Origin of the sequence: Rugamonas brunnea (assembly GCF_014042345.1) — a bacterium.
Lineage (GTDB): Bacteria > Pseudomonadota > Gammaproteobacteria > Burkholderiales > Burkholderiaceae_D > Rugamonas > Rugamonas brunnea.
Window position 1 is genome coordinate 171,406 of sequence record NZ_JACEZT010000001.1, and the last position, 115,343, is coordinate 286,748.

The window sequence follows — 115,343 nt, forward strand, 5'->3', positions numbered from 1 at the left end:
AGCGCCGCGATGATGTCGTCGACCAGGCCCGGATCGCTGAACTGGCGCATCGACAGGTTGACGGCGACCCGCTGCGGCGCCAGCCCGGCCGCCTGCCACGCCTGGCACTGGGCGCAGGCGGCGCGCACCACCCAGCGCCCGATGGGGACGATCAGGCCGGTTTCCTCGGCCACGCCGATGAAGCGCGTCGGCGCCACCATGCCCAGCGTGGGATGGTGCCAGCGCAGCAGCGCCTCCAGGCCCGTCATCTCCCCCGACAGCAGCTTGACCTTGGGCTGGAAATGCAGGCTCAGCTCACCGCGCTCGAGCGCGTGGCGCAGCTCCGCCTCGATCAGGGTGCGCTCGTTGACGCGCGCATGCATGGCGGCCTCGTAGAACTGGATCTGGTTGCGGCCCGCCTCCTTGGCGCGGTACATGGCCAGATCGGCCTGGCGCAGCAACTGCTGCGCGTCGACGCCATCCTGCGGACAGACGCTGACGCCGATGCTGCAGGTGATCGTGTGCTGGCGGCTGCCCAGCACGACTGGCGCCGTGACCGCCTCCAGCACGCGCCGCAACAGGCTGGCGGCGGCGGGCGTGTGCGGCGTCTCCATCAACAGCAGGGTGAACTCGTCGCCACCAAGGCGCGCCACCGTGTCGCTGTCGCGCACGCACGCGCGCAGGCGCTCTGCCACCGTGCGCAACAGTTCGTCGCCATGCTGGTGGCCCAGGCTGTCGTTGACCAGCTTGAAGTTGTCGAGGTCGATGAAGGCCACCCACACCGCATGCTGGTAGCGCTGCGCGTAACCGATGGCCTGCTCCAAGCGGTCGGCCAACAGGTTGCGGTTGGGCAGGTCAGTCAGCGCATCGTAGTTGGCCTGGTGCTCCAGCTGCTGCTGGTAGCGGATGGTGTCGGTCATGTCGGTCAGCACGCACACGTGGTGGCTCACGCTGTCGTCATCGGCATGCACGGGCGCCACGTGCAACTTGGCCCAGAATGGCTGGCCATGCTTGTCACGCAGGTGCTGCAGGATGGTGGCGTCGTGCGGCGAGCACAGCGCCGATTCGAGTGCCGCGCGCTGCGCCTGGTCGCCGTCGCCATCGAGCAACAACAGGCTGCGGCGGCGTACCTCATCCTCCGCGTAGCCGGTCAGCTGGACGAAGGCCGGATTGACATAATCGATCTGGTCGCCCTCGGGCGTGTTGGAGACGATAGCGATGGCGTTGACGCTGGCGTCCAGCGCGCGCGCCTGCAACTGCATGACCAGTTCGGCGCGCTTGCGCTCGGTAATATCCTCGATCGTGCCCAGCACGCCGATGATGCGGCCGGCGCGGTCGTGCAGCGGGGCCTTGTTGATCAGGAACCACTGGCGCCGGCCATCGGGCTGGTCCATGTATTCCTCGCGGTTCAACTGGGCCTGGCCGCTGCTGACGATCTCGCGGTCGTCGGCGCGGATGCGCACGGCGTTATGCGACCAGGGAAATTCATCGTCGGTCTTGCCCACCACGTCCTCGTTGCGCTCCAGCCCGGCGGCGCGCGCAAACACCGAGTTGCAGCCCTTGTAGCGCGCCGACAGGTCCTTCCAGAAGATCTGGTGCGGCATCTGGTTGATGATCAGTTGCTTCAATTCGCGCGAGGCGTACAGTTCCGCCTCCATCTTCAACTGGGCCGTCACGTCATGGCACAGCACGAAGCGCGCGGCGCGGCCGGCGATGGTGACCGAGTGCGACGACACTTCCACTTGGATCAAGCTGCCATCCTTGCGGCAATGGGTCCAGCACCCGGCCCGCTCACCGCCACGGCGAGGTGCGTTGGCGAGGTTGTCGTGCAGCCGCGGCAGCTCCTCCGCTGGACGGATATCTTCGATGGTCATGGCCAGGAATTCGGCCTCGGAATAGCCGTATTCGCGGACGGCGGCCTGATTGACCACGAGAAAGCGCAAGCTGTCGAGCTCGTACACCCACATGGGGTGCGGATGATGATCGAACAGGCGTTTGAAACGCAATTGCGACTCGAACACATCGTAGTCGGCCAGGTCGAAGGACAGGCAGAGGAACAGCCCGTCCCCCTCCACTCCTTGTCCGGCTGGCCGCCATTCGATCACCTGGGACATCGCCAGCAGGCCGCCGTGCGGGTCCAGCATGTCGAATTCTCCGCGCCAGCAACCGTTTATCCTGGACAAATCCAGCGCATCGTTCAGTGAAGCCGAGGCCGCCCACGGCGCATACAAGCTGGCCACGGGCGCGCCCGGCGCGGCTGCCGGGCCCAGTAGTTGGCTGCCATAAGGATTGATGGCCAGCAGCCGGCCATCGGCGCCGAGCAGGAAGGCCACATAGGGGCTGTGCGCGTAGAGCTGGCCGAAGCTGGCCAGGGTTTCCTTGTCGGGTGGAGCAGAGGCTGGAGAAAGCGGGGCCTGCCGTCCGGTTGGGACGGGTTCGTGATCCGGCGTGCTGCTGCGCTTGCGCTGATCCATTGGTGATCTATCTGTCCAGAACAGAGACGAAACCCCGCAAACGGCTGCGCGTCGCCGCCTTGCCGCAGCCACGGGTGTTGCGATTGATCATAGCAGAACGCGCCGAAATCCGGTGCGGGGTTGATGCATGGAAGCCCCGGAAAGCCCCGTGTTATTGCTGCTCCTCCTTACGTTTGTCCTTTTCCGAAGCCGGGCGATGCTCGGCTGGCTTGGCCGGCGCCGGATGCTGCTCTGCGGCGGGTGGCGGCGCAGGCCGATGCGCCTCAGGTGGCGGGCGGTGCGCTTCCGCAGGCGGCGGGGCGTGCGGTGGCTCCGGCTGCCGGGGTGGCGCTTGATGTTGCATCTCACGCGGCGGCGCGGGAGCGGGACGGGGCGGCTCAGGACGCGCAGGCGGCTGTGGGTGCGGCGGCGCAACCGGCCGGGCTTGCGCCAATTGATGCGGCAGATCGCGCGGCGGCTGCGCCGGTGGATGCGCCGCTTCAGGAGGATGCTGCACCGGCTGCGGACGCGGCGGCTGTGCTGCGATTTGTGGCGGCGGCGCCATCTCCGGAGGATGCGCGGCCTGTGGAGGACGCGCTATCGCTGGCGCACGCGCTGTCTCTGGTGGATGCGCGGCTTGTGGAGGATGCGCTATCTGCGCCATCTCTGGTGGATGCGCAGCTAGTGGAGGGTGTGCTGTCTCTGGCGAACGCGCGGTTTCTGGTGGATGCGCTATCGCTGGCGCATGCGCAATCTCCGGCGGGGGCGCGGCTTGTGGAGGACGCGCCATCTCAGGAGGATGTGCGGTTTGCGAAGCAGGCCCACCCTCTGGCGGACGCGCGGCTTGCGCATGGCCCGCCATCTCAGGAGGACGCGCTGCTTGCGCCGAGCCTGCTGGCTCTGGCGGGCGCGCGGTTTGCGGCAATGCGCCGGCGGGCCGCTGTCCCGGTTGCGGCGCAGTTGCCACCGCTGAATTCGTCGGCGGCGGTGGCGCCAATGGCCGTCCCGCCTTGAAAGGCTGCAGCACCTTCACCTGCGGCGCGACCACAGCCGCCGTGGCTGGCGCGGGATGCGGCGCGCCATGCGGCGGCGCCACTGCCCGCATCGCCGACACGTGCGGTGGCGTATGCGCGATCACCTGTCGCGCCACGATGGCCGGCGCCGGCGCGCTGCGTGCCGGGACGTTGGCCGCCCTGCTTTGCGCTTGCGGCGCCAGCGCGACTTTATTTGTCACCGGCGCCGCCGCCAGCACCTGCCGGCTCAACGGCACCGCCGCCTGGCGCACGGGCTGCGCGCGCACGAACGCTTGCGCCGGCACCGCCGTCACCGCACCGGGAATGTGCTGGTTGATGTAGTTCACGTTGGTGATGTTGGTGACGTTATTCACGGTATTCACGTTGTTCACATTCACCACTTTATTGATCTCGGTCCGGTTAATCACGGTATTGCTGGTGTTGACCTTGGTGATGTAGGCCGGGCTGGCCTGGTACGCCGGCCGGTACACTTCGCGTGGGCCGAGCGGGAACCAAGCCACGCCGGGCCCGTGATCGACCGCCAGCGCCAGCGCCGCGCCAGCCACGAACGCCACCAGCGCCGGTGCATACACGGGCCGTTCCACCACCGGTCCGGGCACCCATCCCCAGCCCGTGTCGAGGTGCGTCCAGCGTCCGTAGTGCGATACCGTGAAGCCCCACGGCGCATCGTCGACCCAGGTCCAGCCCCACGGGTCGATCCAGCTCCAATGCCCATCGCGATACGGCGCCCAGTCCGGCGACACGTGCGCCGGCACCCACACGCTGCCGTAGTCCGGCACGGTGCGCCAGCTGCCTTGATCGTCCAGATCGTCATACCCGATCATGTCGGGCGACACATAGCGACGTGCCACCGCGTGCTCGCGGCGCTGGTCTCGCTGCGCTGCCCAGCGTTCAAAATCATCATCGGGCGGCGCTTGCACATACTGGTAGTCCTGCAAGTTGGTGCCGCCGAAGCGGTAGGACTGGCCCGGATCGATCAGATAAGCATTGCCCTCGCCATAAGCCTCGGCCTCGCCGGCGCGCACCGCCACCAGCGTGGAGGCGCCGTTCGGATCGACTTCCAGCCGGTACACGCCAGGTTTGCGTATCGACAGCGCCAGGTTGGGCGTATCCACCTCCACCACATCGCCCGGGTTGAGCCGGCGCACGCGCAGATACGCGCGGCCCTGCGTCAACTGGAACTGCGCGGTGCGGTCATCCAGGTTGAGGACCGACACCAGCGTGCCGCCATCCATGCGCAAGGCCGCGTTACCAATCTGCACTTCATCGCGGCCGCCGGCATCGACCCACACGCGGTCGCCCGGCATCAGCGGGCGGTTGATGTCTGCCTGCACCCAGTCGTTGCCGCCGGCCACCGCGAGGCTGACCGCGCCGTTCACATAGGCCAGCCGCGCCACCCGCGCGGGCGGATCGGCCAGCGCCGTGCCGGCGGCAAACGTCAGGATGATGGATACCAGCACGACAGGCAAGCCACGATGTTCACTACGCGTTTTCATGATGCAATTCCATTCGCTCTATGTACAAATAATCAACATAGAGCAGAAGGAGACAACTATCTGTACGCGAACGAACATTGCAACCAGCTGGATGCCAACATGCATGGGGGCGCTTGCCAAACGCATGCATCCGCTGCGACGCATGCCTGCGACAGCCGTCGCAGCAAACGCCGGTCCCGGCACATGAAATGCCGCCCGTTGCCCGGGCAATAGCCCCGCCTCGGCCCCGGCCCCCGATGGCTCACATCTTGCTTTTACGTGAAATGCCGCCTCCCCCGGGCGGCGACTATTCCACCACAACAGGAGACAGCATGAGCCTTAAACACACACTGGCCTGCGCCGCAGCCATCATCACGCTTCCCATCAGCGCGTACGCCGGCATGCCCGGCATGCGCGGCGCGCAGCACCTGGGCATCACCGTACCCAACATGGACGAGGCGGTGAGCTTCTTCGTTAATGTGATCGGGTGCGAGGCGTCAATCAAGCTCGGCGCCTTCAAGTTCGCCGATGACTGGATGAATGTGCACCTGAACGTCAACCCGCGGGCCGAAATCAAGCGCTTCCAGATGGTCCGCTGCGGCAACGGCACCAATCTGGAAATCTTCGAGTACGGCGCGCCAGGACAGGCCAAGGCGCCCCCCAGGAACAGCGACGTGGGCGGCCACCATCTGGCCTTCTATGTCGACGACATGGACAAGGCTGTTGCCTATCTGAAGTCCAAGCGCGTGCGGACGCTGGGTGAACCGAGCACCTTCAAAGACGGGCCGGCCGCCGGCCTGACCTGGATGTATTTCCTTTCGCCATGGGGTATGCAACTGGAAATCGTCAGTACGCCCCAGGGCATGGCCTACGAAAAGGGTGCCAAGCGCGTGCTGTGGGATCCCCGCTTCCCAAGCAAGTGAGCACCGCGCCATGAGGACCTTGATCGGCAACGTCACCATGGCGCGCATGCGCCTCAGTCTGGTCGCGCCATGGCATGCGCTGCTGGTCGCGCTACTGCTGGCCTTGCTGGGGAGCGTGCCCACCGGTGCCTCGGCCCATGCCGACGGCCGGGCCAATATCCGGGTCGTGCATTTCACCTATGACGCGGCCGGCATGACGGCGTATTTTCGCCTGTCGCTTCCCTTGCTGGCGCACGGCCCCGACGGCTCGCCCGCGCCCTACGTCAGCGCACGCAGCGAAAGCGGCCGGGTCTTCTATTACGTGAGCGACACGGCACTCGATACCGCCACGGCCATGGCATCGGCCACGCTGGCGGCAGGCCATGCCGTGACGCTCCAGGGCAAGGCGGTCGCACCGCAACTGCTGTCGGCGTCGATACACGTCAAAGGCGCGGTACCGCCATTTTCGAGCGCCGACCAGGCGCGCCTGGCCACGCGCGCGTCCTCCTCCCCATCCGGGCCGCCACCACAAGGGGGGACGGATATCGACCTCAGCAACATGCTGCTGGACGCTGCCGTGTTCTACCCAGCCGTCAGGCCGGACGAGCCGTTCAGCTTCAGCAGCGCTCTGCAAGCAGGAACGCTCAGCGATGCTCCCATCCACACCATCCTGCTGTCCCATCACGCCGGTACGACGACGCAATACAGCCACAGCGGTACGCTGGATGCGGCGATCACCGTCAATCCCCCTGTGCTGCAGGCGTTCCTGCAATTTGTTCGCGCGGGCGCCGCCCACATCCTTGAAGGATATGACCACCTGCTGCTGGTCGTTTGCCTGGTGGCGGGCGACTTGCGCCTGCGCGCCATCGCACTCAAGATCAGCGCCTTCAGCGCCGGCCACGCCCTGTCCATCGTCGCGGGTTTCCATGGCTGGCTGCCGCAGGCGAGCTGGAGCGAACCTGTGATCGAACTGCTGATCGCGCTATCGGTGCTGGGGGCGGCGCTGCTGCTGGTGCGCCAGCGCCCTGCCTCGCATCCCGTCCTGCTCACCGGCGTAGTGGGCCTGGTGCATGGCTGCGGCCTGGCCATCGGGCTGCGCGCCATCCTGTCCGATAGCGGTCCCAACATCACCACTTCGCTGCTCTCGTTTAATGTCGGGGTCGAACTGGGGCAATTGATGGTGGGCATCGGTGTCTGGCTGCTGTTGCACGTGGCACAGCTTGCACCCAAGCCGGGGCCGGGGCCGATACGGCTGGGGGTGGCCCTGGGCGCGGCGGCGATCGCCCTGTACTGGGTCGTCGACCGCGCCCAGCCCGTGTGGAGCGCGCTGCAAGCGGTCTAGGCCCGCCGTCATGCGCCGGCGCCGGCCGGGCATGACGGACAGGACGAAACTTAACGCAGGTTGGGCGGCACGATGCCGTATTTCTTCATATAACGGTACAGCGTCGCCCGGCAAAAGCCCAGTTCATCGGCCGCTTTCGTCACATTCCACTTGTTGCGCATGAGCGCGGTCAGCAACTGCTCCATGTCGCATTCCTCGCTCGTCCTGCCCTCCACCGGCACCGCGACCGGTTCTGCCGCCACCGCTGGCCCGCCGCCCTGCTGGACGAACTGGTCGCCAAACTCCTGCGGCAGGTCCGACGGCATGATGATATTGCCGTCGCTGACGGCCAGCGCGAAGCGCAGCACGTTGCGCAACTGGCGGATATTGCCGGGCCAGCCGAAGCACAGCATCTGCAACATGGCCTCGGACGAGATGCCGGCCTCGATATTGAGCAGTTCGGCTTCCTCGGCCAGCACCTTCTCGATCAAATAGCGCTTGTCCGTACGGTCGCGCAGCGACGGCAGGTGCAAGGTCGTGCCGCACAGGCGGTAATACAAGTCCTCGCGGAAACTGCCGGCGTTGATCAGGTTGCGCAAGTCGCGGTGGGACGCGGCGATGACGGTCAGGTCCAGCGCCACCGGCTTGTCCGCGCCCAGCGGCAACACCTCCTTCTCCGACAGCACGCGCAGCAGCCGGGTCTGTAAATGCAGGGGCATGTCGCCGATCTCATCCAGGAACAGCGTGCCGCCGTCCGATTGCAGTATCAACCCCTTCATGCCCTTGCTGCGCCCGCCGGTGAAGCTGCCGGCCGTGTAGCCGAACAGTTCGCTTTCGATCAGCGATTCCGGAATCGCGCCGCAATTGACGGCCACGAACGGCTTGCCGGCACGGGCACTCGATTCATGCAGCGCCTTGGCGATCACCTCCTTGCCGGTCCCTGTTTCGCCATGGATCAGGATATTGAGCTTGCGGTTGAGCAGGCGCTTGGCCTGGTCGAGCAGGCGCCGCATCGCCTTGTCGTCGCCGGCCAAGCGGTCCAGGATGGGATAGCTGGTGTGCTCCAGCAGCTGGCCGCCGGCGGGCGCGGCGTTCGCCAGCGGCGCCGGTTTGCGCCGGCGCGGCACGGCCACGCTGGCATAAAACATCTTGTTCGAATCGCGCGCCACCACCGAGCGGTCGCCGCTGCCATTGGCACGCACCAGGCGCCACAGTTCGTCGGCGGACAGGTTGAACAGTTCGCACACCAGGCGCCCCACCGGCTCGTTGCCTGCCAGTCCATCGCGCCGCCCGAACAGCTGGCGCGCGCCCGTATTGGCGCCCACCACCACGCCCTCGTCGTCAAAGGCCAGCATGATCTCACCGCTCACCTCCACCAGTCCCCAGGCCGTCCCCAGCCGCAAAATCCAGCGGTCGTCGAAATGGCGCAGAAAATTGGCGTCCTCGATCATCTGGGCATACATCACCGTCAGGTGCAGGGCCAGGTGCTGGCTCTCCTTGCTCATGGGCGAGGTCAGTGCCGACATGTCCAGCACCGCCAGGAATTTTCCCTCCGGGTCGAACAGCGGGGCCGCCGAACAGGTCAGCGGAATATGGGTCGGATCGAAGTGGTCGCCCTGGTGGCAGGTCAGCGCCGTCTGTTCCACCAGGCAGGTACCGACGCCGCAGGTGCCGGCCGACTGCTCGCTCCATTCGGCCCCCAGGTACAGGCCCGCCTGCTTGAGTTCGCGGGAACGGGCCTCGTTGCCGATGTAGTCAACGGCAATGCCCTTGGCGTCGGTCAGCAGCAGCACGTAATCGAGGCCCGATACGCGCTTGTACAGTTGCTCCATGCCGACCCGCGCCACCAGCATGAACTCCTCGATCTGTTCCTGGTGCTCGCGCAGGATGTCGGAGGTGACGATGTTGGGCGCCCGCAGGCGGGACGGGTCCAGCCCGTAATCGTTGACGCAGCGGGTCCATGATTTATGGATCAGCATATTGTCGTCCGGCGCGTCGGCTGCCCCCATCCGCGTGGCGACCGACAAGACGTTCTTGATGTGTTGCGTTTGTGCCCGGCTAATCACTGCATGTCTCCTTCTCTCGTGGTGTGCTCCGGCGCGCCGGATGCCACCTGGTCCACTTTGAAGTGGCTCTGCTTGTTACCGTGAATTTACCGCAAACTTGCCGCAAACTTGCCGCGACAGTTAATGTTACGCTACTTCACCGCGCCTTTCCGGCCGGTACAGTGCGCTGTAGCGCCGTCAGTAAATTTCGTCTCCTTCTTCCCACACGCCCGGGTTCGGCGGCGCGCGGAACGGCTGCGGCTCGCCCTCGACGGCCATGGGCATCATGGTGCCGTCAGCCCCGGCCGGGGTCCGCTGGCGGCGCCGAATTTCACCGCCGCCGCCGTCGTCCAGTCCCGCGCCCAGCGCCTGCTGATCGGCATGGTAGCTCGACCGCACGAGCGGCCCGGCAGCCACGTGCAGGAAGCCCATCGCCAGGGCGCGTGTGCGGAAGGCGTCGAACGTCGCCGGTTCGACATACCGTTGCACCGGCAGATGGCTGCCCGACGGCGCCAGGTATTGGCCTATCGTTAGCATATCGACATGATGGTCACGCAGGTCGTGTAACACCGCCAGCACTTCGTCATCCGTTTCGCCCAACCCGAGCATGATGCCCGACTTGGTGCGCAGGCCCGGATAGCGGGTCTTGCAGCGGCGCAGCAACGCCAGCGAATGGCCATAGCTGGCACCGGGGCGCACCGCCGGATACAGCCTGGGCACGGTTTCTATATTGTGATTCAACACGTCCGGCGGCGCCGCCGCCAGGGCGTCGAGCGCGTGTCCGAGCCGTCCCCGAAAGTCGGGCACCAGGATTTCGACCCGCGTGTGCGGCGCCCGCGCGCGCACCTGGCCGATGCACTCGGCGAAATGGGCGGCGCCGCCATCGCGCAGATCATCCCGGTTGACCGAGGTGATCACCACGTGGCGCAGGCCCAGCGCGGCGATGGTGGTGGCGAGCCGGCCCGGCTCGGCCGGGTCGAGCGCATCGGGGCGGCCATGGGCCACGTCGCAGAACGGACAGCGGCGCGTGCACAGGCTGCCCATGATCATGAAGGTGGCGCCGCCGTTGCCGAAGCACTCGCCGATGTTGGGGCAGCTGGCCTCCTCGCACACGGTCACCAGCCCGTTGGCGCGCAGGATGGTTTCGATTTCCCGGAAGCGGGTCGAGGGCGATGCCGCCCGCACCCGTATCCACGCCGGCTTGGCCAGCCGCTCGGCCGGCACGATCTTGATGGGCAGGCGCGCGGTCTTGGCGGCGCCTTTCTGGCGCTGCCCGCCCGTCGCGCCGGCTGGCGTTGTATTGTTCATCACATCGCTCCTGGTCTGGCGGGACGGCCGTGGTGGCCATCCCTGAATGGAAAAAAGGAGCAGGCTTGCGCCCGCCCCAAACACTGCACAGAGGAGACTGGCGTGTCAGATAGCCCGTTGCTGCAACTGGCTGGCGATATGCTCGGCCTGCCGGATGGCCAGCGCGACAATGGTCAGGGTCGGGTTGGCCGCCGAACTGGACGTGAACTGGCTGCCGTCGGAAATGAACAGGTTCTTCACGTCGTGGGTCTGGCCCCACTTGTTGACCACGCCGTCGCGCGGGTTGGCGCTCATGCGGTTGGTGCCCAGGTTGTGGCTGGCCGGATAGGCCGGCATGTCGATCACGCGGCTGGCGCCCACGGCCTCGGACAGCTTGCGGAACTGCACCAGGCCGTGGGCGGCGATCGCCTCGTCATTGCCGTGGTAGGTCTTGCTGACGATGGGGATGGGCAGGCCGTACTGGTCCTTCTCGGTCGGATGCAGGCTGATGCCGTTCTGTTCGCGCGCCATGTCCTCGCCGCAGACCCAGACGGCCGTCATGTGGTCGTACATCTCGAGCGCCGACGTCACGTCGCGGCCCCAGCCGCCCGGCTTCATGAAGGCGGCCGTGTAGGGCAGCCCCAGGGCCAGGCCCTCCAGGTAATAGCCGCCGTTGAAGCCGCGCCCCGTGTTGAGCGCCACCTCGTCCGCCACCACGGCGCCGATGTCGAAGCCGCGGTTCATGTAGACCGGCTTGCGGTGGATCGCCACCGCCGCCGCCGTCGAATGGTTCATGTAGTTGCGCCCCACCTGGCCCGAGGAATTGGCCAGGCCGTCGCGGAACAGGTTCGAGGCCGAGTTGAGCAGCATGCGCGGCGACTCGATCGAATTGCCGGCCACGCACACCACGCGGGCCTTTTGCAGCACGTGGCGGCCCTTGCGGTCCGCGTACAGCACGCCGTTCACCTTGCCGCTCTTGTCATGCTGGATCTGCAGCACCATGCTCTCCGGGCGCAGTTCAACCCGCCCGGTCTCGAGCGCGCGCGGCACTTCGGTGTACAAGGTCGACCATTTGGCGCCGACCTTGCAGCCCTGCATGCAAAAGCCGATCTGCTGGCAGCCTGGGCGGCCATCGTAGGGCACCGAATTCGATGCCACCGGACGGATGATCTTCTGGTAGCCGATCTTGCGGGCGCCGGCCGCCACCACCTTGTACTGGTTGCTCTCGGGCATGGGTGGCAGGCCGCTGGCGCGGGTGCCGGCCACCCCCATCTTCTTCTCGGCCAGCTCGTAGTACGGTTCCAGCTCGGCCAGCGTGATCGGCCAGTCCAGCACGTTGGCGCCCTCGACCTGGCCGTAGATGCTGCGGGTGTGGAAATCGTGCTCCTGGAAGCGCAGCGCCACCCCGGACCAGTGCACGGTCGAGCCGCCGACGGCCTTGACGATCCAGGCCGGCAGGTTGGGATAGGTCTTGGTGTGATGCCAGCCGCCCGCCGAGATGCGCTTGTCCAGCCACGATATCTTGTTGAACATGGCCCACTCGTCGTTCTCGAAATCGGCCTGCGTGAAGTGCTTGCCGGCCTCCAGGATGACGATCTTGTCCACGCCACGCTGCGCCAGCTCATTGGCCAGCGTCGCCCCGCCCGCGCCGGAGCCGATGACGACCACCACGCCGTCGTCGTTCAAATCGAATTTCTTACCCATGATGTCCTGTCTCCTTAATCATTGTTATGCCCTGCCGCCGTCACAGCCAGTCGATATCGTTGAAGCCACGGTGCAGATAGCCGCCCTTCTCCCACGACGAGCCTTCGTAACCCAGCAGTGGCCAGACCGCCTTGTTGTCGTACAGGCTGGTGACCATGTCGCCGCGGATCTTCTGGAAAAACGGTCCCGCCTCGATCGCCTTCAGCAGGCTGACCCGGTCGTCCTCCGCCGCCACCCCGGCGTACGGCTGGCCGAAGCGGGCCATGGCGGCCCGGTCCAGCTGCGCCACCCCGTCCTGCAGCAGCGCCTTGAGCGCGGGGTCCTTGGCTGCCTTCCGTTCGTACGGGGCCATGGCGTCGGCGTAATAGCGGTCGGCCAGGCGGTCGTGCGGGAACACGTCGCGCGCCATGCGCAGCAAGGTCTTGCCGGTGGCCGGCCCGAGCGTGTGGAAAGCGCCGGCCAGACCGTCGGCGGCCGGCATGGCCAGCGCCGCCGGCGCCACCGCCGCCGCGCCGAGGGCCATGCCGCTGCCGCGCAGGAAGCCGCGGCGCGACCACGTCACCACCTTGGGCAGCACCCGCATGGCGCCGGCATCCGTATTCGTTTCTTGGTCCTTCATATCTCCTCCTGGGTACGTCATGGTTAATGTTGAAATACAGTGCGGGCCGGCCCGCCGCCCGCCCGCGGCAAGGAACTGTGGCGGTGCAGGGCCGCGTCCGAGCCGGCGCCCAGCACGTCGGTGAGCATGTGGTGCAGCCGCTCGGCCAGCACCTCGGCCATGACGGGCGCGCCCAGCTGCTCGGCGTAGGACGTGGTGCAGTCGCCGAGCAGGCCGGCGTCGCCGGGCTGGCCCAGCGCGTCGCACAGCAGGCTCCAGTCGGGCCGGGCGATCAGCGTCCCTGACGTGATCAGCACCCCGGTGCGCCTGCGCAGCTGGGCCAGGCCGACGATCTTGCGCTGCTCGACCACCACCTCCCACGGCGACAAGCCGCCATAGCAGGCCCACTTCAGGCGCGCGTCGGCCTGGTGCAGGCGCACCTCCTCGGGCGGGATGGCGTGGGCCCGGATGCCGGCATCGCGCAGCAGGCCCGCGTGCAGCGCGCCCAGCCAGCGGTAGCTCGCCACCGTGCCGTGGGCCATCAGCGCATGGTCGGGCGGCAGCACGATGGACGCGCTCACCATCCACGGCCCCGTCAGCACGGCGCCGCCGCCGGAACCGCGCTGCACGACCGACGCGGCCAGCGCGTGCCGGCTGTCGATGCGCGCGCGCAGGGCCGCCTGCGAGCAGCCCAGCACCACGCCGGGCACGCGGTAGGTCCACAGCCGCAGCCTCGGCTCGGTGACCGGGCGGGCCAGCTGGGCGGCGTTCCACAGCTGTTCCTGTTGCTGCGTGACGGTATCGACGAACACGATCCTGGCATCCATCACAAGCCCTCGGCGGTTTCCAGTCGGCGCTGCAGGTCGGTCAGGAACAGCGCCGCCGGGTAGCCGTCCACGGCCCGGTGGTCGAACACCAGGTGCAGGCCCATCATGGACGCGGCCACAATGGCCCCGTCCCGCACCACGGCCCGGGCGGCCACCCGGGTCATGCCGAGGATGGCCACCTGCGGCGCGTTGATGATGGGCGTGAAGCTGTCGATGCCGGTCGTGCCCAGGTTGGTCACGGTGAACGTGCCGCGCTGGTAGGCGCCGGCGCCCAGCGTGCCGGCGCGGGCGCCGGCCGCCAGCGCGCGCGCCTCGTCGGCCAGCGCGGCGACGCTCTTGCCGTCGGCCTGGCGCAGCACGGGCACCATCAGCCCTTCGTCGAGGCTGACGGCCAGGCCGAGATTAATCTCTGGCATCAGCTCGATCTCCTTGTCGAGCATGCGGGCGTTCAGGCGTGGATGGTCGCGCAGCGTCAGCGCCACGGCGCGCAGCACATAGGCCGTCAGGCTGGGACGCGGCCCGCCCTGCCCGGCCGGCCAGGCGGCGCGCAGCCGTTCGACGGCCGCGACGTCGACCTCGATCGACTGGGCCACGCGCGGCACGCGCCAGCCGGCCTCCATGTTGCGGGCGATGGCGGCGCGCATGCCGGCCAGCGCGATGGTGTTGCGGGCGGCGGGCGCCGGGGCCGCCACGGTAGCTTGGCTCATGGTGGGCTACTCCTCCAGGCGCGCCAGCACCGTGGCCGGGCCGATGGTGTCGCCCTCGGCCGCCAGCAGGGCGACCACGCGGCCGGCCACCGGCGCCGTGATCTCATGGGTGGTCTTGACCAGCTCGGCGCACACCAGCACCTGGCCGGCCGCCACCGTGTCGCCCTCCTTCACCTGCCAGTCCTGCAGCAGGGCTTCCGTGCCCGGTTCCACGTCGTCCCATACCTCGCCCGTCATCAATACGTCCATCATGCTGCTGCTCCTTGTTCGTTGAGTGTGGTGCGCATCAGCGCGCGGACCTGGTCGACAATGTTGCCGACCTGGGGAATGACGGCCTGCTCGAGCGGCCGGCTGAATGGAATCGGCACGTCCGGCACGGCCAGGCGGCGCACGGGCGCGCGCAGGCGCACCGTGTCGAGGTGCTCGGCGATGGTGGCGGCGATCTCGCCGGACAGGCCGAAACTCAGGTAGTCCTCGTCGGCGATCAGCACGCGGCCGGTCTTGGCCGCCGAGCGCAGCACGCTGTCGCGGTCCAGCGGCACGATGGTGCGCAGGTCGATCACCTCTACGGAGATGCCCTCTTCGGCCAGCTGCTCGGCCGCCAGCAGCGACTTCTGCACCATCTGGCTGAGCGTGACGATGGTCACGTCCTCGCCGGCGCGCGCCACGCGGGCCTGGCCGAACGGGATGGCGTACGATTCGCGCGGCACCTCGTTGGTGCTGCCCTCGAAATAGGACATCCACGACAGCCCCATGATGCCCTTGTGGTAGCAGAAGATGACCGGGTTGTTGTCGCGGATGGCCTGGATCATCAGACCCTTGGCGTCGTAGGCGTTCGACGGCACCACCACCTTCAGGCCCGGCATGTGGGCGAAGCTGGCGTACAGGCATTGCGAGTGCTGGGCCGCGTCGTTGTAGCCGCCGCCGATGCCGGTCGTGACCACGATGGGCAGCTTGAGGGCGCCGCCCGACATGTAGCTGTTCTTGGCCATGTGGTTGTAGATCTGGTCGAAGCAGACGCCAAAGAAGTCGACGAACATCAGTTCGGCGATCGGGCGCATGCCTTCGGCGGCGGCGCCGAGCGCGGCGCCCATGAAGGCCGTCTCCGAGATCGGCGTCTCCATGATGCGCTCGGCGCCGAAGCGCTCCAGCAGGCCGCTGGTGGCACTGAAGATGCCGCCGTATTTGCCGATGTCCTCGCCCATGACGAACACGGAGGCGTCGCGCTCCATCTCCTGGCCGATGGCTTCCGAAATCGCCTGCGCCATGGTGAGCGTGCGTTGGTTACTGCTTTGCATAGTTATCTCCCGGTGTGGATGCGGTTAGTCGGCGAACACGTGCAGCAGGGCCTCGTCCGGCGCCGGATAAGGGCTGCTGCGGCCGAAAGCGTAGGCCGCTTCGACGCGTGCGCTGACACGCTGTTTCAATGCCCGGTCGGCGTCCTCGTCGAGCAGGCCGGCGCCGCGCAGCTGGACGCCGAGCCGGACGATGGGGTCGTCCTTGCGCAAATTGGCCGCTTCGTCCTTGGCACGGTAGGTTTCGGGGTCGCCCTGGAAGTGGCCGAAGTAGCGGTCAGTCTGCACCTCGATCAGGCTGGGGCCCTCGCCCCGGCGGGCACGGGCGATGGCCGCGCCGGCCGCCTCGTAGACGGCGACCGCATCGTTGTACGCCACCAGCACGCCCGGCATGTCGTAGGCCGCCGCCCGCACCGCGTTCGAGGCCACCGCCGTCGAGACCGACTTCTCCACCGAGATGCCATATTTGTTGTCCTCGCAGACGAACACCACGGGCAGCTTCCACACGGCGGCCAGGTTGAGCGATTCGTGGAAGGCACCCTGGTTGGCCGCCCCCTCGCCGAAGAAGGCGATGGCGACCCAGTCCTTGCCCAGCTTGCGTGCGGCCAGCGCGGCGCCGCAGGCCTGGGGCGCGCTGGCGCCGACGATGCCGCTGCAGGAGAACTTGGTGGGCGGGTGGAACAGGTGCATGTGGCCGCCCTTGCCCCGGCCCAGGCCCGTGGCCTTGCCGAACAGTTCGGCCGTCATGGCGTCCAGCGGCACCCCCTTGGCGATGGCGAAATGGTGGGAACGGTGGGCCCCCACCACGCTGTCGTCGGCGCCCAGGTGGGCACACACGCCCACGGCGACCGGCTCCTGGCCGGCGGCCAGGTGCATCTCGCCGGGCACGGGGCCGGCGCCGATATCGAAGGCCAGGCCCTTCTGGATCTTGGGCGGCAGTTTGCCTTCCAGATATACCTTGGACATCGTCTCTTCGTATTCACGAATCTCGATCATCTTTTCGTACATCCACAATAAATGCTGCGATGTCGGTTTCATAAGTGCGGGTCTCCTTCAAGAATTTTTGGTGGTACGGCGCGTCGCCAGCGTCGCGCTTGCGGCTGACTCGGCTCACAGCCATTCAGCAAAATCAATGCCAAGCTGCGGATGCCCCGCGCGCGGCCTGCGGCCATCGGCCGCCAGGCCGCGCCAGCACTGGCGTTGCGGCGTGCGGCGCCGCTCGCCCACGGCGGTTGCGGCGTGCCGGGCCATGCCGGCGAGGCCGGCGCGGGGCGCTGTCGCGGCGCCATCTGTCGCAAGCGAGCGGGATGGCCTGCGACACCTGTCTACGCTGCGCGCCGCCGGCGGTCCCCTCCCCGGCCGCCAGCCGCAGTGCGATGCCCGTCTGGCGCCTCGCTTCTTGCTAGTGGCACCGATTTTGCTCAGAGCTTGCTGGCCGTCACCGCCGCAACGCGCCCAGCGACTGCGCCGGCAGACCGGCCCAGCTCCGCAGCCCATGCTCGGGGAATCAAAAAAAACTCAAGGAGATGTCGTGAAAAAAGCAATCAGCAACAGCACCGCATTCGAGCGCAAGGCCCTGGCGGCCTTGGTCTGCGCCGCCATCGCGGGCCACGCCAACGCGGCGGTGGAATTCGAAACGCCGGCCGGCTGGAAGTTCAGCACCGACGGCTGGATCATCCTGCAGGCCCACAAGCAGAACGGCGACACCAAGGACACCACCGGCTTTCGCATCACGTCCGGCACCACGCCCAGCCTGATCGCATTCAACGTCGCGGCGCCGGCCGTCGACGGCGTGACCCTCAGCAGCCGCGTGGGCCTGTACATCAATGCCCAGTCGGGCCAGGGCAACTTCCGCAACGCTGGCAACGTGGGCAACACGGGCGCCCAGGCACTGGACCCGCGCGAGATCTGGGGCAAGGCCGCGGCCAGCTGGGGCGAGGTCATCTTCGGCAAGGCCTACAGCATTTACCAGGGAGAGGCCGTGCTGGCCGACGCCTCGGTGCTGGCCGGCGGCCTGACCGGCTACGACAACGTCAACACCAGCAACGCGCTGGCGGCCACCTTCAACGCCGGCTACCTGTACACCAACTTCAACGCCGGCGTGCGCTACAACTCGCCGCAAAGCGAACCGCTGACCGTTTCCGTCGGCATCTACGATCCGAGCGAAATCCGCAACGTGTTCATCGGCAGCGGCGCCGACCAGACCACCTCGCCGCGCGTCGAGGCCGGCGTCTACTTCAAGCCGCACCTGGGCGACGCCAAGGTCAAGCTGTACGCCGACGCCACCTACCAGCGCGCGCAGGACTGCAAGACGGCGAGCGGCGCGCCCTGCGCCAGCGACCACGTGACGACTTCCGGCGTGTCCGCCGGCACCACGGTCGATCTGGGCGCCTTCAACTTCCACCTGTCCGGCTTCAGCGCCAAGGGCCTGGGCTCGCTGCTGATGCAGGACCTGGACGCGCTCGACGCCGACGGCCGCGAACGCAAGAGCCGGGGCCTGTTCACCCAGCTCGTGTACCACCCGACGCCGGCGCTGTCGCTGCGCTACAGCTATGGCCGCACCACCATCGACGATACGGCCGCCACGCCCGGCCACGTGGCCCGTTCCAACATCGTGGGCGCCTACTACGCCGTCAACCAGTACCTGACCACGTACGGCGAACTGGCCAATTCCCGCTTCAGCCGCAACCCCGTGTTCAACACCAGGACCGACACCAACTACGCGACCGTGGGCGCGCGCTTCATGTGGTAACGGCCGCCGGACCGCGACACCAGACCAACCAGACCAACACCATCCTCATACCTGGAGAAGACAAATGAACCGCCCCCTGCATAAATCCGTGCATCCCGCGACCCTGTGGCCAGTGGCCGCCGTCGCCATCATCGCCGCCGCCACCCTCAGCGTACCGGCGCCGGCCGGCGCCGTGGCCCATGCGATCGCCGGCCCCGGCGACGCCGACCCGGACAACTGGACCCAGTACCACCGCACCTCGAACGCCTGGCGCTACTCGCCGCTGGGGCAGATCAACAAGAGCAACGTCAAGCAGCTCAGGACGGCGTGGATACACCAGCCTGGCGACATCACGGCCGGCCTGATTTCGACGCCGCTGGTCAAGGACGGCGTGATGTACTACGTGGCGCCGAACAACAACGTGTTCGCCCTCAACGCCGCCACCGGCGAGCGGCTGTGGGCTTACCAGCCCAAGCTCGATCCGGTCGCGTCCCAGAGCTTCTACGCCACCCTCAGCCGCAGCCTGACCATGGGACACGGCAATATCTACCTGGGCACGATGGATGGCCGCTTCGTCGCCATCAATGAAAAGACGGGCAAGGAGGTGTGGTCGACCCAGCTGACCGACCTCAAGAAATGCTTCGGCTGCCTGTTCTCCTCATCCCCCATCCTGGCCGGCGACGTCCTGATCGGCGGTTCCACGGGCGGCGACCAGCCGCAGCGGGGCAAAATCTACGCCGTCAACGCCATCACCGGCGAGAAGATGTGGACCTTCGACACCATCCGCAACGATCCGAAGAGCTGGCCGGGCGACACGGGCGACGTGGCCGGCGGCGGGGCATGGCTGCCGGGCACCTATGACGCCGCCTCCGACACCGTCTTCATCGGCACCAGCAATGCCGCCCCCGACTTCTACGGCGATGGCCGCAAGGGCGACAACCTGTACACGGCCACCCTGCTGGCCCTGGAACCGAAGACGGGCAAGCTCAAATGGCATCGCCAGGAAATCCCCCACGACACCTTCGACTATGACTCGGCCTACGAGGCGCTGATCCTCAAGAAGGACGGCAAGGACGTCATCGTCCACCTCAACAAGAGCGGTTTCGTGTTCGTGATGGACAAGGCCGACGGCAAACTCGAGAACGTGTGGCCGCTGAGCCAGACCTACAACTTCGTCAAGACCATCGATCCCAAGACGGGCGAGCTGATCGGCCGCAAGGAGCTTCCGGCCGGCAAAGAGAGCGTGCTGTGCCCCTACTTGCTGGGCACCCGCAGCTGGAACCCCGGCGCCTACAATCCGAAGACGGGCCTGTGGTACACCAACGCGATGGAGGTGTGCGAAACGGTGGTGCCGGGCAAGCAGGAGACCAAGGGCATGGGCATCGCGTCGCTCTATCTCGGGGTCGACAAGCTGGAAGCGGTCCCGCCGCCCGGCCAACCGGCCGAGGGACGGCTGGACGCGCGCGACCCGTTGACCGGCAAGCTGAAATGGAGCGTGAAGTATCCGATCCCCGGCCTGGGCGGCGTGCTGACCACGGCTGGCGGCCTGGTGTTCAACGGCGATCCGGCTGGCTACGTCCACGCCTATGACGCCGACAACGGCGCCGAACTGTGGAAGTTCCAGACCGGCTCGGGCATCCGCGCCGGCATCATCAGCTACGCCGTCGACGGCAAGCAGTACATCGCCGTGCCCAGTGGCTGGGGCTCGCTGGCGCCCGGCTTCATGGCCAGCGCCTTCCCCAAAATCAAGGACCTGACCGGCGGCGCCGCGATGGTCGTGTTTGCCCTGGATTAAGTCCGTGGCGGGCGGCCCCGGCCGCCCGCCTAAGGCCTATCCCCCATCGATGATCACCCACGACAGGAGTCACCCCATGCGCAGCATCCCCATTTCGATCCAGCGCGGCCTGATGCCGCTGCTGTTCGCCGCCGCCGCGGCGCCCCGCCCCGCCCTGGCCGACGGCGCACAACGCCCGGACCTGGACAGCCCCGCCACCATCGCGGCGGGCGCCAAACGTTTCAACCAGAATTGCGTCTATTGCCACGGCAATGCCGGCTCCGGCGGCAAAGGCGCGGCACTGCAAGGCCGCCACGATTTGACCCCCGAGTATTTGTTCCAGACCATCAGTAACGGCAAGACGCGCGGCAGCCTGCTCATGCCGGCGTGGAAGGAAGCCTTTTCCGAGCAGGAGATCTGGGAACTTGGCAGCTACATCCTGTCGCTGCGCGACGTCGGCACGAAGAAATGAGCACGCCGCGCCTGGGCCGCTGGTTCGGCCACGCCTGCCTGCTGGGCGCGTGCGCGCTGTGGCCGGGGGCGGCCGGCGCCCGGCCGCTCGACGAGATGATCGCATCCCATCACTTCTCCGTCTGCGCGGCCGACAACGCGCTGCCGTACTCGCGCAACGCCGGCGACACGCCCGGCTTCTATCTCGAGATCGCCGCTGAGATCGCAAAGGCACTGGGACTGGAACTGGAGGTGGTCTGGCTCGCATCAAGCGAACAGATCAGGTTCACCGCGTGCGACGCGGTGATGGCGGCCCCTGCTTCCGTGGAGGAGCGCGAACGCGACGAAGGGGATCAGGACAGGCTGCGGCCAAGGCTGCTGACTATACCGTACATGCAGGTCAACACGCTGATGGTCTTTCCGCACCAGCCGGCCGAGGCGCCATCGATGGCGGCCCTGCGCCGTGGCCATGTCGCCGTCCCCAGTGGATCGGTGGCGCACCAGGTGCTCAACGAGGCCGGCGTCCCGGTGTGGGTACGCTTCCGCAACGACGCCGAGATCCTGGAGGCGGTGCGGGCCGGCCAGGCCGACGCCGGCGTCGTGTCGCAGATCGGCTACGGCTGGTATCGGCGGAACAATCCGACGACCGCGCTGGTCGGTGTCACGGACGTGCTGAAGGCGCCCGGACTGCGATTCGATGTTGCCATCGCCCTGCGGCGGACCAATCTGGCCACGCTGCATCGGATCGACGCGATCATCCGCCAGTTGCGCGATGATGGGGTGATCTCGACCATATTGGCAAAGTACGGGATCGACTCCCCGGCCCGGCAGCAGCCTTAAACGCGCGGCAATTTGGCCGCCCAAAGCAAAATGGCACCTCCTTTTCAGGAGGTGCCATCTGGAGCTTCCCCAGCGCGCAACGCGCTAAGTGCTTGATTTTTTGGAGGCGAGGATCGGAATCGAACCGACCTAGACGGCTTTGCAGGCCGCTGCATAACCTCTTTGCTACCTCGCCAGAGGGTCTTACTGGGCAGAACCGCGCAGCGCGGTCTTGCTTTCTTGCCGCAGCGAGCGCGATGCTTGCTGCGAGAATTCTGGAGCGGGAGAAGAGTCTCGAACTCTCGACCTCAACCTTGGCAAGGTTGCGCTCTACCAACTGAGCTACTCCCGCGTAGGAGTTGTTACTGTTACTGCCGATGCCACTTGAACCGAATGGAGCGGGAGAAGAGTCTCGAACTCTCGACCTCAACCTTGGCAAGGTTGCGCTCTACCAACTGAGCTACTCCCGCATTTGGTCCAACATTGTAGCAGCTTGCTGCTTGTATTTCCAGTGCAACTTCTTGTCGCTGACTTGCCGTCATCCTGAAAAACTGGAGCGGGAGAAGAGTCTCGAACTCTCGACCTCAACCTTGGCAAGGTTGCGCTCTACCAACTGAGCTACTCCCGCATCTGCTTTCAGCGCGTCGTCGTCATCAACAACAGGCCAGCATTATAGAGGATCTGTCGGGACTGTCAATGGTAAAAACCTTTTCAACAAGGAAATAGTGAAAATTGTTTATACCAGGACCGCCGTCAGATCGTGCCGGCGCGCTCCTTGATCATGGGCCACGCCAGGCGCAGGTAGTAGAACATCGACCACACGGTCAGCACGCAGGCCACCAGCAGCAGGCGCTCGCCCCACACCTGGGTGTCGACGGCGCCCAGCAGGATGTCATGGAACAGCAGCATGGGGATGGCCGTCATCTGCGCCGCCGTCTTGATCTTGCCCAGCGAGCTCACGGCCACCGATTTCGACGCGCCGATCTGCGCCATCCATTCGCGCAAGGCCGAAATGGCGATCTCGCGGCCGATGATGATGAAGGCCAGCACCGCGTTGACGCGGTCCAGTTGCACCAGCACCAGCAAGGCCCCTGCCACCATCAGCTTGTCGGCCACCGGATCGAGGAAGGCGCCGAAGGCCGACGTCTGGTTCCAGCGCCGCGCCAGGAAACCGTCGAACCAGTCGGTGACGGCGGCGATGATGAACACCAGCGTGGCGGACAGGTTGCGGTCGGCCAGTGGCAGCCAGTGCGTGGGCAGATAGAACACGCCAACGACCAGCGGAATCAGCGCCACGCGCAGCCAGGTCAGCAGGATCGGTATATTGAAAGGCATAGAGTCAAGTGATGTTGCAACTATAAAAACTGATATCGCCGCTAGTCTACCTTGCGGGCGCACTTTAAACCAGCGCGGGGTGCACACGGCAGGCGGCCACGCCACGCCGATGCGGCGGTGTGTGGCCGCTGCGACGCAACAGAAGGCCGATGGTCAATGCAGCTGGCGGTAGATTTCCTCGGCCAGCGCGCTGGAGATGCCCTCCACCTGCATCAGGTCCTGCACGCTGGCGTCGATCACGCCGCGCAGGCCGCCGAAGCGGGCCAGCAGCTTCTGGCGCCGTTTCACGCCGATGCCTTCGATCTCCTCCAGGCGCGAGGTCTGGCGCGTCTTGGCGCGCTTGGCGCGCATGCCGGTGATGGCGAAGCGGTGCGCCTCGTCGCGGATCTGCGCTACCAGCATCAGGGCCGCCGATTCCTTGCCCAGTTCCTGCGATGGCCGGCCATCGACGAACATCAGCGTCTCCAGGCCTACACGACGCCCTTCCCCTTTCGCCACGCCGACGATCAGGCTGATGTCCAGCCCCAGTTCGGCGAACACCTGGCGCGCCATTTCGATCTGGCCTTTGCCGCCGTCGATCAGCACCACGTCGGGCATCACGCCGTCGCCGTTGGCCACCTTCTCGTAGCGGCGCATCAGCACCTGCCGCATCGCAGCATAATCGTCGCCGGGTGTGATGTCGTTGATGTTGTAGCGGCGGTACTCGCCGTTCTGCATCTGGTGGTGATGGAACACCACGCACGAGGCCTGCGTGGCCTCGCCCTGCGTATGGCTGATGTCGAAGCATTCCACGCGCAGCGTATCGATGTCTTCCGGCTCCAGTCCCAGCGCGTCGACCAGCGCGCGCGTGCGCGACTGCTGCGAGCCCTGCTCCGACAGCAGGCGCGCCAGCGAAATCTCGGCGCCCTTCTGCGCCAGTTCCAGCCACTTGCGGCGCTGGTCCTGCGGCTGGAACACGAGATGGATGCGGTGGCCGCACTGCTCCTGCAAGGCCAGCATCAGCGCCGGCTGGTCGAATTCGATGTTCAGGATCAGCGTGCCGGGGATGAACTTCTCCGTGTAGTGCTGGACCAGGAAGGCGCTCAGCACCTCCACCTCGATCGATTCTTCCGCGATGGCGGCCGCGTCGCCCACTTGGGTGGGGAAGTAGGCCCGATCGCCCAGGTGGCGGCCGCCGCGCACCATGGCCAGGTTGACGCAGGCGCGCCCGCCCTGCACCAGCACGGCCAGGATATCGACATCGGCGTCGCCGGTGGTCTCCATGCTTTGCTGGTGCAGCACGCGCGACAGCGACGAGATCTGGTTGCGCACCACGGCGGCCTGCTCGAATTTCAGTTCGGCGGCGTAGGCGTGCATCTTCTTTTCCAGCTCGTCCATCACCTCGCTTTGGCGCCCGCGCAGGAAGCGGGCCGCGTTGGCCACGTCGGCCTGGTAGTCTTCCTTGCTCACCAGGTCCACGCAGGGCGCGCTGCAGCGGCCGATCTGGTGCAGCAAACAGGGGCGCGTGCGGTTGGCGTACACGCTGTCCTCGCAGGTGCGGATGCGGAACACCTTCTGCAGGATCTGCATCGATTCCTTCACGGCCCAGGAACTGGGGAACGGGCCGAAGTACTGGTTCTTCTTGTCCACCGCGCCCCGGTAGTAGACCATGCGCGGCGCGTCGCCGGCCGTGATCTTCAGGTAGGGATAGGACTTGTCGTCGCGGAACAGGATGTTGAAGCGCGGGTGCAGCGTCTTGATCAGGTTGTTTTCCAGGATCAGCGCTTCGGCCTCGCTGTGCGTGACGGTCGTTTCCAGCCGCGCGATGCGTTCGACCATCATGGCGATGCGGGGGCTGGACAGGTTTTTCAGGAAGTAGCTCGATACGCGCTTCTTCAGGTCGCGCGCCTTGCCCACGTACAGCACGTTGTCGGCCGCGTCGAAATAGCGGTACACGCCCGGCAGATTGGGCAGCTTGGCCACCGTGGCCAGCACCTGCGCGCGCGGATCGGGCACGCTCTCGTTCACTTCATCCATTCCTGTTACCTGTGTCAGCTGGCCTGTTCGACGATGACGAAAGCGACCGCGTATTCTTCCTCGTCGCTGATGCTCACCTGCGCCGTCAGGCCCTTGTCCTGCATGAACTGCGCCAGCACGCCGCTGCACACGATGGTGGGCTTGCCGCTGGGGTCATTGAGCATCTGGGCCGCCGGCCACGTCATCGGCATGCGCAGTCCCAAGCCGATGGCCTTGGAAAACGCTTCCTTGGCCGCGAAGCGGGTGGCGACGAAGCGGATGCCGCGCGCTTCATGCTTGGCCTTGCGGGCATGGTATTTCGCCATCTCCTGCGGGCCCAGTATTTTTTGCGCGAAGCGGTCGCCATGCCGTTCCAGCGCGGCGGCAATGCGCGGGATGCGGCAGATGTCGGTGCCGATCCCGTAGATCATTTTGCGCCCTGCCCCAGCCGCGTGGACACCATGATTGCCTTCATTTCGCGCACGGCGTTCTCCCAGCCCGCGAACACGGCGTGCGCCACGATGGCGTGACCAATATTGAGTTCCGCGATCTCGGGGATGGCGGCGATGGCTTGCACGTTGGTGTAATGCAGGCCGTGGCCGGCGTTGACCTTGAGGCCGCGCCCCACGCCGAACAGCACACCGGCCTTGATGCGCTCCAGTTCCGCCGCCTGTTCGGCGCCTTCCGTGTCCGCGTAACGGCCCGTGTGCAGCTCGATCACGGGCGCGCCGATCTCGGCGGCGGCGGCGATCTGCGCCTCGTCCGCGTCGATGAACAGGCTCACGCGGATGCCCTCGCCCTGCAACTGGCGCACGGCCGCCTGCACGGCGTTGAAGTGGGTGACGACATCGAGGCCGCCTTCCGTCGTCACTTCGGTACGTTTTTCCGGCACCAGGCAGACGTCGGCCGGCTTGATGCGGCAGGCGAAATCGATCATCTCCTGGGTCACGGCCGCCTCCAGGTTCATGCGCGTCAGCAGCTGCGGCGCCAGCGCGATCACGTCGGCGTCCTTGATGTGGCGGCGGTCTTCGCGCAGGTGCAGCGTGATGCAGTCGGCACCGGCCTGCTCGGCCAGCAGCGCGGCGCGGATGGGATCAGGATAGCTGGTGCCGCGCGCGTTGCGCAGCGTGGCCACGTGGTCGATGTTGACGCCCAGGTCGATGACGGGGCCGGCAGGCTGGAGGAAGCTCATTGATATATACCGTTTATCAGGTTATTCGGGTTGTCTGTTCAAAGCTGCATCAGGTCGATCAGGATCTGGCGCGTGTTGAGCGGCGCGCCGCCCAGGTGGTGCGCCAGCAGGAAACGCATCAGCTGCTTGCTCTGGGCCTGGGTGGCCGCGTCGGCGTAATCCTCGCGCTCCATGTCGAGCAGGGTCTTGCCGGCCACGCGGGGCCAGGTGTCGCTGGCGCGCTCGGGTCGCGGGCCGCGCTCAGGATCCACCACGTACAGGCGCTCGGCCACGATGGCGGCGCGGCTGGCCGTGCAGCGCGTGAGGTCAGCCGCCACACCCGTTTCCTTGAGCAGGGCCAGTTCGAACTTGCGCAGCACGATGGGCGCCGGTTCGTCGTGGGCCAGCTGGTTGAGCGTGGCCACGTAATGGTCGAACAGGGCCGGATGGGCGTCGTCGCGCGCCAGCAGCTTGACCAGCAGTTCGTTCAGGTAGAAGCCGCACAGCAGCGCCGTTTTCTCCAGCGGCAGCATGCCACCCACCCACTCCGCCGTGGTCAGCACGCGCAGTTCGGACTTGCCACTCCAGCCGGCCTGCAACGGCTGGAAGGTTTGCAGCACGCCGCGCAACTGGGAATGGGGCCGCTTGGCGCCCTTGGCGATCAGGGCCACGCGGCCAAAGTCACGCGTGAACAGGTCCACGATGACGCTGGTTTCCTTGTACGGATAGCTGTGCAGCACGAACGCGGGCTGGCCGCCGACCTTGGTGCCGACGGTACGCTCGCGGGCGGGCGCGCGCGCGCGGCGCGCGGGCGCCGTTGCGGCCGCCGTCCCGGCCGCAGCAGCGACCGTCGAAGCGACTGAGCCCGTGTCCGCCCCGGCGTCGGGCGCCCGGGTGGACACGGGCTCAGCCGTATCGTGGTCTGCTGTCAGCGTGGACATGCGCGTGTCGGGCTCCCCTGGCGCTTACTCGTAACCGTAGGCGCGCAGGCCCGCCTCGTTGTCGGCCCAGCCGGATTTGACCTTGACCCAGATTTCCAGGTACACGGGGCCGCCGAACAGCTTTTCCATGTCCAGCCGGGCCTGGGTCGACACTTCCTTCAGGCGCGCGCCCTTGTTACCGATGATCATGGACTTGTGCGTGTCGCGCTCGACCAGGATGGCGGCGAACACGCGGCGCAGGTCGCCCTCCTGCTCGAACTTCTCGATCAGCACGGTGCTGGTGTAAGGCAGCTCGTCGCCGACGAAACGGAACAGCTTTTCGCGCACGATCTCGGAAGCGAGGAATTTCTCGCTGCGGTCGGTGATGTCGTCCGGGCCGAAGATGGGATCGTTCTCGGGCAGGAATTTCTTGATCTCGTTCTGCAGGCCGTCGAGCTGGAAACGCAGCTTGGCCGACACCGGCACGATGGCCGCGAAGTCGTGCTTGGCCGCCACCTTCTGCGCGAACGGCAGCAGCACGGCCTTGTCCTTCACGCGGTCCGACTTGTTGATCACCAGCACGGTCGGCACTTGCTTGGGCAGCAGGTCCAGCACTTCCTGGTCGGCCGGGCCGAAGGTGCCCGCCTCGATCACGTACAGGATCAGGTCCGACGAGATCAGGGTGTTGGTCACCGTCTTGTTGAGCGTCTTGTTCAGCGCGTTCGAATGGCGGGTCTGGAAACCTGGCGTATCGACGTAGATGAACTGGGCATCGTCCAGCGTCTGGATGCCCGTGATGCGGTGGCGCGTGGTCTGCGCCTTGCGCGAAGTAATGCTGACCTTGGCGCCGATGAGCGTGTTCATCAAGGTCGATTTGCCCACGTTGGGGCGGCCGACGATGGCGATGTAGCCACAACGGAACGGGGCGGGAGTGGGTGCGGTAGTCATGCTGCTCGATTCTGTCTAGGTGTTACGTGTTGGCCTGCTTACCGGAGGCGGTGGCTTCCGGCTCGGCCGGGGCGGCGTCGCTCTGGATGGTGGCGATGCCGGCCAGTTTGAGCTGGGCCGCGCGCGGCTTGGCCTTGCGGGCCGCCGCCGGCGTTTTCACCAGCGCCTGCTCGGCCACCTCCAGCGCCAGCTTGGCGGCGGCCTGTTCACCGGCGCGGCGGCTGCCGCCCCGGCCATAGACCTGGATGCCCAGCTTGGGCACCAGGCATTCGATTTCGAATTCCTGGCTGTGCGCGGCGCCATGGGTGGCCACCACATTGTACTGCGGCAGCGAGATCTTCTTACTTTGCAAGAATTCCTGCAGCAGCGTCTTGGCATCCTTGCCCAGCGTTTGCGGATCGACCGTATCGAGGATGGGGATGTAGAACGCGCGGATCACATCGCGCGCCGGATTGAAGCCGCCGTCGAGGAAGATGGCGCCCAGCAGCGCTTCCAGCGTGTCGGCCAGGATCGATGGCCGGCGGAAGCCGCCCGACTTGAGCTCGCCCTCGCCCAGGCGCAGGAACTGCGACAGTTCCAGCTTCTGCGCGATCTCATACAGCGATTGCTGCTTGACGAGGTTGGCGCGCAGGCGCGACAGGTCGCCCTCGTCGATGGCCAGGTAGCGCTCGTACAGGATGGACGCGACCACGCAGTTGAGCACGGAGTCGCCCAGGAATTCCAGCCGTTCGTTATGCAAACTGCTGTGGCTACGGTGCGTCAAGGCTTGCTGCAACAGGCCAGCATCCTGGAACGTATAGCCTAAACGGGTTTGCAAGAGCTGAAGATTCATCGTCGGTTGTATTAGTTTGTAATGCTTGAAGCTTTATTGGTCGGCCTTGGCCGGCACGCCGCCCTTGGCCGTGGTGCCGGCATATTCGAGCAGCAGGCTGGCCGGGCCGAACAGCGGGATTTTCTTCTCGTAGGCGAAGCTCACTTCCATCTCGTTGTTCTCCTTCGAGATGATCAGGTCCTTGCTGTTGATCGAGGTGATGTAGCCCACGTCGGCGTTGGCATCGAACGAAGCCTGGATCTCGCGCACGGTGGAGCCGGCGCTCTTGGCCTTGATGATGGCGTTCTGGATCGCCCGGTATTCCGTGTAGGTGGGCACGATCTTCATGGCCAGCACGCCCAGGAAGCCCAGGATGGCCAGCGTGAAGATCAGGCCGACGAGGGAAATGCCACGCTGCGACTTGCCGCTATGCTTGATGCCCACCATGCTCGCTCCTTAGTCCTTAATGTATGCCGCCGATACGGCGCAGGTTGCTCAGGTTCATCCAGACGAAGAAAGCCTTGCCCACGATGTTCTTGTCCGGCACGAAACCCCAGTAACGGCTGTCGGCGCTGTTATCGCGATTATCGCCCATCATGAAGTAGTTTCCTTCAGGAACTACACACGTGAAGCCATCGTAATTGTAGGTGCACGCATCGTCATGGGGGAAGTGCTTGACGTCGGCCAGGTTCAGGGTCGGCGCCTGCTCGTTGTTGAGGATGCGGTGCGACACGCCCGTCAGGTTCTCCTGGTATTGCTTGTTGTACACCAGATGCTCGTCATCGAGGTAATCATCCATCGGCGCGTATGACACCGGCTTGCCATTGACCGTTAAGCGCTTGTTTTCATACGTGATTTTATCACCGGGCACGCCGATCACCCGTTTGATGTAATCCTGGGTCATGTCCTTCGGATACTTGAACACCATCACATCGCCGCGCTGCGGGTTGTTGATTTCGATGATCTTCTTGTTCAGCACCGGCAGGCGGATGCCATAGGTGTACTTGTTCACCAGGATCAGGTCGCCCACCAGCAGCGTCGGCACCATGGACGACGACGGGATCTTGAACGGCTCGTACAGGAACGAACGCAGGAAGAACACCAGCGCGATCACGGGGAAGAAGCTGCCCGAGTATTCGATCCAGGTGGGCTGGCGCAGCAGCGCGTGCTCGATGGCGCTGCGGTTGGCCGCATGGTCGACCTTGATGCCGTCGGCCGTCAGCTTGGCGTTGCGGCCATCGAACTCTGCCAGCGCGCGGTCGGCGGCGTGGCGGCGCTGCTTGGCCAGGTAAAACACGTCCAGGAACCAGATGACGCCGGTCACCACCATCAAGACGAACAGGATTAAAGCAAAATTCCCCAAAATCAGTTGCAGGTTCATTTCTCTTCCACTTGTAAGATTGCCAGGAACGCCTCTTGTGGAATCTCGACCGAGCCCACTTGCTTCATGCGCTTTTTACCTGCCTTCTGCTTCTCCAGCAGTTTCTTCTTCCGGCTCACGTCGCCGCCGTAGCACTTGGCCAGCACGTTCTTGCGCAGCGCCTTGACGTTCTCGCGCGAGATCACGTTGGCGCCGATGGCGGCCTGGATCGCCACGTCGAACATCTGGCGCGGAATCAGCTCGCGCATCTTGGCGGCCACCTGGCGGCCACGGTAGGCGGCGTTCGAGCGGTGCACGATGATGGCCAGCGCGTCGACCTTCTCGCCGTTGATCAGCATGTCGACCTTGACCACGTCGGATGGGCGGTATTCCTTGAACTCGTAGTCCATGGACGCGTAACCGCGCGAAGTGGATTTGAGCTTGTCGAAGAAGTCCAGCACGATCTCGCCCATCGGGATCTCATACACCAGCTTGACCTGGCGGCCGTGGTAGCTCATGTCCATCTGCACGCCGCGCTTGCCGATGCACAGCGTGATCACGGAGCCCACGTATTCCTGCGGCATGTACAGGTTGACCGTCACGATCGGTTCGCGGATCTCCTCGATCTTGGACGGGTCCGGCATGCGCGAGGGGTTGTCCACCTTGAGCACGGTGCCGTCGCGCATCTCGACCTCGTACACCACGGTCGGTGCCGTGGTGATCAGGTCCATGTCGAATTCGCGCTCCAGGCGCTCCTGCACGATCTCCATGTGCAGCAGGCCCAGGAAGCCGCAGCGGAAGCCGAAGCCCAGCGCCTGCGACACTTCCGGTTCGTACATCAGGGCCGCGTCGTTCAGTTTCAACTTCTCCAGCGAGTCGCGCAGCGCGTCGTACTGGTTGGCCTCGACCGGGAACAGGCCGGCGAACACCTGCGGCTGCACTTCCTTGAAACCGGGCAGCGGCGCTTCGGCCGGACGGCTGGCCAGGGTGATGGTGTCGCCCACCTTGGCCACTTTCAATTCCTTGATGCCGGCGATCACGAAGCCCACCTGGCCGGCCGACAGTTCCGGCAGCGACACGGAACGGGGCGAGAAGATGCCGATGTCTTCCACCAGCTGCACCGAGTCGGTGGCCATCAGGCGGATCTTTTCTTTCGGTTTCAGCGTGCCGTTGACCACGCGCACCAGCATCACCACGCCCACGTAGTTGTCGAACCACGAGTCGATGATCAGCGCCTGCAGCGGCGCATCCTTGTCGCCCTTCGGTGGCGGCACCTTGGCGATAATCGATTCGAGCACGTCCTCCACGCCCAGGCCGGTCTTGGCCGAGCAGTGCACGGCGTCGCCGGCCTCGATGCCGATCACGTCCTCGATCTCAGCGATGGCCGTCGGCGGATCGGCGTTGGGCAGGTCGATCTTGTTCAGCACGGGCACCACTTCCACGCCCAGGTCCAGCGCCGTATAGCAGTTGGCCACTGTTTGCGCTTCCACGCCCTGCGACGCGTCCACCACCAGCAGCGCGCCTTCGCAGGCCGACAGCGAGCGGCTGACCTCGTAGGAGAAGTCCACGTGGCCCGGGGTGTCGATCAGGTTCAGGTTGTAGACCTTGCCGTCGCGCGCCTTGTATTGCAGGGCCGCGGTCTGGGCCTTGATGGTGATGCCGCGCTCGCGCTCCAGATCCATCGAATCGAGCACTTGCGCTTCCATCTCGCGGTCCGACAAGCCGCCGCACAACTGGATGATGCGGTCGGCCAGCGTCGATTTGCCGTGGTCGATGTGGGCGATGATGGAGAAATTGCGTATGTTGTTCATTAACAAATATTCAAAAACGGATTGAAACGACGGGGCGGCGGCTGGGCACCATACAAAAAAAGCGCTCCGTACGGGGCGGTAATGCCCTGGCGAGCGCCTTGATGACTACCACTAAAACGCAAAACAGCAGCAAAACAGTAACTTCACTAACCCGCCATTTTACCGGATTTCAGAGTGGAAAGCCCGTGTTATGACGTGGCAAAGCCACCAAAATATCAAACCGTCAATATTTTGCCGCACAAATTGACGTGTACAGGTGGGAAATAGTTGAGTAATCAAGCAGTTTGACCAGCCAGGGCCAGGCGCACGCGGTCGGCGTCGAGGAAGTAGTGGCACAGCTCGGGCTGGTCGAGGGCGGCGAACAGCACCGGCACCAGTTCGTCGAAGCGCTCGACCAGGGCCGGGTCGGCGTCCACGTCGATCACCTCCACCGTGAACGGACGCTCCGGCGTGTGCAGCAGGTTCAGGGCGTCCAGCATGTCCTGGCACAGGTGGCAATAGCTGCGGGAATAGAGGGTGAAATGCATCATGGATGGACCAGGAAAGAAAACGGGCCGCCCCATGATACAGGACGGCCCGGGAATGGGCGAACGACGGCAGGCCGCGCTTACTTGGCCGTGGGCCGCAGCGAAACGAACTGGGTCACGTCGCCGCGCCGCACCAGCACCACGGACGCCTTTTTCGGGTCCAGCTTGCCCACGGCCGCGTTGAACTGCTTGGCGTCGCGGATGTCGATATTGTTGAGCTGCAAGATCACGTCGCCCTGGCGCAGGCCGGCGCGGGCCGCCGCGCCTTCGGTGGCGTCCACCACCACGCCGCCCTCCACGTCCAGCTCGCGCTTTTGCAACGGGGTCAGGTCGCTGACCTTGAAGCCCAGCGCGTTGGCCGACTCGGCCTTCGGCTTGGCGCCCTCCCCCTTGGCCTTGGCCTTGGCGGTCTTGTCCGGCTCCAGCTCGGCGATGGTCACCTGCACATCCTGCTGCGCGCCCTTGCGCCACAGCGTGATGGTGGCCTGGCTGCCGAGCGCCGTGCCGCCCACCAGGCGCGGCAAGTCGGACGAGCGGTTGATCACCGTGCCATTGAACTTGAGGATGATGTCGCCGGCCCGGATGCCCGCCTTGTCGGCCGGACCACCGGGCTCCACCAGCGACACTTCCGCGCCCTGCGCCGACTTCAGGCCCAGCGACTCGGCCACTTCCTTGCTCAGCTCGCCAATCTGCACGCCGATGCGCCCGCGCGTCACCTTGCCCGTCTTTTTCAGCTGGTCGGCCACGCGCATCGCCTCGTCGATGGGCACGGCGAAGGAAATGCCGTTGTAGCCGCCCGACAGCGTGGCGATCTGCGAGTTGATGCCGATCACCTCGCCGCGCATATTGATCAGCGGCCCGCCCGAGTTGCCGGGATTGACGGCCACGTCGCTCTGGATCAGGGCCAGGTAGTCGCCCGTGTCGCGCGACTTGGCGGAAATGATGCCGGCCGTGACCGTATTTTCCAGGTTGAACGGCGAGCCGATGGCGATCACCCATTCACCCACGCGGATCTTGTTGGAGTCGCCCATGGTCAGCGTGGGCAAGCTCTTGCCGTCGATCTTCAGCAGCGCCACGTCGGTGCGGGCGTCGGCGCCCAGCACCTTGGCCTTGAATTCGCGCTTGTCGGTCAGGGTCACGTACACCTCGTCGGCGCCGTCGACCACGTGGGCATTGGTCATCACGTAGCCGTCGGCCGAGATGATGAAACCGGAACCGATGCCTCGCTGCACCTGCTCATCGGGCGCCTGGCGCCGTCCGCGCGGCGCCTTGCCGCCGGGGCTGGGTGTGGGGATGGCGCCACCGAAGAAACGGCGCAGGAATTCCTGCATTTCCTCGTCACCGGGCATGCCCTGCCCGCCCTGCATCTTGAGGCGCTCAGTGGTGCGGATGTTGACCACGGCCGGACCGGCCTTGTCGACCAGTTCCGTAAAGTCGGGCAAGCCCGCCACGGCCGAGGTGGCCGCCGCGTGGGCGGCCGGGGCCAGGCCCAGCATGGCGGGGGCGAACAATACGCCGGCGCTGACCATCAGCGCGGAAAGAGTCTTACTACCAGTGGAGATGTAATTTTTCATGGAAAGTAGGGTTCTTTGTCGAGTTCGGGAAAACACCACCGCCGCAGGCGGCACACACTGCGGCAGCATGAGCGATGGTAAGCGAAAACGGGTGCTGCCGTATCGGCAAGATGTTACTAATCGCTACTTTTTCAAGGGCTGGGCCGGAACGGCCGGCTCACGACGGCGACATCGCCACGGCCGGCGAGGCGCCCTCGCCGCCGGACGCGGCCGGCCCCGAAGCCGCATCCGTGGCCGATGGCGCCGGCGCGGCGCCGGCCGGGGGCGGCTCGGCCGCCAGCCGGCGGGCCAGCCGGGCCGCGAAACCGTCGCTGAGCGTGCCGGCGGCGCCGTCCCGCAGCGTGTCGCCTATCGCCTGGTAGGCCCGCCAGGCGGCACGGCCATCCTCGCCGCCCAGCGCGGCCAGCGCCAGTTCCCGCTCACTATCGGGCAATTCCCCATCGGCCAGCGCCGAGATGTTTTCACGCAATCGCTTGGAAGTATCCATTCCCTATCCTGCCATGTTCACACCAACCTGCCACGCGGGGATGCCACCAGGAACCGTAACTTGCAGTACCTGCCCCACCATCATTGCCGCCTCACCAACGCTTGTCAACCGGCATATCGAGCAAGGGCCGCAACTTTTCCGCGATCACTTCGCGCGCGCGGAAGATGCGGCTGCGCACCGTACCAATGGGGCAAGCCATGATGTCGGAAATCTCCTCATAGCTCAGGCCCTCGATCTCGCGCAGCGCGATGGCGGTGCGCAGATCCACGGGCAAGGTGTCCATGGCGGCATTGACGGTCTGGGCGATCTGCTTGCTGGCCAGCACGGATTCGGGGGTGTTGATGTCGCGCAAGTGCTCGCCGTCATCGAACGATTCGGCGCGCTCGGCATTGCTCTCGGTGGAAGTGGGCGTGCGCCGCGCCTGCAGCGACAGCGCGTTCTTGGCCGTATTGATGCCGATCCGGTACAACCAGGTGTAGAACGCGGCGTCGCCGCGGAACATGCGCAACGCGCGGTAAGCCTTGATAAACGTTTCCTGCACCACGTCTTCCGCCTCCACCGGGTCATGCACGATGCGCGACAGCAAGCGCATCAGCCGGCGCTGATACTTCGCGACCAGCAGATCGAATGCCTGTTTGTCGCCAGCCTGGACCCGTTCAACCAGCAGCTGGTCGCACTCACGTTCTGTCGTCACGCCCGTCGTCCTCGGTGACCTGCAGCGTGGGCGCATATAGCAATAGAGTTTGCCGGCTGCAAGAAGTTCACGGTTTGCGTCATTTTTTTCATGTCCCGTCCGCCTCGCCGCCGCGCGCGGCCACGGCGCGGCACGCCAGCGCCAATGGACGGAACGCCGCCCGCGTCACGCAGCCCGGCGCCACCAGCACTTCCTGCACCGGCTCACCGGCCCGGCCCAGGCGCAGGAACAGCACGCCGGCCCACAAGGTCGAACCGGCGAGCAGGGTCAGCGGCGGCGCTGGCGCAGGCGGGGCAGGCGCCGGCGCATCCGGCCCTGTCTGTTGGTATACCGTCAGCCGTATCTGGCCAACCGGGGATAGATCAATCCGGCGCGGCTTAGGATTGCCGCCGCGCCAGGGCAAACCGGCCACGCCGGCCGCGACGCACACGGCCGCCCAGCCAGGCCCCGGGCAGGACAGCGCGGACAGCATGACGCCCGCGCAGACGAACAGGCGCGCCAGGCGTACAACAGACGAGGGCCGCACGACGGCCGAGACCGCAATCGACATGGCAACCGACGTGCGAACACGCCGCAGGATGGCAATACGTTTGATGCAAAGGGGATAAAACAGACGCGCCGGCAAGGCCGGGCAATTCAGGCGCCGGCGAATGCCGGCGCCGAATCAGCGCCCATCCTGATTGGACAGGACGGGCGCTAAAAGGTTCACACTTTTCCGAACACGAGACTGCCGTTGGTGCCGCCGAAGCCGAACGAGTTCTTCACTGCATACTCGATCTTCATCGGACGGGCCGTATTGGCACAGAAGTCCAGGTCGCAAGCGGGGTCCTGGTTGAAGATGTTGATGGTCGGTGGCGACACCTGGTGGTGCACCGCCAGTACCGTAAACACTGCTTCCAGGCCGCCGGCGCCGCCCAGCAGGTGACCGGTCATCGACTTGGTCGAATTGATCACCATGTTCTTGGCGTGCGCGCCGAAGGTGCGCTTGATGCCCTGCACTTCCGCCACGTCGCCCAGCGGGGTGGACGTGCCGTGCGCGTTCAGGTAGTTGACCTGGTCCGGATTGACGCCTGCGTGACGCAGGGCGTTGACCACGGACTTGCTGCCGCCGCTGCCATCTTCCAATGGCGAGGTCATGTGATAAGCATCGGCGCTCATCCCAAAGCCCAGCAGTTCAGCGTAGATCTTGGCGCCGCGTGCCTTGGCGTGCTCGTACTCCTCCAGCACCATGACGCCCGCGCCCTCGCCCAGCACGAAGCCGTCGCGGTCGCGGTCCCACGGCCGCGAAGCGGTCGCCGGATCGTCATTGCGGGTGGACAGGGCACGGGCCGAGGCGAAGCCGCCCAGGCCCAGCGGCGATACGGTCGCTTCCGCGCCGCCGGCCACCATCACGTCGGCGTCGCCGTACTCGATCAGACGAGCGGCCGCGCCGATGCTGTGCAGGCCGGTGGTGCAGGCCGTGACGATCGACAGGTTAGGACCACGCATGCCGTACTTGATCGACAGGTTACCCGAGATCATGTTGATGATCGAGGCAGGCACGAAGAACGGGGAGATACGGCGTGGACCACGCTTGTCGTAATCTTCCTTGGTTTCTTCGATCAGCGGCAAGCCGCCGATACCGGAACCGATGATCACGCCGATGCGATCGGCGTTTTCCTCGGTGACGACCACACCGGAGTCCTGCACCGCCTGGATGCCGGCGGCCATGCCGTAATGGATGAAGGTATCCATGTGGCGTGCTTCTTTGGCGGGGATGTAATCCTCGATGTTGAAGCCTTTGACTTCGCCGGCGAACTGGGTGGTAAAGGGTTGCGCATCAAACTTGGTGATGTTGGCGATACCCGATTTCCCCTCGGTGATTGCGCTCCACGCTTCGGCAATGTTATTGCCGACGGGCGTCACGCAGCCAAGGCCGGTGATCACAACACGACGGTTTTTAGAACGGCTCAAGCGATTCTCCTGGAGTCGATCGGACAGGCTTAGGCCTTGACGTGGGCAGTAGCGTAGTCGATCGCTTGCTGCACGGTGGTGATCTTCTCGGCTTGCTCGTCAGGGATTTCCATTTCGAATTCGTCTTCCAGGGCCATCACCAGTTCCACGGTGTCCAGGGAGTCGGCGCCGAGGTCGTCGACGAACGAGGATTCCGTCTTGATGTCTGCTTCAGCGACGCCCAGTTGCTCAGCGACGATTTTCTTAACGCGTTGTTCGATATCCGACATGTTATGGCTCCATTATGTTTGTTACGGAAAGCGCGCATTTTATCAGGTTTGCGCACTGAAAAACTAATTTCGGTGTCTGCTGCTATTTCTACCGAAATCACTACTAAATGATGCGAACGGGCGGCCTACAGCCGCCTGCCCACCTCAATTCATGTACATACCGCCGTTCACGTGCAAGGTCGTGCCGGTGATATAGGCCGCCTGCGGCGAGGCCAGGAAGGCCACGGCGGCGGCGATGTCCTCGGGCTTGCCCAGGCGCGCCAGCGGGATCTGGGTCAACAGGGCGGCGTGCTGCTCCTCGCCCAGCGCCTTGGTCATGTCGGTGTCGATGAAACCGGGCGCCACGCTGTTGACGGTGATGTTGCGGCTGCCGATCTCGCGCGCCAGCGCGCGGCCCATGCCCTCCACGCCGGCCTTGGCGGCCGCGTAGTTCATCTGGCCCGGATTGCCGGCCGACGCCACCACCGAGGTGATGTTGATGATGCGGCCGGTCTTGGCCTTCATCATGCCGCGCAGCACGGCACGCGACAGGCGACCCACGGCCGTCAGGTTGGTGGCGATGACGTTATCCCACTCCTCGTCCTTCATGCGCATGGCCAGCTGGTCCTGGGTGATGCCGGCGTTGTTGACCAGGATGCCGACGGCGCCCCAGGTCTTGCCGATCTCGTCGATGACGGCCGCGCAACGCTCGGCGTCCGTCACGTTCAGCACCATGCCCTGGCCCGCTTCGGCGCCGATCTCAGCCAGGTAGGCGCTGATGGCCTGCGCACCAGCTTCCGAGGTGGCCGTGCCGATCACGCGCGCGCCCTGGCGCGCCAGTTCCTGTGCGATGGCCTTGCCGATGCCGCGCGATGCGCCCGTCACCAGCGCGATTTGATTTGCTAAATTCATGCTTATCCTTATGTGAATGTCGATACTGCCCCAGCGGGGCCGCGCTTACTTGAGCAGCGTCAAAACCCGTTCCAGCGACGCCTGATCCACGATGGCGTCGCCCACCAGGCGCGCATCGATGCGCTTGGTCAGGCCCATCAGCACCTTGCCCGGACCGCATTCGATCACTTGGGTGATGCCGTCATTGGCCACCTTCTGCATGGTTTCCACCCAGCGCACGGGGCTGGCCGCCTGGCGCACCAGCGCATCCTTGATGGCGACCGGGTCGTTGACGACAGCCACGTCGACGTTGTTGATCAGCGGGATCTGCGGCGCGGCGAAGCTCAGGCCAGCCATGTATTCGCGCAGGCGGTCCGAAGCGGGTTTCAGCAGCGACGAGTGGAACGGCGCCGACACGGGCAGCTTCATGGCGCGCTTGGCGCCCTTGGCCTTGGCCAGTTCGCAGGCGCGCTCGACGGCGGCCGTATGGCCGGCGATCACCACTTGCGCCGGCGCATTGAAGTTGACGGGCTCGACCACGGAAGCCGGATCGGCCGCGGCCGCTTCGGCGCAGGCGGCGCGCACGTCGTCGTCGGACAGGCCCAGCACCACGGCCATCGTGCCCTGCCCCACGGGCACGGCTTCCTGCATGGCTTGGGCGCGGAAACGCACCAGCGGCACGGCGTCCTTGAAGGCGATCACGCCGGCGGCCACCAGGGCCGAGTATTCACCGAGGCTGTGGCCAGCCACCACGGTCGGCGCCGGACCGCCGGCCGCCAGCCAGGCGCGGTACACGGCCACGGCGGCCGTCAGCATCACGGGCTGGGTGTTGGTGGTCAGGTCCAGCTCTTCCTTCGGACCTTCAGCGATCAGCTTGCCCAGGTCGAACTGCAGCGCGTCGGACGCCTCGGCCACCGTCTGGGCCACGACCGGATTGCCGGCAAAACCGTCCAGCATCGCAATCGCTTGCGAACCCTGGCCTGGGAATACAAATGCAAATTGAGTCATACGTTATCCGTTTGTTAAGTGGGGCAAAACCCCGAAACCTTACACCGGGCCGCCATTCCGGGAGGCGACCCCGGGCGCGCTTAGAATTCTAATTCTAAATTGCGACCAAAAAATTACATTCGCGCGAGCACTGCACCCCACGTGAAGCCGCCGCCCACGCCTTCCATCATCACGTTCTGGCCGGGCTTGATACGGCCGTCGCGCATGGCGATATCGAGCGCCAGCGGGATCGAGGCGGCCGAGGTGTTGCCGTGCTGGTCCACCGTCACCACCATCTTTTCCGGCGGCATGCCCAGCTTCTTGGCCGTGCTGTTCATGATGCGGATGTTGGCCTGGTGCGGGATCAGCCAGTCGAGCTGGTCGGGCGTCATGCCGGCCTTGTCCAGCGCCTCGTGCGCCACCTTCTCCAGCACGGAGACGGCCAGCTTGAACACGGCCGGACCATCCATGTACAGGAAGCCGCTGCCGGCGATGGCGCCGCCATCGACATTGCCCGGAATGCTGAGCACGTCCGCGTGGCGGCCGTCCGCGTGCAGCTTGGTCGCCAGGATGCCCGGCGTCTCGGACGCCGTCAGCACGATGGCGCCGGCGCCGTCGCCGAACAGCACGCAGGTGCCGCGGTCATCGAAATTGAGGATGCGCGAGAACACTTCGGCGCCGATCACCAGCACGTTCTTGTGCGCGCCCGAACGGATAAAGCTGTCGGCCACGGACACGGCGTACACGAAGCCGCTGCACACGGCCTGCACGTCCACGGCTGCGCCGTTGTTGGTGATGCCCAGCTTGCGCTGCACGATGCAGGCCGTGCTGGGGAAGCTGCCGAAGAAGTCCGGGGTCGAGCTGGCCACGATGATCAGGTCGATGTCGTTGGGCTGCAAACTCGCCATCTCCAGCGCGTTCTTGGCCGCATGCACGGCCAGGTCCGAGGACTTCTGCTCAGGCTCGGCGTAATGGCGGGCCGAAATGCCGCTGCGGGTGACGATCCACTCGTCCGAGGTTTCGATGCCCTTGGCGGCCAGTTGATCGGTCAGATCCTGGTTGGTGACCCGCTTGGGTGGCAGATAGCTGCCGGTGCCGATAATTTTGCTATACAAAGTCATACCGCTTTACCGTCCACTAGATAGTTGAGCCAGGTGCTTCCTGTGCTGTCGTTTCGCGCGGCATCAATTCAGCGATCATGGTCGCCAGATGGGCCAGCACGTCATTTTTTGCAGCATCATACGCGCGTCGGATCGCCCACTCAAAGGAATATGCATCGGCGCCGCCGTGGCTCTTGAACACCAGGCCGCGCAAACCGAGCAGGCTGGCGCCGTTGTAGCGCGACGGATTGACACGGTTGCGCACGGCCTTGAGCGCGCCCATGCCCAGCAGCGCGCCCAGCATGCTAAGCCAGTTACGCTTGAATTCGGCGCGCAGGGTGTCGGCGAACAGGCGGGCCACGCCCTCGATCGCCTTGAGCGTGACGTTGCCCACGAAACCGTCGCACACGACGATATCGGTGGTGCCCTTGAAGATGTCGTTGCCTTCCACGTTACCGTAGAAATTGAGCGCGCCGCGCTCGTGGTCGGCTTGCAGCAGCTTGCTGGTGGCCTTGACCACTTCATTGCCCTTGATGTCTTCCGTACCCACGTTCAGCAGGCCGATGGTGGGACGCTCGATGTGCTCCATCGCGGCCACCAGCACCGAACCCATGATGGCGAACTGGTGCAGGTGGTGCGGTTCGCAGTCGACGTTGGCGCCCAGGTCCAGCATATAGGTGGGACCATTCTTCTGGTTCGGCATGACGCTGCAGATGGCGGGACGGTCGACGCCGGCCATGGTCTTGAGCACATAGCGCGACACGGCCATCAGCGCGCCCGTGTTACCGGCCGACACGCAAGCCTGCGCGCGGCTCTCCTTGACTTGCTCGATCGCCACACGCATGGACGAATCCTTCTTGCGGCGCAGCGCCACTTCCAGCGGATCGTCCATCGTCACCTGCTCGGAGGCGTGCAGCACGGACAGGCGCGGGTGCGCGTCCGCATGGTGTTTTTTCAGCTCGGCGCGGATGACGTCCTCCAATCCAACGAGGATCAGTTCGGCGTCTGGCTCAGAGTTTACGAAGGAAATAGCTGCAGGAATGGTAACCGACGGGCCGTGGTCTCCGCCCATGCAGTCGATAGAAATTTTGATTGTCATTGTTTTGATTCAGTACCACGCTCCGCCCTTCTGGGGCTAGCCGCGGCAAGATGCGGACCTCGATGACGCAGGGTCAACGCGATTCAAAATGACGGTGTGCAAACAGGATTGCAGCCGATGAAAAAAGAAAAAGCGGCGCCACGCAGGTTATGCACCACGTCGCACCGCTTATCTTAGCCCACAAAAAACGTCGATTACTCGTCGTTTTTGGTTTTCAGGACTTTACGACCACGATAGAAGCCGTTAGGGCTGATGTGGTGACGCAGGTGGGTTTCACCGGTGGTTGGCTCGATCGCCAGTTGCGGGGCAACCAGGAAATCGTGCGAACGGTGCATACCGCGCTTCGAAGGGGACTTCTTGTTCTGTTGAACGGCCATGATGACTCCTAATACATAAGTTCTTAAATTTTAACACATTCGACTGGCAAATTCATGCGAATCGAGTATCCCAGCGGCAAAACTGGTCATACTTGCCTTGCCGACATCGTTAAATTGCTTTTACTACGCTTCACTACACAATGCCATACTCGATTACTACACGCGTTTGACACGTCTGTTACCTACTGCTTATTCGGATTTGAGGCCCTTGAGGGCGTCGAATGGCGACGGCTTCGCGCTCTGTGCCGCCTTGACCAGCGCGTCGTCCGGGCAGACGTCGTGCTTGGGCGTATGCGGCAAGGCCAGCAGGGCCTCGTCTTCGACCAGGTCGGCCACGCTCATGCTGCGCGTGCCGACGATCACGTCGATGGTTTCATCATCGATAATTTCTTCGATCTCATCGGCGTGCGCGTCGTCCTTACCGAGCATCAGCAACGTCGAAGAGTTGATCTTGTATGCATAGGGGGTCAGGCAACGCTGGCACACCAACTGCACCGTGCCGCTCACCGACAGACGAATCTGCGGAAAACCCTGCTTGCTGGTGCTGCCTTCGAGCTTCCAGCTGATCGTGCCGGACTGGTCCGCGCAGTCTTTCGTCAAGCGGGTCATCTCGGCGACAGGCGTCACGCCCTCGCTGATCCCGTTCGTGCGACAAAAATCAAATGCGTCGATCACAACAGCGCTCATGGACTAGCTTCCCCGGAAAACCTGCGATAATAACAGGGTTTTCGCCACCGAGTCAAAGCCCCGCGCATTTTTCACGCGCCAAGTCGCTTGTTGCACCGCTTTTTCGTCCGGCGTCAGAGCATATAACATTTCTTCCCACCAAGCCAGCATTGCGGCCAAAATATTGCATGAAGCCTCTCGATACCCTGCCCGTCCACCTTGTTTTAGCCTCCAGCTCCGCCTACCGCAAAGAACTGCTGTCGCGCCTGCACCTGCCATTCGACGTGGCCGTGCCCGACATCGATGAAAGCCCCCTGCCCGGCGAATCGCCGAGCGCGACGGCCCTGCGGCTGGCGCGCGAGAAGGCGGCCGCCGTGGCCGCCCGCCTGCCCGGTAGCGTCGTGATCGGCTCGGACCAGGTGGCCACGCTGGACGACCAGCAGATCGGCAAGCCGGGCAACCACGCCAACGCGCTGCGCCAGTTGCAGCAGATGCGCGGCCGGCGCGTCGTGTTCCACACGGCCCTGTGCGTGTGGGACGGCCGCGCCGCCGATCCGGCCAAGGCCGCCCAGGTGCAGGATATCCAGACCACCGTCACCTTCCGCGACTTGCCGGACACGGAACTGGACGCCTACCTGCGCATCGAGCAACCGTACGATTGCGCCGGCAGCGCCAAGAACGAAGGACTGGGCATCGCCATCCTGGAACGCATCGACAGCAGCGACCCGACCGCGTTGACGGGCTTGCCCTTGATCGCGCTCACTGGCATGCTGCGCCAGATCGGCGTGCCCTTCTTCGGCCTCGCCTGAACCCTCGCCTGAACCATTTCGCACCACTAACAAGAAAAGCACGTATCCATGCCAGGCACTCTTTACCTGATCCCCAACACGCTGGGCGCCACTGAAGCGTTATCCCACGTCATCCCCGAACACGTGCAAGCCACCACGGCCAGCCTCGACTACTTTGTGGCCGAGAACGCCAAGACGGCGCGCGCCTTCCTCAAACTGGTCGGCGCCCAGCATCCGCTGTGCAAGACGCTGCAGGAAATCCAGATCGCCGAACTGAACGTCAACACCCCGCCCCAGGCGCTGGCCGGCCTGCTGGCGCCGCTGCTGGCCGGGCGCGACGCCGGCCTGGTGTCGGAAGCGGGCGTGCCGGCCGTGGCCGACCCCGGCGCCGACCTGGTGCGCCTGGCCCACCAGCACGGCATCCCCGTGCGGCCGCTGGTGGGGCCATCGTCGCTGTTGCTGGCCGTGATGGCGAGCGGCCTGAATGGCCAGAGCTTCGCCTTCAACGGCTACCTGCCCACGGACGCGGCCCAGCGCGCCAAACGCATCCAGGAACTGGAAAAGCGCTCGCGCGCGGAAAAGCAGACCCAACTGTTCATTGAAACCCCGTACCGCAACGCCGCCATGCTGGAAGCGCTGGTGGCGGCCTGCCAACCGGGCACGCTGATCTGCGTGGCGACCGACCTCAGCCTGCCATCGGAAACCATCCGCACCATGACGGGCGCGAAATGGAAAAGCCAGCTGGCCGAAGGCAAGGGCCCGGATTTCCACAAGAAGCCGACGGTGTTTCTGCTGCTGGGGCAGTGATTCACAAGGTCAACGCGACTGTCGGATAAGCATCCTACTGCATCCCATGCGCATAATCATTGACCCAGTCAAACGCCGCCAGCTGAATCGCATACAACTCCGACGGTGACAGCTGCAACTCGTGCAGCATGCGGCTCAGGTGGTGGCCGTCGCCGTCCGTCTCCAGGTGTTCGATCAGGCTCAACATGCTGCCGTACTCGCCGCTGTGGTGCAGCAAGGCGGCGCGCACGTCATCCAGCACGTTGACGCTGTTGAGCACGTCGTTCATGTGGATCGAGAACAGCGTATCCATCAACGACATGATGCCGACCGTGAAGCCAATGTCGGCGCACACGCGCTGGCCGGGGCGCAGCTTTTCCATCAGCAGTTCGATGGTCTTGCCGCGCGTGGTGGCCAGTTGCAGCAAGGGCGAGGTGAATTCCTGCTGCTGCCCCGTCTTCACATACAACAGGATCTGCAGCCAGCGCTGTAACTGGCGCCGTCCGAGCACGACCAGCGCGTGCCCCACGGAATTGATGCGGTAGCGTGCGCCCACGGCCGGCGTGTTCACCAGCCGCAGCAGATTGAGCGTGATCACGGCATCGTGCTTGACGCTGCGTTCGATGGCCTGGGTGTCGGCGTCCTGGTTCAGCAAGTCCAGCAGATGCAGGATGGTCAATTGGGATGGAGCGATCTTCTTGCCGCTGAGGATGACGGGACGGGCGAAATAATAGCCCTGGAAGTATTCGAAGCCCAGCGCCAGGCACTGCTGGAATTCCTCCATCGTTTCCACTTTTTCGGCCAGCAGTTTTTGCCTGGGATGGCGCAATCCCCGCGTCAATGCGGACAGCGCGCCCGGCCGCACATCCTTGATGTCGATCTTGATCACGTCGCACAGCGGCTGCAACTTGCGCACGTCGTCCGATTCGGCCACCACGTCGTCGAGCGCGAACTTGAAGCCGGCCTGCTTGAGCTCCAGCACCCGTTCGAGCACTTCCGGCGTGGCTTTGACGGATTCGAGGATTTCCAGGATCACCTTGTCGGTGGGCAGGAAGTTGATGAAGTCACTCATCAATCCCACCGTGTCGACGTTGACGTACGCCATCTGGTCGCCCACCACCCTGCCCATGCCCAATTCGGACGCATGGGCGATCACGGTGGCGGTGGCTTCGGTGTGGTCGATGAAGCTGGCATGGTTGCGCTCGGGCGCCGTACGGAACAGTAATTCGTAGGCAACCAGGCGTTGTTGCCGGTTGAGAATCGGTTGCCGCGCCAGGAAAAAATTGTTGGCGTACGGCGGTGCTGCGGTGGCTGGCTGCGACAAGGTCATGGACATACCTCAGATCAGCTCTCTCGTGGCCGCGGCGGGTCCGCGACAAGCCCGGCGGGTATGCCTTTGCAACACACCCGTTGATATAAGACTATACCCAGTCGTATAGTCTTGACAATATTTTCTTGTCTAAATCAGGGCTTGCGCGTGCCACTGTTGCGTCCAGGTGTCGCCGGACCGCGGCCACCGCCACCGGCGCCGCCACGGCCACCAGCAGGCCCGTTGCGGGGACCGCCTTGCGGGCCTCGCGCCCCGGACTGCGGACCATTCTGCGCACCGCGCGCACCAGACTGCTGGCCACGCTCGCCCGCTTGCGGGCCCCGTGCACCGGCTTGTGGACCACGCGCACCAGCCTGCGGACCCCGCGCACCACCCAGGGGACCACGTGCGCCAGCCTGCGGACCACGCGCACCGGTTTGCGGGCCACGACCTTCGCCCTCGGCGCCACGCGCGCCCGACGCCCCTGCCCGCCCCGTCACCGGCGTGCCCGATTCCAGCGTGAACCGTGCGCCTTCGTCCTTGCCCAGCGCCTGCACCAGGTAAGGCATGACCTGCTTCAGCATCGGTTCCAGCGTGTACGGTGGATTCAGGATGAACATGCCGCTGCTGTGCAGGCCAAAGCCGTCCGGCATCGGTGTGTGGGTGGTCAGCGTGACATTGAGCCAGTCGCCGGCCGGCAGTTGCTTGAGCTTGTCGGCGAACTGGCGCGACTCCATGCGTTGCAGGATCGGATACCAGACCGCGTAGATGCCGGTGGGGAAACGCACCAGCGCTTCCGCCAGCATGTCCTTGACCTTGCGGTAATCCATCTTGTCTTCATACGGCGGATCGCACAACACCAGCGCGCGGCGCGACGGCGGCGGCAGCAAGGCTTTCAGGCCCAGGAAACCGTCGCCCTTGGTGATGATGACGCGCTTGCCGCGCGTAGTCGGACGCACGCCTTGCTCGGCGGCATGGGCTTCGACCTTACGGAAGTTGTCGGCCAAAATCTTGGCGTCGGCCGGATGCAGTTCGAACAGGCGCAGGCGGTCCTGCTCGCGCGCCACCTGGTCGGCGCAGTATGGCGAACCGGGGTAGTAGCGCATCTTGCCGCTGGGGTTCATGGCCTTGACCAGGTCCACGTATTCCTTCAGCGGCGCGGGCAAGTCGGTGCGGTCCCACAGCGGGCCGATGCCGGTATCGTATTCGGCGTTCTTGGATGCGTAAGTGCCGTCGAGCGCGTACACGCCGGCGCCGGAATGGGTGTCGATGTAGCTGTAGGCCGTATCCTTCTGATTCAGATACTGCAGCAGCTGGATGGTCACGAAATGCTTCAATACATCGGCGTGATTCCCCGCGTGGAAGGCGTGGCGGTAACTCAACATAAGCTTGGTAATTCCTCAAATAGGTGGGCGGTGCGGCGGCGGCATACGCCGCGCGGACGGCGTCCGGCCCGGGACGGACGGCGCGCTGGAACGCGCAAAGCAGCATTATCGCCCAGAAACCCGGTCACGCCAAAAAACCGGGCTGGCGAACGGCGCCCCCCAGAGTATGACCCGCTGCAATAAAGCGCGCCCCGACCCCGGAGTCAGCCCCGGGAGTCTTACCCTACCGACACATCAAGCCACCTTCTTGGCGTCGAAGAACTGCTCGTCTTCCGTCGATCCATGCAAGGCCGTGGTCGAGCTCTGGCCGTTCTGGATGCACTGGGTCACGGCATCGAAATAACCGGTGCCCACTTCGCGCTGGTGCTTGACGGCCGTGAAGCCGCGCTCGGCCGCCGCGAATTCCGCCTCCTGCAATTCCACGAAGGCCGACATCTGGCGCCGCGCGTAGCCGTGCGCGAGGTGGAACATGCCATAGTTGAGGGCATGGAAGCCGGCCAGCGTGATGAACTGGAACTTGTAGCCCATGGCGCCCAGCTCGCGCTGAAACTTGGCGATGGTGGCATCGTCCAGGTTCTTCTTCCAGTTGAACGAAGGCGAGCAATTGTAGGCCAGCATCTTGCCGGGGAATTTAGCATGCACGGCTTCGGCGAAGCGCTTGGCGTAGATCAGGTCCGGCTTGCCCGTCTCGCACCACACGAGGTCGGCGTATGGCGCGTAGGCCAGCGCGCGCGACACGGCTTGCTCCAGGCCCGGCTTGACCTTGTAGAAGCCTTCCACCGTGCGCTCGCCCGTGCAATAGGGCTTGTCGTTATCGTCCACGTCCGAGGTCAGCAAGTCGGCCGCTTCCGCATCCGTGCGGGCGATCACGAGCGTGGAGACGCCCATCACGTCGGCCGCCAGACGGGCCGCCGTCAGCTTCTCCACCGCCTCGCGCGTGGGCACCAGCACCTTGCCGCCCATGTGGCCGCATTTCTTTACGGAGGCCAGCTGGTCCTCGAAGTGCACGCCGGCCGCGCCCGCGTCGATCATGGACTTCATCAGTTCGTAAGCGTTCAGCACGCCGCCGAATCCCGCTTCCGCATCGGCCACGATGGGCGCGAAGTAATCGATGTCGTCCTTGCCTTCGGACCACTGGATCTGGTCCGCGCGCTGGAAGGTGTTGTTGATGCGCTTGACCACCATGGGCACGGAATTGGCCGGATACAGCGATTGGTCGGGATACATTTCGCCGGCCAGGTTGGCGTCGCCCGCCACCTGCCAGCCGGACAGGTAGATCGCCTTCAGCCCGGCCTTCACCTGCTGCATGGCCTGGTTGCCCGTCAGCGCGCCCAGCGCGTTCACATAGGATTCATGGTTCAGCAGGTGCCACAGCTTCTCCGCGCCGCGCTTGGCCAGCGTGTGCTCGATCTGCAGCGAACCGCGCAAGCGCACCACGTCGGCCGCGCTGTAGCCGCGGGTCACGCCTTGCCAGCGCGGATTGGTGTCCCAGTCATGTTGCAGGGCGGCGATTTGCTGTTCACGGGTGGCCATGGTGTTCTCCTCAATTGCGTACTAGCGTTAAAACGAAATCCGTTAAAACCATCATAGCCCCGCTTGTGCCGTGCAACAATACTCTTATATAAGACACATAAGCAGATAAAACACCATAAAAATCAAACTGTTAAGTTTTATTTTTCAGGATACAAAACAGAATTTCTCCCCATGGAAGCAAGCGTTGCCGAAAATCCATAGCGCGTTTTGCGATATGAAACTCGCTTTTCGCCTGATGAAAAAATGGAGAGGATAGACAGGCCGGGCACCATGCCGGCAGGTGGCCGCACCACGGACACGCGTGGTCCGAGGTGCGGGAGAAGGAAAAGCAGGGAGTTACGCCAGTTTCTGTTGCGCCACAAGCACACCGTCCGCGTCGACGTAGATCCAGTCGCCCGGACGCACGGTCACGCCGGCGATCTGCACCTGGATGTCGCGCTCGCCCGCGCCACGCTTGCTGCTCTTTTGCGGATGCGCGCCCAACGCGCGCACGCCGATGGCGCAAGCGTTGATTTCATCGGTGTCGCGGATGCAGCCGTTGACCACGATGCCAGCCCAGCCATTGTCCTGCGCCAGCAAGCCCAACTGGCCACCGACCAGCGCGCGGCGCAGGCTGCCGCCGCCGTCGATCACCAGCACGTTGCCGTTGCCGGGCGTTTCCAGCGTGCTGCGCACCAGCGCATTGTCCTCGAACACCTTGAGCGTGGTGGCGCGGCCGGCGAAACGCACGTGCTGGCCGTAGTGGCGGAACACGGGCGGCAGCACGGCCAGGCGGCCATCGTCCAGCATGGCGGCGTTGTCGTCGCACAGATCGGTGGTTGCAAAACTCATCGTCATTTCCAGTGGGTGGTTAAGATGGCGACCATTCTAAGCCGTTTGCGGCTGGGGCGGGCGAACTTGGCCACCCACGCCCAGCGCCGTGACGATCACCAGCGCCTGGAACACGGCGATGCCGACGAACACCCCGGCCGGATGGCCGCCATCCATCAAGGCGCCGAACAACAGCGGCCCCAGCGCCAGTCCGCTGTCCAGTCCCGAATAGACCACGCCAAACACGCGGCCGGTGGCGTTGGCCGGCGCCGCGCTGCGAATCATCAGGTCGCGCGAGGGACCGGCCACGCCCGTCACCAGGCCGATCAGCCCCATCAGGACCAGCGCCAGCCAGGCCGGCACCACGGCCGTCGCCAGCACCAGCGCCATCAGCGCGGCCAGCGCGAACGCCAGCATGATGGCGCGCTCGTGGCGCACCGAGCCCGCGCCGAGGAAGCCGCCATACAGCGTGCCCACCGCTGACGCCACCATGTAGGCCGTGTAGCCGGAAGCGGCCCAGGCCAGCGGCATGCCGTACAGCGACACCAGGCTGGTGACGGCGAACGACTGGATGCCGGCCAGCGCGGCGGCGGAGATCAGGAAGAAGGCGAAGCACATCCACACCACGCGCAGGCGCAGGAAGGCGAACGAGCCCTCGCGCGCGCCGCCCGCGTGCGCGGCGTGCGGCATGGAGCGCAGCGCATGGCGTTGCCAGACCAGCAGCGCCAGCACGGCGCACGGCACGGCCGCCGCGCACAGCAGCGCCGTGCGCCAGTCCGTGCGGCTGGCCACAAAGGTCAGGAACAGCGGCGACACGGCCCAGCCGATGTTGCCGCTGATGGCATGCACGGAAAAGCCATGCGCCAGCCGGCTGCGGGTCACGTGCTCGTTGAGGATGGTGTAGTCGGCCGGGTGGAACACGCTGTTGCCGCAGCCGGCCACGAAGGCGCCCACCACCAGCATGGCGTAGCTATGCGCACCCGACAGCAGCAACGCGGACAAGCCCAGCAAGCTGATGCCGCCGAACAGCACGCTGCGCGCGCCCAGCCGGTCGACGATGAAGCCGGCCATCGCCTGCCCCACGCCGGACACGGTAAAGAACACCGTCATCAGCAGTCCCAGCTCCGCATAACTGAGTTGGAAAGCCGGCTTGAGCCAGGGGATCAGAGCGGCCAGGATCACGTGGTAGAAGTGCGAGGTGCCGTGCGCCAAGCCGACCAGGCCGATCACGCGGGCATCGCGCCGAAGCGCGTCGGCGCCGTCCGTGGGGATGGGCGTGGCAGCGGCCGCCGGGATGGCGGGGGAGGTATTGCTACGCATAAGTCGCTCCGGTTACAAAAAAGGTAAGCCAGTGTAAGCAATTCACGCGCGGCTGATTTAAGATAGCATGACAAAATTTATCGCAAACCTGCCAAACACACTGCATGGCCATTCCCATCGTTACCCACACCAATGTCAACTGGCGCCGCAACGCCCCCACCCCGGAGCGGCCGCTCACCATGTCCGGCCGCGACCTGCAGGCGGACGAGTCGCTGCTGCCCCACTCCCATCCGTGGGGCCAGGTGACGTATGCGCTGCAAGGCGTGATGCGGGTCACGGCCAACAACAGCAGCTGGATCGTGCCGCCGCTGCGGGCCATCTGGATCGCGCCCAACGTGGAACACGCCATCACGGTGCTGGAACCGACCCTGCTGCGGCCCCTGTTCGTGCATGCCGAACGGGCCCCGTTCGCCGGCGCCCTGTGCCAGGTGCTGGAGGTATCGAACCTGCTGCGCGAGCTGATCGTGGCGCTGGAACAGCATGACCCGGACGAGCCTTCGACGCGCGTCACGCTGCTGGGGGAGTTGATCCTCGACGAACTGTCCCGCTCGGCCACGCGTCCGATCCGGGTCCCGCTGCCGGAGGACAAGCGGCTCAAGGCCCTGTGCGCGGCCCTGATCGCCGAGCCGGGCGCCGACCACACCTTGAAGGAATGGGCGGCCCGGGTGGGCGCCTCCGAACGCACGCTGGCGCGGCTGTTCGAACGCGAGCTGGGCATGGGCTTCGGCCAGTGGCGCCAGCAGGTGCGGCTGGCGCACGCCGCACCCATGATCGCGCGCGGCACGCCGTTGCTGCTGGTGGCCCAGGAACTGGGCTACACCAGCCAGTCGGCGTTTTCCGCCATGTTCAAGAAGACCTTCGGCTGCTCGCCGTCCGCCTTCTTCGACTATCAATAACGAACGAAGTCGGCTTCGTCGGGTTCGCCGATGTTGCCCGCCAGGATGTGCGGGGAGAACTGGCGCGGCTTGATCATCTTGATCGCATCGCGCTGGGGCCGCCGCTTGGAGCCGGTGTTGAGCGTGAAGAAGCCCATGGTCTGCTGCAGTTCCTCGGCCTGGCTGCTCATCTGCTCGGCCGTGGACGCCAGCTCCTCCGAACCGGAAGCGTTCTGCTGGGTGGTCTGGCTCAGCTGGCTGATGGCCGAATTAATCTGGCCCAGCCCCACCGACTGCTCCTCCGAGGCGCCCGTGATCTCCTGCACCAGGTCGGAGGTGCGCTTGATGTTGGGCACCATGGCGCCCAGCATCTGCCCTGCCCGCTCAGCGAGGTTGACACTGCCGCTGGCCACCTCCGCGATCTCCTGCGCCGCCACCTGGCTGCGCTCGGCCAGCTTGCGCACTTCGGCGGCCACCACGGCGAAGCCCTTGCCGTGCTCGCCGGCACGGGCCGCCTCGATGGCCGCGTTCAGGGCCAGCAGATTGGTCTGGTAAGCGATGTCGTCGATGATCAGGACCTTGGTGGCGATCTGCTTCATGGCCGAGACGGTCGAGCGCACCGCCTCGCCGCCCTCGCTGGCCTCGCTGGCGGCCTTGCTGGCCATGGCGTCCGTGACCTTGGCGTTTTCCGTATTCTGCGCCACGGAGGCCGTCATTTCCTCCACCGAAGCGGAAGTCTGCTCGACGCTGCTGGCCTGCTCGCTGGCGGCCTGGGCCAGCGACTGGGCGGTGGCGCTCACTTCCTCGGAGGCGGCGGCCAGCGCCTCGGCGCTGTTGTTGACCTCGGCCACCACCTGAGCCAGCTTGGCCACCGTATTGTTTGCGTATTCCTTCAATTCCGCGAACGCACCTTCATACTGCTTGTCGATGGTCTTGGTCAGGTCGCCGTCCGACATGGCGCCCATCACGCGCACCACGTCGGCGATGCTGGCGCCGGTGGTGACGGCCAACTGGTTCAAGCCCTCGCCCATTTCACGCTGGAAGCCCTTGAGGCCATTCAAATCGACGCGCGCCTCGAAGTCGCCCCGGTTGGCGGCCGCCACCACCGCGCGCTGGCCATCGACCACCTGGGCCAGCTTGGCCACGGTGTTGTTGGCATACTGCTTGAGCTCGCCAAACGCGCCCTCGTACTGCTGGTCTATCGTTTTGCTGAGGTCGCCATCGGAGACGGCGCCCATCACCCGCACCACGTCGGCGATGCTGGCGCCGGTGGTGGTGGCCAACTGGTTCAAGCCTTCGCCCATTTCACGCTGGAAGCCCTGCAAGCCGTTCAAGTCCACGCGCGCATCGAAATTGCCGCGGTTGGCGGCCGCCACCACGGCGCGCTGGCCGTTGACCACCTGCTGCAGCTTGCCGACCATTTCCTTGACCGCGAACAGCATGCTGCTGGTGTCGCCGGGCTTGGTGCGCACTTCGCTGTTGAGGTCGCCATTAGCCACTTTCTCCATCAGGGCGGCCGCATAGCCCGGCTCGCCGCCGAGGCGACGCACCAGGTCGAAGGTGATCATGCAGGCGATCACGACCGCCGCCAGCACCGCCACGGCCGACAACACGATCACCAGCCGGCGCGTGTCGATGTAGTTGGCGTCGGCCGCCGCCGATTCCTGGTCCATCAGCTCACTCTGGAATTTGGCCATCGTCTCCAGCGACGCCCAGTAGGCATTGTTGGCGTCCGCGAACTCGCCGCGCAGGAACTCGGCGGCCCGCTTGGGGTCCGTCTTGGCCAGCGCGTACAACTGTTCGTACTTGGGGTTGAGCGCACTGTTCTTTTCCATGATGTCCTTGAACAGCACCTGGCCCTTCTCGGTGCTGATCAGCTTTTCCATTTTGGCCAGCGCGTCGGCGACCTTGGGCCGGTTACCTTCGACGGAACGGCGGAACTTCTCGCGCTCCTCGTCGCTCGTGGACAGCAGCATGCTGCGCAACAAGCGGCCATTGTCGATGGTGCGCTTGATGGCCTCGTTCGACAGCACGACCTTGGGGTAGCGGTCGGACGTGATTTTTCGTATGCCCTCGTTCATGGCGCCCAGCCGCATCACGCTCACCACCGACAGCACCAGCAACAACACGACGACGGCGCCAAATCCCAGGCCCAGGCGGGTGGCCACTTTCATATTTGCGAACATCTCAACTCCCAGTAAGTGTGGAACGTCATCTGACGTGACGGTGGAAACGCCGGAAACAGACTAAAAGCGGATCTAAGACGGATCAAAAAACGGATCAAAAAACGGATCAAAAACGCGACAGGACGTCGCGGATAGGAACAGGTGCGGGTGGGTGTTGCGGGCCGGACGCGGGCCGGCGCATGCAGGTCATCGACATCACATCCCCCCTAGAAATGCGCAGCAATGAAAGCCAAACCGTGACGCATATCATGTCACGCGTTCGTGACGGATTGCAAGAAATTTGAGCGAGGGGAAAAGCACTGCTGGGGTGGCGCGCAACAGATTGTCTGCCACAAAAAAAAAAGGCCGGGGATGGCATGCACCCATCCCCGGCCAGCGAACGCCGTGGCGGCGTCGCTTACTGCTGGGCTTCGAACACCAACTCGCCGTTGCGGGCGTCGATCTGTATCGTCTGCTTGGGCCCGAAGTTGCCCTGCAGAATCAACTTGGACAGCGGATTCTCGATCTGCTGCTGGATCGCCCGTTTCAGCGGCCGCGCGCCATACACGGGATCGTAGCCGGCCTCCGCGATCTTCTGCAGCGCCGCCTGGGTCACCGTGAGCGCCATGTCCATCTTGGCCAGGCGGTCCTCCAGGATCTTCAGCTGGATCTTGGCGATGGCGCCGATGTTCTTCTCATCGAGGCCATGGAACACGACGATCTCGTCGATCCGGTTGATGAACTCGGGGCGGAAGTGCGAACGCACCTCGGCCATCACGGACAGTTTGATCACGGCCGGATCGGCATCCTCCATCGACTGGATCTTGTGCGAACCCAGGTTGGAGGTCATGATGATCACCGTGTTCTTGAAGTCCACCGTGCGGCCCTGGCCATCGGTCATGCGGCCATCGTCGAGCGCCTGCAGCAGCACGTTGAACACGTCCGGGTGCGCCTTCTCCACCTCGTCCAGCAGGATCACGCTGTACGGCTTGCGGCGCACGGCTTCCGTCAGGTAGCCGCCCTCGTCGTAGCCCACGTAGCCGGGCGGCGCGCCGATCAGGCGGGCCACCGAATGTTTCTCCATGAACTCGCTCATGTCGATGCGGATCATCGATTCCTCGGTATCGAACAGGAAGCCGGCCAGCGCCTTGCTCAGCTCGGTCTTACCGACGCCCGTCGGGCCCAGGAACATGAACGAGCCATACGGACGGTTGGGGTCCGACAGGCCGGCGCGCGAACGGCGGATGGCGTCGGCCACGGCGGAAATCGCCTCGTCCTGGCCCACCACGCGCTCGTGCAGCTTTTCCTCGATGTGCAGCAGCTTGTCGCGCTCACCCTGCATCATGCGCGACACGGGAATGCCGGTGGCGCGCGACACGACCTCGGCAATCTCCTCGGCCCCGACCTGGGTACGCAGCAGCTTGGGCTGGCCTTCCTTGCCGGCGGAGGCGCCCGCGTCGGCCTGCTTGAGCTGGGCTTCCAGTTCCGGCAGGCGGCCGTATTGCAGCTCGGAGACGCGCTGCCAGTTGCTCTCGCGCGTGGCCTGCTCCATCTGCAGCTTGATGCGGTCGATCTCTTCCTTGATGTGGGAGCTGCCCTGCACCACGGCCTTCTCGGCCTTGAGCACTTCCTCCAGGTCCGCCAGTTCGCGGCCCAGCTTGACGATTTCCTCCTCGATCAGGCCCAGGCGGCGGCGCGAACCCTCGTCCGACTCCTTCTTGACGGCTTCCTTCTCGATCTTCAGCTGGATCAAACGGCGTTCCAGCTTGTCCATCACTTCCGGCTTGGAATCGATCTCGATCTTGATCTTGGAGGCGGCCTCGTCGATCAGGTCGATCGCCTTGTCGGGCAGGAAGCGGTCGGTGATGTAGCGGTGCGACAATTCGGCCGCCGCGATGATGGCCGCGTCCGAAATGGCCACCTGGTGGTGCAGCTCATACTTGTCCTGCAGGCCGCGCAGGATGGCGATGGTGGCTTCCACGGTCGGCTCGTCGACCAGGATCTTCTGGAAGCGGCGCTCCAGCGCGGCGTCCTTCTCGATGTACTTGCGGTATTCGTCCAGCGTGGTGGCGCCCATGCAGTGCAGTTCGCCACGGGCCAGGGCCGGCTTCAGCATATTGCCGGCGTCCATCGCCCCTTCCGCCTTGCCGGCGCCCACCATGGTGTGCAGCTCGTCGATGAAGACGATGGTCTGGCCTTCGTCCATGGCCAGTTCCTTGAGCACGGCTTTCAGGCGCTCCTCGAACTCGCCGCGGTACTTGGCGCCGGCCAGCAGGGCCGCCATGTCCAGCGACAGCACGCGCTTGCCCTTGAGCGAATCGGGCACCTCGTTGTTGACGATGCGCTGCGCCAGGCCTTCCACGATGGCGGTCTTGCCGACGCCCGGTTCACCGATCAGCACCGGGTTGTTCTTGGTCCGGCGCTGCAACACCTGGATGGCGCGGCGGATCTCGTCGTCGCGGCCGATCACGGGGTCGAGCTTGCCGGCGCGGGCGCGCTCGGTCAGGTCCAGCGTATATTTCTTGAGCGCTTCGCGCTGGCCTTCGGCTTCCTGGCTATCCACCTTGTTGCCGCCACGGACGGCGGAAATGGCCGCTTCCAGCGCCTTGCGGGTCAGGCCGTTCTCGCGCGACAGTTTGCCGGCGTCGGACTTGTCGTCCGTCAGCGCCAGCAGCACCATTTCGCTGGAAACGAACTGGTCGCCGCGCTTCTGCGATTCCTTGTCGGCCAGGTTCAGGACGGAGACGAATTCACGGCTGACCTGCACGTCGCCGCCCGTGCCAGACACCTTGGGCAGGCGCTGGATCGAGGATTTCAAGGCGTTGGCCAGCCCGTTGACGTTGACGCCGGCCCGCTGCAACAGCGAGCGGGCGGCGCCGTCGTCCTGGTTCAGCAGGGCCGTCAGCAGGTGGACTGGTTCAATGTAGGGATTGTCATTGCCGACGGCAAGGCTTTGCGCATCGGCCAGCGCTTCTTGTAATTTGGTAGTGAGCTTGTCTTGACGCATGGGAGTGCTCCAAAGAATTTTTAACTTACCTGCCAAGTAGGGCTTGGCCGTCCGTTTTCAAGGAGACTCCTAATTATTTAAACAATCAATGATCCACGTCAAACCTTGTCAAGTACGCCATTTATCGAGCGCCGTTTCGTCCGTCACCCGGGCATCCACCCAACGCGCGCCGTCCGGCGTCTGTTCCTTTTTCCAGAACGGCGCTTCCGTCTTCAGGTAATCGATGATGAACTCGCAGGCCTGGAACGCCTCGCCCCGGTGCGCCGAGGTGACGGCCACCAGCACGATCTGCTCCAGCGGCTTGAGCGGCCCCACGCGGTGGATCACCAGCGCGCCGAAGATGGGCCAGCGCTGGCGGGCCTGCTCGATGATGGTGGCAATCGACTGCTCCGTCATGCCCGGATAGTGTTCGAGCTCCATCTCGGCCACGCTGGCGCCCTCGTTCAGGTCGCGCACCGTGCCCACGAACGTCACCAGCCCGCCCACGCCGGGCTGGCCGGCGCGCAGGGCAGCCACTTCGGCCGTCAGGTCGAAGTCGGCTTCCTGGATGCGCACCTCGCTGCGGAAGGCCATCGCCGTCATGCCGCCTCCGAGGCGCCGATGCGGCGGAACAGGGTCTCGATGCGGCTGGCCGTGCGGGCGTCGGCCAGGGCCGGCATCGCGCACAGTTGCAGGAACTGGTCGGCCTGGGTCTGCGGCTTGTGGCCGGACTTGAGCGACGATTGCAGCACCTCGACCTGCATCTTCAGGCGCTCGCGGGCGAACTCGGCGCCGCTGTCCACGCCGGCCACGATTTCCAGGCGCAGCACTTCGTCGAGCAGGCGGGCGCGGTTGGCCGCCAGCGTGGCGCCGTAGGCGGCGCGCTGGCCGTCCAGCGCTGCCAGGCCGGCCGCCAGGCGCGCGTGCAGGGTCTTGTCGTACTCGGCCGCCAGCGGCGGCAGCGCGCGCCAGCGCCCTTCCCACTCGGCGCCATCAACCGCGTCGCTGCCGGCGATGGCCTGTTCCAACGCCTGCACCAGCCGCAGCTTGTCGCGCAGCGCATTGGCCTGGGCCGCGCCGGCACGGCGGCGGATGGCATCGCCCTGGGCCTGGACGGCCGCCACGGCCGCCTGGTAGCGCTGCGTGATGCGCTGCTCGCTGGCGCGCGGCACCGTGCCGGCGCCGTGCCAGGCGGCGGCCGTGTCGCGCAGCAGCTTGGCCATGGCCGCCAGTTGCGCCTTATCGTCGCCGCTGAAGGTGGCCGTCTCCAGCGCCGCGCACAAATCCTCGCGGGCGTGCAGGTGGACCTTGCGCTCGTGGTCGGCCGCGTGGGCCGTTTCCTTGCGCTTGGCGAAAATGGCGTCGCAGGCGGCCCGGAAGCGCAGCCACAGCGCCTGCTCGGCCTTGCGTTCCAGCGGCAGCGCGCGGGCCTGCTCCTGCCAGCGCTCCTGCAGGTGGCGCAGCTTGTCGAGCGTGTGGCGGTCCGACGGCTGCAACTGTTCCACTTCCGCAATCAGTTGCTCGCGCCGGTCCATTTCGATCCGGCGCTGCTCCGACAGCGGCGCCAGCAACTGGGCCAGCGCCTGGTCGAAGGCCGTGTCGAGCTTCTTCTTGTCCTTGCGGTCGATGGCGCCCAGGCGGCCCCACATCTGGCGCAGGCGCTGCGCGGCGGCGGCGATGTTCTTCCATTCGGCGCCTTCGCTGACCCCGGTCGCCATGGCCTGGGTTTCCTCGATCAGGGCCTGGGCCTTGGCCGCGTTGCTGTGGCGCTCATCGGCCAGGTGCTTGAAGTGGGCGGCGGCCGGCGCGTAGGCGGCCGTGCAGGCGGCGTCGAAGCGCTCCCACAGGCTCTTGGGCGCGTGGCCGGACACGGCGTCCAAGCCTTTCCACCGCTCGCGCATGCTGCCCACCTTCTTGGCCAGCTCGCTCATGGACAGGCCCAGCGACTGCAATTCCTCGACCGCCTTGACCAGTTCCTCGCGCGACACGTTGCCGCCCCAGCGGGCCCAGTTGGCCAGTCGCTTGAGTTCGGCGCGCACGTGGGCCAGGCGGTCGGCCTGGGCCGGCGTCAGGCGACCGCCCTTGTGTTCCTTGAGCCATTTGTCGTGCTCGGAGGCCGCGTGCAGCAGGCCTTGTTCGAGCGCCGCCTCCATCGCGGCCAGCGTGTCGAGGAATTGCTGGCCGACTTGTTTGGGCGCGGAAGCTTCCTTGTTCCCATCCTTGCAGCCGTCCTTGTTCCCGTCCTTGGCACTTTCCCGGGCCGGTTTGCGGACCGGCGCGGCCTCGGATTCGGGCGGCGCCGGCATGCGGGCCAGCACGGCGTCCAGCCCCGCTTGCAGGGCCGTGGCCAGCTCGCCAGCGGGCACGGCGGGCAAGGCGCGCCAGTCGCGGCGGATCTGCTCGGCGTCCAGCGTGGCCGGATCGGCCGCCTGCCAGGCAGCCAGCGCCTGCTGGCGGGCTTCGACGGCGGCCTGGTGCTGCTCCAGTTCGGCCAGCGCGGCGCCGGCCTGTTCCAGCGCGGCGCTGTAATCGCTCAGCAGATGGCGCGGCAACGATGCCTGCTCGGGCGAGGCCAGGAACGTGGCCTGGGCCGCCGTCAGGCGGGCCAGCGCGGCGCCCGCCTCGGCCGGGGCCAGCGCAGCGGCCGGCAGGCGGCGCAGTTCGGCCAGGGCGTCGATCACGCCGCGTTGCAGGGTGACCTGGGCTTCCAGGCGCTGGGCCAGCGCGGCGCGCACGCCTTCGAACGTGGCGGCCAGCTCGGGGCCGGCGGCCGTGATGGTCCACTGGCGGTCCAGTTCGGCCACCTGGTTGGGAGTGAGTTTATCGTCTTGCAACAAACGCTGGGCGCTGGCGATGCAGGCCTGGGCTTTTTCCTGTTCGGCGCGCTGGTAGCGGATGGCGTCGAGCCGGCCTTGCATCAGTTTGGCCACGCGGCGGTCGGTGTTGCGCATGGCTTGCAGGACTTGTTCAAGCAGGGGCTGAGAATGCACGTGTTCGGCGGCGGCCAGGCGCACGCCGGCAAATTCGCTGTGCAAGATCAGTTCGACGGCGGCCGCTTCGTCGCCGTTCAGGGCGCGCGCGCGCTCGGTCTGCTCGTCGCGGCGGGCGGCGCCCTGGGCAGCGGCGGCGGCCGGCTCGGCGGCGGCCATGGCCGCGGCGGCCGCGTCCGGCTTGTCGCCCGCGCGCTTAAAGAGGAATTCGAACATGGTGGGCTTTGCTATCTGGTGGGGGGCTAAAACCACCATGATAGCAAAGCGGACAGATTTTGCTCTGGCGGCGGCCTATCCGGCGCGCACGCGCTGGCGCAGGCGGCGCTCCGGCGCCTGCCGCAACAGGGGCGGCAGGGTCTGCCCGGCGTCCATCCCGGGCAGCGGCAGCACGGCCAGCGCGGGGATGGCGATGCCGTCGGCCGGGCGGTCGTCGCCGCCGTCGCCGGCCATCCCGCCGTCGGCCGCGGTGGACGCCGGCTGCTTGCCGCGCCGTACCTCCTCCAGCTTGGCGTCGTGCAGCATGAACTGGTTGGCGATGGCGAACCAGGCGTCGCCCCCGATCACGCTGCGGGCGATGGCGAACAGTTCCCGCTCCTCCTTCTCCAGCCGCTGCAGCAGGGCCGCGCAGAATGCGTCCACGCTGTCGCAGATCTGGCTGACCTGGGCTTCGTTACCGTCGGCCAGGCCACCCATGCGGGCCTGCATGGCGCGGATCTCGGCCAGCGCCGACTGGTTCAGCCGGTTCAGTTCCTCAATCAGCTGGTCGGCCCGTTCCGTGGCTTGCCGGATGGCGGGGATCAGGTACATCTCGGTCTTGCGCCAGTTGCAGGTCTGGTACAGGCGGTTGAGCATCTCGCAGGCATATTCGAGTTGCCCGATGGTGAGGCTGTTCTGCTGCAATAAAGTGGCGCGCACGTGGTGCTGGAACGACTGCAGACTGATCCGCACCTTGGCTTGCTCCACGGACAGAGCAACCAGTGTGTAAGTGGCCGTTAACATGTGTGTCCCCCGGCTGGCCGGCGCCCGCGTGGCGCTGGCACGGGCAATTGTTGTCTCGGAATTATTGTCTCGCGGAACCGCTCTTGGGGGCGGCAGCGTCAAGCGAGGAACTACCAGTGTAAAGAATTCCGACAACGCCGTCTTTTGCAATATCAAATGCTGCGCCGCATCAGTTGACTCCCTGCAACGGTAGGCGCAGGTTGACCATGCCCGCCTCCGCATGGGGCAGCACGGCGCCGCCGAAGTGGCGCACCAGGTCTTGCACACCGTTGTTTTCTGACAAAGCCTCGCCGCTCAGTTCGGCCGTACCCCGGCCACGGAAATAGTCGACCAGCTTCTGGAACAGGATACGTCCCAGGCCCAGGCCCTTGAGGTCGGAGCGCACGATGATGGCGAATTCCGCGCTCTGATTGTCGGCGTCGACCACGGCCCGCACCACGCCCAGCGTTTCGGGCTGGCCGTCGGCGCCGGTGCCGGTGGCGATGAAGGCCATGGCGCGGTCGTAATCGATCTGGGTCAGGCGCGCCAGCTGCGACGGCGGCAACTCGCGCATGGCCGAGAAGAAGCGCAGCCGCACGTCGTCCGGCGCCAGCGCGCGGAAGAATGCCAGGTGCTGGGGCGCGTCCTCCGGCCGGATCGGGCGCAGCACGATGGTGCGGCCCTGCCACGCCAGCTCCTGCTCCAGTTCCTGCGGATAGGGGCGGATCGCCATGGTATCGGTGGCACGCGGCGGCGCCAGCCGGATGTCGGCGTCCAGCGCCAGCACGCCATCGGCGTCGGCCAGCAGCGGATTGATTTCCAGTTCGGCCAGCTCGGGCAGGTCGGCCACCATCTCAGCCACCTGCACCAGCACCCGGCCGATGGCCTCCAGGTCGGCCGGCGCATGGCCGCCATAGCCAGCAAGCAGGCGCGCCACCCGGGTGCGCCCCACCATGTCGCGCGCCAGCACCATGTTCAGCGGCGGCAGGCCGGCCACGCGGTCGTCGGCCATCTCGGCCGCTTCGGCCGCCGGGCCGCCCTGGCCGAACAGGATCACGGGGCCGAACACGGCGTCGGCCCGGACCCGGATCGCCAGCTCCTGCGCCTGCGGGCGGCGCGCCATCTGCTGCACGGCGAAGCCGGGACCGGCCGCCGGCCGCAGCCGCCGCACCCGCTCGCGCATGGCGCAGGCGGCCGCGTGCAGCATGGCGTCGTCCTCCAGGTCCAGCACCACGCCGCCCACGTCGGCCTTGCGGCCGATGTCGTGGGCGCCCGCCTTGAGCGCGACCGGATAGCCGATGCGGCGCGCCGCCGCCAGCGCCTGCTCGGCGTCGGCGGCGAATTCCGTGGCCGCCATCGGGATGCGGTAGGCGGCCAGCAGCGCGCAGGTGTCGCGCGCGTCGAGCGCCGTGTGGCCGGCCGCCAGCGCGGCCGACACCAGCGCCTGGGCCGCCGCCCGCTGCGGCGCGGCGGCGGCCGGCACCCGTGCCGGCACCTCCATCAGCAAATCCTGGTTGCGGCGGTACTGCACGATCTGCAGGAAGCCATGCACGGCTTTTTCCGGCGTGTCGTAGGTGGGCAGGCCGGCGTCGCTGAACACCTGGCGGGCCGCCGCCACGGAACGCCCGCCCAGCCAGCACGACAGCACGTTGCGGCTGGCGGCCCGCAATTGCGGCGCCAGCGCCTCGGCGATCAGGGCGCTGGGCACCATGGCCGTGGGCGCGTGCAGGAACAGCAAGGCGTCTGCCTGCGGCTCGTGCAACAGCGCGTCGACGGCGCCGCTGTAGCGCTCCACAGGGGCGTCAGCCAGCAGGTCGAGCGGGTTGGCCTGGGGCGCCTGCAACTGGCGCAGCCGCTCCAGCGTTTCCGGCGACAGCGCGGCCAGACGGGCGCCGCCCGCTTGCAGCGCGTCGGCCGCGATCAGTCCCAGGCCGCCACCGTTGGTCAGCACGGCCAGCCGCTCACCGCGCTGCTGGCGCGCGCGCGCCAGCGTTTCGACCGCGTCGAACAGGTCTTCCGTCGAATACACGCGCAGCATGCCGGCACGGCGGATGGCCGCGTCGAACGCCAGCTCGGCCTCCGGCTCCGGATCGCGCCCCACCTTGAGCACGATCACCGGCTTGCCGCGCGCGGCCAGCCGGCCGGCCGACATGAACTTGCGCGCGCAACTGACGCGCTCCACGCACAGCAGGATGGCGCCGGTGTCGTTGTCGGCCGCCAGGTAATCGAGCAGGTCGCCGAAATCGACGTCGGCGCCCTCGCCCATGGCGACGAAGGTGGAAAAGCCGATGCCGCGCAGGCTGGCCCAGTCCAGCACCGCCGTGCCCAGCGCGCCCGACTGCGACACGAAGGCCAGCTTGCCGGCCGCCGCCGCCAGGTGGGTGAAGCTGGCGTTCAGGCCCAGCGCCGGCACCTGCAGGCCCACGCTGCCGGGGCCCAGGATGCGCATCCGGTGCCGGCGGGCCGCCTCCAGCATGGCTTGGCGCGCACTGCGTCCGCCCGAGCGATGGGCATCCAGACCGGCCGTCATGACGATGGCGGCGCGGGTGCCGCGCGCGCCCAGCTCGGCGACCAGGCCGGCGATGGTGGCCGGTGGCGTGCACAGGATGGCCAGCTCCGGCGCGGACGGCAGTGCACCCACCTTGCCGTAGCAACGCAGGCCGTGCAGGCTGTCGTGGCGCGGGTTGACCGGCCACAGCGCGCCGGCGTAGCCGCCTTCGGCCAGGTTGGCCAGCACGCGGGTGCCGATGCGCTGCGGTTTGTCGGACGCGCCGATCACGGCCACCGAGGCCGGTGCGAACAGATGCTTGAAATGTCTGGTACTCATGCCATTCCTTACCGGCTCACGCCGCGCTGTGCTGCTGATGCTAATGCTGTCCTGGATGCCGATGCCATCGCTGATCCCGGCGCGGATGCCGCGCGCCGCTTACCAGCGCGAACTGTGGTCTTCCGTCACCCCGACCAGCTGGTTGACCATGCGCTTGGGCGCATCGGGCGCCGTGCGCACCCAGCCGCTGAAGGTGCCGATCGGCTGCAGATAGCGGCTGGCCGCCACCACCAGGTTCTTGTTCTCGCGCCGCGCGCCTTCTGGCGTGAAGTACAGTTCCAGCTGGTCGTCCTCGGTGAAGATGTGCCAGCGCGATAGCGGGTCGCTGTTATCGTACAGGAAGTGGGCCGGCCCCAGCGCGTGCAGCTGGCCGTCCAGCCACAGCGCGTTCTCGTTGGCGCCGAAATAACCGGCCTGCAGGTTGAAGCCCACCTCCAGATTGTGGCCCGAGGCCCAGCGCCACGCGGTTTCGCGCGCCAGCAAACCGTTGGAGTAATCGAAGCTGGCAACGCCGCCGGCGAGGTCGTATTCGTCGCGGAAAGTGCGCACCTGTCCCGTGACCGGCATGGCGGTCGACTTCTGCGTGGCGTGTACGGAGCCTTTGGCCGCGGCGCCGCAGGCCAGCAGCAGTGGCGCCGTGCCGGGGCCGAATTCGGCATCGATTTCCAGGTAGTCGCAACGCAGCGCGAGCCGGTAACGGCCCGGTTCCGGGCTGTCGATGGCGATATCGCTGCGGCGTGTCTTGAAGCGGCTGGCGCCGGCCGCGTTGTCGGCCAGCGTGGCCGACAGTCCCGGCAAACCGTCCTGCGAGAAATTGGCCAGCATGTCGCCGTCGTCGCGGTCGAAGGCGTAGGCGAAGGCGGTACTGGTCCAGCCCACGTCGACAATGGCGACGGCGCAGAAGATGCGCTCCGTGCCCAGCGCGATGTAGTGCCAGCGCTTGTGGTGGAAGCGGCGCCACACGGCGTTGCGGGCATACGGTGACGCCAGCCGGGGCCAGTCGAACTGGTCGACCTGGCCCGCGTAGCGGCCAAACAGGGGCTGGCCGTCGGGGCCGATCAGGCTGGCGGGGGCGGCGGGCAAAATCATGCGGTGTGTTCTCTCTGTTCTTGTTGTGCGAAGTTGGGTTGGTGTTTGGGTTGGGCTTCAAGTTGTGCCCTGAGCAGTGGTGCGAACTGTGCCGGCACAGTGGCGTTCACTTGCACGCACGGGCAGCCGTGCCATTGCGCACAGCGCTGCAGGGCGGCCGCCACGTCGCGCACGAAGCGCTCGCTCAGGCGCGCGTCCGGCTCCAGCGCCAGCGACTTGAGCTCGAAGATGCCGGCGCGGCGGTGCGCCTTGGCGTCCACCCGCCCCACCAGCGCGCCCCGGCGCAGGATGGGCAAGGTGAAGTAGCCATAGCGGCGTTGTCCGGCCGGCGTGTAGCATTCGAGCCGGTAATCGAAGCCGAACAGTTCCTGGGCCCGGCGGCGGTCCCACACCACCGGATCGAACGGCGACAGGATGGTGCTCAGGGTGGGCGTGAGCGCGCCGGCGGCGGCCGCTTCCAGCAGTCCCGCGTGGTCCGGGTGCACGTACACGGGATCGTCCCAGCCGGCCACGCGCGCCTCCAGCAGCGCGCCTTCGGCCACCAGCGTGCGCGGGTCCAGCCGTGGCGGACGGGTACGGAAGTAGTCGCTGATCCAGCTGGCGCGGGCCAGGCCCAGCGCCTTGACGGCCTTCAGCACCAGCGTGCGGCGGGTCTGCTCCATGGACGGCATGCGGCTGTCATCCCAGCCTGGCAGCACCCGCTCGGCCAGGTCGTACACGCGCTGGAAGTTGTGGCGGCGCGCGATCATCAGCACCCCGGCCGTGAACAGCACTTCCAGCGAGCGTTTTTCCGGCTTCCAGCCCCACCAGCCGCCGGCCTGGCCGTCGGTGCGTTCGAAATCGGCCGAACGCACCGGCCCGTGGGCGCGGATGTGGGCCAGCACGGCGTCAACGTCGGCGCGCCGCTCGCGCATCCACGTCTCCGAATACTTCCAGCCCATGGAACCGGGATCGATCATCCTGTGCCGGTACAGTCCATAGTCCTCCACCGGGATGAAGCAAGCCTCGTGGGCCCAGTATTCAAACAGTTCGCCGCGCGCCAGCGCCTGTTCCAGCCACACCTGCGGATAGTCGCCCAGGCGGCTCCACAGCACCAGGTAGGGACTGCGCGCGACCACGTGGATGGTGTCGATCTGCAGCACGCCCATCTGGCGGATGGCGGCCAGCACGTCGGCCTGGACGGCCTTGCGGCGACGCGGCTGCAACAAGCCCTGGGCGGCCAGGTGCAGCGCGCGGGCCGCCGCCAGGGTCAACGTCGGTACAGTCGTCGGTACTGTCAAATCCTGCTTCCTCAGGTGGGGCCGGCGGCGGCGCTGTGGGCGAAACGGCTATTCTAATAAAGAAATCAACATTGCCTGTATTTTTTGTGCCACCAAAGTGATGCCTTGCGTCACATTATTTTCCCGTGCGCGCCACCCAAGGCGGGCAAATCCGTGCAGAATAAGCGAAATCGTCCTGAAGACGGCCTGCCCGCGGCACGCCGCCGCCGATGCGGGGAATGCAGAACACTCATGACACGGATCGCCATCAGCCCTGCCCTGCGCTTCCTGCGCCGCCTGTATCGCTGGATACTGCTACCGGTGTTTGCGCTGGCGCTTTTGGCCACCATGTGGACGGCCGTGGTGTACCAGGTGGGCCAGGAGCGCCAGAACGCCCACGCCGAGGCGGTGCTGCGCAGCCAGTCGCTGGCGCGCACGCTGGCCGAACATGCCACCCATCTGCTGCGCCAGACGGACCACGCCACCCAACTGTTCAAGCTCAAATACGAGGAAACTGGCGGCGCGCTGCGGCTGGCCGAATTCAGCCGCCGCAATGGCCTGCTCGATTCGCTGCTGCCCACGCGGCTGGAACTGCCCATGGCTTTGCTCGATGCGCACGGTAATGTGGTCGACAGCATGAACGGCTATTTCGCCCCCGGCATCGGCCAGCAAGCGTTCTTCCGCACCCACGCCGGCACGCCCGAGGACACCACGCTGGTGGCCACGCCGGTGGTGGAAGCGGCCACCAAGAAGTGGCAGATCCAGTTGTCGCGCCGCCTGAACGCGCGCGACGGCAGCTTCGCCGGCGTGTTCCTGATCATGATCGATCCGGCCATCTTCGTGGAGGATTACGACCGCCTCAACGTCGAGGACCTGGGCGCCGTGCTGCTGGTGAGCCGCGACAGCGGCCTGTCCACGGGCCGGGTGGACGAACGCCTGATCATCAGCGACACGCTCGACTTCAGCCCGGCCACCGACAGCGCCGATGAATTGCTGCTCAAGCAGCCGTTCGACGCCGTGGAGCGCATCTACAGTTACCGCGACCTGCCGCGCTACGGGCTGACGGCGGTGGTGGGCATCACCTCGCGCGAGGCGCTCACCCGTTTCACCCACCAGCGCAACGTCTATTTCGGCGCCTGCACGGTGGCCTCGTTGCTGGTGCTGCTGTTCGTCGGCCTGCTGATGCAGCAGGCGCAGCGCCTGCGCCGCAGCGCGCGCCAGGTGAGCGAGGCCCAACTGATGCTGCGCGCGGCCGCCAACGCCAGCCTGGACGCCGTTTTCCTGCTGCGCGCCTGCCGCGCCCACGAGAAGCCGCACCCCATCGTCAACTTCACCTTCGCCGACCTGAACGAGCGCGGCGCGCAACTGCTGGGCCGCAGCCGCGACGAGCTGCTGGGCCTGCGCGCGCTGGACGTCCTGCCGGCCCTGCGCGAACGAGGCTTCCTGGAGAAATACCTGCGTGTGCTGCAAACGGGCCTGCCGCTGGAGGAAGAATTCGAAGCCGATTTCCTGCCCGGTCCACCGCGCTGGCTGCGGCACCAGATCGTCGCCATCGACAACGGCGTGGCCGTGACCACGCGCGACATCACGGCCCGCAAGGAGAGTGAACTGGCGATGCGCAAGAACCAGGCCGAACTGGCCGCCGTCAACGACGCCTCGCCGCTGGGGATGATCCGGGCCGACCGCGCCGGCCACTGCACCTACGTCAACCGCACTTTCGAAGCCATCACGGGGCTGACCCGCGAGCAGGCGCTGGGCGACGCCTGGATGGACGCCGTGCACCCGAACGACCGCCAGGAACTGACCGCCTCGCTGCAGCGCATGGCCGAGACGCGCGAGCCGCTGCAGGACACCGTGCGCTGCCTGCGCCCGGACGGCGAAGTGACCTGGATCTCGTTCAAGGTGGCCGCCATGACGGTCGACGGCAAACTGTATGGCTACGTCGGCACGCTGGACGACATCACGCTGATACGCAAATCCTTGATGGCGCTGCGCGAGAGCGAGGCGCGGCTGCGCACCATCACCGACACGCTGCCGGCCATGATTGCCTATATCGATTTCGAGGAAATCTACCGCTTCCACAACATCGCCTACGAGCGCGAATTCAACCGCGCCGGCCTGCACGTGCAGGGCAAGACCGTGCGCGAGACCATCGGCGAGGAGCGCTACGCCTTCCTGGCGCCCTACATCCGCCGCGTGCTGTGCGGCGAGACGCTGTCGTTCGAGGAGGAGGACAGCAGCCACGGTTACGAGCGCACGTTCGAAGTGGTCTACATTCCGCAGCACGACGTGGACGGCATCACCGTCATCGGCTTCCACGTCATGCGCCAGGACATCACCGCGCAAAAGCGCGAGAAGCAGCGCCTGCTCAAGCTGTCGCAGATCGACGCGCTGACGGGGCTGACCAACCGCGCCGGCTTCCTGCAAAAGCTGCACGACGCCATGGCCGCGTGCCGCGAGAACGCCAGCATGATGGCCGTGATGTACATGGACATCGACCGCTTCAAGCCCGTCAACGACACCTACGGCCACAGTGTGGGCGACGCGCTGCTCAAGTCGTTCTCGGCGCGGCTGACCCACACCATGCGCGCCAGCGACACCATCGCCCGGCTGGGCGGCGACGAGTTCACCATCATCATGGAGCGCGTCAGCCGCACCGAGGACGCGGCCATGCTGGCCGGGAAGATCGTCAGCGCCATGCAGGCGCCGTTCAACCTCGATGGCACGGTGGTCTCCGTGTCGGCCAGTATCGGCCTGACCTTCTACAGCGACGAGGACATGACGCCGGCCGAACTGCTCAACCGGGCCGACGTGCTGCTGTACGAAGCCAAGCAGGCCGGCCGCAACACCTTCAGGGCCGGGCCGCCGCAACCCGTGGTTCACGCGGCCTGACCGGGCGGCCGGATGCGGGCCGCGGCCCCGATCACGACTGCGTCAAACCGCGACCGCCCGTCTTGCGCTATATTGTGCGCTTTACCGCCCGCGCCACCCATTCTTCATGCGTCTGCTGCACACTTCCGATTGGCATCTGGGCCAGTCACTCCATAATTTCGACCGCGCCTACGAACACCAGTGCTTCCTGGACTGGCTGCTCGACACCCTCGTCGCGCAGCAGGTCGACGCGCTGCTGATCGCCGGCGATGTATTCGACAACGCCAATCCATCGGCCGCGTCGCAGCACCAGCTGTACCGTTTCCTGCGCCAGGCCAGCGAACGGGTGCCGCACCTGAACCTGATCGTCATCGCCGGCAACCACGATTCGCCGGGACGGCTGGAGGCGCCCGGCCCGTTGCTCGAAGCGCACGGCACGCGGGTGGTGGGCAGCGTGCGGCGCGGCGCAGATGGCGAGATCGACCTGGAACAACTGGTGCTGCCCCTGACGGACCGTGATGGCGCCGTACGGGCATGGTGCCTGGCCGTGCCCTTCCTGCGCCCGGGCGACGTGCCGCGCGTGAGCGCCGCTGCCGGAACAAGGGAAGCCGACGACGTCCGGGCTGCGGAATCCGGCGACACCGGCACAATGGGATCCGGCAGCACCGAGACGGCGGCAGCCGGCGATGCCGGGGCGGCGGAAGCGCCGGCGCCGGAACAACAGCAGGCCGGCGATCCCTACCTGGCCGGCATCGCCCTGCTCTACCAGCAGGCATTGGCGCTGGCGGAAGCGCGCCGCCAGCCAGGGCAAGCCATCGTGGCCATGGGCCATTGCCACATGGTCGATGGCCAGATGTCGAACGACTCGGAGCGCCGCATCGTCATCGGCGGCACGGAGATGCTGCCGGCCGGGATCTTCGGCCCCGCCATCGCCTATGCGGCGCTGGGGCACTTGCACCTGGCGCAGGCGGTAGGCAAACAGCAGCACATTCGCTACTGCGGCAGCCCGATCCCGCTGTCGTTCGCGGAGGTGGGCTACCAGCACCAGGTGCTGCTGATCGATGTGGCCGACGAACAGGTGAGCGCGATCACGCCGCTGCCGGCGCCGCGCGCCGTGCCGCTGCTGCGAATTCCGGCCAAACCGGCGCCGCTGGCACAGGTGCTGGAGGAACTGGCCGCGCTGGCGCCCGCGCCGGCCGAACCGCACGCCCAGCCATTGCTGGAAGTGCGGGTGCTGCTGGACGCGCCCGAACCGGGACTGCGCGCCCGCATCGAAGAAGCCCTCGACGGCAAGCCAGTGCGGCTGGCCAAGATCGAAACGTCCAGCGCAGCGCGTGAAGCCAGCCAGCATGACCCGGCCATGACACTGGACCAGCTGGCCCAGTTGAAACCGGACGACATCTTCAAGCGCCTGTATGCGCAAAAATTCGGCAACGACGCGCCCGCCGACCAGTTGAGCGCCTTCGCCGAGCTGATGCTGCCCGGCGCCTGACTCTCCCGATCACACCATGAAGATACTAAACATCCGGGGCAAGAACCTGGCCTCGCTGGCCGGCGAATTCCAGGTCGATTTCGAAGCCGGGCCTCTGGCCTCGTCCGGCCTGTTCGCCATCAGCGGCCCCACCGGCGCGGGCAAGAGCACCCTGCTCGACGCCCTGTGCCTGGCCCTGTACGACGCCACCCCGCGCCTGCTCAAGGTGCAAGGCCGCAGCGTGCTGCCCGACGTGGGCGCCGAAACCATCTCGACCCAGGACCCGCGCAACCTGCTGCGGCGCGGCACGGCCGAAGGCTACGCGGAAGTCGATTTCGTCGGCAACGACGGCGCCCGCTACCGCGCGCGCTGGAGCGTGCGGCGTTCGCGCACCCGGACCGAAGGCGCACTGCAACCGACGGCCATGAGCCTGCTCCTGCTGCCGGCCCTGCAACCCGTGGGCGGCACCAAGACCGAAGTCAAGGCGGCGATCGAACAACGCATCGGCCTGTCGTTCGACCAGTTCACGCGCGCCGTGCTGCTGGCCCAGAATGAATTTTCCACCTTCCTGAAGGCGGAAGACAATGAACGCGGCGAACTGCTGGAAACGCTCACCGGCAGCACCGTCTACAGCGACATCTCGATCCGCGCGTTCGAACGGGCCAAGCTGGAACAAGCCAGGCTGCAGCAACTGAACCTGCGCCTGGCGGACCAGAAACCGCTGAGCGCCGAGGAACGGGCCGGATACGAACAGCGCCACGCGAACGCCCAGGCGAGGTTGGCCCAACTGGACCAGCGCAAGGCCGCGCTGGAACAGCAGCTGCGCTGGCATCAGCACGCCGGACAACTGCGTGCGGCTGAACAACAGGCGCAGCAGGCCTGGCAAGCCAGCGTGGCCGACGTGGAGGCGGCGGCGCCTCGCCGCACCGCGCTGGCGCGGATCGAGGCGGTGCAGGCGGCGCGTCCGCTGGCCGACGAGATGGCGCGCGTCGCCGGCGAGATCACCCGTACCGAGGCGGCCATCGCCACCCGCAAGGACGAAGCGGCACAGGCCCGGATGGCGCAGCAACAGGCGACGGACGCGCTGGCGCAGGCTGCGGCGCAACTGCTGGACGCAGAACAAGCGCACCGCGCCGCCATGCCGCAACTGGACCAGGCCAAGGCACTCGATGCGCGCATCGACACCATGATGCCAGCCTACCGCGAGGCCGCCGGCCGGCGCGAACAGGCCGATGCGGCGGAGTCGCAGGCCGGCGCAGCGCTGCGCGACAAGCAGGAACAGCGCCGCAAGCTGCAAGCGGCACAGGAAAGCGCCGCCGCCTGGCTGCAACAACACCAGCAATGGCAAACACTGGCCAGATCTTGGGAGCGCTGGGACGTATTATTCGTGCAGGCCGGACAGGCCGCCTCGCAGGCGGAAAAGCTGGCGCGTGAACTGGCGCGGGCCCAGCGCGCCGCCCAGGCCCAGCGCGACCAGCAGGAACAGGCAGGCGCGCGCTTGGCCGCATCAGCCGCCAACATGCAGGCGCTGGAAGTGAAGCGCCAGCAAGCCATCCAGGCGCTGGCGTCCTGCTCGGAAGAACGCCTGCCAGAACGCCGCAGCCAACTGGAGCAGCGGCGCGACGCACTGGCCAGCGCGGAAAAACTGTGGCTGGAACGCGATGCACGGCAGCGCCGCAGCAGCCAGCTGGACACCCAATCGGCCCAGCTGCAACAAGCCAAGGCCACGGCGGAAACGCAACTGGCGCTGGCCCAGCGCGACCACGTGGGCATCATGGCCGCGCTCGCGCAAGCCGAGCGCGCATTGAAGCTGGTCGAAGCGGCTTGTGCGGAAAGCGTGGAGAAGCTGCGCGCCACGCTGGAAGACGACACGCCCTGCCCCGTCTGCGGCGCGCACGATCATCCCTACCGTCACGAGGACGGCGCCCTGCAAGCCACGCTGGCGGGGCTGCGAGAGGAAGTGGTGCGCTGCCGCGAGCAGATGCTGGCCAACGCCAACGCGCAGGGCGACCAGCGCGCCGCGGTTCAATCCTGCCTGGAACAACTAAGCGTGATCGCGGCCGAAAGCCGTACCGTCCACGAGGCGCTGCACGTGGCCGACGCGGCATGGCGCAGCCACCCGCTGGCAGACACGGATGCGTCGTCCACCCTGCCCGAGGACGCGCAGCGCGCTGCATGGTTCGAAGATCAACTGGCCGCCGTGCGCGCCGGATTACAACAGGTCGAACAGCAGGAAGCAGCCATGCGGGCCGCCGCCGCCGCGCGCGACCAGGCGCAGCTGGCCTGCGACCAGGCCGGCGCCGAACACGCGCGCTTGCAGGAACAGGCCAGCGCGGCCCAGACGGCATTGGCCGGCATGGCGGCCGAACTCAAGGCGCTGGATGAACAGCGCATTGAAGTGGCGCTGCAACTGGCCGCCTTGCTCGACGACCTGAACCCGGCCTTCAGCGGTGGCGACATCCCGGTCGAGGACTGGCGCGACGACTGGCGCAGCGGGCCGGCCCGCTTTTATGAAGCGCGCAAGGCTGAAAGCCGTAGCTGGCTGGCCCAGCACGAGGCGAGCGAACAGCGCGCCGTGGCGCTGGCCACCGCCGACGTCGAACTGCAAGCGCTGATGGCCGCGCAAGACAAGGCAGCCCAGGACGCGGCGGCGGCCCGGCAAGCCTTCAACCAGGCCGACAGCACGCTGCGCGCCGCGCAGGACGCACGCATCGCGCTCTGGGGCGGCAAGCCAGTGAACGACATTGAACACGCGCTGCAGGCGGCCATCGACGCCGCCCGCGACAGCGTCGCAGCCCAGCAAACCAGGGGACAGCAGGCGGCGCACAACGCTGCGCGGCTGGATGAAGCGTTGGCACAAGCACAATCCAGCCTGGCCGGACTGCGCGAAGCGGCGCAGACGGCCAGCGACAACTTCGACCACTGGCGCCTGTCCTACAACCAGCGCCAGCCCGACACGCCGCTGGCCGATGCGGCGCAACTACAGGCGCTGCTGAACCATACGCCGCAAGACATCCGCGCCGAACGCGACGCCTTGCAAGCGCTGGACAGCGCCGCTGGCAATGCGGCCGCCGTGCTGCGCGAACGCCAGGAGCAGCACGCGCAGCACCTGCGCAGCGCGCCGCCGGCACTGGATGGGGACACAGACCCGCTGGAAGACAACGCCACGGCCGCAGCAAGTGGGGGCGAGGCCAGCCAGGAGCAGACCGCACTCCCGGCTGATGGCAGCGAAGAAACGCCACCAAAGGACGATCCGGCCACCCGCATCGCGCATCGCTTGCAGGCGCTGGCCGCGCGCCGCACCGAGGCCGACGAGGCGGCCATTGCATCGCGGCTCGCGCTGGAACAGGACAACGCGAAGCGCCGCCAGGCCCAGGCCATGTTGGCGGAGATCGAGCAACAGGAAGCAATTGAACAGCGGTGGGCGCGCATGAACGAGTTGATTGGTTCGGCCGACGGCAAGAAATTCCGCAACTACGCGCAGCAATTCACGCTTGAGGTGTTGCTCGGCTACGCCAACGCGCACCTCAAGCAACTGGCCCGCCGCTACCAGCTCGAACGCATCGTCAATCCGGCCAACCCGTCGCTCGGCCTGCTCGTGCGCGACCAGGACATGGGCGGCGAGATGCGCTCCGTGCACTCGCTGTCGGGCGGCGAATCGTTCCTCGTGTCGTTGGCGCTGGCACTGGGACTGGCGTCGCTGTCATCCAACCGGGTGCGGGTGGAGTCGCTGTTCATCGACGAAGGTTTCGGCAGCCTGGATGCGGATACGCTGCGGGTGGCCATGGATGCGCTGGACGGCCTGCAATCGATGGGACGCAAGGTCGGCGTGATCTCGCACGTGCAGGAGATGACGGATCGTATCGCCGCCAAGATCCTGGTCCAGCCATCGGCCGGGGGCAAGAGCGTCGTCACCGTAGAATAAGGCCATCGCACGGGACGGCCCCAGCGCGCCCCCGCCGGTTCAACGTTCGCGCGCGTTGGCCGGGCGCGACATCCTGATCAACTCCCATCCCAGTTCACGCCGGATCTGCTGCGGGTCGGGCGGCGGGCGACGCTCCACGATCTGGTTTTGCAACCACTGGCGGACGGATTCCTTGCTCGGTTGCTTGGACTGCTCCATGGCGGGACCTCTTGGCGGTGAGTCTGGGGCGGCGGCGCATTGATCATCGCCGGACACACCATCAACGCCACGGCGTCCTTTCAGTTGACGCGCACGGCGCCGCCTCGCCACCGCAATTGCAACCAATTGCTACAGCGGGGCGGGGCCGGATTTGCTATTATTCAGACAAGTTAGGAACAGCACTTATCCCCCAACCCGCCCCGCCGCCATGAGCACAGCTGCCATCCCCGCCAGTGCAAGCGCCCCACCGCAGGTGCGGCTGCCGGCCGCGCCGGGCGCCTCCGGGGAGGCCGCCGCCGGCACCCCGGCCAACGGTAGCGTGCGCGCCGGCGGCAATGGCGACCGCGCGCCGACTGGGAGTGCGCCAGCCGCGCCCGCGTCTTCCGCCAGCTCCTCCGCCTCCACCACGGCCTCCTCCAGCAGCACCACACTCACGCCCCAGGCGCTGGCCCTGATCGACCGGCTCAAAACACGCGACACCGAGGTACGCCAGCACGAACAGGCGCACCTGGCGGCCGCCGGCGGGCTGGCCGTATCCGGCGCCGCCTACACTTACCAGCGCGGTCCGAACGGCGTCGATTACGCGATCGGCGGCGAGGTCCATATCGACACCTCGCCCGGCCGCACGCCCGAGGAAACCATCACCCGTGCCCGCACCATCCAGGCCGCCGCACTGGCGCCAGCCGACCCGTCCGGCCCCGACCGCGCCGTGGCCGCGCAGGCGCAGCAAATGGAACAACAGGCCCGGGCTGAATTGGCCGTCGAAGCGACGCAGCAGGCGGCCAGCGCCGACCGGCCTGCCCCCGGCGCGCAGGTGGCGCCGTTGCAGCAGCCCCCATCGGCCGAATCGGTCCGGCGCGCTTACGAGACCAGCCCAATGGCCCAACCCCGGCTCGACATCGTGGCCTGATGATAGAATCGCGCCTTTGTCCGCGATTCCTTCAGATCATGCTTAAAGCCCCACGTACCCTCACATTCAAATGCGCCAACTGCGGTAAATCGGTCCAGGTCTTCCTGCAGAAGGTGTCGGCCTGCTCCCACATTCAGCCTTACCAGGGCATTTGCAAGTGCGGAGAAGTCAAACGCCACGCCACCGGCCAGAAGGATGCGGTCCAGTCTTACCTGGAATCGCCCGACGGTAGCTGGTCCCACCACCACTAATTGTCAAAAAGCCCTCAAGTTTCGCATGCCGGGGCCGTTATCTTAAGTACCATTCTCAGGAAAACGCCATGTCTACCATCTCCGCACTCGGCGCCCGCACGTTGCCGGCGCAAGCATATCCTGCCGCCCTGGCGCAGGCCGATGCCCGGCCGGCCCATGCTCCAGCGTCCAAGTCGGTGAGCAGCGACAGCGCCATTTCGCTGTCCAACAGTGGCATCGACCTGGAAAAACGCCTGTCCTCGCTGGGCAATTCGACCGTCGATCTGGCCCAAAGCCTGCTGGGCAGCTTCGCCCAGAACCTGTTCGGCGATGCCGGCAAAGGCGCGGCTATCTCGTTCAACTCGGTCAGCCTGGACGCCGAATCGAGCCTGAGCGCAGCCGTACAGCACAGCAGCGGCCCCAACGGCAGCACCGATGCGGCGGGCGTGCAACTGTCGGACAGCACCCATTTCCTGGGCAAAGGCACGATCACGACGGCCGATGGCCGCAAGTTCGACTTCGAAATCGAAGTCCAGTACAGCGACCAGTACACCGCGCTGGCAGGCCAGCACAGTTCAAGTACGGCGCCCGCGCAGGGCGCCAACGGCAGCCAGGGCACATCCGGCACGGCCAGCGGCACAGGACAAACCAGTAGCCCGGACACCAGCGCCCTGCCGACCGTGCAGTTCCCTAACGTGGACTTCCCCGGCACCCTGGCCGACCTGTTCCAGTTGATCGGGCGCAACCTGCAATCGAGCCTGTCGGTCAACCCGGGCGCCGGTGACAAGGGCGATGGCAACAACATCGACCGCACCACGCTGCGCAGCCTGTCGCTGCGCCTGCTGAGCCTGGTCGACAGCAAGCGCAAAGACACTTATGCGGCGCCGCATGGTGCGGACACGCGCGCCAAATCCGTCGCCGATGCCTATGGCACCGCGCCTGGCGCCAACGACGCGGCCCAATCCGGCGCGACGGCATCGCCAGCCGCCGTCACACCAGCGACGACGACGGCAGCAAGCGCCAGCGCCAGCGCCAGCCCCACGGCGAGCGCGCCTGCGACCGGCACCGACGACAGTGCCAGCGCCGCCAGCGCGACGCCGGCTCGCGATTCCACCACCAGCGCCGCGCAAGCTGCCTGACTCGGTCTTCCGGCCGCCGGCGCCAGTCGACCGGTGATGCTCAGTTCTGCTCCGACCGCCGGCGCCAGCCGGCAGCTGATGCCGCGCGCGACGCCACCTCTACCCGCGCCCGCCATGCCCACCGCCGCCACGTATAATGGCGGCAGCGCACGCGCCTTCGTTGTTACCCGGCCCTCCGGCCGGCCCGCCCGCCGCTGCCCGGCCGGTGTCCGGCGCAACGTGGCGCCCGCCCCTATCCACCGTACCGATCACCGTACCGATTGCTCCAAGATGCCCATTTACTCCCCCGCTCCACGCTCCCCACAACGCCCGCAGGTGGCGCCATGACCGCCACGATCCAGCACATCCACTGGCACGAAAACGGCGCCGAACAGACGGCCCGCTGGCGCTCGGAAGCGGGCATGCCGCCGCCGAAGCGGGTCGTCATCGCCGATGACCGCACCAATGCCGACGTGGCTTACCGGCTGGCGTGCGAGGGCACGGCCCTGCTGTGGCGCGGCGATTTCCAGAATGCGCGCCAGCTCTTGCAGGCGCTGGCGCGGCGCGCCGACCACAAGCACGGCAAGGGCAGCAAAGGTGGCAAAAAAAGCGCAAAAGCACCCAAGACGCCCGCCACGCCCACCGAAGCGTTTCACCTGCACCGCCAGGCCCAGTCGCAACGGGCCCGCACGCTGGCCATGCTGCTGATCCCGTTCGATGCCGATTACAGCATCCCGCTGCGCCGCGCGCCGGACGTCAAGCTGGCCTGTAATGAGGCCTACGGCCGTGGCGAAGAACCGTTCATCGCCTCGCTGCGCGAACTGCTTGGCCTGATCGGCGCGCACGAGTGGCGCCGCACCGGCGTCGAGATCCCGGCGCTGGGCGCACGCATCCATCCCCACTACGGCGTGTTCTCGCCGGTGCGGGGCGAATATGTGCAGCTGGTGGCCGATACGCCGCTGCCGAAAGGTGCCAGCCTGGCGTTCGACATTGGCGTGGGCACGGGCGTGCTGTCGGCCGTGCTGGCCAAACGGGGCGTGGCGCGCGTGGTGGCCACGGACCAGGACCGCCGCGCGCTGAGCTGCGCGCGTGAAAACCTGGCACGGCTGGAACTGGACCAGCAGGTGGAACTGGTCGAAACCGACCTGTTCCCGGAAGGCCGCGCGCCGCTGGTGGTGTGCAATCCGCCGTGGGTGCCGGCGCGCCCCAGTTCGGCCATCGAATACGCCGTCTACGATCCGGACAGCCGCATGCTGCGCGGCTTCCTGGACGGGCTGGCGGCCCACCTGTCGCCCGGCGGCGAAGGTTGGCTGATCCTGTCCGACCTGGCCGAGCACCTGGGCCTGCGACCGCGCCAGCAACTGCTGGACTGGATCGCCGCCGCCGGCCTCAAGGTGTTGGGCCGGCACGACGTCAAGCCCGTGCATCCGCGCGCGTCCGACGCCAGCGATCCGCTGCACGCGGCCCGCTCAGCCGAGGTAACGTCGTTGTGGCGCCTGGGCGCCGCCTGAACCCGGCCCGCATAAGCGCCACTTAAGGACATGACGGAACCATAAGCCCATCTTATTTGAGCACTTGCGCAATGCAGCAAGCCTCTATATAATGCTGGCACACAGACGCGGGGTGGAGCAGTCTGGCAGCTCGTCGGGCTCATAACCCGAAGGTCACAGGTTCAAATCCTGTCCCCGCAACCAAATGCTAAGCCGTTGATTCTTGAGAGAGAATCAGCGGCTTTTACGTTTCTGGCCGTCGATGGAGCATCCCATGCGCTTGACCGCGAAGCACGCCCCCTCCTCTTTAGTGTCCCTGTTCGCGGCGCTGGTCCTGACCGCCGCGGGCGCGGCTCATGGCGGCGAAGCCGCCAACTGGTCCGACAACTACCAATCCCGGTTGCAGGTACTGGCCCTGGTCCAGACCATCAACGCCGACATCCTCGCCAGCACCAGCGCCACGCTGACGCTGGAAAAATGGTGCGGCGACCACGCCATGAGCGCCACGCCCAAGGTGACGGCCCAGCTACAACGCGGCATCGTCAAGGCGGCCAGCGCCGAACAGCGCGCGCGCTTGCAGGTGGGGCCGGACACGCCAATCAAGTATCGCCGCGTGCAACTGACTTGCGGCGGGCACCTGCTCTCCGAGGCCGACAACTGGTATGTGCCGGAACGCCTGTCGCCGGCCATGAACCGCCTGCTCGACGAGACCGACACCCCGTTCGGCAAGGCGGTACTGCCGCTGGCGCCCTACCGGCGCACCATCAGCGCCAGAACACTGTGGTCGCCATTGCCGGACAAATGGGAAACCGCCCAAGCGCCCGTGCCCGCGCCCGCCGTGCCAGGTGGGGCGCTGGACATCCCGCCCGCCCTGTTCGAGCACAACGCCGTGCTCTACACCAGTGGCCACCTGCCGTTCTCGGAAGTGCGCGAGACATACCAGCGCGGCCTGCTCGACTTCCCTCCGCCACCCGCCAGATAGCGGCAATCGCAGTCCACCGGCTTTGCACTTTCTGGACAAACTGTCACAATTGCGTCTACTGTAATTTCCCATCCGGACCTCACCAAGGAGCAGCGCGTGAACGACAAGCCAGAAGACCAGCAGCACCCAGCCGACGACCTTCCGGCCAATCCCGCGCGCCGGCGCATCTTCCAGGCCGCGACGGCGGTCGGCCTGGCCTCCGCCCTGCCCGAACTGGCCGAGGCGGCGCCGGCCCACAAGACCGTCAAAGGTTCGCTGGACGCCAAGCTGAAAGCCCACGTCAAGAACGTGGTGGTGATCTACCTGGAAAACCGCAGCTTCAACAACCTGTTCGCCAACTTCCCCGGCACCCAGGCGCCGCTATCGGCCGTCGCGCCGGAAGCCTGCCCGCAAAAAGACCGCAACGGCGCCGTGCTGCCAGTGCTGCCCAAGGTCTGGGGCGGCATGGTGCCCAACACCCAGGACATCGGCGGCAAGCAGTATGCGATCAAGGAAGATCAGATCAAGGACCTGCCCAACGGCCCGTTCAAGCTGGTAGACACGGAAGGCAAGCCACTGCCGGAAGCCGTCATCACGCGCGACCTGTGGCATCTGTTCTACCACAACCAGATGCAGATCAACGGCGGCAAGAACGACGGCTTCGCAGCCTGGGGCAACGCCGGCGGCCTGGTGATGGGCTACTACGGCGACACCAACAAGAACCTGGGCCTGTGGAAGATCGCCGAACAGTACACCCTGTGCGACAACTTCTTCATGGCGGCCTTCGGCGGCTCCTACCTGAACCACCAGTTCCTGATCAGCGGCCGCACGCCCGAGTATTTCAACGCGGCCGATACGGCGGCGAAAAAGAAGATCGCGGTATTGGCGGACGGCCCCCAGGGCGTACGCCTGGCGGTGGCGCCCGACTGCCCCGGCGCGCTGGAAGGCCCGCCCAAGTTCGTCAACGACGGCGCCATCACGCCCGATGGCTACGCCGTCAACACCATGGCCCCGCCCTACCAGCCCAGCTACATCCGTCCCGCGCCCGGCGGCGATCCGCTGCTGGCCGATCCGGCCGATGCCAACACGCTGCCGCCGCAAACCTACCAGACCATCGGCGACCTGCTGTCAGCCAAGTCGGTGAGCTGGGCGTGGTACGGCGGCGCGTTCCAGGCCGCGCTGGACGCGCGCGGCGGCGGCGCCAAGCCCAACTTCCAGTATCACCACCAGCCGTTCAACTACTTCAAGCAGTTCGCGCCCGGCACCGCCGCGCGCGCCGCCCACCTGCGCGACGGCGGCCTCGGTGACAGCCCGATCTCGAACAAATTCCTGGCCGACGTGGTGGCGGGCAAACTGCCGGCCGTCGCCTTCTACAAACCGCAAGGTAACCTCAACCTGCACGCCGGCTATTCGGATGTGGAATCGGGCGACCAGCACGTCGCCAACGTGATCGAGCACCTGAAGAAGTCCCCGCAGTGGAAGGACATGGTGGTGGTGATCACCTTCGACGAAAACGGCGGCTGGTGGGACAACGTGGCGCCACCCAAGGGCGACCGCTGGGGTCCGGGCTCGCGGGTGCCGGCCATCATCGTCTCGCCGTATGCGAAAAAGGGCCAGGTCGACCACAACTTCTACGACACCACCTCCATCCTGCGCCTGATCACGCGCCTGCACGACCTGCCGCTGCTGGAAGGCCTGGCCGCCCGCAACGCCGCCTTCAGGGCGCGCGGCGCGCTGCCGCCGGGCGACCTGACGGCAGCGCTCAGCTTCCGCTGATGTCGGGCCCACCGGCGGGCTGGCCGCCTGTCCCGGCTGGCCGGCCAGCCCGCCCAGGGCCAGCGGTTTGTGATACACTGCACGCGCAATTTACTGAGCCCGACTGCCGCAGCCGGGCTTTTATTTTTAGCGGCGCGCTTTCCCGCGCCGCACCGTTCAAGCGGTTCGCAGCCAGGACCGCTCCATCGCCCGCGCAGGCGCGCGCGGTGGGCATGAGGTTTTGACATGAGAGATAAAAAAGATAACGCGACGCTCGACCTGCCCGGCTTCAGTCCCGCCGAGCCGCTTGAGCCGGAGCCCAAGCGCCCGCTCGGCCCGCGCCCCCGGCGCGCCACGCTCCAGCAAGTGCAGCTTGAACTGCTGGAACCGACCGACACCACCGGCCTGCCCCTGTGGACCCGCGACGACAAACTGGACCTGACCGGCCTGCCCATCTGGGCACCGGATTAAGCTCCCCGGTTTAGTCCCCGGTTTAGTCCTCAATTAAGCCCCCCTGTGCATCCGCCCGCGCGGATGCATCCATCGCACAGTGGCTCAACGCCGCGCCAGCCTGTTAGACTGTGCCCACCCCGCCATCCTGATCCGTTCCGCCACCATGAATTCGACTTCCTTTTCCAGCCTGCCCCTGACGCCCGCCCTGCTGTCCAACCTCGACACCCTGGGCTACCACCAGATGACGGCGATCCAGGCCCAGAGCCTGCCGGCCGTGCTGGAAGGCCGCGACCTGATCGCCCAGGCCAAGACCGGCAGCGGCAAAACGGCGGCCTTCGGCCTCGGCATCCTGCAAAAGCTCAACCCCGCGTGGTTCGCCACCCAGGCGCTGGTACTGTGCCCTACGCGCGAACTGGCCGACCAGGTGGCCAATGAACTGCGCCGGCTGGCGCGCGCCATGGGCAACGTGAAGGTGTTGGTGCTGACCGGCGGCGCGCCCATGCGTCCCCAGATCGCCTCGCTCGAACATGGCGCCCACATCGTGGTGGGCACGCCGGGCCGCATCCGCGACCACCTGGGCCGCGCCACGCTGGACCTGTCCAAGGTGCAGACGCTGGTATTGGACGAGGCCGACCGCATGACCGACATGGGCTTCTACGACGAGATCGCCAACATCGTCAGCGCCTGCCCCACCCGGCGCCAGACCTTGCTGTTCTCGGCCACCTACCCGGACGACATCCGCCACGCCACCGCCTCGTTCCTGATCGATCCGCTGGAAGTGACGGTCGAGGCCCAGCACGACAACAGCCAGATCGAGCAACGCTTCTACGAAATCGGCTTCGATGAGCGCAACCACGCCGTGGCCCGCCTGCTCAACCACTTCCAGCCCGTCTCCACGATCGCCTTCTGCAACACCAAGGTCCAGTGCCGCGAACTGGCCGACGCGCTGCGCGCCCAGGGCTTCACCGCACTTGCACTGTACGGCGAGCTGGAACAGCGTGAGCGCGACGAGATACTGGTACTGTTCGCCAACCGTAGCTGCTCTGTACTGGTGGCCACCGACGTGGCCGCGCGCGGCCTGGACATCCCCAACCTGGAAGCGGTGATCAACGTGGACGTCTCCAAGGACACGGAAGTGCACATCCACCGCGTCGGCCGCACGGGTCGCGGCGGCGAACAAGGCCTGGCACTGACGCTGTGCGCGCCCAATGAAAAGAAATGGGTCAAGCTGATCGAGGAGTACCAGAACGCGCCCGTCGAATGGCACAAGCTGGACGAACTGAAGGAAGACGAATACGCGGTGGCCGAGCCGGCGCCCATGATGACGCTGGTGATCCAGGGCGGCAAGAAGGACAAGCTGCGTCCGGGCGACCTGCTGGGCGCGCTGACGGGCGACGCCGGCCTGCTCAAGGAACAAGTAGGCAAGATCAACGTGTTCGAGTTCCAGACCTACGTGGCGCTGGACCGCCGCATCGCCTACCAGGCGTTCGAGCGGCTCAACAAGAACAGCCCGCTGGGCGGCGATTTCGGCGCCATCAAGGGCCGCTATTTCAAGATGCGCTTCATCGAGGTGTAACGGCTGACTTTGCCTCGGGCGCCCCGCCTCTGCTACACTGCGCGCACCATCGTATTTGTTTCAAACCGGTCCGCCGTAACGCCGCTTGCATGTTCAACTGAACTGTAGCGGGTCTGACGGCCCGCGCGTGGCTGGTGCGAGCGACGAACACGATGGGATGTACCGTTTCCAAGCGCTGCCAGTACGCAGGTCGAGCAGAACATCGTGAGGTGCGCCATCCATGCGCGGATTCCGTCCGCCCATCCGCCCGTCCGCTTTGGCGCGGGCGCGAGCCCGTCGCCGTTCCTGCCTGTTCGTCCTCCGCCAGCGGCAGCGTCCCATCGATTTCAAACAAGGGATGCCATGACCTACCTGCACCAACTCGACGCCATCGTCCAGAACACCATCGCCCCGGCGGCGCAAGCGACCGACCGCGACGCCGCCTTTCCCCGCGCCGCCGTGCGCGCGCTGGGCGAAGCCGGCCTGCTCGGCCTGATCAGCGCCACCACCGTCGGCGGTATGGGGCTGGGCCTGGCCGAAGCGGTGCAGGTGGTCGAGCGCATCGCCAAAGCCTGCCCGTCGACGGCCATGGTGATCTGCATGCACTACTGCGCCACCACCGTGCTGGAAAAAACCGGCAGCGACGCCGTGCGCCGCGACATCGCCGCCGGCCGCCACCTGAGCACCCTGGCCTGGTCGGACACCGGCTCGCGCAGCCACTTCTGGGCTCCGGTCGGCACCGCCCGCGCCGATGGCGACGCCGTCCTGCTCGACGGCAGCAAGACCATGGTCACCTCGGCCGGCGAAGCCGATTCCTACGTCTGGTCCACCGGCCCCATGGCCGCTGAAGGCGCCAGCTCGCTGTGGCTGGTCGACAGCAAGGCCGCCGGCCTGAGCGAAGTCAAACAGTTCGACGGCCTGGGCCTGCGCGGCAACCGCTCCTCGCCGCTGACAGCGAAAGGCGTGCGCGTGTCGCGCTCGGCCCTGCTGGGCGCGGACGGCGGCGGCTTCGACATCATGATCGGCGCCGTGCTGCCCGTGTTCGCCACGCTGATCGCTTCCTGCTCGGTGGGCCTGATGGACGCCGTGCTGGAAACGGCCTGCGCCCACGTGGGCGCCAGCAAGCTGGAACACATCAACAGCGCCCTGGCCGACCTGCCCACCATCCGCGCCTACATTGCCCGCGCCCGCATCCAGGCCGACATGGTGCGCACCCTGCGCGACGACACCGTGAGCGCGCTGGCCAACGCCCGCCCGGACGCCATGCTGCGCGTGATGCAGGTGAAAGCGGCGGCCGCCGAAGCGGCGCTGGAAGTGAGCGACACCGCCATGCGCGTCTGCGGCGGCGCCGCCTTCCGCAAGGATCTGGGCGTGGAACGCTACTTCCGCGATGCCCGCGCGGCATCCGTGATGGCGCCGACCTCCGACGTGCTGTTCGACTTTATCGGCAAGGCCGTCTGCGGCATGCCGGTGTTCGGTTAAGGAGCGCGCCATGACCAAACCATTGATGATGGGCGCCGTCGCCTACGCACCGAAAGTCGTGACGATCTGGGAAGGCTTCAAGGAGTACTTCCGCCGCAACGGCTTCGAATTCGATTACATCCTGTACTCCAACTATGAGCGCCAGGTGGAAGCGCAGTTCGATGGCAGCATCGCGCTGGCGTGGAACTCGCCGCTGGCCTGGGTGCGCGCCGAGCGCATGGCCCGCGCGCGCGGCCAGCAGGTGCGCGCCATCGCCATGCGCGACAGCGATTGCGACCTGACCTCCGTGCTGGTGACCCGCAACGACGCCACCGCGCCCGCCACGCTGGACGCACTGGCCGGCAAGACCATCGGCTTCGGCGCCATCGACTCGCCGCAGGCGCGCCTGATTCCGCTCGACCACCTGCGCCAGCACGGCCTGCTGGCCGGCCGCGACTACACGGCCAAGCGCTTCGACGTCCTGGGCGGCAAGCACGGCGACCATATCGGCGGCGAACGCGACGCCGCGCTGGCCCTGATGGCAGGTGAAATCGACGCCGCCTGGATGATCGACGGTAACCACATGGCATTCTCGCGCGAAGGCATCCTGCCGGCCAGCGCCACCCGCATCCTGACCCGCACGGGCCCCTTCGACCACTGCAATTTCACGGTCAGCCCCGGCGCGCCGGAAGCGGACATCGGCCGCTTCACGGAACTGCTGCTGGCCATGCGCTGGGATGATCCGGACGTGCGCCCGCTGCTGGAACTGGAAGGGCTCAAGATCTGGCTGCCCGGCCGCACCAGCGGCTACGACGCGCTGATCCGCGCCACCGACGACGAGCGCTTCTACGATCAGGAAGGGAATATCCTTGCAGCCGACTATCGATATTGAGGCACTCGGCTTCGACGCCGGCGCCCACCTGCTGGTCAAGCACGCCTTGCAGGAAGTGGCGCCCGGCGCCGACATCACCGTGACCGGCGCCAGCGCGGGCTGGGACAGCCAATTGGCGGCCTGGTGCCGCAGCCAGGGCCACCCGTGCCAGCTGGTGGAACAGGACGGACGCACGATGGCGCGCGTCACGCGCGGCCATGTGCAGGCCGGACGCTGGCGCGGCGCCATGCAGACCGGCCATGCCGATCCCGCGCTGGACGGCGCCGTGGCCGATCACGCGCAGCCGCGCTGGGGTCTGGCCGCGCGCGGCGCGACCGTGGAAGCCGGCTCGCCGGCCATGCACTTCCGCCTCGACCAAAAGAGCGAGGTATGGGCCGGCCGCGCCGCCGACCTGTATGCGCAAGCCGCCGCCGCCCAGTGGGACCCGGAGACGGCCATCGACTGGAACGCCCCGTTCGAGTTGCCCGACATCGTGGAAGACGCCGTGGTCCAGGTGCTGACCTACATGATCGAGAACGAGGTGGCGGCGCTGGTCGTGCCGGCCCGTTTCCTGGGCCAGTTGCACCCGCACTTCCGCGAAGTGCAGGCGGTGCTGGCGATCCAGTGCGCCGACGAAGCGCGCCACATCGACGTGTTCACGCGCCGCGTGCGGCTCAAGGGCAAGGAGCCCGCGCTGTCGACTGCCGGCGGCCAGAACTCGCTCAAGACGCTGCTCGACGAGGCCGATTTCTCCGTGGCCGAATTCCTGCTGTCGGTACTGGGCGAAGGCACCTTCGTCAGCCTGCTGCAATTCCTGCACACGCACGCGCCCGATCCCGTCACGCGCCAGATCGCGCGCCTGGCCGCGCGCGACGAGGCACGCCATGTCGCCTTCGGCATGACGCACCTGGCCGCGCGCCTGGAACAGGAGCCGGCGTTCCGCACCCGCCTGGCCAACGCGGTCCAGTCGCGCAACGACGCGCTGTCCGGCACTTCGGGCCTGAACGAGGAAGTGTTCGACGCGCTGATCCTGCTGGCGGCCGGTGAATTCACGCCCGCCGCCATCGCCACCGGCTACCAGCGCGTGCAGGAACTGATGGTGGACATGGCCGAGGGCCGCCAGGCGCGGCTGGAAAAACTGGGCTTCGGCAAGGACGCGGCGCAGCAACTGTCCGCCCTCCACACCCGCAACTTCATGTAGCGACCGCCCCGGCGCCCGTCGTGGGACTACCCACAACGGCGCCGGCTCGGCATTTCGCCGGCTCGACATCTATATAAGCACTTATGGAAATCATGCTAATATAACCACATGAGACAAGGACTCGGCACGCAATTACGGCATCTGATCGAACTACTGGACGGCGCCGTCCAGCAAGCCTACGTGGATGCGGGCCTCGGCTACCGGCCCCGCTACACGCCGGTGATGCGGGTGCTGGCGCAACAGGGCTGCGCGACCATCGGCCAACTGGCCAGCATGGCGGGCATTACACAGCCGGCGGCGACGCAGACGGTCGCGCTGATGAAAAAGGAAGGCCTGCTGCTGGTTGCCGCCAGCGACGACGACGGCAGGCAACGCGTGGTGCGCCTGAGTCCCAAGGGCGAGGCCATGCTGCCCCGCTTGCGCGCCTGCTGGAGCGCGACCAGGCATGCGGCCGACAGCCTGGATACGGAACTGGAATTTCCCTTGTCGGTGTGCCTGGCGCAGGCGATCACCGCCCTCGAACGCCACGGCTTCGGCGAGCGCATACGCGAAGCAGGACAACAAGCGGACAAAGGACCCGATTAGAAAGTTTGAAAAGGAAGACCGATCCACCAACCGAAGAAAGCGACCATGGAACACACTCTGCGCATTGCGACGACCAAGCCCTCCCTGCCATCGCGCCTGATGGCCCATCCCCTGATCCGCATCGTGCTTGGCATCGTGCTGACCTTCGGCGCCGTACCGCTGACGATGATCGCCGCGTCCAAGCTGGTCGCCAAACCCTACCGCGTCATGTGGCCGCAGCTGCTGGCCGCCGCACTGGTATGGTTCGGCTATCGCTTCTATGTGCGCCGCATCGAGAAGCGGCAAGCGCTTGAACTGTCCACGCCGGGCATGGCGCGCGAACTGGGCGCGGGGTTGCTGCTCGGCGCCGTCTTGGTGACGGGCACCTTCGCCATCCTGGCTGTGCTGGGTGCATACCGGCTCGACGGCATCAATCCCGTGAGCGCCATGATGCTGGTGCCGCTGGCCGAAATGGCGCTGGTCGGCATGACCGAGGAGATGATGTTCCGTGGCGTGATCTTCGGGGTCGCTGAGCGCTCGCTCGGCAGCCTGCCAGCCATCGCGATTTCCTCGCTGGTATTCGGCCTCGGGCACCTGCCAAATGAAGGCGCGTCCGTGCTGGGCGTCAGCGTAATCACCGCTTATGGCGTGCTGCAAGCGGCGCTTTACATGAAGACGCGCCGCCTGTGGATCTGTATCGGCACGCACATGGCATGGAACTACGGCCTTGACGTCGTGTTCTCCTCCACCGTATCGGGCCACGCGGCAAGCAGCGGCCTGCTGCGCGGCACGCTGGCGGGCGACACCCTGCTCACGGGCGGCGCGTTCGGTGTGGAAGGCTCGCTGGTGACCCTGCTGCTGATCGGTGCCAGCGCCGCGTACTGGCTGCGCCGCGCGTTCGCACAACAGCGGACCAGCCGCTAGCGCGCCGCCAGCCCTACGCTGGCGGCAAGCCGCTGCGCGCGCCCGTGCAGGGTCGCCTGCTCGAAGGCGTAGGCCATGCCGATCAGCTTCGCCTCGCTGTAGGCGGCGCCGACGAACGACAGGCCCACGGGCAGCCCGTGCACCTGCCCGGCCGGCACCGTGATATGCGGATAGCTGGTTGCGACAACCGGCGATGGGAACACGCTGACAGAGCGGCTGTTATTGGCACTATCGGCACCATCGGCACCGTTGGCGCCATCCGCACCATTCGCACCATTCGCACCATGCACGCCGTGCGTGGCATTGCGCAGCCACGCCGGCCCGCTGGTGGGCGCCACCAGCGCATCGAGGCCATGCTCACGCATCACCTGGGCGATCCCCTGCTCCGGCGCGTGGTCCACATCGGGCAGTTCCGAATCCACCAGCACGGCGCCCTGCGCTTTCAGGTCCACCAGCGCCTTTTCGATCACGACGGCCAGTTCCGCATTGCCGCCGAAGGTATTGCGGGCGACGCCGATGCGCGCGCCTCGCAGGCCTGCCATGTCGAGCGCGGCGCGGTAATCAGCGGCCCTGTCGCTGGCTGTCGTGGTGGCCGGGTCGTTGGCGTCGGTGCCGGCCATCGCGGCCAGCATCAGGGCCGCATCGGCCACGCTGCGCGCCATGGGACCGGCCGTGTCACGCGATGGATCGACAGGAATGATGCCGCTACGGCTCACCAGCCCCAGCGTGGGCTTGATGCCAACCAGCCCGCACAAGGAAGCCGGTGAGACGATGGAATCATCCGGCTCGGTGCCCACGGCCAGGGTGGCCAGGCCTGCCGCAATGGCGGCGCCGGCACAGGGGCTGGCGCCACCAACGGCAAGGGCCGGCGGCAGATTGGCCCACTCACGCGGATTCATCTTGCCGATGATGACGGCGCCGGCGGCGCGCAACTGGGCCACGATAAACGCATCGCGCACCGCGCCCGCCTCGGCCGCCGCCAGCGTCGCGGCGCTGGCGCAGGTGCTCATGCGGTCGCCGGTGGCGATATTGTCTTTCAGCAGAACGGGGATGCCGTGCAGCGGGCCGCGCAGGCGCTTGAGGCCACGTTCACGGTCCATCTCCAGCGCGATCTTCAGCGCCTCCGGATTAATCTCGATCATGGCCTTGACGCGCGGGCCGAAGTTGGCGATGGTCTTGATGCGCGCCAGGTACTGCGAGGTCAGCGAATGGGAAGTGAGCTTACCGGCCTGCATCAACTCCTGCTGTTCCCGCACGCCCGCATCGAGGATGCCGGCCGTCCCGAACCTGGGCGCCGCGCCCGCGGCGCGCACACTGCCTGCCAAAGCACCGGCGCCACCGCCGGCCCGAACGAACTCCCTGCGATCCATGCCATCCTCGTGAGTGGTTAATTCCTGGTGTCTACCATCCCTTACTGCACGCGCTAGGATAGCAGCGGAAAGACTTTCATTCCAGAAAAATTGCAGTTGAGAATAGAATATTCCCTAACATTTCCACACAAAAATACGACACAGGCGTAAAAAAAGCACGCCGGGCAGAACCGGGCGTGCTTTTCGGTGGAGCGGATGGTGCTTAGTTGCGGACCACGCGCTTGTACTCGTTGGTACGGGTGTCGATCTCGATCACGTCGTCCTGGCTCACGAACAGGGGAACCTGCACGGTGTGACGGTGGGCTTCGATCGCGTTTTCGATCTTGGCTTCCTTCAGCACGTTACCCGAGGTGTTGCCCTTGACGGCAGGCTCCGAGTACACCACTTGACGGGCGATGGTGGTTGGCAGTTCAACCGAGATCGCTTTGCCATCGTAGAACACGGCTTCGCATTCCATGCCGTCTTTCAGGTAGTGCAGTGCGTCGCCCAGGTTTTCTTCTTCGATTTCGTACTGGTTGTACTCAGCGTCCATGAACACGTACAGCGGGTCAGCGAAGTACGAGTAGGTCACTGGCTTCTTGTCCAGCACCACGACGTCGAACTTGTCGTCGCCGCGGAACACGTTTTCCAGCGGGCTGTTGGTCAGAAGATTCTTCATCTTCCACTTGTAGGTGAAGCCCGTGCGGCTCGAACCGTTCACATCCGAACGCAGCACGATCATAGGCTTGCTGTCGACCATAATGATATTGCCAACACGAATTTCTTTTGCAGGTTTCATAGAGAATATACGTAAAAAGTAAGTTGCATAAAAAATCAACTGCTGCCGATGGCAATGATGCCGCTAGCCACGTTTGATCGGGTAAAAATACGTTCCAAAGTAACCGGGCATTATACCCGAGTTTCATGCTTAACCGACTGGATTAGTCGGGAAAACTTCAGCAAATTCCCCGTCATGTCACCGTTCTCCAGGATTTGCCGCTGCCAGTCGGCGGCGCGGGCGACGATGGCCGGCATTTCCGCCCGCAGCGCGGACCACAGCGCGGCACTGTGCGGCTCACCTGTACCGCCATCTGCACCGGCACCGTTCCAGTACAGCGAGAAGGCTGTCAGGCCATCCAGTCCGCCAGCGTAGCGCTGCAGGAAAGCGCGCAGCTTCTTGTGGTGCAGGTTCTCGTCCTGCGGGTAGATGTGCCAGACGAAGGGCTTGCCGGCCCATTGCGCGCGCACGAACGAATCCTCGCCACGCACGAAATTAAGGTCGCAGGCCCACAGCAGCTTGTCGTAGTCCGGTTGCGGCACGAACGGCAGCACGCGCACCGTCAGCGCGCCTCGGCTGGCGACGGCGCCGGCCACGGGCTCCGCGCCCAGGAACGCCCGCACCGCGTCAGCCGCCACGCCTTCCGGCACCAGGCAGGCGACGGGTTCCGCGCCCCGCTCCCACGCCGCGAACAGCGCCGCGACGGGCGCGTGCGGATAGCAGAACATCGACACTTTTTGCGCCGCGATGTCGGCGGCCGACAAGCCCAGATGTCCAAGGAAACCGGCCATGGCGGCAGGATCGGCCTGGAACTGGCGGCGGCGCTCGTCCAGCGCTGCCTCCACCAGCAGCCCGCCGGTCTTGGCCGTGAAGCCGGGGAAGAAGAAGTGCTTGGTCAGCGGCAGGCGCGGGTGGGACGACGGCAAGGTATGACAGCCTTCCACCCACTCCTCGGCCGTCAAGCCTTCGAGATTGAGCCACACGGGGCGCGGCTCGCATTCCACCATCGCGGCAATATAGCCTTCCGGGATGTCGCAGCCAAAAAATTCGATCACGATATCGGCCACGTCGGCCGCTTCGAACTCGCCATCCTGACTGTGCCAGTGGCGTACCGTGACACCGGCCACCTGCTGCGTCTCTGCATCGGTAACCACGTCCGGGCAGATGCGGCGGAAACTGTGCAGGTCGTCCACCCACAGTTCGACGGCCACGCCATGCTCATGCTGCAACTGGCGCGCCATCCGCCAGCAAATGCCCACGTCACCGTAGTTGTCGACCACCTTGCAGAAAATGGCCAGCGTGGTCTGGCGCTCCCGACCCGTCGCGCCCAGCGCTTCGGGCAGCCCGTCCGCCCACGCGCGCGCGTGCGGCGCCAGCAGGCACGATACCGGACCGGCCAGGCACGCGCCCAGCGCCGCGTAACGTTCACCCTCACCATTCCAGACCTGGAAGGCTTCGGCCAGCACGGCCGCCCCATGCGCGGGCAGTGCCGCGCCGTATGCACTGACAAAGGCTTGCGCCGCTGCCACGCCAGCGCCCTCCTCCGCCTGCCAGATGAAGGGACGGGCCGCCAGCTGTGCGCGCACCAGTTGCGCATCGCCGCGCACGAAATTGAAGTCGCAGGCCCACAGCAGCTGATCGTAGGCCTGCGCATCGAGCGCGGGCAGCACCTGCACGGTCAGGCCGCCGCGCATGGCGCGCGCGCCCGCAACAGGATCGGCCTGGAGGAACGCGGCCACCGCCTCGGATGCCTCGCCCTCGGGCACCAGGCACAGCGTGGGCGTGGCGGCAGCCTGCAACTGTGCGAACAGTTTCGCTACAGGGGCCACACGGTTGCAGCACAGCGAGATCCGGCGCGCATACGCCACGCGCTGCATGTCCACATCGAGACTGGCGAAGAAGGCGGCGCGCACATGGGCGTTGAAATGGAACGGCCAGCGGCGCGCGGCCAGCGGCGCGGCGCCGGATACGACAGCGGCAGCATTGGCGGCGACCGGGCCAGCCGGAGATAAATCGAAGGAAGAGGCCATCATCGGGCACCATCAGTAATCGCGTCCGCGATGGACGCAAAAAAAGCCGCACCAGGCGGCTTATTCGACCGTCTTCCGGCTTGCGGCCGGCGCGGTTATCTGGCGTCCCCAGGGGGATTCGAACCCCCGTACTCACCGTGAAAGGGTGATGTCCTAGGCCTCTAGACGATGGGGACAGAAATCTGTCCTTGGCCGCGCGTGCGGCCAGACCTGCTGCAAAATCCTGGCGTCCCCAGGGGGATTCGAACCCCCGTACTCACCGTGAAAGGGTGATGTCCTAGGCCTCTAGACGATGGGGACTTTGCAGTGCCGTTTCGAGTCTTATTGCCCTCAAAAAAGCGTGCGCGAATCATAGCACAACGATCGCAACAGAATCAATAGCTTAGCGTCTAAATCGCCCGATTTTCGCGCCAAGCGTGCCTGTTTGGCAACAGTGACAAAATGATGAGCCCTGCACACAAAATCGCAGACAACAAAAAAGCCGCACTAGGCGGCTTGATCATTCGAATCGGTGAAACTTGCAGCGCGGTTGCCGGCTATGGCAGACAACTCGCAAAATCTGGCGTCCCCAGGGGGATTCGAACCCCCGTACTCACCGTGAAAGGGTGATGTCCTAGGCCTCTAGACGATGGGGACCTGAATTCGTATTCCTGCGCGATTGGTGGAGGTAAGCGGGATCGAACCGCTGACCTCTTGCATGCCATGCAAGCGCTCTCCCAGCTGAGCTATACCCCCCCGGGCGCAGAAACTATTTACTACGTTTTACTACTCACTACTTTTACTACCACCAGCATCAGCTGGCGTCCCCAGGGGGATTCGAACCCCCGTACTCACCGTGAAAGGGTGATGTCCTAGGCCTCTAGACGATGGGGACCAGGAACTGCTTACTACGTAGACCCCATCATTTCCGCACTTTGTGGTGGAGGTAAGCGGGATCGAACCGCTGACCTCTTGCATGCCATGCAAGCGCTCTCCCAGCTGAGCTATACCCCCTCTGGTGCAGAAATAATAAAAGCCGCCGGGGCGACTTTTGTTTTCACTACTTGTTGCTATCCAGCGTGAAGCCAAACATCAAACAATCAGTACAAACAACGTCAAACTACATCTACTACGGTACAACTTGGCGTCCCCAGGGGGATTCGAACCCCCGTACTCACCGTGAAAGGGTGATGTCCTAGGCCTCTAGACGATGGGGACTGCGAACAACCAATACTACTTCTTCAACACGACCGGAACCGACTGCGTTCCGATACTGGTGGAGGTAAGCGGGATCGAACCGCTGACCTCTTGCATGCCATGCAAGCGCTCTCCCAGCTGAGCTATACCCCCGTGTGCATCAGAAGCAAGATTATAGCAGGGTTATCGTTTTGTGCAAATACCCTTCTGCAACCTTGCTGGCTTATTCTCTTCACCGCTAAAAGCAAATTCAGAGAAATTTGGCCAGGCGCGAGAGAATAACGTCTCGGCCAAAAATTTGCAAGACCGAATCGATGGCCGGCGTCTGCAATTGACCCGTCACGATCAGGCGCAGCGGCATCGCCATCTGCGGCATCTTCAAACCGTTCGCTGCCAGCACTTCCTTCATCATGGCCGACAGGGCTTCCTTGGTCCACTCCACCGTCTTGCAACGCTCAGCGAACTGCGCCAGCGCCGGCTTCACGGCGTCCGTCAGATGCTGGGCCAGCAGCGCCGCATCGGGCTTGGGCTCGCGGTAGAACAGCATGGCCGCGTCGGCCAGCTCGTTGATGGTGTTGACGCGTTCCTTCATCAGGCCCAGCACGACCGGCAGCGCGGGCGCGCCGTCGAAGTTAGCGCCGTCATCGACCATATGCGGCATGGCCAGGTCGGCCAGGCGCTGGTTGTCGGCCTGCTTGATGTAGTGATTGTTCAGCCAGGCCAGCTTTTCATTGTTGAACTGGGCGGCCGAACGGGTCAGGTGGTCGAGGTTGAACCACTCGCAGAACTGATCCATCGAGAACACTTCATCGTCGCCGTGGCTCCAGCCCAGGCGGGCCAGGTAGTTCAGCATCGCTTCGGGCAGATAGCCTTGCGCCGGGTAGTCCATCACGCTGACGGCGCCGTGGCGCTTGGACAGCTTCTCGCCGTCCGCGCCCAGGATCATCGGCAAGTGGCCATACTGCGGCAGCGGCGCGCCGATCGCGCGCAGGATGTTGATCTGGCGCGGCGTGTTGTTCACGTGGTCATCGCCACGCAGCACGTGGGTGATGCCCATATCCCAATCGTCCACCGCGACGCAGAAGTTATAGGTCGGCGTGCCGTCGGGGCGCGCGATCACCAGGTCGTCCATCTCTTTATTGGAGATGGTGATGGTGCCCTTGACCACGTCATCCCACGTCACATCGCCATCGAGCGGATTCTTGAAACGCACCACGGGCTTGCGGTCGGCAGGAATGGCCGGCAGCGTCTTGCCCGACTCCGGGCGCCAGGTGCCGTCGTAACGGGGCTTTTCGCCGGCCGCGCGCATGCGCTCGCGCATGGCTTCCACTTCTTCCGGCGACGAATAGCACAGGTAGGCCGTGCCCTCTTTCAGCATCTGCGCCACCACTTCGCGGTAGCGGTCCATGCGCTGCATCTGGTAGAACGGACCTTCATCGTGGTTCAGGCCCAGCCACTGCATGCCGTCGATGATGGCCTGCACGGCCGCTGGCGTGGAGCGTTCCAGGTCGGTGTCCTCAATGCGCAGCACGAAGGTGCCGCCGAAGTGGCGGGCGAAGGCCCAGGAATACAGCGCCGTGCGGGCGCCACCCAGGTGGAGGTAGCCGGTGGGGCTGGGAGCGAAACGGGTGCGGACTGGCTTGGCGGGTGCGGTGGTCATCGAAGTATGAAAGCTTGAATGTAAAAGAAGCTATTTTACCGCGTTGCCGGGCGATCGCGAACAGGAGGCGGCCACACCTGCCCTGCCCCCCACCCTGCAAATCCGTCCTGGTATTCGCGTTGGAACGAAGATAACAACGTTCGACCATACCCGGAACGAGCACGATACGGGCGGCTGTCCATCGAGCGGCGCCAAGTGCCAGTCCGGGAGCTATGTCGTCCCCGGGGATGAACTCATTATCAGCAAGCAGCATGGCGACTGGAGTTGCGCTTGGTACGCCGGCAAGACACGCGAAACAGTCGGCTGGGTGCTCAATCGCCAACTGCAATTCGTCGAACTTGGCGAACAGCCGGAATGGAGGGGAAAATGGAAACAGTATACCTACCCCGGCTACATCCGCATCGCGCGCAAGGCGGAAACTACTACGTGCCTGGCAATACAAAATGGGTCGGCGCCCAATTGGCCGATGGCTCGCGCGTCGAACACTTTGGCGACTTGTAAGGCCGACTCCGGGTTGAAAAGATCACGCCTACCTGGGTTCGATGGAGACCGGAAGCAATGCAAATTACGATTGCGCGGCGGAGTTTGTCCGAGTGGGGAGATTCTTAATCGTTCACGACAATGCGCAATGCGGCGGGGTGAACGTGCGCTTCGATGGCGTCTACACGATGGCGCCACCACGACGCTGAATGATGTGCCAGGTCAGACTTGGCCTAGCAGATCATGTCCGATTTGCGAATGTCAGCATCCGCAGGCTATATCTGGCGTGCAGTGACAAATCGTGCACTTTGCATTCAAGCAAGATGCTATCCTGACCGTCATCGGCTGGATTCGGCCAATAGCCGTCGGTCGAGATTTTGAGGAATTATTGCAATTGCATAAATTTATTCTTGCGTTAAGCTTCTCGTTGGTCATTGCGTTTAGCACCGCAGCTCCTATCGTGTCAGGGAATTTCGATGGCCTGCTAGTCGGCGTAGATCAACAAGGGACTTTAACTAAGTACTTAACTAAGTACTTTGAAAGCTCTACCGGAAATGGACAATTCAGTTGCATATTTTTTATGAGCGGAAAATTAGACAATCTTAAAGTCCGCGTAGATAGTTGGTTTCCTGCTGATCGTGACCCGCATGAAGTTGTTCGTATGTGAGCAGGATTGACCCGGTCGATTTGACCCTCCCTCCATGTCTTGGCCAACGCTGCGACCCTGTCGTAAGACCCCTCAAACCCCAATTTTTTTAGGTCCTCATGGATCTGCTTTAGCATGCGTCGCTGCTTGCGCGATCGTGCCGCTTCAGTCCTGAGCATTGCCGAAAGTTGGAAAGCGTATTGGTCGATGGCGCGTTTGGAGCGCCGCTCAGCGTACGCTGGCTCTATGGTTTCCGAGCGCAGCTAGCGCCGAACGGTGTTTCGCGAGATGCCTAAACGCCTGGCGATCTCTCGTAATGGGACCTGGTCTCGAATATGCCAGCGTCGAATAATGCCTAGTAATGCCACGTCGATCACTCCAAATCCCCGCTCAATATCGTGAGCAGGATTGTGTCTTATACGTGGGTCAGATTCGTTTGCAAATTACGCGGTAAAGAGGGTTAGATTTCGCTGAAAATCAACAGACAAGGCAGTTGTTGGAATGAAGATCAATGCCACAAAATAACATGATGTCCTCCTCGATAAAGTTCGAATTCGTACCGTGACTTTATTCCTCGGCTCGGCCGAAGGGAGAACGGCTAGATGATTATCAATTTTCAATGCAATTTAACAGCTTCTACATGACCTAGTTCAATCTTACAAGCCATGCAGTCTTTTCATAGCTTCTCAACCATTTGGAACGAATCAAATCTGCTTATACCCATTGGTATATTCCGCACCACACCTCTTCACCTTTTTATCAGATAGGTGTAGAAGGCAGGGTCGCCATCCGAAAGCATCTCGAAGTTTCTGTATTGGCTTGCTTTCCCGGCTTCCAGATTAAATGCGCCATCTAGGAGCTTTGCACTGATAGTGACCACGCTACCGTCGCTCTGAACGGGAACTAGCACCTTATCATCGTAACTTTTTAATTGATCGGCATATTTTTGAACTTCAACCAGCCTGTTGTCTGAAGTCGTGGCTGAAAGCGTCCAGGCTACGCTGATCGGCGCCGCCGCCCCGTCGCCAGGCTGACCAGGTCCACCCGAAGTGGCGATGATCTGAACGCTCACTTCGGCCAATACCGATCCATATAGCGAGTCGCTCCTATATTGGTTGAAACTGACCTTAGTGCAATCGCTCCCAATACAGCTCAACTTGACGTTTTCCAAACCCACATCACCTATCTGCGGCGGGTTGTGCATATTGCCTCTGACGACTAGCGTGCAAGACTGTTTCCTCGTTGCGTCAGACGCCGCAAGATTGCATACAGCTGGATCGATATTTTGGAAATCCTTCAGTGCATGCGCAGGTTCAGATGGCACCCAGCGTGGCGCCGATCTGGACAGTGATATTTTTGCGGCGGTCGGCGGACTCCATTCCAAGGCGCCGGCATCACTCTGGAAATAATCGTGATAAAAATCGGAGAGTAAGAGATAGGCTGGGTGGGTGTCAGAATTCGGCTTGACAGTGGAAAAGTGATCAGTGTTAGCCAGCATTCTCGGATTTGGAAAATAGCGTGCAGCGGATTGAACCTCAACCACCTTCGTGAAACACCAAAAGCAGTCGATGACGAAATGGTTTTCGACCGCCTCAATCCCGGTGATATTCAAGGTTTTATTATCAACTATCTCTTTGAACGTGGTATCCAGTGAGGTCAGAAATTGGCTGTTGTCCTCAAGCTCTTGCGCAAGCTGATTGCCCCCAAATTTCGCGATCGGGCTCAGCCGGTCTGCCCAACGCGACCCCAGCGAGGGCGATGCTATCAAGAGCAGGCCTATCTTCTTGCCTTTGAACTGCTCCACATTTTGCGCTAGCAAGCGCCTCACCATTACCCCACCGGTGCTGTGGCAGATGAAGATGATATTCTTATGATCCAGCACAGCTCGCCCATTCTTGACACTGGGTCGTTTTAATGCAGCAAGCAAATCCTTCACAGCAAAGTCGGTGGCGTAGTCTTTCGAATTGACGTCCGTATAAAATCCGCCCAGAAAGACACTGGCATTCTTAAAGCGCTCGTCGTGCAGCAACATTTCCGGCCAAAATTTGTCTTTACTTTGATCCTGAGGATCCTCATACAGAAAAGTATTACTGTTTCCAAAAATCCCATGCACAAAAACCAGCACGGTATTGGTGTTCCGGTAGTTTCCATACCAAGAATAAATGTCGGTGGGTTTGCCCCTGGTTTGCGAACATGCAGGGTTGCAGAGCAAAAGATAAGCGGCCAAGACCATAAACCACTTGCATTTTTCCGAAAATATTGAAAACACATGGTCATTCATGGCGACCCCCTAGTTGATTTTCGCAACCCCAAAGGTGGGCAAACTATCTTGGAGACATTGTTTACCGGATCATTCCGATTGCATTCATGGTTCTATTGCGTTTCTGTCAGCCGTTCAAGGGCGCTGGTGGCGTATTCATATCTTGCGCTTCTGTCGCTGTAGCACGATCCTGTCGTGCTGCGCTACGAGCACGTTGCTGTATGCGTTGCATGGCCAGCTTCATTAACGCCGGCCGTCCTTCAATCAACAGACCAGGCGAGCGACCGCGCGCATCAGTTCGCGTCGGGATATAGGCCGGTCTTCTGCCATGCAGCCAGACCACGGTCAGGAATAAACTCGGAAACGACAAAAAGCGAATTTCACTAAACGCATGCGGCCGTGCTTGCATGAGGCCATAAGCGTGCTCGAGCGCTGTACTTAAGGCCAGGGCAGGCTCACCTCCCCGCACGCTTAGGGAGGCGGGAAGTGGTGCACGTGGAAAATACCACTCAATAACCGCGACTGGAGCGGCCTCGGAACGGACCAACCCACGCCATCCAACCTGGGACGCCTCGATCCTGTGCCGGCCTGTCCGGCGGACTACACTGCCTATGTAGAGCGGCATTGGTCCTATCAAAGTCAAGTCGACCACGCTCAGGGCAGCTGCTTCCGCCGGCGGTAACTGCCGCCGCAGAACGTCTGTCAGCCCGTCCAGTGGCTGGCGGAATTTTACGCTGCGCTGGGCTGGCATATCATTTCTGCGTAGTGTAGGTGTGAGTCCACGTTCCTGCCCCCTGATACTGTCCGGCTAAATCCGACCGTCCATGGGTGGACGGACCGTAAATCGGATCATCTAGTGCAAGCGACACCGTACCATCCTGCTCTTTTCTGATGCCCACGATGGCGATGAAGTGCCCAGACATATCAGCCCATTGGATCCGTATCCCTATCGGCTGGCCGCCGGACAAACAGGCGATGATCGTCGCATCGTCGATTTGGCCTTCGATGCGTTGCTGCAGATGCTGGACACGGCTTAACGCTAAATTGAGGAACCAAGGCTTATCGCACTCTGCTATTGAGCCATCCGCACAGCAGGTGGCGTTGCCCAGTTCCGCGCACGCCAGGCTACACTGGGTCCAGGCGCTAGTGGCCTGATAGTAGGACGCAATACTGGTAGTGACTGCCGCCCAGCACCATTGATCCTGCTCCTGGTGCTGAATAATCATGGGCAGACTGACCGCATGGGCTGGCGCCGCCGGTGGGATTGCTCCTGCAGGGATGGGAGTTTGCTTTAGCATCAGTTCATTCCGTCTTGGGACTGGCGCCAGACCAGAAGGCATCGGCTGCCTTGTCTCCATCCAGGTCGACTTGGACCGGCTTGGTAATTTGGCGGACGGTCTTGGCCAGCACCAATGTGCCGTTTCTGGATTGAATCCGGTACCATAGAAACGCTACACCGGAAAGACGCAGATGCTGCCCCGTAAACAGGTTCTCCCGGATGATCGTCATTCCCTCCAGCCGCAATGTGAAATCCAGCACATCTGCATTTTGTACACGTTTGTCGTAAGCCAGGAAGCGCGCCGCGCTATATAGGGGACTCTTATCGCTCACATCTGAGATTTTCAGAGACTCAATAAATGCGTCCGTGCCTTTGAGACTGGCTGCCGCATCTGCGCGCATCACCGTGAGTTTTTTCACCTGGGGATCAGTCGAGGCATCCTTTTTTTGCTTCTTGAGATTCGAGCTCAGTTGATCGATCCGTTTATCTGTCTCGTCTATCGCATCTGACAGGCTTTCGCGTGCCTGCTTGAGCGACGCGGCCTGGCCGACGAGGCTAGCGAACATCTGTTCGTCGAGCTCGCCCAAGTAGCCGATTCCTGTGCCGACGATCTTCGTTGGGCAACGCTCTGCCAAGGCAGTCACAAAGAACTCGCGTGTACCGTCTCCGAACGAGGTGCTGGTATACGTCACGTTGGTTTTAAACAGTGACGTAATATCCGCAACTGCCTTGATCGTTCCTGCTATTAAAGGCAGTGCCAACGGTCCGGCACCGCCGCCGTCGCCGCCCGCATCAGGTACCGCGGTGACCGCCACCGGATTCAATGCGTTCTTCAGTTTATTGGTTTGATTGCTGGCATCGGCCTTCACACCGTTCATGCCCGCGACGACGATGCGCGCCGCCACCACCCCCTGTGTAATCGTCGCGTCGTAGACCGCAATTTGCTTGGGAATCGCCGTGCAGACGGATGTTGCCAGTGCAGCCCCAAGATCGAACGCCTTGACCAAGCCGGCAGCACCGAATTTTTCCGTGTTGACAGTGCCAGCCAGGGGCTTGGCGTCCGCCGGTGGAATCTTTGCCAGCATTTCGGCTTTTTCTGCTTCGGCAATGGCCTTTCTGGCTTCAGCCTCCTTTTGCTGAACCGCCAGGTCCTTTGTCGATTCATATATCTGCAGATCAATGGCATTCTTTGCGGCATTCACCTGATCCGAAGTGACTTGGGCCAGCGCGCCATTGAAACAGAGCAGAGCTAGCGAGATCCCAGCTGCAAGACGCTTCGTCGTTGGTACGCACATGATTCCTCCAGCGATTGCTAATCGTTTAGATGGCGTGAACGCGCCCGTGCGCCCCACCCCGCACAGGACAAGGATAAGAATTTGGGCAAGCCGTGTAGGCCAAGTCCTACAGAATAGTTGACGAACCAACAAAGAACCTCACCAATTGTAACAAGGCTGAAAATACAACAAATGATGATCAAATGTTCGCTGTGTCGAATTCCGAGGTCTATTCTTTGCAGGTCCGGATCTGAACAGTCCGCCTTCGGCAACACTGGGAGCAGTGAGGCCAGAAGGCGACGTTCGAGCTAAAGGAAATTGCTCAGTGAATCTACGAAAACTAACTTCCCCATTTGCGTCTGGTTTGATTGCCTTTGGCGCGTTCGCTGCGACTGCGGCGGTTGCTTCTAGCGTGCCCGTGGGATGCGTAACGGGCATCTTGGTTTCGCTGGCGTTGGGATATCGAAATAGGTCTGGAATATCGCCGTTTTTAGGCGAGACAATCTGCTGCCTCGTTGTGTGGGCAGCGCCGCGGATGGTGCTGGGTGGTCAGGCTGCATAGATCTTAAATTTCTAATCTAAGGCACCACAGGGAAAGATAGCGTCTTTGCCACAAAGTTAGTATTGAGCACGCTTCGTCATGGTCCTAAGCAAGTGGACGCTACGGTTTTTGCGGCAATCTCACCTGATAGTATCGAAATTCCAAATACTATTCTATCGAGCTTGGAAGAATATCAGGCTCGAATAGGTGAAAGCCGGGATTTATCCTTAACTTTGATTCCACTTCTACAGCGCTGGAAATATAAGGTTAGAGAGTTGTTAGAACAAAAGGTCGAGGTAGATTAAAATTCTTTTTAAAATAAAATATGTAATGTCTTCGTACTGAGATTTGGAAAAGGCATGCAAGATTTAATTTCATTTATAAAGACCATCCATGGTCGTTCAATAGAAATAAGCTCTCATTTGCAGCAGCGATTTTCGCTTGATTCGGCCAAGGAGCCTTTAGGTGGCTTTGCCGCAGTTGGAAATCAATCAATTCTCGAATTTGAACTTCTGACTCATTATAAAAACATATGGTCGCGCAACCATGAAGCTGACCAAGAAAAATTAAAAATTTTGCGCCATGAAAATGGGGAGCGAGTAATGGCGGTTACGAAATCGGCTTTTATTTTATCCATGTCAGCGCTTGAATTTTCTGCCAAGCAAGTTGTTTTAACAAATCCGGCCAAACTTCGCCCAATGAAAGGACGTGTATATCTTTCAAAAATTATCGAAGAAAGCGTTGCTGCGGGGATAATACTAATGGAAGAAGAGAGACCATGGAAAGGCTTGATTGAACTTAGAAATACGGCAATTCATAATAACGGAATTGCCGATGTTACTGAGGCGTACGTAATCCCAGGGGCTCACGATATAACCTTTAATTCTGGAGTTATGGTTTCAGAAAGCTGGAATTATTTTCCTCGACTCCAAATGTGGATGATTGAGGCTTTTGGTCGGTGGTGTGAAGGCTACCTACGATAGGTGAATTTTTTTGAGCGGTAAAATTAGGTTAATTTTGAAGCAGCTCATAAAAATCCGAATCATTAAAATAATTAGTAAGATCCAAGAATAGATGTCGGCTTTTGGATGAGTTTTGTAATAAATGCGAAGGTCCGAAATGGGGCGGAAGCCGCCGCTCACCAATCACTTCCTACCAAGTCCTGTCCGAACTAGTGCTAATAAGATAGCCCACCTCGCAATGGCCAACAGAAATGGCGCGCCAGGCAAACCACGGCGCGCCAACGACGATTACTTGACCGTCACTTTGATGCTGTTGCTCAGCGCCGGCCCGTACGACTGGTGCGCGCCGTTGGCGAATTGCAGCGTGAGCGTGTAGCTGCCGGGCGGCAGTTTCACTTCCGTTTCCGTCTGACCCTTGCCGAAGTGCAGATGGGTGTCATCGAACGGCACCGACTCGCCGGCCTTGATGGCGTCCGCGTTGATCAGCAGGTGGTGGTGGCCCGTGTTGGCGCTCATGTCGCCAGCCGGTTTCACCTCCATGCCATCGACGCCGAACTTGACCTTGAACGGGCTGCTGACCGTCGCGCCATCGGCCGGCTCGACAATCTTGACCGATTGCGCTTCGGCTTGGGCGCCAGCCGCCACGCCGGCCATCAGGACCACGGCAGCCGCCATGCGGCTCATCATGCTTGCTGCGATTTTCATTGCGGGCATCTCCAGGTTAAACCACGGGGTCAAACAACGGCAGCATCAATCGTTCTTGATCACGATGCTGGGGAACTTGCTGGTCATGTCCTTGGCCTTCTCGGACACCTGCACCGCGATCTTGCGGGCGATATCCTTGTAGATGGCCGCCACCGGGCCATCGGGCTCGGCCACCACGGTCGGCTTGCCGGAGTCGGTCTGCTCGCGGATCGCCATCGTCAGCGGCAAGGCGCCGAGGAACTCGACGCCGAAATCCTTGCACATCTTGGCGCCGCCGCCGGAGCCGAAAATCTCTTCCGCGTGGCCGCAGTTGGAGCAGATATGGGTGCTCATGTTCTCCACGATGCCGAGGATGGGGATGCCCACCTTCTCGAACATGCGCAAGCCCTTGCGCGCGTCCAGCAGCGCGATGTCCTGCGGCGTGGTGACGATCACGGCGCCCGTCACCGGCACCTTCTGCGACAGCGTGAGCTGGATGTCGCCCGTGCCTGGCGGCATATCGACGATCAGGTAATCGAGGTCGCGCCAGTTGGTCTGCTCCAGCAGCTGCTGCAAGGCCTGCGTGACCATCGGGCCGCGCCACACCATCGGTTCATCCGGATCGATCATGAAGCCGATCGACGACACCTGCAGGCCGTAGTTCTCCAGCGGCTCCATGGTCTTGCCGTCGCGCGTCTCGGGCCGGCCGTTCACGCCCAGCATCATCGGCTGCGACGGGCCGTAGATATCGGCGTCCAGCACGCCAACCGACGCGCCCTCGGCCGCCAGCGCCAGCGCCAGGTTGACGGCGGTGGTCGATTTACCCACCCCGCCCTTGCCCGAGGCGACGGCGATGATGTTCTTCACGTTGGGCAGCAGCTTCAGGCCGCGCTGCACCGTGTGCGAGATGATCTTCGATTGCACGTTGACGGTCACAGTGCCGGCGCCGGGCAGCGCCCGCAGCGCCTCGGCCACGCTGGCGCGGATCGCGTCGAACTGGGATTTGGCCGGATAGCCGAGTTCGATATCGACCGACACGGCGCCGCCGTCGACCTTGATGTTCTTCACGGCCTTGCCGCTGACGAAGTCCTTCGTTGTATTCGGGTCAAGCACTTTTGACAATGCCGCTTTGACGTCTTCTGCAGTGATGCTCATGAAAATCTCCGTAAGTGATGCAGCAGTCTAGCGCAAAATAGCCAAAATTACAGGATTGCCCCTGCCCCGAAAGTGCGCATTCCGCACATCCGCTGTTAAAATGCTTCTTTTATCCACCCACAAAGTGCATCAACCATGACCCGCAAGCTGTTCGTCACCACTGCCCTGCCTTATGCCAACGCCGCCTTCCACATCGGTCACATGATGGAGTACATCCAGGCCGACATCTGGGTGCGCTTCCAGCGAATGCAGCGCGACGGCAACGGCCTGCGCGAGGTGCACTTTGTCGGCGCCGACGACACCCACGGCACGCCGATCATGATCGCGGCCGAGAAGGAAGGCATCACGCCACAGGAATTCGTGGCCAAGATCGCGGCCGGCCGCGCCCAGTACCTGGACGGCTTCCACATCGCCTTCGACAACTGGTACTCGACCGATTCGCCGGAAAACGTGGAACTATCGCAGGGCATCTACCGCAAGCTGCGCGACACGGGCCTGATCGCGACCAAGGTGGTGGACCGCTTCTTCGACCCCGTCAAAGGCATGTTCCTGGCCGACCGCAACATCAAGGGCGAGTGCCCCAAGTGCGGCGCAAAGGACCAGTACGGCGACAACTGCGAGGTGTGCGGCGCGGCCTACCAGCCGACCGAACTGGTGAACCCGTTCTCCGTGTTCACCGGTTCCACGCCCATCCTCAAGCCTTCCGAACAATACTTCTTCAAGCTGTCCGACCCGCGCTGCTTCCAGTTCCTGCGCGACTGGCTCAACACGCCGGGCCGCCTGCAGCCTGAGATGGTCAACAAGGTCAGCGAGTGGCTGGGCGAGGCCGGCGAAAAACTGGCCGACTGGGACATCTCGCGCGACGCGCCCTACTTCGGCATCCCGATTCCGGACGCACCGGGCAAGTTCTTCTACGTGTGGCTGGACGCGCCCGTGGGTTACCTGGCCAGCCTGAAGAACTACTGCGAGAAAAAGGGCATGGACTTCAACGCCCTGCTCAACGACCCGGCCACGGAACAGATCCACTTCATCGGCAAGGACATTGTCTCCTTCCACCTGCTGTTCTGGCCCGCCATGCTGAAGTTCGCCGACCACCCCGTGATCGACAAGCTGAAGGTGAACGTGCACGGCCACCTGACGGTCAACAACGAGAAGATGTCGAAGTCGCGCGGCACCGGCATCTCGCCGCTGCGCTACCTGAACCTGGGCATGAATCCGGAATGGCTGCGCTACTACATCGCCTTCAAGCTCAATTCGAAAGTGGAAGACCTGGACTTCACGGGTGAGGACTTCGTGGCCCGCGTGAACTCGGACCTGATCGGCAAATTCGTCAACATCGCCTCGCGCTGCGCCGGCTTCATCACCAAGAAGTTCGACGGCAAGCTGGCGTCGTCGTTGTCCGACAACGCGCAGGCGTGGATCAAGCGCGCCCTGGTCACCGAGGCCGGCGCCGAGCGCCAGGCCAGCATCGCCGCCCACTTCGAGGCGCGCGAGTTCGGCAAGGCCCTGCGCGAGATCATGGAAGTGGCCGACATCACCAACCAGTACGTGGACGATAACAAGCCATGGGTGCTGGCCAAGGATGAAGCCAAACTGGCCGAGCTGCACGACGTCTGCACCACCGCCCTGATCCTGTTCCGCCAGCTGACCATCATGCTGTCGCCGGTGCTGCCGGGCGTGGCCGCCAACGTCCGCAAGTTCCTCAACGATGCGGAGCTGGTGTGGGCCGACACGGAAGTGTCGACCGGCGCCGTCTGGAACACCATGCTGGGCCGTACCATCGGCGCCTACGACCACCTGATGAAGCGCGTCGAGCCGAAGATGATCGACGACCTGTTCGACGCGCCGGCGCAACAGGCGGCCGCCGCGCCCGCCGCCAAACCGGAGAAGGCCGCCAAGGCCAAGGCCGCGCCGGCCGTCGCCGTCACCGAGACCGGCATCGAAGTGATCGCGCCGGAAATCTCGGTCGACGACTTCTTCAAGGTCGACCTGCGCATCGCCAAGATCGTCAATTGCGAACACGTGGAAGGCTCGGACAAGCTGCTGCGCCTGACGCTGGACGCGGGCGAAGGCCGCATGCGCAACGTCTTCTCCGGCATCAAGTCGATGTACCAGCCGGAAGACCTGATCGGCAAGCTGACCGTGCTGGTGGCCAACCTGGCGCCGCGCAAGATGAAGTTCGGCGTCTCCGAAGGCATGGTGATGGCCGCCTCGGCGGTCGATGAGAAAGCCAACCCCGGCATCTACATCCTCAACCCATGGCCGGGCGCCACCCCGGGCATGCGCATCAGCTAACCCACAAGAGCTAGGCAGCCGCATGAACATCCTGGTGCGCGAGGCGACGGCAGACGATGCAAAACTGATCGCCGAGCTCACGCGCGCCGCGTGGGCCGGCAAGGTCAGCGTCACCTCCAGCGGCCACCGCGAAACCGCCGTCCTCGTTGCGCAGCACCTGCGCGACGGCGGCGGTTTTATTTTACTGGTCGATGATGCGCCGGTCGGCTCCGTGCGCTGGCTGCCGCTGGACGCGGAACCGGACGTGTGGGAAGTGGCGCGCATGGGCGTGCTGCCCGGCCACCGCGGCCAGCACCTGTCGCAGCATCTGCTGGAAGCCGTGATCCACCACGCGCTGGCGGCCGGCATCGAAGAAGTGCGGTTGGCCGTGCGCAGCGACCAGCCCAAGCTGATCGACTTCTACACCGCCTTCGAATTCGAGCTGGCCGAAGAACTCGAATACTCGCACGCCAATCCGCTCGAACCCGCCCCGGTGGTGATGCGCCGCCTGCTGCGGCGCTGAACACCCCCTTCCATCCCACGTTTTTTCACGCAGAGATGATCTGACGTATGCCCGGCGCCACCACTGGCGCCGCTGGTCGTTCACCGGCGCGGTATATTGCCCAAGACACGTCCACACAACGCCCACACGACGGCCAGGCAGCGCCGGCTTGGCGCGGGCGGGACGCTACCACAGTCGGAGGGGGAACATGGCGCAGGAAATGGCCACGGTGAGCGGCGAGGAATTGCCGGGTGAAAGTCCACACTACATACGCGATGCCACGGCGATGGGCGACGCCAGGCAGGTCGTCACCACGGCGGACATCTTCGCCAGCAACGGCATGCTGTTGGTGGCCAAGGGCGCGCGCGTCGACAGCCGGCAATTCGAACGCCTGACCTGCCACCGGCTGGCGGCCCCGATCGACGGCATGCTCACCGCCGAACACGCGGTCGACCCGCACGAACTGGCGCTGGAGGCGGACCGCGTCATCGAGCGCGACGAAGTCTACCGCCGCATCCTGTCGCGCACCGGCGACCCCGGGCGCCTCAAATACAGCCTGAACAACCTGAAGCTGCCGGCGCCCGCGCAGTTCCGCCTGACGGTCATGCGCGAGCAACGGCCCGAAATCTACCAGCACGGCCTGCGCGCCGCCATGATCGCGTTCGCCATCGCCCATCGGCGCAACCTGGCCGAAGACGAGTGCAACGGGGCCTTGCTGGCGGCACTGTTTCATGACGTGGGTGAAATGCACACCGATCCCGGCCTGCTCAATCCCGAGCACGCCATCACGACCGACGAGCGGCGCTTCGTCCATGTCCACCCGATCACCGGTTATGTGCTGCTGCGTAATATGGAGGGCTTCACGGCGCCGACGGCGCAGGCCATCCTGCAACACCATGAGCGGCTCGATGGCAGCGGCTACCCGTATGGCCTGGCCGGCGACAAGATCAGCCGCCTGGGACGGTTGGTGGCGATCGCCGACGTCGCCCAGGCGGTCATCAAGCGTTTCCCCTTGCCGCGGGTCGACATCCTGTTCAGGATCAACCAGCGCCGCTTCGATTCGACCCTGACAGACACCTTGCGCGACCTGTTGCATGTCGGCCCGGCCGACTTTCGGGCCCCACCCAATGAGGAGGCCGCCGCCGCGCAGGCCAACCATCTGGCCGCCCTGTTGCAGGCGTGGCAGCACCTGCGCAAGCCGCTGGCGGCCCCGGTGGAAGGCGCGCTGACCTTTCTGGCCGAGCGCATGGCCAACTTGCGCTCGCTGGTGCTACAGGCGGGATTCGACCCCGACAATATGAGCGCCCTGCTGGAAGTGGCCCAGGAAGATACCACCATGCAGGTAGAGCTATGCGGCCTGCTCGACGAGATGGATTGGCTGATGGCCGATATCGCCCACGAGATCGAGCGCCGTTCGCACGAACTGGCCGGGCTGTCTCAAGGCGTGCTGAAGGATTTGCTCGGCCAATTGCGGCAATGACGGCCGGGCGCGCCGGCCGCGCCCGCTTCCCGCCTCCCGCTTATTTACCGCTGCTCAGGCAGCTCTTCATGAAGGCCTTGCGCTCGTCGCCCTTCTTGCCGGCCGCGTCGGCGTTGCAGGACTTCATCTTCTCCTGCTGGGTCATCGGCGCGGCGGCGGCAGGCTTGTTGCTCAGGCATTCCTTCATGAAGGCCTTGCGCTCATCGCCTTTCTTGCCGGCGGCATCGGCATTGCAGGTGGTCATCCTGGTTTGCTGGGCCGTCTTGGGCGCGGAGACGGCCTCAGGCGCGGCGGCGAAGGCGGCGGCCGACACCAGGGTGGCGATACATGCGGTAGCTACGGCGATCATCTTTTTCATGGAATCTTCCCTTTTTTAAAGTTAAACCAAAGTTCACACTGCACCCGCCACGCGGCGCCGACGGCGCCGCGCGGTCATTCCAACCACGTGGTCATTCCAACCACGCTGTCATCCCAACCATTTGCCTGCCAGCAGCCGCAAGCCCTGGGACAACAAATCCCCCTCATGCAACTGGCCACCGGGGCTCAGTTGATCGATCAGTTGCGGCAGCAATTGCGCCAGGCCGCTGGCCGCATGCTCCGGCTCCACCCCCGCCTGCTGGGCCACCTGCGCCAACTGGCCGGCGCCCAGGGCCTCGGCCAACTGGCCGGCGGAGACAGGCAGGTTGGTGCCGGTGCCTATCCACGACGCCACATGCTCGCCCAAACCGCTCGCTTGAAGTTGCGCCAGCAACGCCGGCACGCCGCCCGCGTTATCGATCATGGTCATCACGCCCGCGATCAGGGTCCCCTGCGGCGCCCCATCCTGGCTTTGTCCGCCGGCCGCCGCAGCGACCTGCCCCACCAGCTGATCCAGCAATCCCATCATATTCTCCCCAAAAAGCGCTGCGCGGAAAGTGAACGATATGTCGCCATGTCAATCTTGCGACATATGAACAACCCTATGTTACTGTAAATGGCTGAGCTGGCAATACCGATTTTCTATCGTCGCGGCCGCGTGCGACGCAGGCGGGCAAATTGCGCTAGATTGGACAGGTGGCAAGCGCCCGTCCGTTGAGGAGAACAACATGTCCCTGACGCTGTACTACCACCCGCTGGCATCGTACTGTCACAAGGTATTGATCGCGCTGTACGAGAACGGCACGCCGTTCGAGAAGCGCCTGATCGACCTGGGCAAGGCGGACGACCGCGCGGCGCTGGCGGCCGTCTGGCCACCGACCCGCTTCCCCGTGCTGCGCGACGATGCGCGCGAGCGCGATGTGCCCGAATCCACCGTCATCATCGAATACCTGGACCACCACTACCCCGGCCACCGGCCCCTGATCCCCGCCGACTGGAACGAGGCGCTGGACGTGCGGCTGTGGGAACGCTTCTTCGACGGCTACGTGCAAGACCCCATGCAGCGCATCGTGGCCGACCGCCTGTACCACACCCAGGCCGACATGGCGCCGCAACGGGCCATGCTGGGCACGGCCTACGGCATGCTCGAACAGCAACTGGGCGAGCGCAACTGGGTCGCCGGCACGGGCTTCAGCATGGCCGATTGCGCGGCGGCGCCGGCCCTGTTCTATGCCAGCACGCTGGTGCCGATACCGGCCGGCCACATCCACCTGCACGCCTATTTCACACGCCTGATGGGCCGGCCCTCGGTGCAGCGGGTGCTGGAAGAAGCCAAACCGTATTTCCAGTTCTACCCGTTCGAGGAAGCGATCCCGCAGCGTTTCCGCTGACGCCCTAGCGGCGTGACGAGACGACGATGCCCCCCACGATCAGCGCGAACGCGGCCACGTGGTAGCCATGCGGCGCCTCGCCGAGGAAGGCGGACGACATCAGCGCCGCGAACAGCGGCGTGAGGTTGACGAAGAACGCGCCGATGGCCGGCCCCGCCTCGCGCACGCCCTCGCCCCAGCAGCGGAACGCGATCACGGCCGGACACACGGCCACGTACAGCAAGGCCGCCGCCAGCGTCCAGCTCCATTGCACGGGCGCGGCGCCCAGCGCCCATTCGCCGCCCGCGAACGCACCTGACCAGACGGCGCCGAACGCCACTTGCGCCAGCAGGAAGCTGGCCCAGTTGGCGCGCAGGTCGGCCGGCTCGTGCGCGCGCGTGAGCAGCCAGCTATACAGCGACCAGGCGATGCTGGCCAGGATCATGAACAAATCGCCCGCCACCAGCCGCAGCGCCAGCAGGTGCTGCCATTCGCCACGGGCCAGCACCAGCAACACGCCGGCGATCGACAGCACCGCCCCCGCCATCTGGCGCCGCGTGACCTGCGCGCCGAACCACAGCCAGCCCGTCAGCATCATCCACACCGGCATGCCCGAGGCCACCAGCGTCACGTTGATGGGGGTGGAGGTTTGCAGCGCCAGGTATTGCAGCGCGTTGTACATGCCGATGCCCAGCAGGCCGAGCACGGCGAAGCGGCGCCAGTGCGGCCACAGGCTGCTGCCCCGGCGGAAGATGGGGCCGGCCAGCGGCAACAGGATCACGAACGCGATCAGCCAGCGCAGGAAATTGAGCAGTATCGGCGGCACCATCTCGTGCACCATGCGCCCGACGATGGCGTTGCCGGCCCAAAGCAGGGGCGGAATGGTCAACAACAAGGCGGTCCGGGGCGTGAGGCGGTGGGTCATGCGGCGTTTCCAATAAGATCAAACATGCAAGCTTTTGCCCCTGAGCATAACCGATCCCGCCCGATCGCGCCGCGATGGCTCCGAAAATGGGCTGTACCGGCGCCGCCACAATGACGGCGCCATCGTCGTCCAGCCCATCAATTAAAGGTAAAATAAAGTTCAACCTTTTATAACATTGCAACTGTCAGCGGCGCGCCGCCCCTGCGCGCAGCCGCCGCCACCGCCAGCCGGACTGAAAGGAACTGCCATGCGCCCCACCCTGTCCGCCCTGGCGGCCGCGTTATTGCTCTGCCTGCCCATAGCGGGCATGGCGCAGCAAACGGGCGTCCGGGTCTACGGCATCCTCGACGTATTCGCCGGCAGCGCCAATACCAGCGGCGGCCTGGCATCGCGGGTCATCAACAACGGCGGGATGACCACGTCCTACTACGGCATCGGCGGCAAGGAGGAACTGGGGCAGGGATTGAAGACCGTGTTCGCGCTCGAAGGCGTGGTCCGGCTCGACACGGGCGAGTCGGGCCGCTTCCCCAACGACCCCTTGTTCTCGCGCGCGGCCTACGTGGGCCTGAGCGGCGACTTCGGCACCGTCAAGCTGGGCCGGGTGCCCAATCCCCTGTTCCAGGCCTCGGCCGCCGTCAATCCTTACGCCTACTCGACCCGCTTCTCGCCGCTCATGACGCAGTTGTGGGCCGCCCCCTACGGCAGCGCCGTCACCGGCGACACGGGCTGGAGCAACGCCCTGCACTACACCTCGCCCACGCTGGGCGGGGTCACGCTGGTGGGCCAGTACGCGCCCGGCGAAACCCCAGGCTCGGCCAGCCACAACGCGGCCGCCGTGCTGCGCTACGAGGTCGGGCCGCTGCTGCTGGTGGCCGGCGGCCAGCGCGTCGAAGCCGGACTGGGCATCACCAGCGCCGCGCCGCGCCAGGATACCTGGCTGGCTGGCGTGGCCTACGATTTGCGCGCCGTCAAACTGTATGGCAGCTACGACCGCAACCGCACCGACCTCACGGGCCGCCGCACGCGCACCGCGCAACTGGGCCTGCAGGTGCCGTCCGGCTCGGGCCGCTACCTGCTGGCCTGGGCCCGCTCGCGCGAAGACGGCCTGAACCGGCCCGAATTCCGGCGCGATACGGCCACCGCCGGCTACGATTACAGCCTGTCCGTGCGCACCGACGTCTATGCCGTGTTCGTGTACGACAAGCTGAGCACGTCCAGCGACGGCAACACGACGGCGCTGGGCATACGCCACAAATTCTAGGCGCAGGCGCCTAAACTTGCCCGGTAGCAGCGATAGAATTACCGCCCCCGGCGCCGGGCGCGGTAAAATACGCGCTGCTGACTCACCCAACTAGCCATTATGAAACTCACTAAACAACATCAGTTGTACGAATCCGACCACACCCTGTTCATCAAGGCGCTGAAAGCCAAGAACCCTGCCATCGAACAAGGCCAGCAGGAAGGCCGCGCCCGGCTGTGGGACAAAGCCCCATTGTCGCTGGACGAGCAGCAACGCCAGCTCGCCTCGGCCGTCAAACAACAGGCTTACGTCTACCAGAACAAAGTCTAAGCACCCCAGGCGGGCACCATGTTGCCAGAGGAAACGGCCAGCGCCGGCGCGCTGACGCCGGCCGGGGACGCCGCGCTCGCCGTGGCTGAACCGCTGGCCGAGGCCGCCAATGCAACCGATGCAGCCGATGCGTCTGCCGGCGCCGACGGCGCCCCGGCCCAGGCCGAGGGCGCTGCCTTGGCACGCCTGTACGGCGAGCCCCTGCTGCGCCTGCCGACCGACCTCTACATCCCGCCGGACGCGCTGGAAATCTTCCTGGAAGCGTTCGAAGGTCCGCTCGACCTGCTGCTGTACCTGATCCGCAAGCAGAACTTCAACATCCTCGACATCCCGATGGCGCAGGTCACCCTGCAATACCTGAAGTATGTCGACCAGATCCGCCTGTCCAACCTGGAACTGGCAGCCGAGTACCTGCTGATGGCGGCCATGCTGATCGAGATCAAATCGCGCATGCTGCTGCCGCAGAAGAAAGCCGAGCACGAGGACGAGGCCGGCGACCCGCGCGCCGAGCTGGTGCGCCGCCTGCTCGAATACGAACAGATCAAGCTGGCCGCCTACGACCTCAACACGATCCCGCAGGTGGGCCGCGACTTCGTGCGCACCCAGATCTTCATCGAACAAAGCCTGGTGCCGACCTGGCCCGAGGTGGCCGCCGTCGACCTGCAACAGGCGTGGCTAGCCGTGCTCAAGCGCGCCAAGCTGACCCAGCACCACAAGATCAGCCGCGAGGAGCTGTCCGTGCGCGAACACATGACGGCCATCCTGCGCAAGCTGCAAAGCGCGCGCTTCGTCGAGTTCGCCGACCTGTTCGACATCGCCGGCGGCGCGCCGGTGGTGGTGGTCAACTTCGTCGCGCTGCTGGAACTGGCCAAGGAAACCCTGATCGAAATCACCCAGGCCGAACCGTTCGCACCGATCTACGTGCGCCTCGCCTATTCGCCCGCCTGACGGCCGCCCACCGCATTCTTTTTTACGCCCATCGCACCCTAGCCATGAAAATCATCTCCTCCATCGAAGAACTGCGCGACCAACTGAGCGGTCAGCTGCGCACCGCGTTCGTGCCCACCATGGGCAACCTGCATGAAGGCCACTTGTCGCTGATGCGCCTGGCGCGCAAGCACGGCGATCCCGTGGTGGCGTCCATCTTCGTCAACCGGCTGCAGTTCGGCCCCAACGAAGACTTCGAAAAATACCCGCGCACCTTCCAGGCCGACGTGGAAAAGCTGGAAAAGGAAGGCGTGTACGTGCTGTTCGCGCCGACGGAAAAAGACCTGTACCCGGAACCGCAGGAATTCCGCATCCGCCCGCCTGACGACCTGGGCAACACGCTGGAAGGCGAATTCCGTCCCGGCTTCTTCGGTGGCGTGACGACGGTGGTGATGAAGCTGTTCTCGTGCGTGCAGCCGCGCGTGGCCGTGTTCGGCAAGAAGGATTACCAGCAGCTCATGATCGTGCGCAACATGGCACGCCAGTTCGCGCTGCCGACGGAAATCATCGCCGCCGAGACCTACCGCGCCGACGACGGCCTGGCGCTGTCCTCGCGCAATATGTACCTGTCGGATGCGGAGCGGGCCGAAGCACCGGCCCTGTTCCAGAGCCTCAATTTCGTGGCCAACGAAATGCGCGCCGGCCACCTGGACATCTTCCAGCTCGAGCACAAGGCGATGGAAGACCTGGCCAAGCGCGGCTGGAAGCCCGACTACATCTCGATCCGCAAGCGCATCGACCTGCAACCGCCGAGCGCCGGCGACCTGGCCCAGGGCACGCCGCTGGTGGTGCTGGCCGCGGCCAAGCTGGGCGGCACCCGCTTGATCGACAACCTGGAAATCTGAGCCACCCGCCAGCGGTGACCGGTTCCGGCATCATGCCAGCGGCCGGTCCCGGACGAAAAAAAACCAGCCACGCGGCTGGTTTTTTTTTGCGCCGGCGCCGGTCAGCCCGACAGATTCTGCGCCCAGCACAGGGCCGACAGGTGGGCCTTGTTCACGTCCAGCGGCGTCAGGTTCAGTGACGCGGCCAGCGAAGCCACCAGCGCGGAATTGAGTTCGCACGCCTCGGCCAGCGCCAGGTAGGGTCCGTATTTGCCGCCACGCGTGAGCAGCGCGGCCACCACATCGTCCGACAACTGGATCGCCTCCAGCACTTCCCGCATCGGGATGCCCAGCAGGCGGTCCAGCAGCGAGAACATGCCGGCCACGAAGATGTTTTCCGCTTCGCTCTTGCCCAGCGCGGCCTGCCCCAGCAGTTCGGCCAGGCGGCCCCGCACCACGGCCGTTTCCAGCAGCACCGGCGAATAGCCGCTGGTGCTGGCCGTGGCCAGCAGCAGCGTGAGCCAGCGGTACAGCGGCGTGTAACCGAGCAGGGCCAGGGCCTGGCGCAGCGACTGCACTTCGCGCCCGGCGCCGAAACCGGCCGAGTTGATGAAGCGCAGCAGCTTGTAGGACAGCGTGGCGTCGCGCTTGAGCACGGCTTCGATCTGCTGGATGTCGGCTTCCTGCTTCACCATCTGCATCAGCTGCATGATGATGGTCTGGGCCGGGTTCATGCCCTTGGCGTCGGCGCCCGGACGCGGCGTCAGGTGCAGCTTGCCGACGAAAGCGTCCAGCCCCAGCGCGGCGCAGGCGTCGAAGTCGGCCCAGGTGGTCACGGGCCGGCCCACCATGCGCACCGTCGATTGCTTGAGCAGCGCGTAGCTACGCGCCTGCGAGGCCACGTCGGCGCCGGAAAAGCGCACTTCCACGTAGGAGGCAATGGTGGGCAGCCGGTTGCCGATGCGGGCCAGGTCGGCCTCGCGCAGCAGGATGCCGACGCCGCCGGCGCGCAGCGCCTGCACGGCTTGCAATGTGGAGGGATTGGCCAGCTCGCTGGTCCGGATGGACAGCACCGTATGCTCGGGCGGCATGTTGTACAGGGCGTCGGTCGACAACATGGCCGGCACGGCCTGCAGGAACAGGGTCTTGTCGCGCAGCAGCCAGCTGCCGTCGTCGCCGTTGACCTGGCTGGCGACGAAGCCGACCAGCTCCTCCAGGTCCTGCGCCGTGAACGGCTCCAGCGACGACTGTTGCCACGTCAGCTCATACCCGACCACGCGCTGCTTGGGATCGAGCAAAGGCTCACGGACTAGAAAATTGGTTTGATGCATGGTGAGGTTCCGCCGGTCGGGGCTACCCGCGGCCCG

The 115,343-nt window shown here is 64.9% G+C and carries 95 protein-coding genes, 13 tRNA genes and 3 pseudogenes (1 of these 111 running past the window's edge); 36 read left to right on the top strand and 75 right to left on the bottom strand.

The annotated features are described in order from the left end of the window. Together H3H37_RS00785 and H3H37_RS25605 are read right to left on the bottom strand one after the other, a co-directional pair. Positions 1-2,453, bottom strand: partial view of an EAL domain-containing protein gene (locus H3H37_RS00785; protein ID WP_182159102.1) — the 5' portion only. 853 nt of this gene lie to the left of the window's left edge; 2,453 of the gene's 3,306 nt are visible here — the first part of the coding sequence; it begins with the start codon at positions 2,451-2,453; the stop codon falls past the left edge of the window. A gap of 151 nt (positions 2,454-2,604) precedes the next feature. Then, complete coding sequence (locus H3H37_RS25605; protein ID WP_220456296.1) at positions 2,605-4,962, bottom strand: DUF6600 domain-containing protein; 2,358 nt, start codon at positions 4,960-4,962, stop codon at positions 2,605-2,607. Between the two features lie 311 nt (positions 4,963-5,273). Between H3H37_RS25605 and H3H37_RS00795 the strand changes: the two genes are divergently transcribed. Continuing rightward, positions 5,274-5,864, top strand: coding sequence for a VOC family protein (locus tag H3H37_RS00795; RefSeq protein WP_182159104.1), 591 nt, complete (start codon positions 5,274-5,276; stop codon positions 5,862-5,864). Between the two features lie 10 nt (positions 5,865-5,874). Next, positions 5,875-7,185, top strand: a complete 1,311-nt coding sequence (locus tag H3H37_RS00800) for a HupE/UreJ family protein (RefSeq protein WP_182159106.1) — start codon at positions 5,875-5,877, stop codon at positions 7,183-7,185. A gap of 50 nt (positions 7,186-7,235) precedes the next feature. Here H3H37_RS00800 and H3H37_RS00805 read toward each other — a convergent pair whose 3' ends face one another. The 9 genes and pseudogenes from H3H37_RS00805 to H3H37_RS00845 all read right to left on the bottom strand — a co-directional run bounded on the left by H3H37_RS00805 (position 7,236) and on the right by H3H37_RS00845 (position 16,665). After that, positions 7,236-9,143, bottom strand: a complete 1,908-nt coding sequence (locus H3H37_RS00805) for a sigma-54-dependent Fis family transcriptional regulator (protein ID WP_229218586.1) — start codon at positions 9,141-9,143, stop codon at positions 7,236-7,238. A 414-nt stretch (positions 9,144-9,557) separates the two neighbouring features. Next, positions 9,558-10,517: pseudogene (gene lipA, locus H3H37_RS00810) on the bottom strand (lipoyl synthase); the annotation flags it as partial. A 105-nt stretch (positions 10,518-10,622) separates the two neighbouring features. Then, positions 10,623-12,200: a GMC family oxidoreductase gene (locus H3H37_RS00815; RefSeq protein WP_182159110.1), complete on the bottom strand. Its 1,578-nt coding sequence runs from the start codon at positions 12,198-12,200 to the stop codon at positions 10,623-10,625. A gap of 40 nt (positions 12,201-12,240) precedes the next feature. Next, positions 12,241-12,819, bottom strand: coding sequence for a gluconate 2-dehydrogenase subunit 3 family protein (locus H3H37_RS00820; protein WP_220456297.1), 579 nt, complete (start codon positions 12,817-12,819; stop codon positions 12,241-12,243). Between the two features lie 23 nt (positions 12,820-12,842). After that, positions 12,843-13,625: a lipoate--protein ligase family protein gene (locus tag H3H37_RS00825; RefSeq protein WP_182159112.1), complete on the bottom strand. Its 783-nt coding sequence runs from the start codon at positions 13,623-13,625 to the stop codon at positions 12,843-12,845. Continuing rightward, a complete protein-coding gene (locus H3H37_RS00830) occupies positions 13,625-14,332 on the bottom strand; it encodes a 2-oxo acid dehydrogenase subunit E2 (RefSeq protein WP_182159114.1) in 708 nt (235 codons plus the stop codon). The genes H3H37_RS00825 and H3H37_RS00830 overlap by 1 nt, the downstream gene beginning before the upstream one ends. Positions 14,333-14,338: 6 nt before the next feature. Next, positions 14,339-14,584: a lipoyl domain-containing protein gene (locus tag H3H37_RS00835; RefSeq protein ID WP_182159115.1), complete on the bottom strand. Its 246-nt coding sequence runs from the start codon at positions 14,582-14,584 to the stop codon at positions 14,339-14,341. Then, on the bottom strand, positions 14,581-15,630 hold the full coding sequence (locus H3H37_RS00840; protein WP_182159117.1) for an alpha-ketoacid dehydrogenase subunit beta: 1,050 nt from the start codon (positions 15,628-15,630) through the stop codon (positions 14,581-14,583). Before H3H37_RS00840 ends, H3H37_RS00835 begins: the two co-directional genes overlap by 4 nt. A gap of 24 nt (positions 15,631-15,654) precedes the next feature. Beyond that, entirely contained in the window at positions 15,655-16,665 is a 1,011-nt protein-coding gene (locus H3H37_RS00845) for a thiamine pyrophosphate-dependent dehydrogenase E1 component subunit alpha (RefSeq protein ID WP_182159119.1), read from the bottom strand. Positions 16,666-17,158: 493 nt separating this feature from the next. Here H3H37_RS00845 and H3H37_RS00850 point away from each other — a divergent pair, with 493 nt between their 5' ends. The 4 genes from H3H37_RS00850 (at position 17,159) to H3H37_RS00865 (ending at position 21,422) form a co-directional block, all read left to right on the top strand. Continuing rightward, positions 17,159-18,379 (top strand): porin family protein, encoded by a 1,221-nt coding sequence (locus H3H37_RS00850; protein ID WP_182159120.1) that lies wholly within the window; start codon positions 17,159-17,161, stop codon positions 18,377-18,379. Positions 18,380-18,443: 64 nt separating this feature from the next. Continuing rightward, positions 18,444-20,153: a pyrroloquinoline quinone-dependent dehydrogenase gene (locus tag H3H37_RS00855; protein WP_182159122.1), complete on the top strand. Its 1,710-nt coding sequence runs from the start codon at positions 18,444-18,446 to the stop codon at positions 20,151-20,153. A 76-nt stretch (positions 20,154-20,229) separates the two neighbouring features. After that, positions 20,230-20,604, top strand: coding sequence for a c-type cytochrome (locus H3H37_RS00860; RefSeq protein WP_182159124.1), 375 nt, complete (start codon positions 20,230-20,232; stop codon positions 20,602-20,604). After that, positions 20,601-21,422, top strand: coding sequence for a substrate-binding periplasmic protein (locus tag H3H37_RS00865; protein ID WP_182159125.1), 822 nt, complete (start codon positions 20,601-20,603; stop codon positions 21,420-21,422). Before H3H37_RS00860 ends, H3H37_RS00865 begins: the two co-directional genes overlap by 4 nt. 101 nt (positions 21,423-21,523) lie before the next feature. Here the strand turns inward: H3H37_RS00865 and H3H37_RS00870 are convergent. The 27 genes from H3H37_RS00870 to H3H37_RS01000 all read right to left on the bottom strand — a co-directional run bounded on the left by H3H37_RS00870 (position 21,524) and on the right by H3H37_RS01000 (position 42,376). Beyond that, positions 21,524-21,597 (bottom strand) — tRNA-Cys (locus H3H37_RS00870). Positions 21,598-21,677: 80 nt separating this feature from the next. Then, positions 21,678-21,753: transfer RNA gene (locus H3H37_RS00875), tRNA-Gly, on the bottom strand. A gap of 42 nt (positions 21,754-21,795) precedes the next feature. Continuing rightward, positions 21,796-21,871 (bottom strand) — tRNA-Gly (locus H3H37_RS00880). An 82-nt stretch (positions 21,872-21,953) separates the two neighbouring features. Next, positions 21,954-22,029 (bottom strand) — tRNA-Gly (locus H3H37_RS00885). 125 nt (positions 22,030-22,154) lie between these two features. Continuing rightward, positions 22,155-22,736 carry a CDP-diacylglycerol--glycerol-3-phosphate 3-phosphatidyltransferase gene (pgsA, locus tag H3H37_RS00890; RefSeq protein WP_182159127.1) on the bottom strand — a complete coding sequence of 194 codons (582 nt, stop codon included), beginning with the start codon at positions 22,734-22,736 and terminating at the stop codon, positions 22,155-22,157. A 153-nt stretch (positions 22,737-22,889) separates the two neighbouring features. Next, positions 22,890-24,752 (bottom strand): excinuclease ABC subunit UvrC, encoded by a 1,863-nt coding sequence (uvrC, locus tag H3H37_RS00895; RefSeq protein WP_182159129.1) that lies wholly within the window; start codon positions 24,750-24,752, stop codon positions 22,890-22,892. Positions 24,753-24,766: 14 nt separating this feature from the next. Further along, complete coding sequence (gene acpS / locus H3H37_RS00900; protein WP_182159131.1) at positions 24,767-25,162, bottom strand: holo-ACP synthase; 396 nt, start codon at positions 25,160-25,162, stop codon at positions 24,767-24,769. Then, positions 25,159-25,923 carry a pyridoxine 5'-phosphate synthase gene (gene pdxJ, locus H3H37_RS00905; protein WP_182159133.1) on the bottom strand — a complete coding sequence of 255 codons (765 nt, stop codon included), beginning with the start codon at positions 25,921-25,923 and terminating at the stop codon, positions 25,159-25,161. The genes acpS and pdxJ overlap by 4 nt, the downstream gene beginning before the upstream one ends. A 38-nt stretch (positions 25,924-25,961) precedes the next feature. Beyond that, positions 25,962-26,843 carry a DNA repair protein RecO gene (gene recO, locus H3H37_RS00910; protein WP_182159135.1) on the bottom strand — a complete coding sequence of 294 codons (882 nt, stop codon included), beginning with the start codon at positions 26,841-26,843 and terminating at the stop codon, positions 25,962-25,964. Between the two features lie 24 nt (positions 26,844-26,867). Then, positions 26,868-27,770 (bottom strand): GTPase Era, encoded by a 903-nt coding sequence (era, locus tag H3H37_RS00915; protein WP_182159137.1) that lies wholly within the window; start codon positions 27,768-27,770, stop codon positions 26,868-26,870. 22 nt (positions 27,771-27,792) lie between these two features. Further along, positions 27,793-28,587, bottom strand: a complete 795-nt coding sequence (rnc, locus tag H3H37_RS00920) for a ribonuclease III (RefSeq protein ID WP_229218587.1) — start codon at positions 28,585-28,587, stop codon at positions 27,793-27,795. A 48-nt stretch (positions 28,588-28,635) separates the two neighbouring features. Next, entirely contained in the window at positions 28,636-29,028 is a 393-nt protein-coding gene (locus H3H37_RS00925; RefSeq protein WP_182159140.1) for a DUF4845 domain-containing protein, read from the bottom strand. A gap of 16 nt (positions 29,029-29,044) precedes the next feature. Then, complete coding sequence (gene lepB, locus H3H37_RS00930) at positions 29,045-29,962, bottom strand: signal peptidase I (protein WP_182159142.1); 918 nt, start codon at positions 29,960-29,962, stop codon at positions 29,045-29,047. After that, the gene (lepA, locus tag H3H37_RS00935) at positions 29,959-31,752 is read right to left on the bottom strand and encodes a translation elongation factor 4 (protein ID WP_182159143.1); all 1,794 of its coding nucleotides are present in this window, start codon (positions 31,750-31,752) and stop codon (positions 29,959-29,961) included. The genes lepB and lepA overlap by 4 nt, the downstream gene beginning before the upstream one ends. A gap of 275 nt (positions 31,753-32,027) precedes the next feature. After that, positions 32,028-32,279, bottom strand: coding sequence for a glutaredoxin family protein (locus H3H37_RS00940; protein WP_182160265.1), 252 nt, complete (start codon positions 32,277-32,279; stop codon positions 32,028-32,030). Between the two features lie 80 nt (positions 32,280-32,359). Beyond that, entirely contained in the window at positions 32,360-33,853 is a 1,494-nt protein-coding gene (locus tag H3H37_RS00945) for a DegQ family serine endoprotease (protein WP_182159145.1), read from the bottom strand. Between the two features lie 157 nt (positions 33,854-34,010). Continuing rightward, positions 34,011-34,340, bottom strand: a complete 330-nt coding sequence (locus tag H3H37_RS00950; RefSeq protein ID WP_182159146.1) for a sigma-E factor negative regulatory protein — start codon at positions 34,338-34,340, stop codon at positions 34,011-34,013. 91 nt (positions 34,341-34,431) lie between these two features. Beyond that, the gene (gene rpoE, locus H3H37_RS00955) at positions 34,432-35,034 is read right to left on the bottom strand and encodes an RNA polymerase sigma factor RpoE (protein ID WP_182159148.1); all 603 of its coding nucleotides are present in this window, start codon (positions 35,032-35,034) and stop codon (positions 34,432-34,434) included. An 88-nt stretch (positions 35,035-35,122) separates the two neighbouring features. Next, positions 35,123-35,584: a hypothetical protein gene (locus H3H37_RS00960; RefSeq protein WP_182159150.1), complete on the bottom strand. Its 462-nt coding sequence runs from the start codon at positions 35,582-35,584 to the stop codon at positions 35,123-35,125. 155 nt (positions 35,585-35,739) lie between these two features. Then, a complete protein-coding gene (gene fabF, locus H3H37_RS00965) occupies positions 35,740-36,987 on the bottom strand; it encodes a beta-ketoacyl-ACP synthase II (RefSeq protein ID WP_182159152.1) in 1,248 nt (415 codons plus the stop codon). A 29-nt stretch (positions 36,988-37,016) separates the two neighbouring features. Continuing rightward, a complete protein-coding gene (gene acpP / locus H3H37_RS00970) occupies positions 37,017-37,256 on the bottom strand; it encodes an acyl carrier protein (RefSeq protein WP_055936274.1) in 240 nt (79 codons plus the stop codon). 144 nt (positions 37,257-37,400) lie between these two features. Then, on the bottom strand, positions 37,401-38,147 hold the full coding sequence (gene fabG / locus H3H37_RS00975) for a 3-oxoacyl-ACP reductase FabG (RefSeq protein WP_182159154.1): 747 nt from the start codon (positions 38,145-38,147) through the stop codon (positions 37,401-37,403). Positions 38,148-38,192: 45 nt separating this feature from the next. Then, positions 38,193-39,134: an ACP S-malonyltransferase gene (gene fabD, locus H3H37_RS00980; protein WP_182159156.1), complete on the bottom strand. Its 942-nt coding sequence runs from the start codon at positions 39,132-39,134 to the stop codon at positions 38,193-38,195. A 113-nt stretch (positions 39,135-39,247) separates the two neighbouring features. Next, positions 39,248-40,234, bottom strand: a complete 987-nt coding sequence (locus tag H3H37_RS00985; protein ID WP_311197374.1) for a beta-ketoacyl-ACP synthase III — start codon at positions 40,232-40,234, stop codon at positions 39,248-39,250. A 16-nt stretch (positions 40,235-40,250) separates the two neighbouring features. Then, entirely contained in the window at positions 40,251-41,312 is a 1,062-nt protein-coding gene (gene plsX, locus H3H37_RS00990; RefSeq protein ID WP_182159158.1) for a phosphate acyltransferase PlsX, read from the bottom strand. Positions 41,313-41,506: 194 nt separating this feature from the next. Continuing rightward, positions 41,507-41,689, bottom strand: coding sequence for a 50S ribosomal protein L32 (rpmF, locus tag H3H37_RS00995; protein ID WP_072783806.1), 183 nt, complete (start codon positions 41,687-41,689; stop codon positions 41,507-41,509). Positions 41,690-41,878: 189 nt separating this feature from the next. Continuing rightward, the gene (locus H3H37_RS01000) at positions 41,879-42,376 is read right to left on the bottom strand and encodes a YceD family protein (RefSeq protein WP_182159159.1); all 498 of its coding nucleotides are present in this window, start codon (positions 42,374-42,376) and stop codon (positions 41,879-41,881) included. A 167-nt stretch (positions 42,377-42,543) separates the two neighbouring features. Between H3H37_RS01000 and H3H37_RS01005 the strand changes: the two genes are divergently transcribed. Continuing rightward, positions 42,544-43,164 (top strand): Maf-like protein, encoded by a 621-nt coding sequence (locus H3H37_RS01005; protein ID WP_182159161.1) that lies wholly within the window; start codon positions 42,544-42,546, stop codon positions 43,162-43,164. A gap of 48 nt (positions 43,165-43,212) precedes the next feature. After that, positions 43,213-43,950, top strand: coding sequence for an SAM-dependent methyltransferase (locus H3H37_RS01010; protein ID WP_182159163.1), 738 nt, complete (start codon positions 43,213-43,215; stop codon positions 43,948-43,950). A gap of 34 nt (positions 43,951-43,984) precedes the next feature. Here H3H37_RS01010 and H3H37_RS01015 read toward each other — a convergent pair whose 3' ends face one another. The 5 genes from H3H37_RS01015 to H3H37_RS01035 form a co-directional block, all read right to left on the bottom strand. Then, a complete protein-coding gene (locus H3H37_RS01015; protein ID WP_375539971.1) occupies positions 43,985-45,265 on the bottom strand; it encodes an EAL and HDOD domain-containing protein in 1,281 nt (426 codons plus the stop codon). A gap of 128 nt (positions 45,266-45,393) precedes the next feature. Continuing rightward, positions 45,394-46,623, bottom strand: a complete 1,230-nt coding sequence (locus tag H3H37_RS01020) for a 23S rRNA (adenine(2030)-N(6))-methyltransferase RlmJ (RefSeq protein ID WP_229218588.1) — start codon at positions 46,621-46,623, stop codon at positions 45,394-45,396. Positions 46,624-46,857: 234 nt separating this feature from the next. Further along, positions 46,858-48,156, bottom strand: coding sequence for an isocitrate lyase (gene aceA, locus H3H37_RS01025; RefSeq protein WP_182159166.1), 1,299 nt, complete (start codon positions 48,154-48,156; stop codon positions 46,858-46,860). A gap of 336 nt (positions 48,157-48,492) precedes the next feature. Beyond that, complete coding sequence (rraA, locus tag H3H37_RS01030; protein ID WP_182159168.1) at positions 48,493-48,987, bottom strand: ribonuclease E activity regulator RraA; 495 nt, start codon at positions 48,985-48,987, stop codon at positions 48,493-48,495. 36 nt (positions 48,988-49,023) lie between these two features. Beyond that, positions 49,024-50,286, bottom strand: a complete 1,263-nt coding sequence (locus H3H37_RS01035; protein WP_182159169.1) for an MFS transporter — start codon at positions 50,284-50,286, stop codon at positions 49,024-49,026. Between the two features lie 104 nt (positions 50,287-50,390). On the opposite strand from H3H37_RS01035, the gene H3H37_RS01040 reads away from it, so the two are divergent. Continuing rightward, entirely contained in the window at positions 50,391-51,182 is a 792-nt protein-coding gene (locus H3H37_RS01040; protein WP_182159171.1) for an AraC family transcriptional regulator, read from the top strand. Here H3H37_RS01040 and H3H37_RS01045 read toward each other — a convergent pair. The 8 genes from H3H37_RS01045 to H3H37_RS01080 form a co-directional block, all read right to left on the bottom strand. Next, positions 51,176-53,347, bottom strand: a complete 2,172-nt coding sequence (locus H3H37_RS01045; protein ID WP_229218589.1) for a methyl-accepting chemotaxis protein — start codon at positions 53,345-53,347, stop codon at positions 51,176-51,178. The genes H3H37_RS01040 and H3H37_RS01045 overlap by 7 nt on opposite strands. Positions 53,348-53,744: 397 nt before the next feature. Next, positions 53,745-56,333 (bottom strand): ATP-dependent chaperone ClpB, encoded by a 2,589-nt coding sequence (gene clpB, locus H3H37_RS01050; protein WP_182159172.1) that lies wholly within the window; start codon positions 56,331-56,333, stop codon positions 53,745-53,747. A gap of 108 nt (positions 56,334-56,441) precedes the next feature. Then, positions 56,442-56,915 carry a molybdenum cofactor biosynthesis protein MoaE gene (locus H3H37_RS01055; RefSeq protein WP_182159174.1) on the bottom strand — a complete coding sequence of 158 codons (474 nt, stop codon included), beginning with the start codon at positions 56,913-56,915 and terminating at the stop codon, positions 56,442-56,444. Continuing rightward, positions 56,912-59,518, bottom strand: a complete 2,607-nt coding sequence (locus tag H3H37_RS01060; protein ID WP_182159176.1) for a DUF349 domain-containing protein — start codon at positions 59,516-59,518, stop codon at positions 56,912-56,914. The genes H3H37_RS01055 and H3H37_RS01060 overlap by 4 nt, the downstream gene beginning before the upstream one ends. A 75-nt stretch (positions 59,519-59,593) precedes the next feature. Then, positions 59,594-60,301: a hemerythrin domain-containing protein gene (locus H3H37_RS01065; protein WP_182159178.1), complete on the bottom strand. Its 708-nt coding sequence runs from the start codon at positions 60,299-60,301 to the stop codon at positions 59,594-59,596. A gap of 169 nt (positions 60,302-60,470) precedes the next feature. Then, the gene (locus tag H3H37_RS01070; protein WP_182159180.1) at positions 60,471-63,107 is read right to left on the bottom strand and encodes a bifunctional acetate--CoA ligase family protein/GNAT family N-acetyltransferase; all 2,637 of its coding nucleotides are present in this window, start codon (positions 63,105-63,107) and stop codon (positions 60,471-60,473) included. 99 nt (positions 63,108-63,206) lie between these two features. Next, positions 63,207-64,196 carry a DUF2804 domain-containing protein gene (locus tag H3H37_RS01075; RefSeq protein ID WP_182159182.1) on the bottom strand — a complete coding sequence of 330 codons (990 nt, stop codon included), beginning with the start codon at positions 64,194-64,196 and terminating at the stop codon, positions 63,207-63,209. After that, a complete protein-coding gene (locus H3H37_RS01080) occupies positions 64,193-65,476 on the bottom strand; it encodes a winged helix-turn-helix domain-containing protein (RefSeq protein WP_182159184.1) in 1,284 nt (427 codons plus the stop codon). Before H3H37_RS01080 ends, H3H37_RS01075 begins: the two co-directional genes overlap by 4 nt. Positions 65,477-65,707: 231 nt before the next feature. Between H3H37_RS01080 and H3H37_RS01085 the strand changes: the two genes are divergently transcribed. From H3H37_RS01085 to H3H37_RS01095, 3 genes are all read left to right on the top strand, one after another. After that, on the top strand, positions 65,708-68,347 hold the full coding sequence (locus H3H37_RS01085; RefSeq protein ID WP_182159191.1) for a sensor domain-containing diguanylate cyclase: 2,640 nt from the start codon (positions 65,708-65,710) through the stop codon (positions 68,345-68,347). 106 nt (positions 68,348-68,453) lie between these two features. Next, on the top strand, positions 68,454-69,818 hold the full coding sequence (locus H3H37_RS01090) for an exonuclease SbcCD subunit D C-terminal domain-containing protein (RefSeq protein WP_182159193.1): 1,365 nt from the start codon (positions 68,454-68,456) through the stop codon (positions 69,816-69,818). 16 nt (positions 69,819-69,834) lie between these two features. Continuing rightward, on the top strand, positions 69,835-73,722 hold the full coding sequence (locus H3H37_RS01095; protein ID WP_182159195.1) for an AAA family ATPase: 3,888 nt from the start codon (positions 69,835-69,837) through the stop codon (positions 73,720-73,722). 39 nt (positions 73,723-73,761) lie between these two features. Here the strand turns inward: H3H37_RS01095 and H3H37_RS01100 are convergent, their stop codons facing one another. Beyond that, positions 73,762-73,920: a hypothetical protein gene (locus tag H3H37_RS01100; protein WP_182159197.1), complete on the bottom strand. Its 159-nt coding sequence runs from the start codon at positions 73,918-73,920 to the stop codon at positions 73,762-73,764. Positions 73,921-74,128: 208 nt separating this feature from the next. On the opposite strand from H3H37_RS01100, the gene H3H37_RS01105 reads away from it, so the two are divergent. The 14 genes from H3H37_RS01105 to H3H37_RS01165 all read left to right on the top strand — a co-directional run bounded on the left by H3H37_RS01105 (position 74,129) and on the right by H3H37_RS01165 (position 87,413). Then, positions 74,129-74,830 (top strand): putative metalloprotease CJM1_0395 family protein, encoded by a 702-nt coding sequence (locus tag H3H37_RS01105; protein ID WP_182159199.1) that lies wholly within the window; start codon positions 74,129-74,131, stop codon positions 74,828-74,830. Positions 74,831-74,868: 38 nt separating this feature from the next. Further along, the gene (locus H3H37_RS25695; RefSeq protein WP_229218590.1) at positions 74,869-75,081 is read left to right on the top strand and encodes a hypothetical protein; all 213 of its coding nucleotides are present in this window, start codon (positions 74,869-74,871) and stop codon (positions 75,079-75,081) included. A 68-nt stretch (positions 75,082-75,149) separates the two neighbouring features. Continuing rightward, a complete protein-coding gene (locus H3H37_RS01110; RefSeq protein WP_182159201.1) occupies positions 75,150-76,199 on the top strand; it encodes a hypothetical protein in 1,050 nt (349 codons plus the stop codon). Between the two features lie 323 nt (positions 76,200-76,522). Further along, a complete protein-coding gene (locus tag H3H37_RS01115; protein ID WP_182159203.1) occupies positions 76,523-77,689 on the top strand; it encodes a methyltransferase in 1,167 nt (388 codons plus the stop codon). A 106-nt stretch (positions 77,690-77,795) separates the two neighbouring features. Further along, positions 77,796-77,872, top strand: a tRNA-Met gene (locus H3H37_RS01120). 70 nt (positions 77,873-77,942) lie between these two features. Next, positions 77,943-78,650, top strand: a complete 708-nt coding sequence (locus H3H37_RS01125; RefSeq protein ID WP_220456299.1) for a hypothetical protein — start codon at positions 77,943-77,945, stop codon at positions 78,648-78,650. 96 nt (positions 78,651-78,746) lie between these two features. Next, positions 78,747-80,405 (top strand): acid phosphatase, encoded by a 1,659-nt coding sequence (locus tag H3H37_RS01130; protein WP_182159205.1) that lies wholly within the window; start codon positions 78,747-78,749, stop codon positions 80,403-80,405. Positions 80,406-80,630: 225 nt separating this feature from the next. Next, entirely contained in the window at positions 80,631-80,855 is a 225-nt protein-coding gene (locus H3H37_RS01135; RefSeq protein WP_182159208.1) for a hypothetical protein, read from the top strand. A 145-nt stretch (positions 80,856-81,000) separates the two neighbouring features. Continuing rightward, positions 81,001-82,413, top strand: a complete 1,413-nt coding sequence (gene dbpA, locus H3H37_RS01140; protein ID WP_182159210.1) for an ATP-dependent RNA helicase DbpA — start codon at positions 81,001-81,003, stop codon at positions 82,411-82,413. 342 nt (positions 82,414-82,755) lie between these two features. Further along, positions 82,756-83,874: an acyl-CoA dehydrogenase family protein gene (locus H3H37_RS01145; protein WP_182159213.1), complete on the top strand. Its 1,119-nt coding sequence runs from the start codon at positions 82,756-82,758 to the stop codon at positions 83,872-83,874. A gap of 10 nt (positions 83,875-83,884) precedes the next feature. Beyond that, complete coding sequence (locus H3H37_RS01150) at positions 83,885-84,745, top strand: phosphate/phosphite/phosphonate ABC transporter substrate-binding protein (protein WP_182159216.1); 861 nt, start codon at positions 83,885-83,887, stop codon at positions 84,743-84,745. Next, the gene (locus H3H37_RS01155; protein ID WP_182159219.1) at positions 84,723-85,925 is read left to right on the top strand and encodes a ferritin-like domain-containing protein; all 1,203 of its coding nucleotides are present in this window, start codon (positions 84,723-84,725) and stop codon (positions 85,923-85,925) included. Before H3H37_RS01150 ends, H3H37_RS01155 begins: the two co-directional genes overlap by 23 nt. Positions 85,926-86,033: 108 nt before the next feature. Continuing rightward, positions 86,034-86,510, top strand: a complete 477-nt coding sequence (locus H3H37_RS01160) for a MarR family winged helix-turn-helix transcriptional regulator (RefSeq protein WP_182159222.1) — start codon at positions 86,034-86,036, stop codon at positions 86,508-86,510. A gap of 45 nt (positions 86,511-86,555) precedes the next feature. Continuing rightward, positions 86,556-87,413: a CPBP family intramembrane glutamic endopeptidase gene (locus H3H37_RS01165; protein ID WP_182159225.1), complete on the top strand. Its 858-nt coding sequence runs from the start codon at positions 86,556-86,558 to the stop codon at positions 87,411-87,413. Here the strand turns inward: H3H37_RS01165 and H3H37_RS01170 are convergent. The 13 genes and pseudogenes from H3H37_RS01170 to gltX all read right to left on the bottom strand — a co-directional run bounded on the left by H3H37_RS01170 (position 87,410) and on the right by gltX (position 94,406). Then, positions 87,410-88,783, bottom strand: coding sequence for an amidase family protein (locus tag H3H37_RS01170; RefSeq protein ID WP_182159228.1), 1,374 nt, complete (start codon positions 88,781-88,783; stop codon positions 87,410-87,412). The genes H3H37_RS01165 and H3H37_RS01170 overlap by 4 nt on opposite strands. A 202-nt stretch (positions 88,784-88,985) precedes the next feature. Further along, positions 88,986-89,561, bottom strand: coding sequence for an elongation factor P (locus H3H37_RS01175; protein ID WP_182159231.1), 576 nt, complete (start codon positions 89,559-89,561; stop codon positions 88,986-88,988). A gap of 110 nt (positions 89,562-89,671) precedes the next feature. After that, entirely contained in the window at positions 89,672-90,781 is a 1,110-nt protein-coding gene (gene earP, locus H3H37_RS01180) for an elongation factor P maturation arginine rhamnosyltransferase EarP (RefSeq protein WP_229218629.1), read from the bottom strand. 189 nt (positions 90,782-90,970) lie between these two features. Next, positions 90,971-91,573 (bottom strand): annotated as a pseudogene (gene earP, locus H3H37_RS01185) (elongation factor P maturation arginine rhamnosyltransferase EarP); the annotation flags it as partial. Between the two features lie 97 nt (positions 91,574-91,670). Beyond that, positions 91,671-91,746: transfer RNA gene (locus tag H3H37_RS01190), tRNA-Glu, on the bottom strand. Positions 91,747-91,794: 48 nt separating this feature from the next. After that, positions 91,795-91,870, bottom strand: a tRNA-Glu gene (locus H3H37_RS01195). A gap of 260 nt (positions 91,871-92,130) precedes the next feature. Then, positions 92,131-92,206 (bottom strand) — tRNA-Glu (locus H3H37_RS01200). A gap of 23 nt (positions 92,207-92,229) precedes the next feature. Continuing rightward, positions 92,230-92,305: transfer RNA gene (locus H3H37_RS01205), tRNA-Ala, on the bottom strand. 63 nt (positions 92,306-92,368) lie between these two features. Next, positions 92,369-92,444, bottom strand: a tRNA-Glu gene (locus H3H37_RS01210). 43 nt (positions 92,445-92,487) lie between these two features. Beyond that, a tRNA-Ala gene (locus H3H37_RS01215) sits at positions 92,488-92,563 on the bottom strand. Between the two features lie 128 nt (positions 92,564-92,691). After that, positions 92,692-92,767, bottom strand: a tRNA-Glu gene (locus H3H37_RS01220). Between the two features lie 56 nt (positions 92,768-92,823). Then, a tRNA-Ala gene (locus H3H37_RS01225) sits at positions 92,824-92,899 on the bottom strand. Between the two features lie 97 nt (positions 92,900-92,996). Beyond that, positions 92,997-94,406: a glutamate--tRNA ligase gene (gltX, locus tag H3H37_RS01230; RefSeq protein WP_182159234.1), complete on the bottom strand. Its 1,410-nt coding sequence runs from the start codon at positions 94,404-94,406 to the stop codon at positions 92,997-92,999. A 781-nt stretch (positions 94,407-95,187) separates the two neighbouring features. Between gltX and H3H37_RS01235 the strand changes: the two genes are divergently transcribed. After that, positions 95,188-95,553: a hypothetical protein gene (locus H3H37_RS01235; RefSeq protein WP_182159237.1), complete on the top strand. Its 366-nt coding sequence runs from the start codon at positions 95,188-95,190 to the stop codon at positions 95,551-95,553. 20 nt (positions 95,554-95,573) lie between these two features. On the opposite strand, the pseudogene H3H37_RS25610 reads toward H3H37_RS01235, so the two are convergent. From H3H37_RS25610 to H3H37_RS01250, 4 genes and pseudogenes are all read right to left on the bottom strand, one after another. Beyond that, a pseudogene (locus H3H37_RS25610) lies at positions 95,574-95,909 on the bottom strand (helix-turn-helix domain-containing protein); the annotation flags it as partial. A gap of 371 nt (positions 95,910-96,280) precedes the next feature. Next, the gene (locus H3H37_RS01240; RefSeq protein WP_182159239.1) at positions 96,281-97,813 is read right to left on the bottom strand and encodes an esterase/lipase family protein; all 1,533 of its coding nucleotides are present in this window, start codon (positions 97,811-97,813) and stop codon (positions 96,281-96,283) included. 731 nt (positions 97,814-98,544) lie between these two features. Then, entirely contained in the window at positions 98,545-99,090 is a 546-nt protein-coding gene (locus H3H37_RS01245) for a papain-like cysteine protease family protein (RefSeq protein WP_182159242.1), read from the bottom strand. Between the two features lie 4 nt (positions 99,091-99,094). Then, entirely contained in the window at positions 99,095-100,366 is a 1,272-nt protein-coding gene (locus H3H37_RS01250) for a jacalin family lectin (protein WP_182159245.1), read from the bottom strand. An 879-nt stretch (positions 100,367-101,245) separates the two neighbouring features. On the opposite strand from H3H37_RS01250, the gene H3H37_RS01255 reads away from it, so the two are divergent. Then, positions 101,246-101,869, top strand: a complete 624-nt coding sequence (locus H3H37_RS01255) for a hypothetical protein (RefSeq protein WP_182159248.1) — start codon at positions 101,246-101,248, stop codon at positions 101,867-101,869. A gap of 267 nt (positions 101,870-102,136) precedes the next feature. Here H3H37_RS01255 and H3H37_RS01260 read toward each other — a convergent pair whose 3' ends face one another. After that, on the bottom strand, positions 102,137-102,535 hold the full coding sequence (locus tag H3H37_RS01260) for a DUF4399 domain-containing protein (RefSeq protein WP_182160270.1): 399 nt from the start codon (positions 102,533-102,535) through the stop codon (positions 102,137-102,139). A gap of 63 nt (positions 102,536-102,598) precedes the next feature. Then, positions 102,599-103,687 carry an iron-sulfur cluster carrier protein ApbC gene (gene apbC, locus H3H37_RS01265; RefSeq protein WP_182159251.1) on the bottom strand — a complete coding sequence of 363 codons (1,089 nt, stop codon included), beginning with the start codon at positions 103,685-103,687 and terminating at the stop codon, positions 102,599-102,601. A 135-nt stretch (positions 103,688-103,822) separates the two neighbouring features. On the opposite strand from apbC, the gene metG reads away from it, so the two are divergent. From metG to H3H37_RS01280, 3 genes are all read left to right on the top strand, one after another. After that, positions 103,823-105,982, top strand: a complete 2,160-nt coding sequence (gene metG, locus H3H37_RS01270) for a methionine--tRNA ligase (protein ID WP_182159254.1) — start codon at positions 103,823-103,825, stop codon at positions 105,980-105,982. A 22-nt stretch (positions 105,983-106,004) separates the two neighbouring features. Next, positions 106,005-106,484, top strand: a complete 480-nt coding sequence (locus H3H37_RS01275) for a GNAT family N-acetyltransferase (protein ID WP_182159257.1) — start codon at positions 106,005-106,007, stop codon at positions 106,482-106,484. A 187-nt stretch (positions 106,485-106,671) separates the two neighbouring features. After that, a complete protein-coding gene (locus H3H37_RS01280) occupies positions 106,672-107,943 on the top strand; it encodes an HD-GYP domain-containing protein (RefSeq protein WP_182159260.1) in 1,272 nt (423 codons plus the stop codon). A gap of 40 nt (positions 107,944-107,983) precedes the next feature. On the opposite strand, the gene H3H37_RS01285 is transcribed toward H3H37_RS01280, so the two are convergent. Then, entirely contained in the window at positions 107,984-108,301 is a 318-nt protein-coding gene (locus H3H37_RS01285; RefSeq protein ID WP_182159263.1) for a PsiF family protein, read from the bottom strand. Between the two features lie 108 nt (positions 108,302-108,409). Beyond that, positions 108,410-108,829: a YidB family protein gene (locus H3H37_RS01290; RefSeq protein ID WP_229218592.1), complete on the bottom strand. Its 420-nt coding sequence runs from the start codon at positions 108,827-108,829 to the stop codon at positions 108,410-108,412. Between the two features lie 199 nt (positions 108,830-109,028). Between H3H37_RS01290 and H3H37_RS01295 the strand changes: the two genes are divergently transcribed. Continuing rightward, complete coding sequence (locus H3H37_RS01295) at positions 109,029-109,691, top strand: glutathione S-transferase family protein (protein ID WP_182159266.1); 663 nt, start codon at positions 109,029-109,031, stop codon at positions 109,689-109,691. Positions 109,692-109,695: 4 nt separating this feature from the next. Here H3H37_RS01295 and H3H37_RS01300 read toward each other — a convergent pair whose 3' ends face one another. Next, positions 109,696-110,595: a DMT family transporter gene (locus H3H37_RS01300; RefSeq protein ID WP_182159269.1), complete on the bottom strand. Its 900-nt coding sequence runs from the start codon at positions 110,593-110,595 to the stop codon at positions 109,696-109,698. A gap of 247 nt (positions 110,596-110,842) precedes the next feature. Between H3H37_RS01300 and H3H37_RS01305 the strand changes: the two genes are divergently transcribed. From H3H37_RS01305 to panC, 4 genes are all read left to right on the top strand, one after another. Then, the gene (locus H3H37_RS01305; protein WP_182159272.1) at positions 110,843-111,856 is read left to right on the top strand and encodes a porin; all 1,014 of its coding nucleotides are present in this window, start codon (positions 110,843-110,845) and stop codon (positions 111,854-111,856) included. Positions 111,857-111,955: 99 nt separating this feature from the next. Then, the gene (locus H3H37_RS01310) at positions 111,956-112,165 is read left to right on the top strand and encodes a DUF3460 family protein (protein WP_182159275.1); all 210 of its coding nucleotides are present in this window, start codon (positions 111,956-111,958) and stop codon (positions 112,163-112,165) included. 18 nt (positions 112,166-112,183) lie between these two features. Next, the gene (locus H3H37_RS01315) at positions 112,184-113,113 is read left to right on the top strand and encodes a segregation and condensation protein A (protein ID WP_182159278.1); all 930 of its coding nucleotides are present in this window, start codon (positions 112,184-112,186) and stop codon (positions 113,111-113,113) included. A 44-nt stretch (positions 113,114-113,157) separates the two neighbouring features. Then, positions 113,158-113,997, top strand: coding sequence for a pantoate--beta-alanine ligase (panC, locus tag H3H37_RS01320; RefSeq protein WP_182159281.1), 840 nt, complete (start codon positions 113,158-113,160; stop codon positions 113,995-113,997). 101 nt (positions 113,998-114,098) lie between these two features. Here panC and H3H37_RS01325 read toward each other — a convergent pair whose 3' ends face one another. Further along, on the bottom strand, positions 114,099-115,307 hold the full coding sequence (locus H3H37_RS01325; RefSeq protein WP_182159284.1) for an EAL and HDOD domain-containing protein: 1,209 nt from the start codon (positions 115,305-115,307) through the stop codon (positions 114,099-114,101). Positions 115,308-115,343: the final 36 nt, after the last annotated feature.

Coding starts and splice junctions, on each gene's coding strand:
- H3H37_RS25605 (WP_220456296.1), bottom strand. CDS start 4,962: ATGAAAACGCGTAGTGAACATCGTGGCTTGCCTGTCGTGCTGGTATCC.
- H3H37_RS00795 (WP_182159104.1), top strand. CDS start 5,274: ATGAGCCTTAAACACACACTGGCCTGCGCCGCAGCCATCATCACGCTT.
- H3H37_RS00800 (WP_182159106.1), top strand. CDS start 5,875: ATGAGGACCTTGATCGGCAACGTCACCATGGCGCGCATGCGCCTCAGT.
- H3H37_RS00805 (WP_229218586.1), bottom strand. CDS start 9,143: ATGCTGATCCATAAATCATGGACCCGCTGCGTCAACGATTACGGGCTG.
- H3H37_RS00815 (WP_182159110.1), bottom strand. CDS start 12,200: ATGGGTAAGAAATTCGATTTGAACGACGACGGCGTGGTGGTCGTCATC.
- H3H37_RS00820 (WP_220456297.1), bottom strand. CDS start 12,819: ATGAAGGACCAAGAAACGAATACGGATGCCGGCGCCATGCGGGTGCTG.
- H3H37_RS00825 (WP_182159112.1), bottom strand. CDS start 13,625: ATGGATGCCAGGATCGTGTTCGTCGATACCGTCACGCAGCAACAGGAA.
- H3H37_RS00830 (WP_182159114.1), bottom strand. CDS start 14,332: ATGAGCCAAGCTACCGTGGCGGCCCCGGCGCCCGCCGCCCGCAACACC.
- H3H37_RS00835 (WP_182159115.1), bottom strand. CDS start 14,584: ATGATGGACGTATTGATGACGGGCGAGGTATGGGACGACGTGGAACCG.
- H3H37_RS00840 (WP_182159117.1), bottom strand. CDS start 15,630: ATGCAAAGCAGTAACCAACGCACGCTCACCATGGCGCAGGCGATTTCG.
- H3H37_RS00845 (WP_182159119.1), bottom strand. CDS start 16,665: ATGAAACCGACATCGCAGCATTTATTGTGGATGTACGAAAAGATGATC.
- H3H37_RS00855 (WP_182159122.1), top strand. CDS start 18,444: ATGAACCGCCCCCTGCATAAATCCGTGCATCCCGCGACCCTGTGGCCA.
- H3H37_RS00860 (WP_182159124.1), top strand. CDS start 20,230: ATGCGCAGCATCCCCATTTCGATCCAGCGCGGCCTGATGCCGCTGCTG.
- H3H37_RS00865 (WP_182159125.1), top strand. CDS start 20,601: ATGAGCACGCCGCGCCTGGGCCGCTGGTTCGGCCACGCCTGCCTGCTG.
- pgsA (WP_182159127.1), bottom strand. CDS start 22,736: ATGCCTTTCAATATACCGATCCTGCTGACCTGGCTGCGCGTGGCGCTG.
- uvrC (WP_182159129.1), bottom strand. CDS start 24,752: ATGGATGAAGTGAACGAGAGCGTGCCCGATCCGCGCGCGCAGGTGCTG.
- acpS (WP_182159131.1), bottom strand. CDS start 25,162: ATGATCTACGGGATCGGCACCGACATCTGCCGCATCCCGCGCATTGCC.
- pdxJ (WP_182159133.1), bottom strand. CDS start 25,923: ATGAGCTTCCTCCAGCCTGCCGGCCCCGTCATCGACCTGGGCGTCAAC.
- recO (WP_182159135.1), bottom strand. CDS start 26,843: ATGTCCACGCTGACAGCAGACCACGATACGGCTGAGCCCGTGTCCACC.
- era (WP_182159137.1), bottom strand. CDS start 27,770: ATGACTACCGCACCCACTCCCGCCCCGTTCCGTTGTGGCTACATCGCC.
- H3H37_RS00925 (WP_182159140.1), bottom strand. CDS start 29,028: ATGGTGGGCATCAAGCATAGCGGCAAGTCGCAGCGTGGCATTTCCCTC.
- lepB (WP_182159142.1), bottom strand. CDS start 29,962: ATGAACCTGCAACTGATTTTGGGGAATTTTGCTTTAATCCTGTTCGTC.
- lepA (WP_182159143.1), bottom strand. CDS start 31,752: ATGAACAACATACGCAATTTCTCCATCATCGCCCACATCGACCACGGC.
- H3H37_RS00940 (WP_182160265.1), bottom strand. CDS start 32,279: ATGCATTTCACCCTCTATTCCCGCAGCTATTGCCACCTGTGCCAGGAC.
- H3H37_RS00945 (WP_182159145.1), bottom strand. CDS start 33,853: ATGAAAAATTACATCTCCACTGGTAGTAAGACTCTTTCCGCGCTGATG.
- H3H37_RS00950 (WP_182159146.1), bottom strand. CDS start 34,340: ATGGATACTTCCAAGCGATTGCGTGAAAACATCTCGGCGCTGGCCGAT.
- H3H37_RS00960 (WP_182159150.1), bottom strand. CDS start 35,584: ATGTCGATTGCGGTCTCGGCCGTCGTGCGGCCCTCGTCTGTTGTACGC.
- acpP (WP_055936274.1), bottom strand. CDS start 37,256: ATGTCGGATATCGAACAACGCGTTAAGAAAATCGTCGCTGAGCAACTG.
- fabG (WP_182159154.1), bottom strand. CDS start 38,147: ATGAATTTAGCAAATCAAATCGCGCTGGTGACGGGCGCATCGCGCGGC.
- fabD (WP_182159156.1), bottom strand. CDS start 39,134: ATGACTCAATTTGCATTTGTATTCCCAGGCCAGGGTTCGCAAGCGATT.
- H3H37_RS00985 (WP_311197374.1), bottom strand. CDS start 40,234: ATGACTTTGTATAGCAAAATTATCGGCACCGGCAGCTATCTGCCACCC.
- plsX (WP_182159158.1), bottom strand. CDS start 41,312: ATGACAATCAAAATTTCTATCGACTGCATGGGCGGAGACCACGGCCCG.
- rpmF (WP_072783806.1), bottom strand. CDS start 41,689: ATGGCCGTTCAACAGAACAAGAAGTCCCCTTCGAAGCGCGGTATGCAC.
- H3H37_RS01000 (WP_182159159.1), bottom strand. CDS start 42,376: ATGAGCGCTGTTGTGATCGACGCATTTGATTTTTGTCGCACGAACGGG.
- H3H37_RS01005 (WP_182159161.1), top strand. CDS start 42,544: ATGAAGCCTCTCGATACCCTGCCCGTCCACCTTGTTTTAGCCTCCAGC.
- H3H37_RS01010 (WP_182159163.1), top strand. CDS start 43,213: ATGCCAGGCACTCTTTACCTGATCCCCAACACGCTGGGCGCCACTGAA.
- H3H37_RS01015 (WP_375539971.1), bottom strand. CDS start 45,265: ATGTCCATGACCTTGTCGCAGCCAGCCACCGCAGCACCGCCGTACGCC.
- H3H37_RS01020 (WP_229218588.1), bottom strand. CDS start 46,623: ATGTTGAGTTACCGCCACGCCTTCCACGCGGGGAATCACGCCGATGTA.
- aceA (WP_182159166.1), bottom strand. CDS start 48,156: ATGGCCACCCGTGAACAGCAAATCGCCGCCCTGCAACATGACTGGGAC.
- rraA (WP_182159168.1), bottom strand. CDS start 48,987: ATGAGTTTTGCAACCACCGATCTGTGCGACGACAACGCCGCCATGCTG.
- H3H37_RS01035 (WP_182159169.1), bottom strand. CDS start 50,286: ATGCGTAGCAATACCTCCCCCGCCATCCCGGCGGCCGCTGCCACGCCC.
- H3H37_RS01040 (WP_182159171.1), top strand. CDS start 50,391: ATGGCCATTCCCATCGTTACCCACACCAATGTCAACTGGCGCCGCAAC.
- H3H37_RS01045 (WP_229218589.1), bottom strand. CDS start 53,347: ATGTTCGCAAATATGAAAGTGGCCACCCGCCTGGGCCTGGGATTTGGC.
- clpB (WP_182159172.1), bottom strand. CDS start 56,333: ATGCGTCAAGACAAGCTCACTACCAAATTACAAGAAGCGCTGGCCGAT.
- H3H37_RS01055 (WP_182159174.1), bottom strand. CDS start 56,915: ATGACGGCGATGGCCTTCCGCAGCGAGGTGCGCATCCAGGAAGCCGAC.
- H3H37_RS01060 (WP_182159176.1), bottom strand. CDS start 59,518: ATGTTCGAATTCCTCTTTAAGCGCGCGGGCGACAAGCCGGACGCGGCC.
- H3H37_RS01065 (WP_182159178.1), bottom strand. CDS start 60,301: ATGTTAACGGCCACTTACACACTGGTTGCTCTGTCCGTGGAGCAAGCC.
- H3H37_RS01070 (WP_182159180.1), bottom strand. CDS start 63,107: ATGAGTACCAGACATTTCAAGCATCTGTTCGCACCGGCCTCGGTGGCC.
- H3H37_RS01075 (WP_182159182.1), bottom strand. CDS start 64,196: ATGATTTTGCCCGCCGCCCCCGCCAGCCTGATCGGCCCCGACGGCCAG.
- H3H37_RS01085 (WP_182159191.1), top strand. CDS start 65,708: ATGACACGGATCGCCATCAGCCCTGCCCTGCGCTTCCTGCGCCGCCTG.
- H3H37_RS01090 (WP_182159193.1), top strand. CDS start 68,454: ATGCGTCTGCTGCACACTTCCGATTGGCATCTGGGCCAGTCACTCCAT.
- H3H37_RS01095 (WP_182159195.1), top strand. CDS start 69,835: ATGAAGATACTAAACATCCGGGGCAAGAACCTGGCCTCGCTGGCCGGC.
- H3H37_RS01100 (WP_182159197.1), bottom strand. CDS start 73,920: ATGGAGCAGTCCAAGCAACCGAGCAAGGAATCCGTCCGCCAGTGGTTG.
- H3H37_RS01105 (WP_182159199.1), top strand. CDS start 74,129: ATGAGCACAGCTGCCATCCCCGCCAGTGCAAGCGCCCCACCGCAGGTG.
- H3H37_RS25695 (WP_229218590.1), top strand. CDS start 74,869: ATGCTTAAAGCCCCACGTACCCTCACATTCAAATGCGCCAACTGCGGT.
- H3H37_RS01110 (WP_182159201.1), top strand. CDS start 75,150: ATGTCTACCATCTCCGCACTCGGCGCCCGCACGTTGCCGGCGCAAGCA.
- H3H37_RS01115 (WP_182159203.1), top strand. CDS start 76,523: ATGACCGCCACGATCCAGCACATCCACTGGCACGAAAACGGCGCCGAA.
- H3H37_RS01125 (WP_220456299.1), top strand. CDS start 77,943: ATGCGCTTGACCGCGAAGCACGCCCCCTCCTCTTTAGTGTCCCTGTTC.
- H3H37_RS01135 (WP_182159208.1), top strand. CDS start 80,631: ATGAGAGATAAAAAAGATAACGCGACGCTCGACCTGCCCGGCTTCAGT.
- dbpA (WP_182159210.1), top strand. CDS start 81,001: ATGAATTCGACTTCCTTTTCCAGCCTGCCCCTGACGCCCGCCCTGCTG.
- H3H37_RS01145 (WP_182159213.1), top strand. CDS start 82,756: ATGACCTACCTGCACCAACTCGACGCCATCGTCCAGAACACCATCGCC.
- H3H37_RS01150 (WP_182159216.1), top strand. CDS start 83,885: ATGACCAAACCATTGATGATGGGCGCCGTCGCCTACGCACCGAAAGTC.
- H3H37_RS01160 (WP_182159222.1), top strand. CDS start 86,034: ATGAGACAAGGACTCGGCACGCAATTACGGCATCTGATCGAACTACTG.
- H3H37_RS01165 (WP_182159225.1), top strand. CDS start 86,556: ATGGAACACACTCTGCGCATTGCGACGACCAAGCCCTCCCTGCCATCG.
- H3H37_RS01170 (WP_182159228.1), bottom strand. CDS start 88,783: ATGGATCGCAGGGAGTTCGTTCGGGCCGGCGGTGGCGCCGGTGCTTTG.
- H3H37_RS01175 (WP_182159231.1), bottom strand. CDS start 89,561: ATGAAACCTGCAAAAGAAATTCGTGTTGGCAATATCATTATGGTCGAC.
- earP (WP_229218629.1), bottom strand. CDS start 90,781: ATGGCGCGCCAGTTGCAGCATGAGCATGGCGTGGCCGTCGAACTGTGG.
- gltX (WP_182159234.1), bottom strand. CDS start 94,406: ATGACCACCGCACCCGCCAAGCCAGTCCGCACCCGTTTCGCTCCCAGC.
- H3H37_RS01240 (WP_182159239.1), bottom strand. CDS start 97,813: ATGAATGACCATGTGTTTTCAATATTTTCGGAAAAATGCAAGTGGTTT.
- H3H37_RS01245 (WP_182159242.1), bottom strand. CDS start 99,090: ATGCTAAAGCAAACTCCCATCCCTGCAGGAGCAATCCCACCGGCGGCG.
- H3H37_RS01250 (WP_182159245.1), bottom strand. CDS start 100,366: ATGTGCGTACCAACGACGAAGCGTCTTGCAGCTGGGATCTCGCTAGCT.
- H3H37_RS01255 (WP_182159248.1), top strand. CDS start 101,246: ATGCAAGATTTAATTTCATTTATAAAGACCATCCATGGTCGTTCAATA.
- H3H37_RS01260 (WP_182160270.1), bottom strand. CDS start 102,535: ATGATGAGCCGCATGGCGGCTGCCGTGGTCCTGATGGCCGGCGTGGCG.
- apbC (WP_182159251.1), bottom strand. CDS start 103,687: ATGAGCATCACTGCAGAAGACGTCAAAGCGGCATTGTCAAAAGTGCTT.
- metG (WP_182159254.1), top strand. CDS start 103,823: ATGACCCGCAAGCTGTTCGTCACCACTGCCCTGCCTTATGCCAACGCC.
- H3H37_RS01275 (WP_182159257.1), top strand. CDS start 106,005: ATGAACATCCTGGTGCGCGAGGCGACGGCAGACGATGCAAAACTGATC.
- H3H37_RS01280 (WP_182159260.1), top strand. CDS start 106,672: ATGGCGCAGGAAATGGCCACGGTGAGCGGCGAGGAATTGCCGGGTGAA.
- H3H37_RS01285 (WP_182159263.1), bottom strand. CDS start 108,301: ATGAAAAAGATGATCGCCGTAGCTACCGCATGTATCGCCACCCTGGTG.
- H3H37_RS01290 (WP_229218592.1), bottom strand. CDS start 108,829: ATGATGGGATTGCTGGATCAGCTGGTGGGGCAGGTCGCTGCGGCGGCC.
- H3H37_RS01295 (WP_182159266.1), top strand. CDS start 109,029: ATGTCCCTGACGCTGTACTACCACCCGCTGGCATCGTACTGTCACAAG.
- H3H37_RS01300 (WP_182159269.1), bottom strand. CDS start 110,595: ATGACCCACCGCCTCACGCCCCGGACCGCCTTGTTGTTGACCATTCCG.
- H3H37_RS01305 (WP_182159272.1), top strand. CDS start 110,843: ATGCGCCCCACCCTGTCCGCCCTGGCGGCCGCGTTATTGCTCTGCCTG.
- H3H37_RS01310 (WP_182159275.1), top strand. CDS start 111,956: ATGAAACTCACTAAACAACATCAGTTGTACGAATCCGACCACACCCTG.
- H3H37_RS01315 (WP_182159278.1), top strand. CDS start 112,184: ATGTTGCCAGAGGAAACGGCCAGCGCCGGCGCGCTGACGCCGGCCGGG.
- panC (WP_182159281.1), top strand. CDS start 113,158: ATGAAAATCATCTCCTCCATCGAAGAACTGCGCGACCAACTGAGCGGT.
- H3H37_RS01325 (WP_182159284.1), bottom strand. CDS start 115,307: ATGCATCAAACCAATTTTCTAGTCCGTGAGCCTTTGCTCGATCCCAAG.